The 112,794-nt window shown below is 51.6% G+C and carries 115 protein-coding genes and 1 pseudogene (2 of these 116 running past the window's edge); 48 read left to right on the forward strand and 68 right to left on the reverse strand.

Annotated elements, in window-relative coordinates; all coding sequences use genetic code 11:
- Positions 1–14 carry the final stretch of a riboflavin synthase subunit alpha gene (locus E4Z61_RS04390; protein WP_135321702.1) on the forward strand. It extends 634 nt beyond the left edge of the window, so only the last 14 of its 648 coding nucleotides appear in the window; its start codon lies off the left edge, out of view; its stop codon occupies positions 12–14.
- A 42-nt stretch (positions 15–56) separates the two neighbouring features.
- Here E4Z61_RS04390 and cfa read toward each other — a convergent pair whose 3' ends face one another.
- Together cfa and punC are read right to left on the reverse strand one after the other, a co-directional pair.
- Positions 57–1,205 carry a cyclopropane fatty acyl phospholipid synthase gene (gene cfa, locus E4Z61_RS04395; RefSeq protein WP_135321703.1) on the reverse strand — a complete coding sequence of 383 codons (1,149 nt, stop codon included), beginning with the start codon at positions 1,203–1,205 and terminating at the stop codon, positions 57–59.
- A gap of 285 nt (positions 1,206–1,490) precedes the next feature.
- Positions 1,491–2,696, reverse strand: coding sequence for a purine nucleoside transporter PunC (gene punC, locus E4Z61_RS04400; RefSeq protein ID WP_135324874.1), 1,206 nt, complete (start codon positions 2,694–2,696; stop codon positions 1,491–1,493).
- A gap of 111 nt (positions 2,697–2,807) precedes the next feature.
- Here punC and punR point away from each other — a divergent pair, with 111 nt between their 5' ends.
- Positions 2,808–3,719, forward strand: a complete 912-nt coding sequence (gene punR, locus E4Z61_RS04405) for a DNA-binding transcriptional activator PunR (protein WP_135321704.1) — start codon at positions 2,808–2,810, stop codon at positions 3,717–3,719.
- Positions 3,720–3,736: 17 nt separating this feature from the next.
- Here the strand turns inward: punR and purR are convergent, their stop codons facing one another.
- Complete coding sequence (purR, locus tag E4Z61_RS04410; protein ID WP_135321705.1) at positions 3,737–4,762, reverse strand: HTH-type transcriptional repressor PurR; 1,026 nt, start codon at positions 4,760–4,762, stop codon at positions 3,737–3,739.
- Between the two features lie 297 nt (positions 4,763–5,059).
- On the opposite strand from purR, the gene cydH reads away from it, so the two are divergent.
- Both cydH and E4Z61_RS04420 read left to right on the forward strand, forming a co-directional pair.
- Positions 5,060–5,149, forward strand: coding sequence for a cytochrome bd-I accessory subunit CydH (cydH, locus tag E4Z61_RS04415; RefSeq protein ID WP_003029209.1), 90 nt, complete (start codon positions 5,060–5,062; stop codon positions 5,147–5,149).
- 176 nt (positions 5,150–5,325) lie between these two features.
- Entirely contained in the window at positions 5,326–6,495 is a 1,170-nt protein-coding gene (locus tag E4Z61_RS04420) for an MFS transporter (protein ID WP_135321706.1), read from the forward strand.
- Positions 6,496–6,535: 40 nt separating this feature from the next.
- On the opposite strand, the gene sodB is transcribed toward E4Z61_RS04420, so the two are convergent.
- Complete coding sequence (gene sodB, locus E4Z61_RS04425) at positions 6,536–7,117, reverse strand: superoxide dismutase [Fe] (protein ID WP_135321707.1); 582 nt, start codon at positions 7,115–7,117, stop codon at positions 6,536–6,538.
- A gap of 127 nt (positions 7,118–7,244) precedes the next feature.
- A complete protein-coding gene (locus tag E4Z61_RS04430; protein WP_135321708.1) occupies positions 7,245–8,075 on the reverse strand; it encodes a C40 family peptidase in 831 nt (276 codons plus the stop codon).
- A 332-nt stretch (positions 8,076–8,407) separates the two neighbouring features.
- Between E4Z61_RS04430 and grxD the strand changes: the two genes are divergently transcribed.
- On the forward strand, positions 8,408–8,755 hold the full coding sequence (gene grxD / locus E4Z61_RS04435; RefSeq protein WP_003832760.1) for a monothiol glutaredoxin 4: 348 nt from the start codon (positions 8,408–8,410) through the stop codon (positions 8,753–8,755).
- 72 nt (positions 8,756–8,827) lie between these two features.
- On the opposite strand, the gene rnt is transcribed toward grxD, so the two are convergent.
- The 4 genes from rnt to E4Z61_RS04455 all read right to left on the reverse strand — a co-directional run bounded on the left by rnt (position 8,828) and on the right by E4Z61_RS04455 (position 11,831).
- Complete coding sequence (gene rnt, locus E4Z61_RS04440; protein WP_096757157.1) at positions 8,828–9,475, reverse strand: ribonuclease T; 648 nt, start codon at positions 9,473–9,475, stop codon at positions 8,828–8,830.
- Between the two features lie 94 nt (positions 9,476–9,569).
- Positions 9,570–9,977, reverse strand: a complete 408-nt coding sequence (gene gloA / locus E4Z61_RS04445; protein WP_135321709.1) for a lactoylglutathione lyase — start codon at positions 9,975–9,977, stop codon at positions 9,570–9,572.
- 97 nt (positions 9,978–10,074) lie between these two features.
- A complete protein-coding gene (gene nemA / locus E4Z61_RS04450) occupies positions 10,075–11,172 on the reverse strand; it encodes an alkene reductase (protein ID WP_135321710.1) in 1,098 nt (365 codons plus the stop codon).
- A gap of 59 nt (positions 11,173–11,231) precedes the next feature.
- The gene (locus E4Z61_RS04455) at positions 11,232–11,831 is read right to left on the reverse strand and encodes a TetR/AcrR family transcriptional regulator (protein ID WP_135321711.1); all 600 of its coding nucleotides are present in this window, start codon (positions 11,829–11,831) and stop codon (positions 11,232–11,234) included.
- Between the two features lie 101 nt (positions 11,832–11,932).
- On the opposite strand from E4Z61_RS04455, the gene E4Z61_RS04460 reads away from it, so the two are divergent.
- The 3 genes from E4Z61_RS04460 (at position 11,933) to sodC (ending at position 13,720) form a co-directional block, all read left to right on the forward strand.
- Positions 11,933–12,172, forward strand: coding sequence for a DUF1289 domain-containing protein (locus tag E4Z61_RS04460; RefSeq protein WP_135321712.1), 240 nt, complete (start codon positions 11,933–11,935; stop codon positions 12,170–12,172).
- Positions 12,173–12,221: 49 nt separating this feature from the next.
- Positions 12,222–13,118, forward strand: coding sequence for an aldo/keto reductase (locus E4Z61_RS04465; protein WP_135321713.1), 897 nt, complete (start codon positions 12,222–12,224; stop codon positions 13,116–13,118).
- A gap of 80 nt (positions 13,119–13,198) precedes the next feature.
- A complete protein-coding gene (sodC, locus tag E4Z61_RS04470; protein WP_135321714.1) occupies positions 13,199–13,720 on the forward strand; it encodes a superoxide dismutase [Cu-Zn] SodC in 522 nt (173 codons plus the stop codon).
- Here the strand turns inward: sodC and E4Z61_RS04475 are convergent.
- From E4Z61_RS04475 to E4Z61_RS04485, 3 genes and pseudogenes are all read right to left on the reverse strand, one after another.
- Positions 13,696–15,736: pseudogene (locus E4Z61_RS04475) on the reverse strand (FUSC family protein). The gene sodC and the pseudogene E4Z61_RS04475 sit on opposite strands and share 25 nt — an antisense overlap.
- The gene (locus E4Z61_RS04480; protein WP_205746879.1) at positions 15,733–16,596 is read right to left on the reverse strand and encodes an efflux RND transporter periplasmic adaptor subunit; all 864 of its coding nucleotides are present in this window, start codon (positions 16,594–16,596) and stop codon (positions 15,733–15,735) included. The pseudogene E4Z61_RS04475 and the gene E4Z61_RS04480 overlap by 4 nt, the downstream one beginning before the upstream one ends.
- A gap of 2 nt (positions 16,597–16,598) precedes the next feature.
- Positions 16,599–16,835: a DUF1656 domain-containing protein gene (locus E4Z61_RS04485; RefSeq protein ID WP_135321717.1), complete on the reverse strand. Its 237-nt coding sequence runs from the start codon at positions 16,833–16,835 to the stop codon at positions 16,599–16,601.
- Positions 16,836–17,028: 193 nt separating this feature from the next.
- Between E4Z61_RS04485 and slyA the strand changes: the two genes are divergently transcribed.
- Complete coding sequence (gene slyA / locus E4Z61_RS04490; RefSeq protein WP_135321718.1) at positions 17,029–17,469, forward strand: transcriptional regulator SlyA; 441 nt, start codon at positions 17,029–17,031, stop codon at positions 17,467–17,469.
- Between the two features lie 46 nt (positions 17,470–17,515).
- Here the strand turns inward: slyA and slyB are convergent, their stop codons facing one another.
- Complete coding sequence (gene slyB / locus E4Z61_RS04495) at positions 17,516–17,983, reverse strand: outer membrane lipoprotein SlyB (protein WP_135321719.1); 468 nt, start codon at positions 17,981–17,983, stop codon at positions 17,516–17,518.
- A gap of 273 nt (positions 17,984–18,256) precedes the next feature.
- Here slyB and anmK point away from each other — a divergent pair, with 273 nt between their 5' ends.
- The 5 genes from anmK to pdxY all read left to right on the forward strand — a co-directional run bounded on the left by anmK (position 18,257) and on the right by pdxY (position 22,829).
- On the forward strand, positions 18,257–19,378 hold the full coding sequence (anmK, locus tag E4Z61_RS04500) for an anhydro-N-acetylmuramic acid kinase (RefSeq protein WP_135321720.1): 1,122 nt from the start codon (positions 18,257–18,259) through the stop codon (positions 19,376–19,378).
- 87 nt (positions 19,379–19,465) lie between these two features.
- Positions 19,466–19,795, forward strand: coding sequence for a C-type lysozyme inhibitor (gene mliC / locus E4Z61_RS04505; protein ID WP_135321721.1), 330 nt, complete (start codon positions 19,466–19,468; stop codon positions 19,793–19,795).
- A gap of 60 nt (positions 19,796–19,855) precedes the next feature.
- Complete coding sequence (gene pdxH, locus E4Z61_RS04510; RefSeq protein ID WP_096757144.1) at positions 19,856–20,512, forward strand: pyridoxamine 5'-phosphate oxidase; 657 nt, start codon at positions 19,856–19,858, stop codon at positions 20,510–20,512.
- 126 nt (positions 20,513–20,638) lie between these two features.
- A complete protein-coding gene (tyrS, locus tag E4Z61_RS04515; protein ID WP_020996426.1) occupies positions 20,639–21,913 on the forward strand; it encodes a tyrosine--tRNA ligase in 1,275 nt (424 codons plus the stop codon).
- Between the two features lie 55 nt (positions 21,914–21,968).
- Positions 21,969–22,829 carry a pyridoxal kinase PdxY gene (pdxY, locus tag E4Z61_RS04520; protein WP_135321722.1) on the forward strand — a complete coding sequence of 287 codons (861 nt, stop codon included), beginning with the start codon at positions 21,969–21,971 and terminating at the stop codon, positions 22,827–22,829.
- An 84-nt stretch (positions 22,830–22,913) separates the two neighbouring features.
- Here pdxY and gstA read toward each other — a convergent pair whose 3' ends face one another.
- The 12 genes from gstA to blr form a co-directional block, all read right to left on the reverse strand.
- The gene (gene gstA / locus E4Z61_RS04525) at positions 22,914–23,519 is read right to left on the reverse strand and encodes a glutathione transferase GstA (protein WP_135321723.1); all 606 of its coding nucleotides are present in this window, start codon (positions 23,517–23,519) and stop codon (positions 22,914–22,916) included.
- Between the two features lie 104 nt (positions 23,520–23,623).
- Positions 23,624–25,129, reverse strand: coding sequence for a dipeptide/tripeptide permease DtpA (gene dtpA / locus E4Z61_RS04530; protein WP_135321724.1), 1,506 nt, complete (start codon positions 25,127–25,129; stop codon positions 23,624–23,626).
- Between the two features lie 613 nt (positions 25,130–25,742).
- Positions 25,743–26,378: an endonuclease III gene (gene nth / locus E4Z61_RS04535; protein ID WP_135321725.1), complete on the reverse strand. Its 636-nt coding sequence runs from the start codon at positions 26,376–26,378 to the stop codon at positions 25,743–25,745.
- Positions 26,375–27,070 (reverse strand): electron transport complex subunit E, encoded by a 696-nt coding sequence (locus tag E4Z61_RS04540; protein ID WP_135321726.1) that lies wholly within the window; start codon positions 27,068–27,070, stop codon positions 26,375–26,377. The genes nth and E4Z61_RS04540 overlap by 4 nt, the downstream gene beginning before the upstream one ends.
- Before the next feature lie 3 nt (positions 27,071–27,073).
- Positions 27,074–27,694 carry an electron transport complex subunit RsxG gene (gene rsxG, locus E4Z61_RS04545; RefSeq protein ID WP_135321727.1) on the reverse strand — a complete coding sequence of 207 codons (621 nt, stop codon included), beginning with the start codon at positions 27,692–27,694 and terminating at the stop codon, positions 27,074–27,076.
- 9 nt (positions 27,695–27,703) lie between these two features.
- Positions 27,704–28,756 (reverse strand): electron transport complex subunit RsxD, encoded by a 1,053-nt coding sequence (rsxD, locus tag E4Z61_RS04550; RefSeq protein WP_135321728.1) that lies wholly within the window; start codon positions 28,754–28,756, stop codon positions 27,704–27,706.
- Positions 28,757–30,787, reverse strand: a complete 2,031-nt coding sequence (gene rsxC / locus E4Z61_RS04555) for an electron transport complex subunit RsxC (RefSeq protein ID WP_135321729.1) — start codon at positions 30,785–30,787, stop codon at positions 28,757–28,759.
- Positions 30,780–31,358, reverse strand: coding sequence for an electron transport complex subunit RsxB (gene rsxB / locus E4Z61_RS04560; protein ID WP_135321730.1), 579 nt, complete (start codon positions 31,356–31,358; stop codon positions 30,780–30,782). The genes rsxC and rsxB overlap by 8 nt, the downstream gene beginning before the upstream one ends.
- Positions 31,358–31,939, reverse strand: a complete 582-nt coding sequence (rsxA, locus tag E4Z61_RS04565) for an electron transport complex subunit RsxA (protein ID WP_005121199.1) — start codon at positions 31,937–31,939, stop codon at positions 31,358–31,360. Before rsxA ends, rsxB begins: the two co-directional genes overlap by 1 nt.
- Before the next feature lie 76 nt (positions 31,940–32,015).
- The gene (locus tag E4Z61_RS04570) at positions 32,016–32,453 is read right to left on the reverse strand and encodes a DUF2569 domain-containing protein (RefSeq protein WP_135321731.1); all 438 of its coding nucleotides are present in this window, start codon (positions 32,451–32,453) and stop codon (positions 32,016–32,018) included.
- A 91-nt stretch (positions 32,454–32,544) separates the two neighbouring features.
- Positions 32,545–32,760: a transcription modulator YdgT gene (gene ydgT / locus E4Z61_RS04575; RefSeq protein ID WP_135321732.1), complete on the reverse strand. Its 216-nt coding sequence runs from the start codon at positions 32,758–32,760 to the stop codon at positions 32,545–32,547.
- A gap of 286 nt (positions 32,761–33,046) precedes the next feature.
- Entirely contained in the window at positions 33,047–33,172 is a 126-nt protein-coding gene (gene blr / locus E4Z61_RS04580) for a division septum protein Blr (RefSeq protein WP_135324875.1), read from the reverse strand.
- A 241-nt stretch (positions 33,173–33,413) separates the two neighbouring features.
- On the opposite strand from blr, the gene E4Z61_RS04585 reads away from it, so the two are divergent.
- Positions 33,414–34,454 (forward strand): oxidoreductase, encoded by a 1,041-nt coding sequence (locus E4Z61_RS04585; RefSeq protein ID WP_135321733.1) that lies wholly within the window; start codon positions 33,414–33,416, stop codon positions 34,452–34,454.
- A 76-nt stretch (positions 34,455–34,530) separates the two neighbouring features.
- On the opposite strand, the gene add is transcribed toward E4Z61_RS04585, so the two are convergent.
- The 3 genes from add to malX form a co-directional block, all read right to left on the reverse strand.
- The gene (gene add / locus E4Z61_RS04590) at positions 34,531–35,532 is read right to left on the reverse strand and encodes an adenosine deaminase (RefSeq protein ID WP_135321734.1); all 1,002 of its coding nucleotides are present in this window, start codon (positions 35,530–35,532) and stop codon (positions 34,531–34,533) included.
- 100 nt (positions 35,533–35,632) lie between these two features.
- The gene (locus tag E4Z61_RS04595) at positions 35,633–36,805 is read right to left on the reverse strand and encodes a MalY/PatB family protein (protein WP_135321735.1); all 1,173 of its coding nucleotides are present in this window, start codon (positions 36,803–36,805) and stop codon (positions 35,633–35,635) included.
- Between the two features lie 10 nt (positions 36,806–36,815).
- Positions 36,816–38,408 carry a maltose/glucose-specific PTS transporter subunit IIBC gene (malX, locus tag E4Z61_RS04600; RefSeq protein WP_135321736.1) on the reverse strand — a complete coding sequence of 531 codons (1,593 nt, stop codon included), beginning with the start codon at positions 38,406–38,408 and terminating at the stop codon, positions 36,816–36,818.
- Positions 38,409–38,577: 169 nt separating this feature from the next.
- Here malX and E4Z61_RS04605 point away from each other — a divergent pair, with 169 nt between their 5' ends.
- Positions 38,578–39,606 (forward strand): Mal regulon transcriptional regulator MalI, encoded by a 1,029-nt coding sequence (locus tag E4Z61_RS04605; RefSeq protein ID WP_135321737.1) that lies wholly within the window; start codon positions 38,578–38,580, stop codon positions 39,604–39,606.
- Between the two features lie 68 nt (positions 39,607–39,674).
- Here the strand turns inward: E4Z61_RS04605 and E4Z61_RS04610 are convergent, their stop codons facing one another.
- A complete protein-coding gene (locus E4Z61_RS04610; protein ID WP_135321738.1) occupies positions 39,675–41,183 on the reverse strand; it encodes a YdgA family protein in 1,509 nt (502 codons plus the stop codon).
- Positions 41,184–41,290: 107 nt separating this feature from the next.
- Complete coding sequence (gene manA, locus E4Z61_RS04615; protein WP_135321739.1) at positions 41,291–42,466, reverse strand: mannose-6-phosphate isomerase; 1,176 nt, start codon at positions 42,464–42,466, stop codon at positions 41,291–41,293.
- Between the two features lie 263 nt (positions 42,467–42,729).
- On the opposite strand from manA, the gene fumB reads away from it, so the two are divergent.
- Together fumB and fumC are read left to right on the forward strand one after the other, a co-directional pair.
- Positions 42,730–44,376 carry a class I fumarate hydratase gene (gene fumB, locus E4Z61_RS04620; RefSeq protein WP_135321740.1) on the forward strand — a complete coding sequence of 549 codons (1,647 nt, stop codon included), beginning with the start codon at positions 42,730–42,732 and terminating at the stop codon, positions 44,374–44,376.
- A 143-nt stretch (positions 44,377–44,519) separates the two neighbouring features.
- A complete protein-coding gene (gene fumC / locus E4Z61_RS04625) occupies positions 44,520–45,923 on the forward strand; it encodes a class II fumarate hydratase (protein ID WP_135321741.1) in 1,404 nt (467 codons plus the stop codon).
- On the opposite strand, the gene tus is transcribed toward fumC, so the two are convergent.
- Both tus and rstB read right to left on the reverse strand, forming a co-directional pair.
- On the reverse strand, positions 45,920–46,849 hold the full coding sequence (gene tus / locus E4Z61_RS04630; RefSeq protein ID WP_135321742.1) for a DNA replication terminus site-binding protein: 930 nt from the start codon (positions 46,847–46,849) through the stop codon (positions 45,920–45,922). The genes fumC and tus overlap by 4 nt on opposite strands.
- 73 nt (positions 46,850–46,922) lie before the next feature.
- Entirely contained in the window at positions 46,923–48,224 is a 1,302-nt protein-coding gene (gene rstB, locus E4Z61_RS04635) for a two-component system sensor histidine kinase RstB (protein WP_135321743.1), read from the reverse strand.
- 381 nt (positions 48,225–48,605) lie between these two features.
- Between rstB and E4Z61_RS04640 the strand changes: the two genes are divergently transcribed.
- From E4Z61_RS04640 to E4Z61_RS04650, 3 genes are all read left to right on the forward strand, one after another.
- Complete coding sequence (locus tag E4Z61_RS04640; RefSeq protein ID WP_205746880.1) at positions 48,606–49,058, forward strand: SgcJ/EcaC family oxidoreductase; 453 nt, start codon at positions 48,606–48,608, stop codon at positions 49,056–49,058.
- Between the two features lie 290 nt (positions 49,059–49,348).
- Positions 49,349–50,179: an aminoglycoside phosphotransferase family protein gene (locus tag E4Z61_RS04645; protein ID WP_135321745.1), complete on the forward strand. Its 831-nt coding sequence runs from the start codon at positions 49,349–49,351 to the stop codon at positions 50,177–50,179.
- Positions 50,180–50,301: 122 nt separating this feature from the next.
- Positions 50,302–51,330, forward strand: coding sequence for a HoxN/HupN/NixA family nickel/cobalt transporter (locus E4Z61_RS04650; protein WP_135321746.1), 1,029 nt, complete (start codon positions 50,302–50,304; stop codon positions 51,328–51,330).
- Between the two features lie 56 nt (positions 51,331–51,386).
- Here the strand turns inward: E4Z61_RS04650 and E4Z61_RS04655 are convergent, their stop codons facing one another.
- Together E4Z61_RS04655 and rstA are read right to left on the reverse strand one after the other, a co-directional pair.
- Positions 51,387–52,739, reverse strand: a complete 1,353-nt coding sequence (locus E4Z61_RS04655) for an L-cystine transporter (RefSeq protein ID WP_135321747.1) — start codon at positions 52,737–52,739, stop codon at positions 51,387–51,389.
- Positions 52,740–52,980: 241 nt separating this feature from the next.
- On the reverse strand, positions 52,981–53,724 hold the full coding sequence (gene rstA / locus E4Z61_RS04660) for a two-component system response regulator RstA (protein ID WP_135321748.1): 744 nt from the start codon (positions 53,722–53,724) through the stop codon (positions 52,981–52,983).
- 117 nt (positions 53,725–53,841) lie between these two features.
- On the opposite strand from rstA, the gene E4Z61_RS04665 reads away from it, so the two are divergent.
- The gene (locus E4Z61_RS04665) at positions 53,842–54,177 is read left to right on the forward strand and encodes a GlpM family protein (RefSeq protein WP_135321749.1); all 336 of its coding nucleotides are present in this window, start codon (positions 53,842–53,844) and stop codon (positions 54,175–54,177) included.
- On the opposite strand, the gene folM is transcribed toward E4Z61_RS04665, so the two are convergent.
- From folM to ydgH, 3 genes are all read right to left on the reverse strand, one after another.
- Complete coding sequence (folM, locus tag E4Z61_RS04670; protein ID WP_135321750.1) at positions 54,174–54,896, reverse strand: dihydromonapterin reductase; 723 nt, start codon at positions 54,894–54,896, stop codon at positions 54,174–54,176. The genes E4Z61_RS04665 and folM overlap by 4 nt on opposite strands.
- 37 nt (positions 54,897–54,933) lie before the next feature.
- Entirely contained in the window at positions 54,934–56,316 is a 1,383-nt protein-coding gene (locus tag E4Z61_RS04675) for an amino acid permease (RefSeq protein WP_135321751.1), read from the reverse strand.
- 186 nt (positions 56,317–56,502) lie between these two features.
- Entirely contained in the window at positions 56,503–57,447 is a 945-nt protein-coding gene (ydgH, locus tag E4Z61_RS04680; protein WP_135321752.1) for a DUF1471 family protein YdgH, read from the reverse strand.
- Positions 57,448–57,972: 525 nt separating this feature from the next.
- Here ydgH and pntA point away from each other — a divergent pair.
- Both pntA and pntB read left to right on the forward strand, forming a co-directional pair.
- Entirely contained in the window at positions 57,973–59,502 is a 1,530-nt protein-coding gene (pntA, locus tag E4Z61_RS04685; RefSeq protein ID WP_135321753.1) for a Re/Si-specific NAD(P)(+) transhydrogenase subunit alpha, read from the forward strand.
- 10 nt (positions 59,503–59,512) lie between these two features.
- Entirely contained in the window at positions 59,513–60,901 is a 1,389-nt protein-coding gene (gene pntB / locus E4Z61_RS04690; protein ID WP_135321754.1) for a Re/Si-specific NAD(P)(+) transhydrogenase subunit beta, read from the forward strand.
- Positions 60,902–60,947: 46 nt separating this feature from the next.
- On the opposite strand, the gene E4Z61_RS04695 is transcribed toward pntB, so the two are convergent.
- Positions 60,948–61,982: an AI-2E family transporter gene (locus E4Z61_RS04695; protein WP_135321755.1), complete on the reverse strand. Its 1,035-nt coding sequence runs from the start codon at positions 61,980–61,982 to the stop codon at positions 60,948–60,950.
- 170 nt (positions 61,983–62,152) lie between these two features.
- On the opposite strand from E4Z61_RS04695, the gene E4Z61_RS24330 reads away from it, so the two are divergent.
- From E4Z61_RS24330 to mdtI, 3 genes are all read left to right on the forward strand, one after another.
- Positions 62,153–62,290 carry a protein YdgV gene (locus tag E4Z61_RS24330; protein ID WP_135321756.1) on the forward strand — a complete coding sequence of 46 codons (138 nt, stop codon included), beginning with the start codon at positions 62,153–62,155 and terminating at the stop codon, positions 62,288–62,290.
- A 110-nt stretch (positions 62,291–62,400) separates the two neighbouring features.
- Complete coding sequence (gene mdtJ / locus E4Z61_RS04705; protein ID WP_135321757.1) at positions 62,401–62,763, forward strand: multidrug/spermidine efflux SMR transporter subunit MdtJ; 363 nt, start codon at positions 62,401–62,403, stop codon at positions 62,761–62,763.
- The gene (gene mdtI / locus E4Z61_RS04710) at positions 62,750–63,079 is read left to right on the forward strand and encodes a multidrug/spermidine efflux SMR transporter subunit MdtI (protein ID WP_135321758.1); all 330 of its coding nucleotides are present in this window, start codon (positions 62,750–62,752) and stop codon (positions 63,077–63,079) included. The genes mdtJ and mdtI overlap by 14 nt, the downstream gene beginning before the upstream one ends.
- A 34-nt stretch (positions 63,080–63,113) precedes the next feature.
- On the opposite strand, the gene E4Z61_RS04715 is transcribed toward mdtI, so the two are convergent.
- The 4 genes from E4Z61_RS04715 to E4Z61_RS04725 all read right to left on the reverse strand — a co-directional run bounded on the left by E4Z61_RS04715 (position 63,114) and on the right by E4Z61_RS04725 (position 66,226).
- Complete coding sequence (locus tag E4Z61_RS04715; protein ID WP_135321759.1) at positions 63,114–63,935, reverse strand: trypsin-like serine peptidase; 822 nt, start codon at positions 63,933–63,935, stop codon at positions 63,114–63,116.
- 100 nt (positions 63,936–64,035) lie between these two features.
- The gene (ydgU, locus tag E4Z61_RS24455; RefSeq protein WP_476695776.1) at positions 64,036–64,119 is read right to left on the reverse strand and encodes a small membrane protein YdgU; all 84 of its coding nucleotides are present in this window, start codon (positions 64,117–64,119) and stop codon (positions 64,036–64,038) included.
- Positions 64,120–64,205: 86 nt separating this feature from the next.
- Positions 64,206–64,601, reverse strand: coding sequence for an acid resistance repetitive basic protein Asr (asr, locus tag E4Z61_RS04720; protein ID WP_135321760.1), 396 nt, complete (start codon positions 64,599–64,601; stop codon positions 64,206–64,208).
- 137 nt (positions 64,602–64,738) lie between these two features.
- Entirely contained in the window at positions 64,739–66,226 is a 1,488-nt protein-coding gene (locus E4Z61_RS04725; RefSeq protein ID WP_135321761.1) for a carboxypeptidase M32, read from the reverse strand.
- A gap of 241 nt (positions 66,227–66,467) precedes the next feature.
- Here E4Z61_RS04725 and E4Z61_RS04730 point away from each other — a divergent pair, with 241 nt between their 5' ends.
- A complete protein-coding gene (locus E4Z61_RS04730) occupies positions 66,468–67,073 on the forward strand; it encodes a CPBP family intramembrane glutamic endopeptidase (RefSeq protein ID WP_420808707.1) in 606 nt (201 codons plus the stop codon).
- A 64-nt stretch (positions 67,074–67,137) separates the two neighbouring features.
- Here E4Z61_RS04730 and E4Z61_RS04735 read toward each other — a convergent pair whose 3' ends face one another.
- Positions 67,138–68,391, reverse strand: coding sequence for an MFS transporter (locus E4Z61_RS04735; RefSeq protein ID WP_135321763.1), 1,254 nt, complete (start codon positions 68,389–68,391; stop codon positions 67,138–67,140).
- Between the two features lie 96 nt (positions 68,392–68,487).
- Here E4Z61_RS04735 and E4Z61_RS04740 point away from each other — a divergent pair, with 96 nt between their 5' ends.
- The 3 genes from E4Z61_RS04740 to bioD all read left to right on the forward strand — a co-directional run bounded on the left by E4Z61_RS04740 (position 68,488) and on the right by bioD (position 71,557).
- Positions 68,488–69,387, forward strand: coding sequence for a LysR family transcriptional regulator (locus tag E4Z61_RS04740; protein ID WP_135321764.1), 900 nt, complete (start codon positions 68,488–68,490; stop codon positions 69,385–69,387).
- Between the two features lie 128 nt (positions 69,388–69,515).
- Positions 69,516–70,736 (forward strand): sugar metabolism global transcriptional regulator Mlc, encoded by a 1,221-nt coding sequence (gene mlc / locus E4Z61_RS04745; protein WP_135321765.1) that lies wholly within the window; start codon positions 69,516–69,518, stop codon positions 70,734–70,736.
- A 125-nt stretch (positions 70,737–70,861) separates the two neighbouring features.
- Entirely contained in the window at positions 70,862–71,557 is a 696-nt protein-coding gene (gene bioD, locus E4Z61_RS04750; RefSeq protein ID WP_135321766.1) for a dethiobiotin synthase, read from the forward strand.
- Here bioD and clcB read toward each other — a convergent pair.
- The 6 genes from clcB to E4Z61_RS04780 all read right to left on the reverse strand — a co-directional run bounded on the left by clcB (position 71,513) and on the right by E4Z61_RS04780 (position 77,836).
- Positions 71,513–72,802 (reverse strand): voltage-gated ClC-type chloride channel ClcB, encoded by a 1,290-nt coding sequence (clcB, locus tag E4Z61_RS04755; protein ID WP_135321767.1) that lies wholly within the window; start codon positions 72,800–72,802, stop codon positions 71,513–71,515. The two genes, bioD and clcB, sit on opposite strands and share 45 nt — an antisense overlap.
- Positions 72,802–73,416, reverse strand: coding sequence for a Tat proofreading chaperone DmsD (gene dmsD, locus E4Z61_RS04760; protein WP_135321768.1), 615 nt, complete (start codon positions 73,414–73,416; stop codon positions 72,802–72,804). Before dmsD ends, clcB begins: the two co-directional genes overlap by 1 nt.
- Positions 73,417–73,458: 42 nt before the next feature.
- The gene (locus E4Z61_RS04765) at positions 73,459–74,313 is read right to left on the reverse strand and encodes a dimethyl sulfoxide reductase anchor subunit family protein (protein WP_135321769.1); all 855 of its coding nucleotides are present in this window, start codon (positions 74,311–74,313) and stop codon (positions 73,459–73,461) included.
- Position 74,314: 1 nt separating this feature from the next.
- Entirely contained in the window at positions 74,315–74,932 is a 618-nt protein-coding gene (locus tag E4Z61_RS04770; RefSeq protein ID WP_135321770.1) for a DMSO/selenate family reductase complex B subunit, read from the reverse strand.
- Between the two features lie 10 nt (positions 74,933–74,942).
- Complete coding sequence (gene ynfE, locus E4Z61_RS04775) at positions 74,943–77,378, reverse strand: selenate/tellurate reductase subunit YnfE (protein WP_135321771.1); 2,436 nt, start codon at positions 77,376–77,378, stop codon at positions 74,943–74,945.
- Positions 77,379–77,527: 149 nt separating this feature from the next.
- Positions 77,528–77,836 (reverse strand): DUF1161 domain-containing protein, encoded by a 309-nt coding sequence (locus E4Z61_RS04780; RefSeq protein ID WP_135321772.1) that lies wholly within the window; start codon positions 77,834–77,836, stop codon positions 77,528–77,530.
- Between the two features lie 103 nt (positions 77,837–77,939).
- Between E4Z61_RS04780 and E4Z61_RS04785 the strand changes: the two genes are divergently transcribed.
- Positions 77,940–78,650: a YnfC family lipoprotein gene (locus E4Z61_RS04785; RefSeq protein ID WP_135321773.1), complete on the forward strand. Its 711-nt coding sequence runs from the start codon at positions 77,940–77,942 to the stop codon at positions 78,648–78,650.
- A gap of 5 nt (positions 78,651–78,655) precedes the next feature.
- Here E4Z61_RS04785 and speG read toward each other — a convergent pair whose 3' ends face one another.
- A complete protein-coding gene (gene speG, locus E4Z61_RS04790) occupies positions 78,656–79,216 on the reverse strand; it encodes a spermidine N1-acetyltransferase (RefSeq protein ID WP_135321774.1) in 561 nt (186 codons plus the stop codon).
- A 37-nt stretch (positions 79,217–79,253) separates the two neighbouring features.
- Positions 79,254–79,595 carry a DUF1283 family protein gene (locus tag E4Z61_RS04795; RefSeq protein ID WP_135321775.1) on the reverse strand — a complete coding sequence of 114 codons (342 nt, stop codon included), beginning with the start codon at positions 79,593–79,595 and terminating at the stop codon, positions 79,254–79,256.
- Positions 79,596–79,748: 153 nt separating this feature from the next.
- Here E4Z61_RS04795 and E4Z61_RS04800 point away from each other — a divergent pair, with 153 nt between their 5' ends.
- The 6 genes from E4Z61_RS04800 to E4Z61_RS04825 all read left to right on the forward strand — a co-directional run bounded on the left by E4Z61_RS04800 (position 79,749) and on the right by E4Z61_RS04825 (position 87,058).
- Entirely contained in the window at positions 79,749–80,075 is a 327-nt protein-coding gene (locus E4Z61_RS04800) for a YnfA family protein (protein WP_135321776.1), read from the forward strand.
- A gap of 107 nt (positions 80,076–80,182) precedes the next feature.
- Positions 80,183–81,397, forward strand: coding sequence for a starvation-sensing protein RspA (gene rspA, locus E4Z61_RS04805; RefSeq protein WP_135321777.1), 1,215 nt, complete (start codon positions 80,183–80,185; stop codon positions 81,395–81,397).
- Positions 81,398–81,410: 13 nt separating this feature from the next.
- Positions 81,411–82,430, forward strand: coding sequence for a Zn-dependent oxidoreductase (locus tag E4Z61_RS04810; RefSeq protein WP_135321778.1), 1,020 nt, complete (start codon positions 81,411–81,413; stop codon positions 82,428–82,430).
- Between the two features lie 53 nt (positions 82,431–82,483).
- Complete coding sequence (locus E4Z61_RS04815; protein WP_135321779.1) at positions 82,484–83,863, forward strand: MFS transporter; 1,380 nt, start codon at positions 82,484–82,486, stop codon at positions 83,861–83,863.
- Between the two features lie 232 nt (positions 83,864–84,095).
- A complete protein-coding gene (locus tag E4Z61_RS04820) occupies positions 84,096–85,430 on the forward strand; it encodes an MFS transporter (RefSeq protein WP_135321780.1) in 1,335 nt (444 codons plus the stop codon).
- 161 nt (positions 85,431–85,591) lie between these two features.
- The gene (locus E4Z61_RS04825; protein ID WP_135321781.1) at positions 85,592–87,058 is read left to right on the forward strand and encodes a mannitol dehydrogenase family protein; all 1,467 of its coding nucleotides are present in this window, start codon (positions 85,592–85,594) and stop codon (positions 87,056–87,058) included.
- Positions 87,059–87,134: 76 nt separating this feature from the next.
- Here the strand turns inward: E4Z61_RS04825 and ydfZ are convergent, their stop codons facing one another.
- From ydfZ to ydfG, 3 genes are all read right to left on the reverse strand, one after another.
- Positions 87,135–87,338: a putative selenium delivery protein YdfZ gene (ydfZ, locus tag E4Z61_RS04830; RefSeq protein WP_135321782.1), complete on the reverse strand. Its 204-nt coding sequence runs from the start codon at positions 87,336–87,338 to the stop codon at positions 87,135–87,137.
- Between the two features lie 192 nt (positions 87,339–87,530).
- The gene (locus E4Z61_RS04835) at positions 87,531–88,217 is read right to left on the reverse strand and encodes a GntR family transcriptional regulator (protein ID WP_135321783.1); all 687 of its coding nucleotides are present in this window, start codon (positions 88,215–88,217) and stop codon (positions 87,531–87,533) included.
- A gap of 86 nt (positions 88,218–88,303) precedes the next feature.
- Complete coding sequence (ydfG, locus tag E4Z61_RS04840) at positions 88,304–89,050, reverse strand: bifunctional NADP-dependent 3-hydroxy acid dehydrogenase/3-hydroxypropionate dehydrogenase YdfG (RefSeq protein WP_135321784.1); 747 nt, start codon at positions 89,048–89,050, stop codon at positions 88,304–88,306.
- A 137-nt stretch (positions 89,051–89,187) separates the two neighbouring features.
- Between ydfG and dcp the strand changes: the two genes are divergently transcribed.
- Both dcp and E4Z61_RS04850 read left to right on the forward strand, forming a co-directional pair.
- Complete coding sequence (gene dcp / locus E4Z61_RS04845; RefSeq protein ID WP_135321785.1) at positions 89,188–91,233, forward strand: peptidyl-dipeptidase Dcp; 2,046 nt, start codon at positions 89,188–89,190, stop codon at positions 91,231–91,233.
- Between the two features lie 150 nt (positions 91,234–91,383).
- Entirely contained in the window at positions 91,384–92,310 is a 927-nt protein-coding gene (locus E4Z61_RS04850; protein ID WP_135321786.1) for a diguanylate cyclase, read from the forward strand.
- Positions 92,311–92,587: 277 nt separating this feature from the next.
- Here E4Z61_RS04850 and mgtS read toward each other — a convergent pair whose 3' ends face one another.
- A complete protein-coding gene (gene mgtS / locus E4Z61_RS04860) occupies positions 92,588–92,683 on the reverse strand; it encodes a protein MgtS (protein WP_096757085.1) in 96 nt (31 codons plus the stop codon).
- Between the two features lie 240 nt (positions 92,684–92,923).
- Positions 92,924–94,111 carry an efflux MFS transporter YdeE gene (gene ydeE / locus E4Z61_RS04865; RefSeq protein ID WP_135321787.1) on the reverse strand — a complete coding sequence of 396 codons (1,188 nt, stop codon included), beginning with the start codon at positions 94,109–94,111 and terminating at the stop codon, positions 92,924–92,926.
- 197 nt (positions 94,112–94,308) lie between these two features.
- Here ydeE and eamA point away from each other — a divergent pair, with 197 nt between their 5' ends.
- On the forward strand, positions 94,309–95,208 hold the full coding sequence (eamA, locus tag E4Z61_RS04870) for an O-acetylserine/cysteine exporter (protein WP_135321788.1): 900 nt from the start codon (positions 94,309–94,311) through the stop codon (positions 95,206–95,208).
- A 30-nt stretch (positions 95,209–95,238) separates the two neighbouring features.
- On the opposite strand, the gene marB is transcribed toward eamA, so the two are convergent.
- Genes marB through marR form a run of 3 tightly spaced genes read right to left on the reverse strand, consistent with a single transcriptional unit; the run spans position 95,239 to position 96,324 of the window.
- Positions 95,239–95,457 carry a multiple antibiotic resistance protein MarB gene (marB, locus tag E4Z61_RS04875; RefSeq protein WP_135321789.1) on the reverse strand — a complete coding sequence of 73 codons (219 nt, stop codon included), beginning with the start codon at positions 95,455–95,457 and terminating at the stop codon, positions 95,239–95,241.
- A 30-nt stretch (positions 95,458–95,487) separates the two neighbouring features.
- On the reverse strand, positions 95,488–95,871 hold the full coding sequence (gene marA / locus E4Z61_RS04880; protein WP_138140554.1) for an MDR efflux pump AcrAB transcriptional activator MarA: 384 nt from the start codon (positions 95,869–95,871) through the stop codon (positions 95,488–95,490).
- Positions 95,872–95,889: 18 nt separating this feature from the next.
- Positions 95,890–96,324 carry a multiple antibiotic resistance transcriptional regulator MarR gene (gene marR, locus E4Z61_RS04885; RefSeq protein ID WP_135321790.1) on the reverse strand — a complete coding sequence of 145 codons (435 nt, stop codon included), beginning with the start codon at positions 96,322–96,324 and terminating at the stop codon, positions 95,890–95,892.
- 257 nt (positions 96,325–96,581) lie between these two features.
- Between marR and E4Z61_RS04890 the strand changes: the two genes are divergently transcribed.
- The gene (locus E4Z61_RS04890) at positions 96,582–97,247 is read left to right on the forward strand and encodes a MarC family NAAT transporter (protein WP_135321791.1); all 666 of its coding nucleotides are present in this window, start codon (positions 96,582–96,584) and stop codon (positions 97,245–97,247) included.
- Positions 97,248–97,283: 36 nt separating this feature from the next.
- Here E4Z61_RS04890 and E4Z61_RS04895 read toward each other — a convergent pair whose 3' ends face one another.
- Both E4Z61_RS04895 and ptrR read right to left on the reverse strand, forming a co-directional pair.
- Complete coding sequence (locus tag E4Z61_RS04895; protein WP_135321792.1) at positions 97,284–98,474, reverse strand: sugar transporter; 1,191 nt, start codon at positions 98,472–98,474, stop codon at positions 97,284–97,286.
- Between the two features lie 150 nt (positions 98,475–98,624).
- On the reverse strand, positions 98,625–99,500 hold the full coding sequence (ptrR, locus tag E4Z61_RS04900) for a putrescine utilization regulator PtrR (protein ID WP_135324876.1): 876 nt from the start codon (positions 99,498–99,500) through the stop codon (positions 98,625–98,627).
- A 102-nt stretch (positions 99,501–99,602) separates the two neighbouring features.
- Between ptrR and sad the strand changes: the two genes are divergently transcribed.
- From sad to E4Z61_RS04930, 6 genes are all read left to right on the forward strand, one after another.
- Positions 99,603–100,991, forward strand: a complete 1,389-nt coding sequence (gene sad, locus E4Z61_RS04905) for a succinate-semialdehyde dehydrogenase (protein ID WP_135321793.1) — start codon at positions 99,603–99,605, stop codon at positions 100,989–100,991.
- A 134-nt stretch (positions 100,992–101,125) separates the two neighbouring features.
- Positions 101,126–102,052, forward strand: coding sequence for a glutaminase B (gene glsB, locus E4Z61_RS04910; RefSeq protein ID WP_135321794.1), 927 nt, complete (start codon positions 101,126–101,128; stop codon positions 102,050–102,052).
- Positions 102,052–102,411, forward strand: coding sequence for a DUF4186 domain-containing protein (locus tag E4Z61_RS04915; RefSeq protein ID WP_135321795.1), 360 nt, complete (start codon positions 102,052–102,054; stop codon positions 102,409–102,411). Before glsB ends, E4Z61_RS04915 begins: the two co-directional genes overlap by 1 nt.
- Before the next feature lie 81 nt (positions 102,412–102,492).
- Positions 102,493–103,020: a GNAT family N-acetyltransferase gene (locus E4Z61_RS04920; RefSeq protein ID WP_135321796.1), complete on the forward strand. Its 528-nt coding sequence runs from the start codon at positions 102,493–102,495 to the stop codon at positions 103,018–103,020.
- 106 nt (positions 103,021–103,126) lie between these two features.
- Positions 103,127–104,578 (forward strand): tagaturonate reductase, encoded by a 1,452-nt coding sequence (locus E4Z61_RS04925; RefSeq protein WP_135321797.1) that lies wholly within the window; start codon positions 103,127–103,129, stop codon positions 104,576–104,578.
- A gap of 207 nt (positions 104,579–104,785) precedes the next feature.
- Entirely contained in the window at positions 104,786–105,700 is a 915-nt protein-coding gene (locus E4Z61_RS04930) for a bestrophin family protein (protein ID WP_167817523.1), read from the forward strand.
- 5 nt (positions 105,701–105,705) lie between these two features.
- On the opposite strand, the gene E4Z61_RS04935 is transcribed toward E4Z61_RS04930, so the two are convergent.
- From E4Z61_RS04935 to E4Z61_RS04965, 7 genes are all read right to left on the reverse strand, one after another.
- Positions 105,706–106,089: a GFA family protein gene (locus E4Z61_RS04935; protein ID WP_135321799.1), complete on the reverse strand. Its 384-nt coding sequence runs from the start codon at positions 106,087–106,089 to the stop codon at positions 105,706–105,708.
- Positions 106,090–106,229: 140 nt separating this feature from the next.
- Positions 106,230–106,988, reverse strand: coding sequence for a trans-aconitate 2-methyltransferase (gene tam, locus E4Z61_RS04940; protein WP_135321800.1), 759 nt, complete (start codon positions 106,986–106,988; stop codon positions 106,230–106,232).
- 403 nt (positions 106,989–107,391) lie between these two features.
- Positions 107,392–107,901: a hypothetical protein gene (locus E4Z61_RS04945; RefSeq protein WP_240703849.1), complete on the reverse strand. Its 510-nt coding sequence runs from the start codon at positions 107,899–107,901 to the stop codon at positions 107,392–107,394.
- Positions 107,849–108,613: a winged helix-turn-helix domain-containing protein gene (locus E4Z61_RS04950; protein WP_135321801.1), complete on the reverse strand. Its 765-nt coding sequence runs from the start codon at positions 108,611–108,613 to the stop codon at positions 107,849–107,851. The genes E4Z61_RS04945 and E4Z61_RS04950 overlap by 53 nt, the downstream gene beginning before the upstream one ends.
- A gap of 55 nt (positions 108,614–108,668) precedes the next feature.
- A complete protein-coding gene (locus tag E4Z61_RS04955) occupies positions 108,669–109,361 on the reverse strand; it encodes a fimbrial biogenesis chaperone (protein WP_240703850.1) in 693 nt (230 codons plus the stop codon).
- Positions 109,333–110,676, reverse strand: coding sequence for a fimbrial protein (locus E4Z61_RS04960; RefSeq protein WP_135321802.1), 1,344 nt, complete (start codon positions 110,674–110,676; stop codon positions 109,333–109,335). Before E4Z61_RS04960 ends, E4Z61_RS04955 begins: the two co-directional genes overlap by 29 nt.
- A 2-nt stretch (positions 110,677–110,678) precedes the next feature.
- Positions 110,679–112,794 carry the 3' portion of a fimbria/pilus outer membrane usher protein gene (locus E4Z61_RS04965; RefSeq protein ID WP_135321803.1) on the reverse strand. The gene runs 356 nt beyond the window's last position, so only the last 2,116 of its 2,472 coding nucleotides appear in the window; its start codon lies off the right edge, out of view; it ends in the stop codon at positions 110,679–110,681.

Genomic DNA, 112,794 nt, shown 5'->3' on the forward strand with positions numbered 1-112,794 from the left:
AGGCTGGGGCCTGAGTCATGATGAAAAGCCCCCGTCGCGAACGGGGGCCGAAAGAACTAGCGTGGAACGCGCAGGCCGTGTTCCACACCGCGAGAGAAAACCACCTGCCAAAGCTGAATATCACGTGCGCGAAACGCACCGGCACAGGCGTTGAGGTAATAACTGAACATGCGTTTAAAACGCTCAGTATAATTATCGGCAATCTCCGGCCAGCTCTCCATGAAACGCTCATGCCAGGCCATCAACGTGGTATCGTAATCCGCACCAAAATTGTGCCAGTCCTCCATCACAAAATGTGACTCGCTGGCGTTGGCAATCTGGCGTACCGATGGTAAACAACCGTTAGGGAAAATGTATTTGTTGATCCATGGGTCAACGTTATTGTCAGTTTTCTTTGAACCGATACTGTGCAGCAAAAACAGACCATCTGGCTTTAAATTGCGATCGACCACATCAAAGTAGGTGTTGTAGTTTTTTGGCCCCACATGCTCAAACATACCGACGGAGACAATGCGGTCAAAGCGGTCGTTCAGGTCGCGGTAGTCCTGGAGTAAAATAGTAACGTCCAACCCTTCACAGCGCGCCTGCGCCAGTTTCTGTTGTTCCGCTGAAATCGTCACGCCCACCACACTCACGCCGTATTGTGCCGCCATAAACTGGGACAGGCCTCCCCAGCCGCAACCAATATCGAGCACGCGCATTCCTGGCTTCAACTGCAATTTCTCGCTAATCATCCTGAGCTTCGCCTGCTGGGCAGCTTCCAGAGTGTCGGCATCTTTCCAGTAGGCGCAGGAATACTGCATATAGGGGTCGAGCATGCGGGTAAAGAGATCGTTGCCAAGATCGTAGTGCTCTTTGCCGACAACCCACGCGCGCTTTTTAGTCTGTAGATTAAACAGACGCGCCGTTGCGATACGGAGAGTATCTTTGAAATGGCGGGGGAGTTGGCTTTCCAGATCTGCGCGTAAGACTTTGGTAAAAAACATATCCAGACGATCGCATTCCCACCAACCATCCATATAGCTTTCACCTAAACCCAGCGAACCTTCTTGTAAAACACGTTTGAAAAAAACGGGGTTTTTAACGCGAATATCCGCCGGCGCAGAACCATTAATCGTAATACCCGCACGGCTCAACAACTCATTAGTGATTCGGTACCAGTCATCATCCGGTACGCTGACGTCTTCTATACACGATGAACTCATAGCTTCTCCATCACTGGTCGGTGATCAGAACCTTAAAACAGCGTAGACGCTTTTTTGGTCTTGTGAGAAATTTCACGGAATTAATCTGTGAATCTATTATCCGACGTAGAACAGAGGAAGGGAGGAACCCTTACCGAAAAGACCATCCATGGTTAAACGGGAACGTGCTTGTTCCCGTTAAGACATAAAAATTATCGTTTTTTTAACAACTGAGAATCAGTATAGGCCTCAATTTTGGGCGATTCAATAGAAAACTGTTAGCCAGCTAATTAATAATTTGTGTTATTAATGTGACTCGCCGTGTGCAACCGTAGACACCTCATCTGCCAGAGAGTCACTTTCTTTCTGCGATTGCATTTTGTAACCCAGCGCGGCCAGTAACACTGTTGATAGCATGACGCTGGTAGTGGTGAACAGCGGCGTGCTGATTAACCACGAAACGATCAAGCTCGCCAGGAAGCATAGACCGAGTTGCAGCGTGTTCTGCAGTGCGGCGGCACGTCCTGTTGCCTGAGGAAAGGGACGTAACGCCTGAGCGACGACAATGGGGTAGATCGCACCGTTCGCTATTGCCATCACGCAGAATGGGATCAGGATTTCGGCCAGTGCAACGTGGTGAATAAAGCCGGTCGCCCAGGTGGCGATAACGCTCACGGCATAAAGGATGAGCAGCCAAGGTAGCAACTGGCGGCCTTCCCATTTTTGCAATGCGGCACGACAGCCGTATCCGCCTATCAAAAAGGCAATAGTTTGTGGCACATAGCTCAGGCCAATGACGGCTGGGCTATAGCCCATCTCGCTCAGGATAAACGGCGAGCCGGTCAGCCAGGCGAAAAAGCTCGCGGAGCAGGCGGCATAAATCAGCACATTGCCACGGTATGTTCTGGAGCGCAGCAGGGTGGCAAAGGTGAGTTTATCCTGACTATCGTCACGCGCTTTTGTCGTCGGCTTCAGGCGCAGGGCCGGTAGCATCAGGATCAAGGTGATTGCAAACAGGGTGGCAAAGATAGCCTGCCAGGAAAAATGCATCAGGATCCAACTGCCTAACAATGGCGCAAGCGCAGGCGATAATCCGACCAGAGGCATAATCGTGGCAAAGATACGGTTAACTTTTTGTGAGGGATAATAATCGGCAACCAGCGCTTGCCAGATGACCGACGCCGCACAAACGCCAACGGCCTGGATAAAGCGCAATACCAGCAAGCCGGTCGCGTTTTCGACCCATAACATACCGAGACTGCCCAGCGCGAAGATGGATAAGCCCAGCAGTAAAATGGGCTTACGACCATAATGGTCGGAGAGAGGCCCCCACAGAAGTTGCGCGACGGCAAAACCAGCTAAGAACAAGCTAAGGCTGGCGCTGACGGCAGACGCAGGGGTTTGCAAATCGGACTGAATAGCCGCAAATGCTGGCAAATACATATCCGTTGCCAGAAAACCGAGCACGCTAAGACCTGCCAGCCAGACTAAAAACCCTTTTCCAGGTTGCATCATCATTTCTCTTTTTAGTAGTAAAACAGTGTCGCTGAGTGTAGTGAGTGTAATTCTTGCTGTGAAACGCTAATATTTGCATACTGATTTCAAATTTTTTGCAGGCAGAGTATGTGGTCGGAATATTCCCTTGAAGTGGTTGATGCGGTTGCGCGTAACGGCAGCTTTAGCTCTGCCGCCCAGGAGTTGCACCGTGTGCCTTCGGCGGTAAGCTATACCGTGCGACAGCTGGAGGAGTGGCTGGCTGTGCCACTTTTTGAACGCCGCCATCGGGATGTGGAATTAACGCCCGCCGGGGCGTGGTTTTTAAAAGAAGGGCGGTCTGTTATCAAAAAAATGCAGATCACCCGTCAGCAATGTCAGCAAATTGCTAACGGCTGGCGCGGGCAGTTGGCGATTGCGGTCGATAATATCGTCCGGCCGGAACGGACCCGGCAGATGATTGTGGATTTCTACCGTCATTTTGATGATGTGGAATTACTCGTTTTTCAGGAGGTGTTTAACGGCGTCTGGGATGCACTGTCAGATGGGCGCGTGGAACTGGCTATTGGCGCGACGCAGGCCATTCCGGTGGGGGGACGTTACACGTTTCGCGATATGGGGATGTTGAGCTGGAATTGCGTGGTAGCGAGCCATCATCCGTTGGCGTCGATGCCCGGGCCGCTCAGCGACGACACGTTGCGCAACTGGCCGTCGCTGGTGCGTGAAGATACTTCGCGCACGCTGCCAAAGCGCATCACCTGGCTGCTGGATAACCAAAAGCGGGTGGTAGTGCCCGACTGGGAGTCATCCGCTACCTGTTTATCGGCGGGGCTATGTGTGGGGATGGTGCCGACGCATTTTTCTAAACCGTGGATCGACAGCGGTAAATGGGTCGCGCTACAGCTTGAGAATCCCTTTCCTGATGCCGCTTGTTGCCTGACCTGGCAGCAGAATGATACCTCGCCTGCGCTGGGCTGGCTGCTGGACTATTTAGGGGACAGCGAAACGCTGAATAAAGAGTGGTTGCGGGAGCCAGAATAAGGCCCCCGCGCAACAGATTAACGACGGTAATCGCGGAACGGGCCGTCTGCAACGGAGCGACGTTCTACCAGGCGCGGATGCACCTCAATTGACTGCGACACTTCGCGCTTATTCACGATACGGTCTAACAGCATGTTAAAGGCTGTTTCACCGAGGGAATCCTTCGGCTGGTGAATAGTGGTTAATGCCGGAGTGAAGAACCGGGCATTACGCACGTTGTCATAACCAATCAGCGACACATCCTGCGGGACGCGTAAGCCCATCTCGTCCGCGGCGCAGAGCGCGCCCATCGCCATGATATCGCCACCACAGAAAACGGCGGTCGGGCGATGTGACTGGGAGAGGATCTGCTGCATGGCGCGATACCCGGATTCAGGCTCAAAATCACCCTGAACAATCCAGTTCTCAGGGACTTTAATCAGCGCTTCTTCCATCGCTTTCATAAAACCAGCCAGACGACCGGCTCCGGTGTTGCGCTCCATAGGACCTGGGATCACGCCAATCTCGCGATGACCGCGCTCAACCAGATAACGACCTGCCATATAGCCGCCTTCAAAGGCGTTATCAATGACCGTATCGGTAAAGTCGGCTTTGGCTTCGCCCCAGTCCATTACCACCATCGGAATATGGCGATACTCTTCGAGCATGGAAAGTAGCGACTCAGGATATTCTGAACACATCACCAGCAGGCCATCCACGCGCTTTTGCGCCATCATGGAGAGATAGGCCTGTTGTTTTTCGAGGCTGTTCCACGCGTTTCCCAGAATCAGGGTGTAGCCTTTCTGGAAACAGTTCTTCTCAACAGCTTCGATAATTTCCGCAAAATAGGCAGCTTCGCTGCTGGTCGCCAGCAAGCCGATTGATTTGGTGTGATTCACCTTCAGGCTGCGCGCTACTGCGCTTGGGGAGTAATGTAACTCTTTAATCGCTGCCCAAACGGCATTGCGCGTCTCTTCCGCGACAAAGCGTGTTTTGTTAATTACGTGTGATACGGTTGTAGTGGAAACGTTTGCTCGCTTCGCCACATCTTTAATTGTTGCCATTACATCTCACTCCAGACCATATCCTAAGCTCCTGAGAATACTCCAGGTAAACGTTTGCCTTACACACCCTTCGCGCAACATCAGGGTTGCGGTACGCCAAGGAAAACGACACGGAACGTCAGGAAGGGGTCAATGGCCGGTACGCTAATTAAGTAAGCGTGGAATTTTGTCTGATCTTAACGAAAAGGGGAAGAGTTAAAAGCAGTTATCAATATAAATCGTGAGAGATTTTTGCTTTCAAGTGTGTAAAAATGCGCAATATCACTTTTTGTGTGGGAATAAAAAGGAGAAAACTTGATGAGCACCGATCTGAAATTTTCGTTAGTCACTACCATTATTGTTCTGGGTTTGATCGTCGCGGGTGGCCTGACCGCAGCGCTGCATTGATTTCCCCGAGGGAGTTAGCTCTCCCTCATCTTTTCCGCTTACTCTTCCTTTTCTATTGTTTGCAAATAAGCAAAAGTCTTTTGCAATTTTGTTAACTTTATTAATTTTGCGATCAGTGTCATGCTTTTGACTCTTAATTTATGTCGTGCCACGGCTCGACGTTACGGAGTCGCGGTATGAAAATCAATTATCCTTTACTAGCGTTGGCAATTGGGGCGTTTGGCATTGGCACGACCGAATTTTCGCCAATGGGATTGTTGCCCGTCATTGCTAAAGGTGTCGATGTCTCGATTCCGGCGGCAGGCATGTTAATAAGTGCCTATGCGGTAGGGGTAATGGTCGGCGCACCGCTAATGACCTTGCTGCTTTCTCACCGTGCGCGCCGTAAGGCGCTTATTTTTCTGATGGCGATTTTTACGCTGGGCAACGTGCTGTCGGCAATATCGCCGGATTACACCACCCTGATGTTATCGCGTATTTTGACCAGTCTTAACCATGGTGCTTTTTTTGGCCTCGGCTCGGTAGTGGCTGCAAGCGTGGTGCCAAAGCACAAACAGGCTAGCGCCGTTGCTACCATGTTTATGGGGTTAACCATCGCCAATATTGGCGGCGTTCCAGCGGCCACCTGGCTGGGTGAAACCATCGGCTGGCGCATGTCGTTTATGGCCACTGCGGGTCTTGGCGTCATCGCAATGGTCAGCCTGTTCTTCTCATTACCGAAAGGTGGGGCAGGAAAGCGCCCGGACGTGCGCAAAGAGCTGGCGGTGCTGATGCGTCCACAGGTGCTGTCGGCTCTGCTGACGACCGTTCTGGGGGCCGGCGCGATGTTCACGCTTTATACTTACATTTCACCGGTGCTGCACAGCATTACTCATGCCACGCCGGCCTTTGTTACCGGAATGCTGGTGCTGATTGGCGTCGGGTTTTCAATCGGTAACTATCTGGGCGGCAAACTGGCAGACCGCTCAGTCAACGGCACACTGAAGGGCTTCTTACTGCTACTGATGGTGATTATGCTGGCGATCCCGTTACTGGCGCGTAGTGAACTGGGCGCAGCAATCAGCATGGTGGTATGGGGGGCGGCAACGTTTGCGGTGGTCCCGCCGTTGCAGATGCGTGTGATGCGCGTTGCCAGCGAAGCGCCGGGTTTATCATCATCGGTCAACATTGGCGCGTTTAATCTGGGGAATGCTTTGGGCGCTGCGGCCGGTGGGGCGGTGATATCCGGCGGATTAGGCTACAGTTTCGTCCCGGTGATGGGAGCGATTGTGGCGGGCTTGGCTCTGTTACTGGTCTTTGTTTCAGCAAGAAAACAGCCTGAAGAGGCTATCACTACCGCGAATTAATGCAAAAACGCAGAAGGGGTCTCCTTCTGCGCTATCTTTTTTATGCTGCGAAGTTTTTCGCAACAAACGCCCAGTTCACCAGCGCCCAGAAATGTTCCAGGTAGCCAGGACGCGCATTGCGATAATCGATGTAGTAGGCGTGTTCCCACACATCAACGGTCATCAGCGGCGTCGCATCGGTGGTCAGCGGCGTACCGGCATTTGAGGTGGAAACGATCGCCAGCTTGCCATCGGTACCTTTGACCAGCCAGGTCCAGCCAGCACCGAAGTTTTTGATAGCAGCATCGGTGAATTGCGCTTTGAAGTCAGCGAAGCTGCCAAAGGATGCGGCAATGGCTTCGGCCAGTTCGCCGGTCGGTTCGCCGCCCGCGTTTGGTGCCAGGCAGTTCCAGTAGAAGGTGTGGTTCCAGACCTGGGCTGCGTTATTAAACACACCGCCTTCAGAGCTACGAACGATCTCTTCCAGTGATTTGCCTTCAAACGCCGTGCCTTTGATCAGGTTATTCAGATTAGTAACGTAAGTCTGGTGATGTTTGCCATAGTGGTATTCCAGCGTTTCAGCAGAAATGTGCGGGACCAGAGCATCTTTGGCATACGGTAATGCAGGTAATTCGAACGACATTGCTTCTCTCCTTATTATTTATATTGAGTACACACAATAGCCTCATTGTGAGTAAGGATAGGGTAGCAAATTGAAAGGTTATGCAAAAGAAGAACTTACCCTACAGCACACGCGGTAGGGTAAGTTTTTAGCGAATTGTTTTTGGCGTCATCACTCGACGAGCACCCACATAGTGGCGCTGCCAGTAATCTTCGCTCAGGGAGGTGATTTGGATTTCCTGGCCGCTGCGTGGAGACTGGATAAATTTACCGTTACCGACGTAGACGCCAACGTGATCGGCAGTGCCGCGGCCCTGGGTGCGAAAGAACACCAGATCGCCGTTTTTCAGCTCGTCGCGGTCAATCGGTGCAGCGTCGCGCAGGTGATACATTTCATTGGCGGTACGCGGAATACGGAACTTCACCAGATCCTTATACGCGTAATAGACCAGACCGCTACAATCAAAGCCGGTTCTTGGTGATGAGCCACCCCAGCGGTAGGGTTTACCGATCTGGTTCATCAGGGTAGACATGGCGGTTTTGGTCGCTTTTTGCACTTTAACTTTATGAGTATCGGCAAGGGCTACCGGGGCTGTCGATTTCACTTTTACACAGCGCGGTTTGTGACCTTTGCGCGGGGTGCATTTTTCAGTCCAGGTCACAGCAGCGGTCTGTGCAGTCGCTGTTTTACCGCGACGGTTGACCGTTTTAGTTGATTTTGCTGGAGTCGCTGTGCGTTTTTTGGAAGAAGAAGCGGTTTTAGTGCTGGTTTTACTGGTGGTCTTTTTAGCCGTTTTCTTGGTGGTTTGTGTCACTTTTTTACTGGCTGTCGCGCTTTTCTTTTTATCTACCGTTTTGATGGTATGGGAAACAGTAGGGGTCGTCCTGGTCTGCTTGGAAGCATGGGCCACTGACGTAAAAGGGAGTGTGGTAAAAAGCAAAGCACAGAGCGTGATCGAGATTCGGTTTATCCGCGCCACTGAGCAGTCCTCTGTTAAGGCAGGTCTATCATGCCTGCGTGTGATTTTCAAAGCTTGATGATTCTAATCTATAGAAACGGGAAACTTAATAGCTTTTTTCGTTTAATACTTTGTTTCGCTACTGACCGCAAAAAAAAACAGCAAATAAAGGTAAAACTGGTGAACAGATAATCAAATCTGCATGCTTTAAGGGGGTAAGTGAGATTATGAATGCAACTTTTAACGACTGGCGATAAAATAATAACCGTAATGAAAATGTTATTTTCCGTTACCTGCCTGACCCGCTACAATGTCAGACTACTGCCGTAAAAGAAGTTTAAGGAAGCAAGATAATGAGCACCACTATCGAAAAAATCCAGCGCCAGATCGCTGAAAACCCGATTCTCCTGTATATGAAAGGTTCTCCAAAACTGCCAAGCTGCGGTTTCTCCGCTCAGGCCGTGCAGGCGTTGTCTGCCTGTGGTGAACGCTTCGCTTATGTTGATATTCTGCAAAACCCGGATATTCGCGCCGAGTTGCCGAAATACGCAAACTGGCCAACCTTCCCGCAGTTGTGGGTTGATGGTGAGCTGGTTGGCGGCTGCGACATTTTAATCGAAATGTACCAGCGCGGTGAACTGCAGCAGCTTATCAAAGAAACAGCGGCGAAGTACAAAACCGAAGAGCCGGACGCTGAATAATCAGCAGAGACAAAAAAGCGACCGGCCGGTCGCTTTTTTTATGCCTGTGAACCATCGCTGAGTAGCGACGCGTTACGCTTCTTCAGGCATTGGCAGAGGCCAGCCGCCAAGGCGCTTCCAGCGGTTAACGATTTCGCAAAACAGCACCGCCGTACGTTCGGTGTCGTACAGAGCAGAGTGCGCCTGATTTCCGTCAAATTCCATACCTGCAGCCAGGCACGCTTTAGACAGTACGGTTTGTCCCAGCGACAGACCGCTCAGGGCTGCGGTATCGAAGGTAACAAACGGGTGAAACGGATTACGCTTCAGCGAGGCGCGTTCTGCGGCTGCCATCATGAAGCTGTGGTCGAAGGTGGCATTGTGCGCAACCATGATCGCCCGATTGCAGCCGCTGTCTTTGATGCCTTTGCGCACCATTTTGAAGATGGCGTGCAGGGCGTCGTATTCGCTGACTGCGCCGCGTAGCGGATTACTCGGGTCGATACCGTTAAACGCGAGTGCTTCCGGTTGCAGATTTGCCCCTTCAAACGGTTCAACGTGGAAATGCAACGTCATGTCCGGCATCAGCCAGCCTTGTTCATCCATTTTCAGCGTGATGGCTGCAATCTCAAGCAGCGCATCGGTTTTGGCGTTAAATCCTGCTGTTTCTACGTCAATGACGACAGGATAAAAACCACGAAAACGGTCACACAGACCGGAAAGTTGAGCGTTATCGGACATCTGGGTCTCTTAATACGGGAAAATTGCAGCGCGTATTATGACAAAATGATGAGTATAAAACTACGGGCACAGACGATCTGCGCCCGAGGGGAGATTAGTCACCCAGGCCGCGACCTGCGTCTTTCTCTTCGATCAGTTCGATTTTGTAACCGTCCGGATCTTCTACAAATGCGATAACTGTCGTTCCGCCTTTGACCGGACCCGCTTCGCGTGTCACGTTGCCGCCGTTCTGGCGAATGCGCTCGCAGGCTTCTGCAGCGTTGTCTACACTCAGGGCAATGTGCCCGTACGCAGAACCCAGGTCGTATTTATCGACGCCCCAGTTGTAGGTCAGCTCAATGACGGCTTCGTCGGTTTCAGGACCGTAACCGACAAACGCCAGAGAATACTTGTATTCAGGGTTTTCACTGGTACGCAGCAGCTTCATGCCCAGCACGTTGGTGTAAAACTCGATAGAACGCTGCAGGTCACCTACGCGCAGCATGGTATGAAGTAAACGCATCTTTTTCCCCTTCAAAAATGGCTAACAGATTCAAAATGTTGTTTTAGTATAGCGGCGTTGTTGCGCCGCTATCAATGGTAGAACGGGGTTTGTGACGTTACAGGGTAGGATAATCGGTGTAACCTTCCGCTCCGCCGCCGTAGAAACTCTCCGCGCGCTGCGGGTTCAGTTCCGCTTTGTGCTGCAGACGGGCGACCAGATCTGGGTTAGCAATATAGGCGCGGCCAAAGGCGACGGCGTCGATCAACCCTTTCTCAATCAGCGCTTCTGCTTTTTCTGGCGTGTAGGCCCCGGCACCAATAATCGGACCGTGGAAACGTGCGCGAACTTTCTCGCGGAATGCATCACTGTACGGCTCACCACCGGCCCAGTCAGGCTCGGACATGTGCAGATAAGCGATACCGCGTTTGCCAAGCTGTTCAATCAAGTACAGCGCATCGGCTTCTTCATTCGGACCGTTATCGACGTTCTGGAATGAACCGATAGGGGACACGCGAATACCAATCCGATCTGCGCCCCATTCTTTGATCCCGGCGTCGACGACTTCCAACACCAGACGCGCGCGATTTTCGACGCTGCCGCCATACTGATCGGTACGCTGGTTAGAGGTTGGCGACAGGAACTGATGCAGCAAATAGCCATGCGCTGAGTGCAGCTCGACCATGTCAAATCCAGCCTCGCGTGCGTTGGCGATCGCCTGTCGGAAATCATTGACGATTCCCGGAATTTCTTCGGTTTCCAGGGCGCGCGGCATAGAGGTATCGGCACGTGTGGCCAGGCCATTTTCATCGCGCAGCGAGGTCCGGGTACCGGCGCTGAGGGCGGAAGGAGCAACCGGCGGTTGTCCGTTTGGCTGCAGGCTGACGTGAGAGATACGACCGGTATGCCACAGCTGTACGGCAATATGACCTTGCTCTGTATGGACGGCAGCGGTGATTTTTTTCCAGGCTTCAATTTGCGCTGCGCTGTGGATGCCTGGGGCTCCGGCGTAACCTTTAGCCTGGGCGGAAATTTGCGTGGCCTCGCTGATGATAAGGCCCGCACTGGCGCGTTGACGATAATACTCGGCCATCAGCGGAGTCGGGATGTCGCCAGGTTCGATACTGCGCAGACGCGTCAGCGGGGCCATAAAGACGCGATTTGCCGCTGTGATAGCACCCACTTTGAGCGGGGAAAACAATTTTTCAGATGACATAGTAACTCCAGATATGAATAGACCGGTCGTCTAGCAATTGGGTAAATAAAAACGCCTGTTTAAACGCCAGGCGTTGCAATGATGGTTTTAACGTGCGCCAGCGCATATTCCAGCGGGGTGGCACTGCGAGACATCTTGGCCTGCAGGTTGGCCCCCAGCCACAGCGCATACAGCACCTGCGCCTGCTGCAACGGTTCGCCGGTAAACGACAGACAGCGCGTGTCGCGACCTTTTTCCAGCGCCTGCGCCAAAAGGGTAATAATGTGCCGCGCGCCGGTATCCATCGCCGTACGCATATCTTCTGAGAGATCGCACACTTCGGCAGACAGTTTTACGGTTAAGCAGCCGCTAATCATGCCGTGCTGACTAAACTGATTCAGGGTTTCCTGATAGTAGGCGATAATTCTGTCGCGGTAGTTTCCGGCACCTGACTCAAAATGCGTGGCCAGCCGCAGATGGTAGGCCGCGTAATGGCGCTCAAGCATAGAAACACCGAACGCTTCTTTAGAGCGAAAATAGTGGTAAAACGATCCTTTGGGCACCTCGGCGGTTTTCAGCAGTTCGCTTAAACCCATACCAGTGAAGCCGCGCTGCATGCAAAGCTGCTCGCCGGTCGCCAAAAGATGTTCACGTGTGTCGTGTTCAGTTGCTTTGTTCATGGCATGGAGTGTAATAGACCAGTCGGTCTAATGCAATAGCGCTTGCCAGAAATTCAGTTAACGTCTTCAATAGATATATCAATCTTACTGAAGGAGGGGATGTGGCCGAACAGCTGGAGTTTTTCCCCGTCCAGAGCCCGTGTCGCGGGATCTGCCAGTCCGACGAGCGCGGATTTTGCCGGGGATGTTTTCGTAGCCGGGATGAGCGTTTTAACTGGCAGAAAATGAGCGATGCCGAAAAGCAGGATGTGCTGCGCCTGTGTCGCCAGCGTCTGATGCGTAAATTACGTGCAAACAAACCCAGCCTCCCTGAAGAACCGCAACAACCTTCACTCTTTTAAAAGCGTAATTGCGTATACTCGGTGCACATTCATTTATAAGGAAGCTGCTATGGTTCAGCGTATTACTATTGCGCCGCAAGGCCCGGAATTTTCTCGCTTTGTCATGGGGTACTGGCGTCTGATGGACTGGAATATGTCCGCGCGACAGTTAGTCAGCTTTATTGAGGAACATCTGGATCTGGGCGTCACTACTGTCGATCACGCCGATATTTACGGCGGGTACCAGTGCGAAGCGGCATTTGGCGAGGCGATGAAGCTGGCTCCGCATCTGCGCGAAAAAATGCAGATTGTGACCAAATGCGGTATCGCCACCACTGCGCGCGCGGAAAATACCCTGGGTCACTACATCACCGACAGCGATCATATTATTGCTAGCGCGGAGCAGTCGCTGAAACTGCTGGCGACCGACCATATTGATCTGCTGCTGATCCACCGTCCCGATCCGCTGATGGATGCCGATGAGGTGGCAGAGGCGTTTAAAAAACTGCATCATAGCGGCAAAGTACGCCACTTTGGCGTATCTAACTTTACGCCCGCGCAGTTTTCACTGCTGCAATCGCGTCTGCCGTTTACCCTTGCAACCAATCAGGTCGAGATTTCACCAGTACATCAGCCACTTCTGCTGGATGGTACCCTGGATCAACTACAGCAACTGCGCATCCGGCCGATGGCTTGGTCCTGTCTTGGTGGTGGGCGGTTGTTCAATGATGATGCTTTCCAGCCGCTTCGCAATGAACTTGCCGTGATTGCGCAAGAGCTAAATGCGCAATCTATTGAGCAGGTGGTGTACGCGTGGATCCTCCGTCTGCCATCTCGGCCGTTGCCGATTATTGGATCAGGAAAAATTGAACGTGTTCGCGCCGCCATTGAGGCCGAATCACTGAACATGTCCCGTCAGCAATGGTTCCGTATCCGTAAAGCCGCGCTGGGTTACGACGTACCGTAATCGCGTTTTCGGCGTTCTGTCGCTCAAAATTGCGTCACTGGTTTACACTTACCAGTCAGACACATAGTGACGGAGGTCGTATGAAGCGTTTGAGTATAGCCATAATCACCTTACTGGCCTGCGCGGTCGCGCAGGCTGCCAGTGAGAAAGTGGAGATGAACCTGGTGACGTCGCAAGGCGTTGGTCAGGCGATTGGGTCAGTCACCATTGCTGAAACCGCAAAAGGGCTGGAGTTTACGCCAGATCTGAAGGCACTGCCGCCGGGTGAACATGGTTTTCATGTGCATGCAAATGGTAGCTGTCAGCCTGCTATCAAAGAGGGTAAAGCCTCGGCTGCGGAATCTGCGGGCGGACATTTTGACCCGCATAAAACCGGCAAACATGAAGGCCCGGAAGGTGCCGGACATTTGGGTGATTTGCCTTTTTTGGTTGTTAATGCTGAAGGATATGCCAAGACAGCAGTCATCGCTCCGCGTCTGAAATCACTGGATGAGATTAAAGGTAAGGCGCTGATGATCCACATGGGCGGCGATAATATGTCCGATCAACCGAAACCGCTCGGCGGTGGCGGAGCGCGTTACGCTTGCGGAGTAATTAAATAATCAATGGGTTAACGTTCCCGGTGGGGGGGCTTGCTCAAGCTGAGACAACGAGCAATGTAAACGCCAGATAAGTGCTGCCAGTTCTTGTGCAGCAGGCTGATGGTGATGGGCAAGCGTATCGCAGATGTGTTGTAATTCGCTAAGCGTGGCATTCAACGGACGTTGTTGTACGCCACGCTCGCTCATCACGTCGCGTAGCAGTGAGATGCATACGTCCCTGACGCGGGCCAGTGGATCGGAACGCGCTTCCCAGGCACGCAGTTGCCACACCACATGCGAGCAGTTCAGCAGCACCACTCCCCAACGTAATAACCATCGCCTTGCCAGCGCGTCCTGGCTATTACTGAGTTGGCTAACATGATGATAGGTTAACGACTCGAATTCATGTTCACTGTGCGACGGATGCCGACTGAGCTGGTCAACAAAATCCCGACGCAGGGCGCGAATATGACGTCGACTCTTTCTCGCATCTGAGCCTGGCCGCAAGATAGCAAAGGCCAGCCAAGATAGCGCCACGCCGGTAATTTTCGCCAGATTATCATTTAGAAAATCGGCAAAGTCATACACTGGCGGATTGGTCACGGCAATGAATGATCCCATAAAGACGATCAACTGCCCCCAAAGTCCGGCAAGGGCAGGCATTTGCAGCTTTAACAGCTGCATGGTGGCGAGCAGTGGGAAGAGAAACAGAATGAATTGCCACAGGTCGGTGATTTGCACCATCAGGCCGAATTTCACCACAAAACTGAATAATGACAGCAGTACCAGCGTGCGCATCAGCAGTGAGAGTGATTTGAACGGGGCGGCAACGGCGGAGTACAGCACGCAGCTAATGGCGGCCAGCGTCAGCGCCCCCGCGCCAGACTCCCACTGTGCGCCAATGCTCCACGCGCCGACCAACATCAACGTGCTGAAGGTTCGTAACCCGCTCCAGATGGCTTCCACATTGTCGGTATGGCGAGCCAGACCCGGGGTGCGATTCACGTTGATGCGCTCAGCGGTCACGCCGTTTTCAAGCAAATGCAGATAATGACTGCTTTGCAGGTAGATACGGCAGAAATAGCGTAGCCGTTGCCAGAAGGCGACGTGTCGGTAGTCGTGCTGATTCTGCGGACGCAGGGGGGCAATAATGCGTGCCACGGTATAGCTGTCGGTATCGGATTTCACCAGCGCACTGAGCAGTTGCTCAATAATTTCCCGGGTCTGTGCGGGGGGATTCGGCCAGTTCAGCAACATTCTGCGCAGGCTGGAAATCACGCTGGTGAGGCGCAGTTGCTGATGCAACAGCGAATTGAGCAGGGCATTCTGGCGACGAAAGCGATAGTGACTCCAGAATGCCTGAATACGCAGCAAATTCATGGTCAGAATTTGGCCGATCACCCCTTCATGGGCTGAGCGGATCGCATCGGTGGTTTCGGGTTGCCAGAGTAGGCTGGCATGTTCCAGCAAACGCGCGTGCATGTTTTTCAGCGCGGTCAGCAGCGTTGTGCCATCGGACGTGCTGGGCAGGATCATCATCATCATGGCACCGCAGAGTATTCCGACAATAACTTCGCACACCCGCGCCTGGGCAATATCCCACAGTTGCGTAATCTCAATCGTATTCACCATTGGAAATGCAATGATAGCTGCGGTGTAACCTGCCAGTTGAAACGCGTAAGCCACGTTATTGGTAAAGTGCGCACAGGCCCAGGTGCATAAACCAATCCATGCTGACATGCTGAGCAGAAATAGCCATGGTTCGTTGAGGGTATGACCGGCAATGATCAACGCCGCCGTAGCCCCCAGCAAACTACCTGCCACACGTCCCAAACTTTTGCTGATGACGCCGCCAACGGTGGGAAAACTGACCACCGCAGCGGAGGTCATCGCCCAGTAGGGTTCATCCAGATTCAGGTAATAGGCGAATGTTAACGCCAGACACATCGCGATGGTATTACGCAGCGCGTAACGCCACTGTGCGGCAGTGGCTTTAAACCATGGCAAATTGCCGGGCGTCAGTTGAAGCCGTTTCATTTTTGCGGACCGATGGATACGCTGCAGGTCGTGCCCGAAACCAGGGTGACATCGTGTGGTAGAGCGTCAAACTCGATACGCACGGGCACCCGTTGCGCCAGTCTTACCCACGGTACGTTTGGTTTGATATCAGGTATAAGGCCGGAGTCGCTCTCTACGCTTTGATCGTAAATCGCACGGCCAATGCTGGATACGTGACCCTGTAACTTTACGTTGCCACTGTACAGCGTAATCAGCGCCGGTGCTCCCTCACGAATATGGCGAAGCTTGGTCTCTTCAAAATATCCCATCACATAAAATGAGCGGCTGTCGACCAGGGCAAACAGGGGCTTACCGGTAGTCGCGTAATCTCCACGGCGCGTAGAAAGATTTGTCACCCAACCGGCGACCGGCGCTTTCACTTCCGTTTGAGTCAGTTGCCACTGAGCCTGTCGCAAAGTGGCCTCAGCGGCCCCAACGCTCGCCTGCATCGCTTTTACGTTGAGGTTGGCCGTGTCCAGATCCTCGGCAGAGATATAATTTTGCGACAGATGACGGCGGCGATTGGCTTCGTTGTTAGCCTTTGCCAGATCGGACTGCGCTTTCGCTAACTGCGCCTGAGCATTCAGTTCAGCAATATGAAACGGCGTCTTATCGATAACAAATAGCACGTCGCCAGCGTTAACAAACTGATTATCTTTAATATGGAGGCTGGTGATACTTCCGGATACCTGCGGCGTGATGCTGACCTGCTCCGCACGGACTTTGCCGTCACGTGTCCAGGGGGACTGCATATAATAATTCCACATCCACCAACCCGCGAGAACGGCGGTAACAGCGACTATAATAGTGGAGAAGTATTTAATGGTTTTGAGCGACATAATCACCACGCAATCAGCATAACAAAGCCCAGACACACGCAAAGCGCAAAGAGCGACAAATCCATTAACAAGGGATGCCAGATTTCACCGGAGTACATCCAGTCTCGTAGCAGGCGATGGGCAACCAGCCAGAGGATAAATCCGGGGATAATCGCTTTGAAAAGTGGAGGAAAGTAGACAGATGCACCGATCATTAAATCTTGTAGGGGCAGTCCTGTTGCATTAAACATAAACTTCACGGGCAAAATCCTTGGCGGAAGAGAGCATTGCTATAGGTTTAGCAAAGAAAGGGACAATACGTCTCTTTAACGCAAAATGTCTGAAAAAATGTCATCCGGTAAGCAAATTTGGCAATACATTTGTTTTGGGAATACAAATGCTGCACACTATTCTAAAATCAGCACAATAACTTAGCAAGCTAATTATAAGGAGATGAAATTGGAATCGCCATTAGGTTCTGATCTGGCACGGTTGGTGCGCATTTGGCGTGCTCTGATTGACCATCGCCTAAAACCTCTGGAGTTGACGCAGACGCATTGGGTTACGCTGCACAACATTCATCAGTTGCCGCCGGATCAATCGCAGATTCAGCTGGCTAAAGCGATTGGTATTGAGCAGCCTTCACTGGTGCGTACGCTTGACCAACTGGAAGAAAAGGGACTCATTTCACGACAGACTTGCGCCAGCGATCGTCGGGCAAAGAGAATTAAACTGACGGAGAAAGCCGAACCGCTGATTGCTGATATGGAAGCGGTAATCAATAAAACGCGCAGCGAGATTCTGGAAGGGATTTCAGCTGAGGAAATTAATCTGCTGATTAAGCTGGTTGCCCGACTGGAACACAATATCATTGAGCTACAGTCTCAGGGCTGATGCGAAAATCTACGTGTGGCCAGGTCATGACCACACGTAAATTTGACTAGCGTGGAGAAACGGTAACTTCTCTGCCGTTGCTTGCCATCACTACACGCTGGCCAGAAGCGAATTGGGTTGCGCCTTGTTTCTGCACCACCATGATGGTATTGCCGTCATCCTTACGGATTTCCAGTTCCACACCCTGGGTTTTATTCATCGCACCCTGGACGCTTTGACCTGCAACACCGCCCGCTACCGCACCTGCCGCCGTGGCTAATGAACGACCAGTACCGCCGCCTACGGTGTTACCGAGGAATCCACCGAGTACTGCACCACCGATAGCGCCGATCACGTTAGCGTCATCACCACCCTGAATTTGCACCGGACGAACATGAACGATAGTACCGTAGGTCACGTTCTGAACCTGTTTCGCTTCGGATGCGGTATACACGTCACCTGAAAGACTATCGTTGTTAACGCAACCCGCTAAAGATAATCCCATTAATGAAACAATCAGTGCACGTTTAATCATTTATAACTCTCCTTTACACCACGAAACGCTAATAGAGCACCCTTCATGGTTAAATTATATGGCATTTGTGAGCCTAAGGTCACATGTTCTACTGGAACAATATGAAAATCTTAACCGAAATCGGATCAACCGAGTATAAACGAATCATTCATATAATTGATGTAATTAAGCGACCATTGTCATGATTTGCCATTAAAAATCATCAACGAAGCATGGAATTAATCAGCACTTTATGGTTGAGTGTCAAGGCTAACTTGTTTAAAAGGATGACGTATGAAATCGGGCCGTTTTATCGGTGTTATGTCTGGAACCAGCCTTGATGGTGTTGATGTTGTGCTGGCGGCAATAGATGAAACGATGGTCGCGCAGCAGGCGAGTCTGACCTGGCCCATCCCCATCCATTTGAAGCAGGCCATTCTCGATATCTGTCAGGGGCAGCAGCTCACGCTGTCGCAGTATGGTCAACTGGACACGCAGTTGGGGCGTCTGTTTGCCGAGGCGGTAAATGCGCTGCTGGCGCAGCAAAAATTAAAGCCGCAGGATATCGTCGCGATAGGCTGTCATGGTCAAACCGTCTGGCATGAGCCGACTGGCAGCGCGCCGCATACGCTGCAAATTGGTGACAATAACCAGATTGTGGCGCGTACCGGTATCACCGTAGTCGGAGATTTTCGCCGCCGTGATATGGCGTTGGGCGGGCAGGGTGCGCCGCTGGTTCCCGCTTTCCATCAGGCGCTGTTGGCGCATCCAACGGAGCGTCGGATGGTGTTGAATATTGGCGGTATTGCTAATTTGTCTCTGTTGATTCCCCAGCGCCCTGTGCGGGGATATGACACCGGGCCGGGTAATATGCTGATGGATGCCTGGATCTGGCGGCAATGTGGACAACCCTACGACAAAGACGCGCAGTGGGCCTGTGAAGGAACAGTCATTCTGCCTTTGCTGCAAAGTATGCTGAGTGATCCCTATTTTGCTGCACCGGCACCCAAAAGCACTGGTCGCGAATACTTTAATTACGGCTGGATCGAACGTCATCTGGCGCAGTTCCCGGGGATAGCGCCACGCGATGTGCAGGCGACGCTTGCTGAACTAACGGCAGTGACCATATCCGAGCAGGTTTTGTTAAGCGGTGGCTGCGAACGGTTGATGGTGTGTGGCGGTGGGAGCCGTAATCCGCTGCTGATGATGCGCCTGGCGGCACTGTTGCCGGGCACTGAAGTGACCTCTACCGATGAGGCTGGCATTAGCGGTGATGATATGGAAGCGTTAGCCTTTGCCTGGCTGGCGTGGCGAACGCTGGCGGGATTGCCGGGCAATTTACCCTCAGTAACCGGTGCGGCAGAGTCCAGTGTTTTAGGCGCAATTTTCCCTGCGAATCCGCGAACTCAGAGTTAACTGAAATTATCCTGGCGACAATGCCGGTAAACTAGGGATGTTAGGGAGGGTGTTATTGCCCTCCGGGACCAGGAATGTCTTCAGGATATGGCTATGAAAAAACTGTTATTGGTATGTTTGCCGGTACTGCTTACCGGTTGTAGTGTCTACAACCAATTTGTCGAGCGTATGCAAACGGATACCCTCGAATACCGTTGTGACGAAAAACCGCTGACCGTGAAATTGAATAATACCCAACAAACGGCGAGCTTTGTTTATGATAACCAGTTAGTAAATCTTAAACAGGGTGTATCGGCATCGGGCGCACGGTACACCGATGGCATCTACGTCTTCTGGTCTAAAGGAGACAGCGCGACGGTCTACAAACGTGACAGAGTTGTGTTAAATAACTGTCAGTTACAGAACCCGAAGCGTTGAGATTTTCACCTGGGCGGCGCACAATAGCGTCACCCACTGACAATCCGTAGCCCAAACATCATGTCTGATAACGACGAATTGCAGCAAATTGCGCATCTGCGCCGTGAATACACGAAAGGCGGTCTTCGCCGCCGCGATCTTCCCGCCGAGCCGCTTGCGCTTTTTGAGCGCTGGCTTGGACAAGCCTGTGACGCTAAACTCGCCGATCCTACCGCTATGGTTGTCGCCACCGTTGATGAGAACGGTCAGCCGTACCAGCGCATCGTGTTGCTCAAACATTATGATGACAAGGGGTTGGTGTTTTATACCAACATGGGCAGCCGTAAGGCCCACCAGATTGAACACAATCCTCGTATTAGCCTGCTGTTCCCCTGGCATACACTGGAACGACAGGTGATGGTTATCGGCAAGGCCGAACGTCTTTCCACGCTCGAAGTGGTGAAGTATTTCCACAGTCGCCCTCGTGACAGCCAAATTGGCGCCTGGGTATCAAAACAGTCCAGTCGTATCTCTGCGCGCGGTATTCTTGAAAGCAAATTTCTTGAGCTAAAGCAGAAGTTTCAGCAAGGGGAAGTCCCGTTGCCGAGTTTCTGGGGCGGTTTTCGCGTGAGTATCGAGCAAATGGAGTTCTGGCAGGGCGGCGAAAACCGCTTACACGATCGTTTTTTATACCAGCGTGAAGACAACGCGTGGAAAATCGATCGCCTGGCACCCTAAAGATGCAAAATTCTTGTTTTAAGCGCTGGTGCTGATGAATCCGGCGCTTTATTCTATGTCTCTTTCGCATCAGGCGAAAAGTCGTGTACCGGCAAAGGTGCAGTCGTTTTATACATGGAGATTTTGATGGCAAGCAGTAACTTGATTAAACAATTGCAAGAGCGGGGGCTGGTGGCCCAGGTGACGGACGAAGAAGCGTTAGCAGAGCGACTGGCGCAAGGCCCGATCGCGCTCTATTGCGGCTTCGATCCTACCGCTGACAGCTTGCATTTGGGGCATCTGGTTCCATTGTTATGCCTGAAACGCTTCCAGCAGGCGGGCCACAAGCCTGTCGCACTGGTAGGTGGTGCAACCGGTCTGATTGGTGACCCGAGCTTTAAAGCCGCCGAGCGTAAACTGAATACCGAAGACACGGTGCAGGAGTGGGTGGATAAAATCCGCAAACAGGTTGCGCCGTTCCTCGATTTCGACTGTGGCGACAACTCTGCAATTGCTGCGAACAACTACGACTGGTTTGGCGGTATGAACGTACTGACTTTCCTGCGTGATATCGGCAAGCATTTCTCTGTGAACCAGATGATCAACAAAGAAGCGGTGAAGCAACGTCTGAACCGTGACGATCAGGGGATCTCATTTACCGAGTTTTCTTACAACCTGCTGCAAGGGTACGATTTCGCCTGCCTGAACAAACTGCACGGCGTGGCGTTGCAAATTGGGGGTTCTGACCAGTGGGGTAACATTACCTCCGGTATCGATTTGACCCGTCGTTTGCACCAGAATCAGGTGTTCGGCTTGACGGTTCCGCTGATCACCAAAGCAGACGGGACCAAATTCGGTAAAACGGAAGGGGGTGCAGTCTGGTTGGATCCGAAGAAAACCAGTCCGTACAAGTTCTATCAGTTCTGGATTAACACCGCAGATGCTGACGTCTATCGCTTCCTTAAATTCTTCACTTTCATGGACATTGAAGAGATCAATGCGCTGGAAGAAGAAGACAAGAACAGCGGTAAAGCACCTCGTGCCCAGTATGTTCTGGCGGAGCAGGTTACGCGTCTGGTTCACGGTGAAGAAGGTCTGGTGGCGGCAAAACGCATTACTGAAAGCCTGTTCAACGGTAACTTAAGCGATCTCAGCGAAGCAGATTTTGAACAGCTGGCGCAGGATGGCGTACCAATGATCGAAATGGACAAAGGTGCCGATCTGATGCAGGCGCTGGTTGATTCCGAGCTGCAGCCATCTCGCGGCCAGGCGCGTAAGACCATCGCGTCGAATGCGGTGACCATCAACGGCGAGAAACAGTCTGACCCGGAATATTTCTTCCAGGACAGTGATATTTTGTTCGGTCGCTATACCTTATTGCGCCGTGGCAAAAAGAACTATTGTCTGATTTGTTGGAAATAATGCGTTAAGTAATGGGAGTGAGAAATCACTCCCTTATTTTTGTTCAGGTAAAAAAATGAAAAATATCCTCGCCATCCAGTCCCACGTTGTTTTTGGTCATGCGGGCAATAGTGCAGCAGAATTTCCGATGCGCCGTCTTGGCGCTAACGTCTGGCCTCTTAATACCGTTCAGTTTTCCAACCACACGCAATATGGCAAATGGACAGGCTGCGTGATGCCGCCCAGCCACCTGACAGACATCGTCCAGGGAATTGCCGATATCGATAAACTTAAGACCTGTGATGCGGTACTGAGTGGATACCTCGGTTCTGCAGAGCAGGGCGAACATATTTTGGGGATTGTCCGCCAGGTGAAGGCTGCCAATCCTCAGGCGAAGTATTTCTGCGATCCTGTAATGGGGCATCCGGAAAAAGGCTGTATCGTGGCGCCGGGTGTCGCCGAGTTCCACGTACGCCATGCGTTACCGGCCAGCGATGTTATCGCACCGAATTTGGTCGAGCTTGAGATCTTATGTGAACATGCGGTGAACAACGTCAATGAGGCGGTGTTAGCGGCGCGTGAACTGATTGCTCAGGGGCCAGAAGTCGTCCTGGTGAAGCACCTTGCCCGTGCGGGTATGAGCCCCGACCGATTCGAGATGCTGCTGGTCACCGCTGAGCAGGCATGGCATATCAGCCGTCCGTTGGTGGATTTTGGCGCGCGTCAGCCAGTCGGTGTCGGTGACGTGACCAGCGGGTTGCTGCTGGTGAAACTGTTACAGGGCGCGACGGTGCAGCAGGCACTTGAGCATGTGACGGCAGCAGTGTACGAGATTATGATCGCCACCAAAGAGATGCATGAGTATGAGCTGCAGGTGGTTGCCGCGCAGGATCGTATCGCTAAACCTGATCACTATTTCAGCGCCACGCTGCTCTGAGTGAATTGCCCGATGGCGCTTTCGCTTATCGGGCCTACATTTTGCTGTAGTTCCGATAAGCGTAGCGCCACCCGACAACAATAATTAATTCAACCCTTCCGCTTTAAGCGCAGCGGCCACCGCCGGACGCTCAGCCATGCGTGCCATATAGGCTTCGATATGGCTTAATCCTTCCATATTCAATTTCACGGCATACGCCCAACGTAGCACAGTGAACAGATAGGCATCTGCAATGGAAAAGCGCTGACCGCAGATCCATGGGTTGTCTTTCAGTGACTCGTTCACATACTGCATTTTTTTCTCCAGCAGCGCGCGTACGGTCGGTTTGTACTCATCCGGAGTATCAGGACGGAACAATGGCGTAAAGCCTTTATGCAGTTCTGTCGCAATAAAGTTAAGCCACTCCAGCGTCTTATAGCGCGAGAGGCTGCTGGTGGGGGCGAGGAGTTGGCGGTCTGGCACCGTGTCGGCCAGATATTGCATGATGGCCACGCCTTCGGTCAGTAGCGTACCGTCGTCCAGCAATAGAGCAGGAACTTGTCCTTTTGGGTTTACCGCGAAAAAATCATCGCCGTTTTCCAGACGTTTCTTCATCAGATCAACACCATCCAGGGTGAAATCTTTACCGCTCTCACGTAGCGTGATGTGGGAAGCGAGAGAACAAGCGCCCGGTTTGTAGAACAGTTTCATCGGTAACTCCTTTTGGCTGAGGTATATCGTATGGTAGTGCTACCTCGGGCAAAAAAAAAGCCGCTAACATCAGTTAGCGGCCTGAAAATAAGTTTCCCTGAGAATTACGCTGTCGCGGCCTTAGAGGCTTTCTCGTTTACGTCGTCATCCTGAGTCATGCGGTTCAGTTTCGGCGCGGTCAGCAGCATCAGAACAGCGATGACTGCAGTTGCAACACCAATCTGCAGGAACACACGGCCGTAGACTTCCAGCGACATCAGCGGGTCGGTCACGTTTTCTGGTACTGCCATCATGTTAGCAACATAACCACCGATGATGTTTGCACCAGCAGTAGTCAGGAACCAGCTACCCATGATGAAGCCCATCAGGCGTTGTGGCACCAACTGTGCAACCATTGCCAGACCCAGGCCGGAGATCATCAGTTCACCGATACTCTGCAGACCGTAGCAGATAATCAGCCAGTTAACGGAAACGATACCCGCGTCGGTAGCGAATTTTGCACCCAGCGGCAGGATCAGGAATGCACCAGAACACAGAACCATACCAATTGCGAACTTGGTTGGCATTGGTAGGGTGTCACCCATCTTGTTGTAGATGGCGGCAAGGATTGGGCTACCGATGATGATCCAGAACGGGTTCAGCGCTTGGTACTGCTCAGGTTCGAACGCGATACCCAGAATAGAGTGTTCAACGTTACGAATCGCAAAGAAGTTCAGTGACGTCGGCATCTGGCTGTACAGCACGAAGAAGATAATCGCTTCCAGCATCAGAATGAAGGCGACGATCATTTTGCGACGCGCGGCACCCTTCATGGCGAAGGCTTCTTTACCGAAGATAAACACGATGCCCAGCGCGATAACGCCCAGAACCATACGTGCAATACCTTGGTTGTGCAGCAGCCATGTCGCGATAGCAATCAATACCACCACGCCAACGATGGTCAGCAGCAGGTTACGGAAATTGATCGGCTCAAAATCAGGTTTAGAACCGTACTGTTTAACCCAACGCTGGCAGAATGCGAAGTTAACAACGGTGATCAGCATACCTACGACGCTCAGGGCGAACGCAGTGCTCCAACCGTAACGTGCAGCCAGCCACGGAGTTGCTAGCATAGAGAAGAATGAACCGATGTTGACGGACATGTAGTACATGGTAAATGCACCATCAAGACGCGGGTCATCTTTTGCATAGCAGGTGGAGAGCAGGGATGATGGGTTTGCTTTAAACAGGCCATTACCGACCGCGATGGCCGCCATACCCATATAAACGATACCCGCGTCGTGACCGGACCATGCAACCAAAGCATAACCGATGGCCAGAACAACGGCACCCAGCATAATGACACGCTTCGTTCCGAGAACTTTATCACCTAACCAGCCGCCGATGGCAACCAGACCATAAACCAGGGCGCTAAAGGAGGAGAAAAGAGTGATGGAATCCGCTTCTGACATACCCAGCTGTTTTACCAGGTAGACGGCCATAATCCCTTGCAGGCCGTAGTAGCCAAAACGTTCCCACAGCTCAATTGAGAAAATGAGATAGAACGCTTTTGGTTGTTTGAAGGCGTTTAAACTTACGCTTTCAGTTGGTTTATTGTTTGCAGTAGACACTATTACCTCTTTTTTTACATCCCATATCTACGGGGGTGTTCTGGTACGTGATGAGCCAAGTTCATCCGTCCGATTGTTATAGTGGGAGGGGAAACGGCAAGTAATGTTCACTATCTTGCCCCTCCAGACAAGAGGTTTGTAATACTCTGTTACATATATCCGAACTGGTGAAATCGTCGGGGCTGAGAAATGTTATCTAGCGTTAAATTTTTTCAATCGAAAAATAGCAGTTTTTTTCACTGTTAAGTGGGGGCGAAATCCGCAGATTGGCGATATGTTCTGCTATTTGACGTTGAATCCAGTGATATAGCCCGTTATCTGAAAAGTAGCCAGTGTAATGTTTTGTATCGAATCGTGTGGCTCAGGTCATCTGATTGTCATTTTAACTATAAAGATAAAAATATTTAACATGAAGTTATCAATGTGATCCTGTTCACGTATGGATAGAAATTTCTACTACTAAAAAAACGATTAACCTGCTCAGGTGTTAATTGGCAAGAATATTACATTAGATATGTGCTTAAGCGTGGCATCATTGTCGGGGATTAAACGATTGGGGAGTGCATAACTAATCGTTATGGTAAGAAAGGGTAACGGGCGTTACCCCTTCTGATCAGATGTCGACTTTCTCTTTAAATTCACAGAGATCTTCAATGATACAGGAGCCGCAGCGCGGCTTCCTGGCAATGCAGGTGTAGCGGCCATGAAGAATTAACCAGTGATGGCAGTCGACTTTAAATTCACCGGGAACGACTTTCAGCAACTTCTCCTCGACCTGTTCGACGTTTTTTCCTGGTGCGAATTGTGTACGATTACAGACCCGAAAAATATGGGTGTCCACGGCGATGGTTGGCCAGCCAAAGGCGGTATTCAGTACCACGTTGGCCGTTTTACGTCCGACTCCTGGCAGCGCTTCCAGTGCCGCTCTGTCTTCTGGAACCTCACCATTGTGTTGTTCGAGCAGAATGCGGCAGGTCTTAATCACGTTTTCAGCTTTGCTGTTGAACAGACCAATCGTTTTGATATACGACTTAACGCCATCAACGCCGAGCTCCAACATTGCTGCAGGGGTGTTGGCGACGGGGTAGAGCTTCGCCGTCGCTTTATTAACGCTGACATCAGTCGCCTGTGCCGAAAGCAGCACGGAAATCAGTAGCTCAAACGGCGACGTAAAATTGAGTTCGGTGGTGGGGTGCGGATTGTTATCGCGCAGGCGCGTTAGTATTTCCAGCCGTTTTGCTTTGTTCATGACACATTCCCTGTCTCACCCGCCGGCGTGTCTGCCACAGCAGCCTCCGCGCGACGTTTCTTCATCTTCTCGTCAATAAGATACTTCACGGCCAGCATTAGCCCCAGCCCGATAAACGCGCCGGGAGGCAGCATGGCTAACAGGAACGGCGTGTCAGTGTGGAAGATCTCAACGCGCAGTGCTTTGGCCCAGCTACCCAGCAGGCCGTCTGCACCATCAAACAACGTGCCGTTACCAATAATCTCGCGTAGTGAACCCAGCACAAACATCGCACCGGTTGCCCCCATACCAATGGAGAAACCGTCCAGCGCGGAAAGCGCAGGGCCTTTTTTCGCAGCAAAGGCCTCAGCACGACCGACAACAATACAGTTGGTAACAATCAGTGGGATGAAGATCCCCAGAGACTGATACAAGCCAAAGGCGTAGGCATTGATAAGCATCTGTACGGCACTGACCACAGAAGCGATGATCATGACGTAGATTGGAATACGAATCTCAGACGGCGTCCAGCGGCGCAGTGCAGAGATGGTCAGGTTGGTTAGCGTTAAAACTAACGTCGTGGCAAGCCCCAGCCCGAGGGCATTGGTGGCGGTAGAGGTGACGGCCAGCAGCGGACACATGCCGAGTAACTGTACCAGCGCGGAGTTGTTTTTCCACAGCCCCTGAACAATAACGTCTTTAATTTCGCTCATGGTTTATTCTCCACAGGCGGGGAGTTGAGGAAGTTGCGCAGGCAGCGTCTGTGCATACAGGCCCGCGCGTTTCACCGCATTGACTACTGCGCGGGGCGTGATGGTTGCACCGGTGAACTGGTCGAAGTTGCCGCCATCTTTTTTCACTGCCCAGTGTGGATCGTTTTCAGCAGAGATCGTTTTACCGCTAAAGTGGGTGATCCAGTCGGACAGACGTAGCTCAATTTTATCACCAAGGCCTGGCGTTTCATGATGCTCTGTGACCCGTGTACCCAGCACGGTACCGTTAAAATCGACACCGACCAGCAGTTGGATCGCTCCTGAGTAGCCATCTGGCGCCGTGGCTTCCAGAACTGCCGCGACCGGACGCGCGTCCTGAAGGGCGATATAAACTCGGTGCGTCCCCTTACCTAATGCCGGGGCAGTAACCAGATAACAGCTGTCTCGCAGGCTGTTATTGTAGTGGCCGTTCGGCAGAACCTGATCAAACAGCGCTTTTTGCTGTAGCGTTGCCTGCTCATCAATCGTGGACTTAGTGAGCTGATTGATTGCCGCCGTTAACCCCGTAGAGCCCGCAGCAAACAGTGCCAGAGTGATACCGTGTTTACGAATCGTTTTCAGCATATGTTGTCCTTAGCGATGTCCGTACACGCGAGGGCGGGTGTAATAATCAATCAGAGGAACCGTGATATTTGCCAGCAATACAGCAAAGGCCACGCCATCCGGATACCCACCAAAACTGCGGATAAGCCACACTAACAGACCAGCAAGCGCGCCAAAAATTAGGCGACCACGGTTAGTTGTCGATGCTGTAACGGGATCGGTAAGAATGAAGAACGCGCCGAGCATGGTTGCGCCAGAGAGCAAATGCAACTGTGGAGAAGCCAGCGTTTCCGGCGAGAAAAACCAGCCTAATGCCGCACAGACGGCGAGCGACAGCAGGAAACTCACCGGAATATGCCAGCGAATAACGTTTTTCCACAACAGGATCACTCCACCCACCAACCAGGCCAGATTTACCCACTGCCAACCTGCGCCTGCGAGCATCCCGCTGTAAATGGGGTACTGCATAACCTGTTCAACCGTGCGTCCTGCATGTAACGATGTCTTGAACGTATCGAGCGGAGTCGCCTGGCTGATTCCGTCAATACCCATCCGCAACGTGTTCATATCACCACCGCTTGCCGTATGCCCTGAAAAGATGACGTTCAGGGCATCAACAAAGCCGGGTACCGTGGCCGCAATTTCATGCGGGGGCAGCCAGCTCGTCATTTGCACCGGGAAGGAGATAAGCAGGACTACATAGCCAATCATCGCCGGGTTAAACGGGTTCTGTCCGAGACCGCCGTACAGTTGTTTAGCAATGATAACGGCAAATACGGTGCCCAATACCACCATCCACCACGGTGCCAGAGGCGGAATACTGACGGCAAGCAGTAACCCGGTGAGAAGTGCGGAGTTGTCTTTTAAAATAGCCACAACCGGCTGCTTACGCAGTTTAAGCACACCTGCTTCAGCGGCAATTGCGCTGATGGAGGCGAGGATAATCTGCACCAATGTTCCCCAGCCAAAGAACCAGAGCTGAGCGGCAATCCCCGGTAACGCAGCAATTAACACCAGCAGCATAATACGCGATGTCTGGCGCTGGTTATGGGTATAGGGAGAGCTTGCGATTCTGAATACCATTTATTCCTCGTTAACAACCTGCTGCTGGGCGGCTTTTTTAGCCTGAGCGCGTGCAATAGCGGCCGCAACGGCGGCTTTGCGTGGGTCAACCGGCTCGGCGGTCTCGGTGACGGCCTGCTGCTGCTCAAGTTTGCGTGCTTTGGCGCGGGCAATAGCGGCTTCTACCGCGGCTTTGCGCGGGTCGACCGGTTCGGCGGTATCGGCGACGGCCTGCTGCTGCTCAAGCTTACGTGCTTTGGCGCGGGCAATCGCGGCTTCTACCGCGGCTTTGCGTGGGTCAACCGGCTCGGCGGTCTCGGTGACGGCCTGCTGCTGCTCAAGCTTGCGTGCTTTGGCGCGGGCAATAGCGGCTTCGACGGCGGCTTTGCGCGGGTCAGCCTCTGTGCCGCTCGTTTCAGTCTGCGAATTTTCTGCTTGTTTCGCTCGCGCCTGTGCTTTACGCGCCTCCCGGGCGGCAATGACAGCGCTATTATCCGGTTTCTCACCCGCCTTAATGACAACCGGCTGCAAAGCCTGCGCCTGTTTTTCTTTCACGCGGGCCAGCGCGGCAGCTATGGCATCGTTGTCTTTCGCCGCAGGCTGGACCGCAGCGCTTTTATGGCGCTCAAGACGAGCGGCTTTTTCGCGCTCGAGTCGCGCCTGTCTGGCTTCAAATCGCGCTTTTGCTTCTGCGGCGCGTTTTTCTTCCTGGCTTATGGCGTAGATCTCGGCTTTTTCCTGACGGAAATACTGCACTAGCGGAATATTGCTGGGGCATACCCAGGCGCAGGCGCCGCATTCAATGCAGTCAGCGATATTATGGCTGGTTGCTTTGTCGTGCTGTTGACCTTTACTGAACCAGTAAAGCTGCTGAGGCAGAAGATCTGCTGGACAGGCATCGGCGCAGGCGCTACAGCGAATACAGCCTTTTTCTTCCTGCGGTTCGCCCATTTCACTGGCAGACGGCGCCAGAAGGCAGTTGGTGATCTTCACGACCGGAACATCAAGCCAGGGAAGGGTGAAGCCCATCAGCGGGCCGCCCATGATCACCATTTGCTCAGAGGATGGGCAAAAACCCGCGTCATCAAGCAGGTGGCGAACAGGCGTGCCTAATCGAGCCCAGACATTGCCCGGACGGCTGACGGCTTCGCCGGTCAGCGTCACGACGCGTTCGGTGATCGGCTCCCCGTCAATCACGGCGCGTTTGACAGCATAGGCCGTACCGACGTTTTGCATCAGGACGCCAATATCCGAGGAACGCCCGCCATGCGGGACCTGTTTCCCGGTCAGAATCTGGGTCAGTTGCTTCGCCCCTCCGGAAGGGTATTTGGTCGGGATAACGCGCAGGCTGATGTCGTGTGAGTCCGCCAGCACCGCGCGCAGCATTGAAATGGCCTGCGGTTTGTTATCTTCAATTCCCAGCAGTATTTCGCGCGGTTGCAGAATGTGAGCCAGGATGCGAATGCCTTCCACCACCTGGGCGGCACAATCCTGCATCAGGCGGTCGTCAGCGGTAATATAGGGCTCGCATTCAGCGGCGTTGATAATCAGCGTTTCAATTTTATCTCCGCCGCCCTGTAGTTTGACGCCGGTAGGAAAACCTGCGCCACCCAGCCCGGCAACGCCGTACCGATGAATACGGGCAATTAGCTCTTCCCTGCTGCGGGAACGAAAGTCAGACCAGCCGTCACGCTCAATCCAGCGATCTTCGCCATCTGCATCAATAATGACGCTGATCTCAGCTAAGGCTGAAGGATGCGCAGTGGAGTGTGGAGCAATGGCCACAACGGTGCCGGAGGTGGGGGCATGTACCGGCAGCATTTTACCGCGCCCACGCGTCAGCGCCTGACCACGCAGGACGTGGTCGCCGACGTTTACGCACAGTTCGCCCTCAGCACCAATATGCTGCTTCAGCGGAATTACCAGGCGCGGCGGCAAGGGAACCTGTCGCAGCGGCGTACCGTTTGACTGGGTCTTCATCTCGGGTGGGTGAATACCGCCTTCGAAGTCCCAAATTTTGTTTTTTCTGAATGCAGAGAATAGCTTAAACATGTTGTTCCACGGGAATGATGCGCACGGGGATGGTGTTCAAATCCCACTTCCAGCTATCAGGCGTTTCGGCAACCGGGCGTAATTCAATACACTGGGTCGGGCAGGGATCAACGCACAGGTTACACCCGGTGCAGAGATCGCTCATGACTGTGTGCATAGCACGCGTCGCACCGACGATGGCGTCAACCGGGCAGGCCTGAATACACTTTGTGCAGCCAATACAATTGTTTTCATCAATGACCGCTAGCATACGCACTGGCGTGACGTCTTGTTCATCGCCATCAATGGGCTGCGGATCGACGTTCAGCAGCGTCGCAATTTTTAACATCACCGCTTCACCGCCAGGGGCGCAGCGGTTGATTTTTTCCCCCTGACAGCCTATCGCTTCTGCATACGGGTGACAGCCAGGGTAACCGCACTGGCCACACTGGCTTTGTGGGAGAATTTCATCGATTTTTTCTACAACCGGATCGTCCTCAACGGCAAAACGCCGGGAGGCATAACCTAAAATAGCGCCGAACGCCAGACCCAGCAGACTCACTGCGGCAACGGCAATCCAGATAGCATTCATTACAGCTTCACCAAACCACTAAAGCCCATAAAGGCCAATGACATTAAACCGGCGGTAATCAGCGCAATCGCATTACCGCGAAAAGGAGCCGGAACATCTGCCACGGCAAGACGCTCGCGAATGGCGGCGAACAATACCATCACCAGTGAGAAGCCAACGGCGGCGGAAAAACCGTACAGCGCCGACTGTAAAAAGTTATGGCCGAGATTGATATTTAGCAACGCGACGCCCAATACTGCACAGTTAGTGGTGATCAACGGTAAGAAGATCCCCAGCAGGCGATACAGTGCAGGACTCGTTTTACGCACCACCATCTCGGTAAATTGTACGACCACGGCGATGACTAAAATAAAGGCCAGCGTGCGCAGATAGATGAGATCGAGCGGGATGAGGATCCAGGTGTCAATCAGCCATGCGCAAATCGATGCCAGCGTCATTACAAAGGTCGTGGCGAGGCCCATCCCCATCGCGGTTTCCAGTTTTTTGGAAACGCCCATAAAGGGGCAAAGGCCCAGAAACTTGACCAGTACAAAGTTATTGACCAGTACAGTTCCGACAAACAGCAGCAGGTAATCAGTCATTTTTCGGCCTGAAATAAAAAAGCCGCCTATTATCTGTCAATCTACAGCAGGCGACAACAGGTTAACTGTAGGGTTATTACGGGTTCACAAACGTCGTTTTCACGCGTTGCGAACGCTTGAAATAGGGCACCAGTAGCGCGGCAGCTAATAACGGGAACAAGAGCTGGCGTACGGCAAAGGCATCCGGTACAGGTGAGAACGCAAACGCTTTAATCGCCAGTAACACAGAGATCAGCAGCCATAGAATATAGTGCTTAGGCACACAGGTCCTGCGTTTGAAAAACGCGATTGTCAGCCACAGCGTGTAGTACCACATGGCGATAGCGGTAATAAAGGAAACGCCCCATAAAAGCAAATTAGCGGTGCTTTGTTCGCCGAGCGTTTTGAACGTCTGCGGTGTGGCTAGCGCAGTCACATACAGCAGCATCGCCAGTGAAGCGCTCAACAACGCCACTAACAGCCAGGCCAGTGGCCCAAGTAGCCAGCCTCCGATACGTTGTGCCGGTGTCGTCATTTCTTCTCCAGGGTTACGCGCGCGAACAATCATGCCATTCATTTTGGGGCGATTATTATAAAGCTTTTAACGATGAGCGCTACTTTCTTATTTATTGCACATAATGCCAAACAGATTTAGGCACCTCACCGATATCGAACAGGCGTCCACCGGAGATAAGCTCCGCACGGCGGTGATCCGCAGCACGATACATATTGATAATGTCGCGATCGTCGGTGAGCGTGTAGTTAAGGTGATCGAACAGTTTTTCCAGACTTTCGAGTGAGCTGATTTTACGGAATTTTAATAAGTAATCCTGAACAGTCATATACGGAGATCCATGTTAAGAAAATAACACCAACGGAGTAGTGAATATTAAAAAATAAACAAGGTTGCACAGGTAAAAGCGTATTGGTGTGCAAAGATAAAAATAAGAGTATTCGTACTGATAGACACGCAGGCACGATGAGTATCTGTTAAAAGGGTAACGCGCTCCGCAATCGCAGGCAATAAGTGCCTGAGTGGGGTACTGCATAATTCGCTTTTTTTGACAGAAATGACGCTTTTACAGCCTAACCCAGCATGACTGCTGGGTTAAAAAAGAAGGCCGTTGGTTATTTCTTCTGCACCGCAGCCGTCGGTTCCGGTGGCTGGTAGTTGTCAATATGAGTGGCAATACCTAAAAGGATGACGGAGACCGCGAGAACAATCCAACCTGTTAACTCAATAAGACGATTCATTACTGACGACATTTGCTTTGATTTATCCTTAAACACAGGGGGCAAATGTTACTTATCAATAAGTAAGACGGCAAGAGCATCGGGAACGATTTCGAAGACTTTTTCGCAGCAAGTTAACGCTAAGTGGCATATGTTTGACTTAAGTTAAGTAACGACCTTTATCGCGTAAAGGTTATTAAACTGTTGTGACGTTGCAATGTATGGTGTGAAATAGGTCAGTCCTGAATAGAGAGGCAATAACATGAGTGACAACATCCGCGTTGGGTTGATTGGCTATGGCTATGCCAGCAAAACTTTCCATGCCCCTCTGATAGTGGGCACCCCTGGGCTGGAACTGGCTGCGGTATCCAGCAGTGATGAAGCAAAAGTGAAGGCGGACTGGCCTTCTGTTGCGGTGGTGAGTGAGCCTAAGCATCTGTTTAACGATCCCAGTATCGATTTGATTGTGATCCCCACGCCGAATGACACGCATTTCCCACTCGCGAAAGCGGCGCTGGAAGCGGGTAAACACGTGGTTGTTGATAAGCCTTTCACCGTGACACTGTCACAAGCTCGTGAGCTGGATGCACTGGCGCGTAGCCTGGGGCGCTTGCTCTCTGTTTTCCATAACCGGCGCTGGGACAGTGATTTCCTGACGCTAAAAGCCCTTCTGGCAGACGGTGTGTTGGGTGAAGTTGCCTACTTTGAATCCCACTTCGATCGTTTTCGTCCGCAGGTTCGTGACCGCTGGCGTGAACAGGGCGGACCGGGAAGCGGCGTCTGGTACGATTTGGCACCGCATCTGTTGGATCAGGCCATAAACCTGTTTGGTTTGCCCGTCAGCCTGACGGTCGACCTGGCGCAGCTGCGTCCTGGCGCGCAATCGACAGATTATTTCCACGCTATTTTGGCCTACCCGCAGCGTCGAGTGGTTCTGCACGGTACAATGCTTGCTGCCGCTGAGTCTGCGCGCTATATCGTGCATGGATCGCGCGGGAGCTATGTGAAGTACGGTCTTGATCCGCAGGAGGAACGTCTAAAAAATGGCGAACGTTTGCCGCAGGAAGACTGGGGTTACGACATGCGCGATGGCGTGCTGACGCGGGTCGAAGGCGAAGAACGCGTGGAAGAAACCTGGTTGACTGTGCCGGGCAACTATCCGGCTTATTATGCGGGCATCCGCGATGCGCTGAACGGCAATGGCGAAAACCCGGTTCCGGCACGGCAGGCCATTCAAATTATGGAACTTATCGAGTTAGGTCTTGAATCAGCAAAACACCGCTCTACGCTGAGCCTTGCCTGATAATGTAAATGCCGGATGGTGATGCAAGAGCATCTTATCCGGCCTACATCTGAAAACGGTAAGCCGGATAACATGATTACGCTGCAGCCACTTTCTCACGTAGTGCACGTTTCTCTTCTGTACTCAAAAACGCCATTTCCAGACCATTGATTTGCGCCTGGCGGATCTGCTCGCGACTCAACCCCGCCGCTGGAGCGGCAATGGTATATTCGTGAATAATGTCCACGCCCTGAACCGCCGGATCGTCGGTATTCAGACTAGCCAGAACGCCATGTTCGAGGAACGTTTTAAGCGGATGTGTTGCCAGCGAAGCGACGGTGCTGGTCTGGATGTTGGACGTCAGGCAGGATTCGATACCAATACGCTGCTCGGCAAGAAAATCCATTAACGCGCGATCTTCGACGGCTTTGACGCCATGACCAATACGTTCAGCCCCCAGTTCTCTGATGGCCTGCCAGATACTTTCAGGGCCTGCTGCTTCACCTGCGTGTACGGTAATGTGCCAACCCGCGTCACGTGCCCGGTTAAAATGTGACAGGAACAGGCTGCCCGGAAAGCCCAGCTCGTCGCCCGCCAGATCCAACGCGGTAATGTGATCGCGATGAGCTAACAGCGCGTCCAGCTCCTGCAGGCAAGCGGCTTCGCCAAAGGTTCGGCTCATGATACCGATTAAGCGGGCTTCGACGCCAAAAGCCTTGCAGCCTTCACGCACGCCAGCAATCACCGCTTCAACCACGCCCGCGACGGGGAGTTGATGAGCCATCGCCATATAGCCCGGTGAAAAGCGCAGTTCAACATAGTGCAGGCCGTTACGGGCAGCATCTTCAATATTCTCAAAGGCCACGCGTCGGCAGGCTTCCAGCGAAGCCAGTACTTTCACGCCCCAGTCGAGCTTTGATAAAAAGCTGACTAAATCCGGCTCTGTCGAGGTGACCTGTACATGGGGTATCAGCGTGTCCAGCGTTTGAGCAGGGAGGGTTAAATTGAACTGACGACCAAGATCGAGAATCGTTTGTGCGCGGATGTTACCATCAAGGTGGCGATGGACGTCTGTTAAGGGAAGGGAAATATCAATCATGATCGCACTCTTTTTGGTAGGTAAAGTGCGCAGTATTATAAGAATAAATCAGGATAAAAATCTATGTTGCGCAATGAATAATTTCATTGCGCAACATACGTTATCGCACTGAACGGATTGCGTTAATCAATCTCTGTACGCCTTTTTCCAGTTTTGCACGCGGGCACCCGGCATTCAGACGGACAAAACCGAGGCCTTCTTCACCATAGGTGTACCCCGGCATGATGGCGACTTTTTGCTGGTGGATGAGTGCATCCTGCAACGCGTGGTCATCAATATTGAGTGCGCGTAAATCAATCCATGCCAGATAAGTAGCCTGCGGGACCTGCCAGTTTAGCTCAGGGAACGCCGTATTGAGCTCATGCGCGATATAATGCAGGTTATCGGTCAAATAGTCGCGTAACTCATCCAGCCACTGTGCGCCCTGCTGATAAGCAGCAATATGTGCGCTAAGTGCCAGTACCGCAGGTGAGGAAAGCCCATCGCGGCCTTTTAACGCACTGAGATAGTCGTTACGACTATGGGCATCTTCAATGATCCCGTAAGCCCCGGTTAATGCCGGAATATTAAAACTTTTGGAACCGGATGTGAGCAGCGCCCAGCTGTCGCGTGCGACGTTACTCCACGGAATGTGCGGCTGTTCTCCCCATACCATATCCATATGAATTTCGTCGGAAATAACCTTCACGCCGTGGCGTTGGCACAGCTCGGCCATTGTTTCCAGCTCACCGCGAGTCCAGACTTTGCCGGTTGGATTCTGTGGGCTGCAGAGCAGAAAAATTTTGCTCTCAGGACGTGAAAGGATCGCTTCCAGCTTCGCCATGTCGCAGTACCACCCGTCCGCACGTTTCTCCAGTTCAACAGGAAGTACTGTTCGTTGGTTGCCCTCGATGGCTTTGTAAAACGCATCATAAGCCGGGGTATGGATAACGACGGCATCACCCGTTGATGACCACTGGCGGATCAACTCCGACACCATATAGATGACTGAGGGGCCGTAAACCACCGATTGCGGATCAATTTGGGTGTTATGGCGGGTCAGGAACCAGTGGCTAATCGCCGCCAAAAACTCATCATTTTTCCAGCGACTGTAGCCTAATACACCGTGTGACAGGCGCTGCGTCAGCGCCTCCAGAATACAAGGTGCAGTGGCAAAATCCATATCTGAGATGGTGAACGGCAGCAGGTCGGCCGAACCAAACCGGTCGGCGACGTAGTCCCACTGGGTGCACCACGTACCGTGTCTGTCCACTTCCGTTGAAAAATCAAACATATCGTTGTCCTTATGCCTGCACGGTATTCATCAGAACCGCCATTTCATCTTTCACCGACTGGACCTGAGGACCAATCACCACCTGCAGATTATGCTGGTTGAGTTGAACGACGCCAATCGCACGATTGTCCTTCAGCGCCTGCACGTTCACAAGCGACATATCCTTCACTGACAGACGCAGACGGGTGATGCAGTTATCCAGACTGACGATGTTCTCTGCACCGCCCAGCGCCGCCAGAATGGCAGGTACGTTATAGCCTGATTTGCCCGGCGTTCCGGCCATGACTTTTTCGATGTTGCTGGCAATTTCGACATCACGACCCGGCGTTTTCAGGTTAAAGCGCGTGATGGCGAAGCGGAAGATGACGTAGTACACCGCGAACCAGATAGCCGCGACGACCGGCACCAGATACCACTTGGTAGACAACCCGTGCAGGATGCCAAACACCACGAAGTCAATCAGGTTGCCATCAGTGTTGCCGATAGTGACGCCAAGCACCGCCATTACGGTGAAGCCAAGCCCGGTCAACAGCGCGTGGATAACATACAGCACCGGCGCCACGAACAGGAACAAGAACTCCAGGGGTTCGGTGGTACCGCCGATCACGCAGGCAATCAGACCAGAGATTAATAACCCTTTAATTTTATGACGATTTTCAGGGCGGGCGCAGTGATACATGGCTAACGCCGCGCCCGGTAAACCGCCGAGGAATGCTGGCATTTTGCCCTGGGACAGGAAACGCGTGGCGCTTTCAGAGAAGCCTTGCGTTGTCGGACAGCTCAGTTGAGCCTGGAAAATAGTCAGCGCGCCGCTCACGCTATGGCCGCAGACTTCCTGCGTGCCGCCAGCTTCAGTAAAACGAATTAATGCCACCAGAATATGGTGCAAACCAAATGGCAGCAGCAGACGCTCGCCGGTACCAAACAGCATCGGGCCAAATTCACCGGCGCTGTTGATGATGCTGCCAAGCCCGGTAATGCCCATGGCAAAGAACGGCCAAATCAGCGGAATGACCAGCCCGACCAGTCCCATCACTACCGACGAGATGATCGGAACAAAGCGGGTACCACCGAAGAACGCCAGCGCATCCGGGAGGCGAATGTTGTGGAAGCGCTCATGTAGCATCCAGACAATGATCCCGGCAATGACCGCACCCAGGATCCCGGTGTCGATCGACTGGATCCCCAGAATATTTTGCACGTTGTTGGCTTTGAGGATCGCCGCATCCGTGGTGGGTAAAATACCTTTGGCCGTTAACCAAAAGTTGACAGCAAGGTTCATGACCGCGTAGCCAACAAACCCGGCAAAGGCCGCAACACCCTTGTTCTCGCGCGCCAGACCAAGGGGTATTGCGATACAAAACATCACCGGCAGAAAGCTAAATGCGAAAGAACCGACTTTACTCATCCAGGTAAAAAGCGCCTGCAGCATCGGATTCCCCAGCGCCGGGATCAACGTAATGACATCATGGCTGCTTAACGAGCTGCCGATCCCCAGCATGATCCCGCAAAACGAGAGCAGGGCCACGGGCAGCATGAAAGTTTTGCCCAATTGCTGGAAAAATTCCCATAACGTTACTTTTGGTGTGGTTCTCGCCGTCATCTAACGACTCCTTGTAAAAATCGACCAACTAATGATGGCGAGAAGATAAAACGTTTTACCTAATTTTAGTGCGTTACAAATCACATTATCGAACGATAATAGTGCGTATAAATATAAACTATTGATAAAACGTTTTATCTGTCACGTTATCAGGGAGCTTTCTGGTTTTATGGCTATAGCCAAAAAAATAACCATCCATGATGTTGCGTTGGCTGCTGGCGTATCGGTCAGTACAGTCTCATTGGTTCTCAGCGGTAAAGGGCGTATCTCTTCCGCCACCGGAGAACGGGTCAATGCTGCCATCGAACAACTGGGATTTGTACGTAACCGCCAGGCGTCGGTGCTGCGTGGCGGGCAGAGTGGGGTCATTGGCTTAATTGTTCGCGACCTCTCAACGCCATTTTATGCTGAACTGACGGCAGGGTTGACGGAAGCCTTAGAAGCTCAGGGGCGGATGGTGTTTTTACTGCATGGCGGTAAGGATGGGGAGCAGTTGGCCCAGCGTTTCTCGATGTTACTCAACCAGGGTGTAGACGGCGTGGTGATCGCCGGAGCGGCGGGCAGCAGCGACGCGTTACGGCAACTGGCCGGTGAAAAAGGGATCCCGGTTGTGTTTGCTTCACGCGCCAGCTATCTGGATGATGCCGACACCGTCAGGCCTGACAATATGCAGGCAGCACAGTTACTGGTCGAGCATCTCGTCGGGCATGGTCATCAGCGAATCGCCTGGCTGGGTGGGCAGAGTTCCTCTCTGACCCGTGCCGAACGCGTGGGTGGATATTGCGCCACGCTGCTCAAATTTGGACTGCCTTTTCATAGCGATTGGGTACTGGAGTGTGCCTCCAGCCAGAAGCAAGCCGCAGAAGCGGTTACGGCACTGTTACGCCATAACCCGACCATCAGCGCGGTAGTGTGCTACAACGAAACCATCGCCGTTGGGGCATGGTTTGGCCTGATGAAAGCAGGGCGTCAGAGCGGTGAAATTGGCGTTGACCGCTATTTTGAACAGCAGATATCACTGGCCGCCTTTGCCGATGTGGCTGAGAGCGCGCTGGATGATTTACCGATAATTTGGGCCAGCACTCCCGCGCGTGAACTAGGGTATACGCTTGCTGAACGTGTACTGCAGCGAATCAGCAATGATGAGGGGCACTCGCGCAATCTGACGCTATCCGCCCGGCTGGTGACTCAGAAGTAATATGCCAGATGTAAAAAAGCCCGATAAATCGCGTTATCGGGCCGTGACTGGCATTATGCAGTAGAGAATTACTGCTGCGGGATGGCCGGGGCATCCGGTTCGGAAAGCGTTGGCATACCAAACATGCCGACAAATTCATCCAGCGGCATTTTTTGGCCGTTGAGCGTCACCTGACCATTAGCATACTGCAGGCTGGAGCCGATGGTGTTGTCCTGTACCGTCGTGATGCGGAACATTTGCCCCATTGCAGCGAGGCCATTGACCTGCTGCTTCGCCATAGCAGCCGCTTCTTCCTGCTGATAGCCTTCCAGTTTGGCAATCTGGGTCATGAACTCAATCGCCATATCCATCGGGATTGCCAGTTTGGCATCCAGCGATTTCACTGCGCGATCCACTTCCTGGACCAGCGTTTTTGGCTCTTCCTGGTTAGCGTTCGGATCTTTCAGGAACAGAGACAGGTTAAAGGTTGTCTCGCCTTTGGCATTCTTCCAGCTCAGCGGTGCTACGGTGATAACCGGCTCACCCTTCATCAGAATTGGCAGGGCGCTGAAGAACGCTTCGGTCACTTTCTGCTGATAGAGCTCAGGGTTTTGCACCACGTCAATCTGCGACATCAGCGCTTTGGTTTGGGCGCTATACTGCTGGCTGAACTGATGTAATGCTTCACCATCAATCTGGCCTACTTTCAGCGTCAGCTTACCGCTACCCAAATCCTGACCCTGCAATTTTAGGCTGTTGAGCGTGTAATCAAGCTGGCTGTTGACGGTTTTCCCATCGTTAACCAGATCGGATTTACCATCGATTCCCATGCCTTCCAGAACGGCTAACTCTTTGCCTTCGACAGAAATAGACAGCTTATCGAGTGACAGTTTCTGATCGCCAATACGTTCACCAAAGCTGGCTATCGAGCTTGAGCCGTCCGTTTTCAGGTTATTAAAGGTAACTTGTACCTTCTGGTCGTACTCGTTAACGGCATTCACCACGCCGCTTTGCGCTTCACCGGTCAGGGAAACCACGTTACCGTCTTTATCGGCGCTGAGCTGGAATTCACCGCCGCTAAAGGCCACTTTCTCATCGCCTTTTTCGTAATTCAGCGGCTTGAGAGAAACATCAGAACGGGTATCTCCGCTATAACCAACGCGGGAATTGATGGTGAAAGGGGATTCTCCCTTGGCAATGTCAAACAGCGGCTTTGTGACGTCATTGTTCACCAGCGTGGTTTTCACGGCGGCCATCGCTGGAATAAGGTTCAATGATTTAAGCTGGGCCAGCGGGAAGGGACCGTGATCGACGGATTCATCCAGAACGATGCTTTGCCCCGATTTCAGCCACGCATTTTCCTGACCAGCGATAGGTTTCACCACCAGTTGCAGTTGGCTGCTGAACACGCCGCGCTGGTAGTTCTGATAACTCAGCTCAATGCCCGACTCAGGCGAAAGGCGTTTGAGCTGTTCGTTTGTTTGCGTCACCACCTCAGCGAGATGGGTTTCCAGTTTCTTCCCCGTGAACCAGGCGCCGCCCGTCCATACGATTCCCAGTGCAACAACCACACCCGCAGCTACCAGCGTTTTTTTCATTTCGATATCCATAAAATAAAACCAGGCGTTTGAAGACGCCTGGAGGAGTGACATGTCTTTAACCTACTACTAGCTTAGCAAGAGTTGTTAAAAATATCAGTATCTTGCTACAGCTTGTTATAAACCCGCGCTAAACGGCCAGTACCACTGACGTTCACTGGCGATTCATTGGCGCTGATAAATGCCGATTCACCCGCTTTCAGTACCAGACGTTGTTCACCCTTGCTCAGCACGGCTTCGCCCTCTACGCAGAACAAAATAGCGGCGCTATGCTGGCTGATGGCGGCTTCACTGGCAGACAGTTCATGCAGGGAGAATGCGAAGTCGTCAACCGGGATTGGGAAATCCAGTTCCCCACCTGTTTTAATAGGGGTCGTCAGCAGTTGATTTGCCGGTTTAGCAACAAACTGTACGTTGGCGACCAGTTCAGGGATATCGATATATTTTGGCGTCAACCCGGCGCGCAGTACGTTATCGGAGTTGGCCATCACCTCGAGTGCCACACCTTGCAGGTAGGCGTGCGGGGTTTCGGCAAACAGGAACATCGCCTCACCTGGATTGAGCTTGACCACATTGAGCAGCAGCGGAGAGAACAAACCGCTATCGTCCGGGTAGACATCCGCTATCAGGCGGATGGTTTGCCACGGCTCGCCCTGCTGACTGTTAAGGGCGGACTTCAGCACTGCCAGCGCGCGGGATTTTTCCTCGCCCTGCATATTCAGCAAGCTGGCGAAGAGGTGGCTCAAACGCTCAGCGTTGGGTTCCTGCAGGAAGTGAGCAATGGCAGGATGTGCGCCAGAAACCGGCTGTAGCAACGCCACAATCTCGGAGAACTCGCGGAACGCATTCATGGCCAGGAAAGGCGTCAGGGCAAACACCAGTTCGGGCTTGTGGTTAGGATCCTTGTAATTACGCTCGGCGGCATCCATCGGGATCCCAGCCGCGTTTTCTTTGGCAAATCCAACCTCAGAATTGTGTTTGTTCGGGTGGACCTGAATCGAAAGGGGCTGCGCGGCGCAGAGCACTTTAAACAGGAAAGGCAGTTCACCAAAGCGTTTTGCCACGGCATCGCCTAACAGTGCGGACTTATCGCGCTCGATAACGTCGCGCAGAGAAACCGTCTGGCCGTCGGCGTTCTGAACCTGAGAACTGCTTTTCGGATGTGCGCCCATCCACAGCTCCGCCATCGGTTGTTGGGTCGGATTTTCAATGCCATAAAGTTCCGTTAACGCAGTTTTACTTCCCCAGGCGTAGTTCTGCACTGAGTTGATGAGTTTTTGCATTATCAAGCCCTGTTTCAATGTGGAATTATCTCTGGCTATTAAACCAAGAAACCCACGGGGAAGTAACCTGCACATGTAAAAAGTCGTACTTGTCTCAGTTTTTGTTAAAAAATTGTGTAGGATATGGTGACTCGCTTTTAATACCCTGAGCAATTCTGGTTGCGCAAAGCTCGTTGCTGCCGCAACCCGACCCGCGACAGGGAAGCAGGGCAATGGAACATCTGCCCAGAGAATAACCAGACAGAGCAGTAAGTGAGAGCACAATGTCAAACAAACCCTTTCATTATCAGCATCCTTTCCCCCTCAAAAAGGATGATACCGAATACTATCTGCTGACCAGCGATCATGTTTCCGTTGCCGAATTTGAAGGGCAGGAAATCATTAAAGTTGATCCACAAGCGTTAACCCTCCTTGCACGTCAGGCCTTCCATGATGCTTCGTTTATGTTGCGTCCAGCGCATCAGCAGCAGGTTGCGGATATTCTTCGTGACCCGGATGCCAGCGAAAACGACAAATATGTGGCCCTGCAATTCCTGCGTAACTCCGACATCGCGGCGAAAGGTGTTTTACCGACCTGTCAGGACACCGGTACGGCCATTATCGTCGGTAAAAAAGGGCAACGAGTCTGGACCGGTGGCGGCGATGAAGCGGCCCTGGCGCGTGGGGTGTATAACACCTATATCGAAGACAACCTGCGCTATTCGCAAAACGCCGCGCTGGATATGTATAACGAGGTGAATACCGGAACTAACCTGCCGGCACAGATAGACCTGTATACCGTGGACGGCGACGAGTACAAATTCCTCTGTATCGCCAAAGGCGGTGGATCGGCGAACAAAACCTATCTGTATCAGGAAACCAAAGCGCTGCTCACGCCGGGCAAATTGAAAAATTATCTGGTCGAGAAAATGCGTACGCTGGGAACCGCGGCCTGTCCGCCGTATCACATTGCTTTTGTGATTGGTGGAACCTCGGCAGAAGCCACGCTGAAAACCGTTAAACTGGCGTCGGCAAAATATTACGATGAATTGCCGACCGAAGGTAACGAGCATGGTCAGGCGTTCCGCGATGTCGAGCTGGAAAAAGAGCTGTTAATTGAAGCACAAAACCTTGGTCTGGGCGCGCAGTTTGGTGGGAAATACTTCGCCCACGATATCCGCGTGATCCGTCTGCCGCGCCACGGCGCATCGTGCCCGGTAGGCATGGGCGTATCCTGTTCTGCGGACCGTAATATCAAAGCCAAGATCAACCGTGATGGAATCTGGATCGAGAGGCTGGAAAATAATCCGGGCAAGTACATCCCGGAAGAATTACGTCAGGCCGGTGAAGGTGAAGCGGTGCGCGTTGATCTCAACCGCCCGATGAAAGAGATTCTGGCTCAGCTGTCGCAGTACCCTGTTTCCACGCGTCTGTCACTGAATGGCACGATCATCGTCGGACGTGATATTGCGCATGCAAAACTGAAAGAGCGTCTGGATAACGGCGAAAGTTTGCCGCAGTATGTCAAAGATCACCCTATCTATTACGCTGGCCCGGCAAAAACTCCGGAAGGTTATGCCTCGGGTTCGCTTGGTCCAACCACCGCCGGACGAATGGATTCGTACGTTGATCAACTGCAGTCTGCGGGCGGGAGTATGATCATGCTGGCAAAAGGCAACCGTAGTCAGCAGGTAACCGACGCCTGTCATAAACATGGCGGTTTCTATCTTGGCAGTATTGGTGGCCCTGCGGCAGTACTGGCTCAGGGCAGTATCAAGAGCCTGGAATGCGTGGAATACCCGGAACTTGGGATGGAAGCCATCTGGAAAATTGAAGTGGAAGATTTCCCGGCATTTATCCTGGTGGATGACAAAGGTAACGATTTCTTCCAGCAGATTCAGACGTCGCAGTGCGCACGCTGCGTTAAGTAACGTCAGCCGCCCTTCGGGGCGGTTTTTTTTTACCGCACGAACCACCAAACGAGGGTTTTATCCTCGTCAATACTCATAAGACCAATGGCAAGTGGGCAATGTCGAAACATAACCTAATCAACTGTTAATAAAAGGAGCAGGTAATGGTAACGGTACGCCGCGAAAATGATTCTATGGGGGCGATTGATGTTCCGGCTGACAAACTCTGGGGCGCACAAACCCAACGATCGCTGGAGCATTTTCGTATCTCGACGGAGAAAATGCCGGTCTCGCTGATCCATGCACTGGCGCTGACAAAACGTGCCGCCGCGAAGGTTAACCAAGACCTGGGACTGCTGGTGGCAGAAAAAGCGAACGCCATCATGCAGGCGGCAGATGAAGTTCTTGCAGATAAACACGCTGATGAGTTTCCGTTGGCTATCTGGCAGACGGGTTCTGGCACGCAAAGCAATATGAACATGAACGAGGTCCTGGCAAACCGGGCTAGCGAGTTACTGGGCGGCGTCCGGGGTATGGATCGAAAAATACATCCGAACGATGATGTCAACAAAAGCCAAAGTTCAAACGATGTTTTCCCCACGGCGATGCACGTTGCCGCGCTGCTGGCGCTACGCAAGTCACTTGTTCCACAACTGACGGTTTTGATAAAAACCCTGAGTGATAAATCCCACGCGTTTGCGGATATCGTCAAAATTGGTCGCACGCATCTGCAGGATGCTACACCGTTGACGTTGGGCCAGGAGATCTCAGGCTGGGTTGCGATGCTGGAACATAACCTGAAGCACATTGAAAACAGCTTGCCGCACGTTGCCGAACTGGCTTTGGGAGGCACTGCCGTCGGTACCGGGCTGAATACACATCCCGAATATGCTCGCCGGGTAGCGGATGAACTAAGGGTGATCACCTGTGCGCCTTTTGTCACCGCCCCCAACAAATTTGAAGCGCTAGCCACCTGCGATGCGCTGGTACACGCCCACGGTGCGCTGAAAGGACTGGCAGCCTCGTTAATGAAAATCGCCAACGATGTGCGCTGGCTGGCGTCTGGTCCACGCTGTGGTATTGGCGAGATAGCGATTCCTGAAAACGAGCCCGGCAGTTCCATCATGCCCGGTAAGGTCAACCCCACGCAATGTGAAGCCTTGACCATGCTGTGCTGTCAGGTGATGGGCAATGATGTCGCCATCAACATTGGCGGGGCGTCAGGGAATTTTGAGCTCAACGTCTACCGACCGATGGTTATCCATAACTTTCTGCAATCGGTCCGCCTGCTGGCCGATGGTATGGAAAGCTTCAATGAGCACTGTGCGACCGGGATTGAGCCGAATCGCGATCGCATCGATCAGTTGCTCAACGAGTCACTGATGCTGGTGACCGCGCTGAATACCCATATCGGGTACGATAAAGCCGCTGAGATCGCCAAAAAGGCCCATAAAGAAGGGTTGACCTTAAAAGCCTCCGCGCTGGCGCTGGGCTATCTTAGTGAAGCTGAATTCGACAGTTGGGTGCGCCCGGAACTGATGGTTGGCAGCATGCGACCAGGAGGTTAATCCGCAACATACAGGTGCAGCCGGGGGATAATCAGTCTTAACGGCTGCGCCTGAGGTTTAAAGCGATGTTGCACGTTGTCGGCATCGTAATTTAATAACTCGCCGATGTCCGGCACGCTCATACCGTTATCGTTATTAATCAGCGCAATCAACGGCGTCGGGCAGGCATATTGCACCTGTTTTTGCTGCCCTTTGTACCAGACACGGGCGATAGGTTGTACTTTCACCGGTCTTTTGATTTTCAGTTTAGCTTGTTGCGGCAGGGCGGCGATGTCCTGATATTCGCGCTCAAGTTTCGCCTGCCACTCTTCACGCGTCCACGGATGCACGCTGCGCGGTGAGGCCAGGCTTTTTTCCAACTGCTCCAGCACCTCATCGCGCTTGAAATTTTTAATAATGTGCTTATTGGCCCAACCGAATCGCAGGGTGGCGGGTTCTTTAACGACCGTTAGTGTGCGGTAGGCGTTGAGAGTGATAAGCCCCGGTAAATGACGATGCACCCATTCGAAACGCGCGGCTGGCGGTAGCCCTGAATCCACTGTCACAATGTGCTCAAAAGTTGTTTTCAGCTGGTTGATACGTTGGATTTGCGCTTCAAGCGTAGCCTGCAAAGCACTATCGACCTGATAGCACAGCACGCCGGGCAGGCGAACGGCGGCTTTGCTGCTGCGGTTCTCGGACTGCTGTTGAATAAACAGGTGGCGGTAGTGGCGCAGCGCCAGACTTTCAGCTTCTTTGCCTAAATGTTGTTTAACGTCGATGGTGTCCAACGGGGCGTGTTCCGACTCTTTTGCGACTTCTGGCAGGGAGAACACGCGGGCAATCAGCAGCGTATGCTGCTGCAGATTTTTCGTAAATTGCGCCAGTTCCTGTTCCATCAGGCGAAAAGTACTGTTCAGACGTTCAACAAGATCGTAACGAGCCATAGGGTTACCATTTTAGTTACAACATACTTTTTTATAGCACAACCAGCACCACCTGACCACCGAGCCGTAGGGGTCAAGCAGCAGAAAATTCGGGAATGTTATGCCAGACAGGCCAGCTAAAGGTGAAGCGCGCGCCGCCCAGTTCGCTTTCGTCACAAACCACCGTGCCGCCCATGGCCAGTGCAATCGAGTGGACGATGGCCAGCCCAAGTCCGCAGCCGCCGGTGGCCCGGTCGCGGCTGGGATCGAGGCGAACAAAGGGTTCGAAAACCTGCGCACGGGCGTCAGGTGCTATGCCGGGGCCATCGTCTTCGACGATCAGCATTGCCTGAGGGCCCTGCATCAGCAGGCTGGCGTGTACGGTAGACTGGCAATAGCGCAGGGCGTTGTTAAGTAAATTATCCAGTACACGCTCCATCAGGCGCATATCCAACGCACCGTAATCACCGGTGGCAAGATGGCGCAGGCACACCGAGCGTTCCGGATTAATACTTTGCACATCTTCCAGGTGGGTGGTAAGCCACGCGGGTAGGTTCGGCACCGTGAGGTTTAACTCATTTTGCGGTCGGTCGAGTCGCGCGTAGGTGAGCAATTCTTCAATAAGCGCTTCCAGTTGACCAATATCGCGATTCAGCGCCTGGGACTCCTGCTCGGTGAGGTTATCGCTCATCTCCAGCCGGTAGCGTAAACGCACCAGCGGTGTGCGCAATTCATGGGCGATACCATCAATAAGCTGTTTTTTGCTGGCGATCAGCGCATTGATATTATCCGCCATCTGGTTAAACGCCACGCCGAGCCGCTCGAAGCTGGAACCGCTGTCAAAATGCAGACGTTCGCTCAGGTGTCCTTCACCAAAACGTTGTGCTGCTGCTTCCAGTCTTAGCATCTCCTGCCAGTGCGGACGCATCCAGATAAGCACCGGGAAGGCCAACGAAATGGCAATAAACGCCATCAGCGCGACGTCCAGTAAGCGCATTTGATGCAGAAAATAGAGATAGGGAACCGGGCCAACGGCAAGGACGTAATGGCTGCGCGGAATACGCTGAATAAAGGTGTACTGATCGTCGAGCGCAACGATATCCCCCTCGCGCAGGCGTTGCTGGGTGGGGGCATCAAGTCGGTATTTATTCAGCGGCTCCACGCGAAGATCAAACGAGAGGTTTAAATCCATCTCTTTCAGCGTCTTACCCCAATCACGTGGTGGGATCTCGCGAAGTTCGCTACGCATCAAATATAAAGAGCTTTTCATTAAGTCATCGAGCGACTGCCTGCCTGCGCGTTCTGCGGTAAATTTGTATACAAGGCCGACCAGCAGGGTCATTACCAGAAAGCAGACGAACAGCAACAAGTAAAACTGCACAAACAGCTTCTTCATAAAAATCACCGGATGGTCAAGGGGTTAGCTAATGCGCTTTTGCAGTTAAGGGAGGATGTCACCCACTGAAGTCGGGGCAGAGGCATTCCTTTCGGATTCCATCAGGCGCACTTAACTCGGTAGAGTACACGGTATATCTTCTTTCTGCATGCTCATGACCCCTTTGGTCGGTTTGCTTGCATGAATAGGGCGTACAGAAAGCGCGACTGCTGAACTATAATATGGTGGGAAGTTGAACAGGCTATGCAAGTGGCGATAACTCTAAAATCTCTCATTACTTCATCGTATTAAATACCTTTTCCCCCATGGACTCTTAATTTTTCACACACAGTGTATGTTGATGATTCCCATTGCCATACGACCACTAATGGTATGATTAAAATGAACAAATTATTTGGTCTTATTGCTTCACTTACCCTTCTGTCTGCTCCTGTTTTTGCCGCGTCGGCACCAGACTGCGTGAAGGTCGATAACGCTCAAATTGAAGCGCTATTTGATAAGTGGAACGCATCGTTGCAAACGGGCAACGCGAAGACGGTTTCGGATAACTATCTTAGCGATGCGGTGTTACTGCCCACGGTATCCAATAAAGCTCGTTTAACAGATGCTGAACGCGTTGATTATTTTGAGCATTTTCTGGCGAAGAAACCCACCGGGAAAATTGATACTCGAACCATTCGTCTTGGTTGCAACAAGGCGATAGATACCGGTACCTACACATTTACCTTCGCGGATAAATCCACCGTTTCAGCTCGATATACTTTCACTTACGCATGGGATGGTAAAGAGTGGAAAATTTCTACTCACCATTCTTCGGCGATGCCTGAGGGGTAAAACAGTGCAGGGGGCGAGAATTCACCGCTCCCTGTTTTTATCAACGATGTGATTTTATTTTATTCTGCATTTTACGAGCTAGTTATCAAAAAATCAGGATAAACGATCTGTTTTCTAACCCCACGTTTGACAATTTCTCGAGGGTTGTATTTTCTAAACCAGCATAAAACTCTGTACAGAGGGAGTATGGCTCTGACCCGTCATCGCTATAATGCTGCACAAATTTCGCTAAACGTTCCCACCGGCGATGCACTCAGGCTGAAGATGGTGGGCAATACTTTGGAAAGCACATGCTCAGTACCTGGCTCAGCCGATGGGGACTCATCCCTGATGGTGTTCCGATTGTTACCCACACGTCACAACTGTTACCCGTGACGACAATTAACGGTGGTAAGAAAGCGCTCCTTAAACTCACGAACGATGATAGTGAGCGAACCGGATGTCAGCTGATGGTCTGGTGGGACGGGAAGGGGGCGGCGAGGGTGTTGGCCCATGAGGATGGGGCGTTACTTTTAGAACGGGCCACCGGGGTGCAATCACTGACTGACATGTCACGGGCGGACCTGGATGTGCAGGCCTGCCGCATCATTTGCCGTACTGCCCGTCAGCTCCATGTTTCGCCAAATGCTTCTGCACCTGCGCTAACGTCGCTTGAGCACTGGTTTTGCGATCTTGCACCGGCAGCGCATATTCATGGCGGCATCCTGTTACGTTGCGCCCGCGCAGCCAAGATGTTGCTCTCCAGCCCGCAAGATGTTGTGGTTCTACATGGTGATTTACATCATGGCAATGTGCTTGATTTTGGTGAGTCGGGATGGCTTGCCATCGATCCTAAAGGGCTCATCGGGGAACGTGGGTTTGATTACGCGAATATCTTTACCAATCCCGATCTTGCTGACCCTGATATTGCCATCGCCATTGATCTACAGAAATTTACCCAGCGCGTCGACATCGTCTCAGAGGCTGCTGGGCTTGAACGCGAACGTCTTTTGCTGTGGATAGCGGCCTGGTGTGGGCTCTCGTCAGCATGGTTTTTGCAAGAAGGAGACAATGCGGCGATAACTCTGCGCGTGGCAGAACTCGCGCTTGCCGAACTGGACTCAGGATCTCTGCAACTTTGATCTACAACACTGGGTTGGTAATTCTAAAACGTTATCATTAGGCAGATAAATATTTGATTCACCAATCAGTAAACGGCAGGTTACGTTGTGTCTTTTATTAAAAAGTTAATGGTTCGAAAACAATGAGTCCGTTGTTTTCAGTATTTAAAAAGCGCCCGGATATTATGCTGCTGGTGGCATTTTTGGTCGGTGCTAATATTGTGGCCTGGTTGTGGGCTTTCACAGCCTTTAGTCAGCATACATCGCTTCTGGCGTTGTGCCTTGTCGCCTGGTGTTACGGTTTTCGCCACGCCGTGGATGCCGATCATATCGCTGCCATCGACAGCGCAACCCGTAAACTGATGCAGCAGAAAAAACGCGCATTGACCACAGGGGCGTGGTTTTCGCTGGGGCATTCCACGATTGTGGTGCTGGCAAGTATTGGCATTGCCCTTACCACCAGCGTGTTTAAACATCATATGGCATGGTTTCAGAATGTCGGGGGCGTGATTGGTACGTCAATTTCTGCCGCGTTCTTGCTTATTCTGGCGACCATCAATCTGATCATCTTCTTTCAGGTATGGAAGGCATTCCGCCAACTGAAGCGCACGGGCACCTACGACGAAACCACGGAAGCAGTCACGGTTTCAGGTCCTTTGAGCTGGTTATTCCGCTCGGCCTTCAGGCTGGTGGGAAAAGACTGGCATATGTATTTTGTCGGTTTTTTGTTTGGACTGGGTTTTGATACCGCCACGGAAATTTCGCTGTTAGGTATTTCTGCTTCAGGAGCATCCAGTGGAATGTCCATCTGGTCCATTCTGGTGTTCCCGACGTTGTTTACCTGCGGTATGGCGCTGATTGATTGCCTCGACAGTATCCTGATGGTCGAGGCCTACGGCTGGGCCTTTAATAAGCCGCAGCGTAAGCTGTATTACAATATGACAATCACTGGAACCTCGGTGATTGTTGCGGTATTTATTGGTGGATTGGAAGCGTTGGGATTACTGTCAGATGCGTTTTCACTTCAGGGGGGAATGTGGGATACGGTGAGCAATTTGAGTGATCACATGGGCAATGTCGGTTTTATGATTATTGCTGTATTTCTCTCCTGCTGGATCCTCTCCGCGTTGAATTACCGCTGGAAAAAGTATGACGGATTGACTTCCAACTAATATTAAAAAGCCTTCCTCAAAGCAGGAAGGCTTTTATCTGACATCGCTTTCAGTGGTTATTCAGCTTCTCTTACTCGCGGTGATTGTTGTTGCCCGGCGGTTTCTTTATGCAAAATTCGGTTAGCCAGCACGCCCGACATCATCGACCCATTCACGTTTAATGCGGTCCTCGCCATATCGACAATCGGCTCAATGGCAATAAAAATCCCCACCAGAGCGACCGGGAAGTTCAGTGTCGAAAGCACGATCAGTGCGGCAAATGTCCCGCCGCCACCGACGCCCGCCACCCCAATCGACCCCAGCGCAATCGCTGGTAGCATCGCCAGCAAAAAGTGTACTGACAGTGGATCAATGCCCATTGTCGGCGCAATCATTGCCACCATAATGGCAGGGTAAATCCCAGCACAGCCATTCTGACCCATACTGGAACCAAATGAGGCCGCGATATTGGCAATGGTATTTTGTACGCCAAATTTTTCCTGCGCGGTAATAGCCAGCGGAATAGATGCCGCACTGCTGCGTGAAACAAACGCAAAGGTTAAAACCGGCCACACGGTTTTAAAATAGCGAACGGGATTGTTTCCGCTCAACAGCAGAATCAGCGCATGCACGATAAACATCATCAGCACGGCAATGTAGCAGGCGGCAATAAAGCCTAACAGGCTGGCAAATTGTTCAAACCGATACGCGGAAAATACGCCAGCCATTAATGCCATCACGCCATAAGGGGTGAGTGCGATAACGATCCTCACCATTTTCATCACCCAAATCTGGATGGCGTTAATGCCCGCGCTTAATTTTTCACCTTCCTGCGGCGCATCTTGTTTCACTTTTAATAATGCCACTCCGGCAAGCAGAGTGAAGATCACAATACCAATAACAGAAACGCTTCTGGCCCCGGTAAGGTCGAGGAAGATATTTGTGGGGATCAACGAGGTGACCAGTTTTGGCAGTGAAACAGCCGCTGTTTTACTCACATCATCAGCCGTCAGCGTTGATTGCATATGGCCAAAGGCGCTGGCGTCGAGACCTAAAATATGGGCAGTCAGCAGGCCAACAAATCCTGCAATCATCACCAGACAGAGCATACATCCCACGATGGTGAGCGACATTTTCCCAATACCGGCGCTGTTTTCGAGCTTATTAATCGCTGAGAGAATAGAGATAAAGATCAGCGGAACCGCTACCAGCTTGAGTAAATTCACATAGCCGTTACCGATGATGTTATACCAGTCGATAACCGTTTTGCTGTTGTCGGCAGCAATAAAATGAAGGGATAAGCCAATAACGGCACCGATAAAAATAGCAATAAAGACGCTTTTGGAAAGGGAGTGACTTTTTTGATCGATTCTGAATACTGCCCATGAACAAACCAAAAATAACGCGATATACGCGGTAGTAACGAACATATTGTAGCCTCTTGCCTCATTCAGCACCTGAAATGCCGGAAAGAGATTTAATTTTGAAATAAACCTATGAGCCATAAGGGCTCAGGACCGGGACGGATTATAGGGAGAGGGGGTGTTGGCAGCCACACAAAAAGTGTGGATCAGACCTGAGTAAGGTCTTTATGCTTATCCTGTAGACGATTTTCGTGACAGTGTAACGTTTATTGCTTGTTTGGCTGGTCAAGTAACCAGCCTGGCGGAGTTATTTGCGCGGTTCGTCATCCCAGGCGTGAGGGGCAAACAGATAGCCTTTATTACGGATGGTCTTGATGCGATACGGTTCCGTGGCGTTATCCAGCAATTTTTTACGCAGGCGGGAAATCGCCACATCAACGCTGCGGTCCAGTCCGTCATAGCTCACGCCGCGCAGATTTTTCAGTAACGCATCGCGATCCATAATGTGTCCCGCATGAGTTGCCAGTTCCCACAGCAGTTCAAAATCAGCGGTAGACAGAGAGACAGGTTCACCTGCAAGCAGTACGGAACGATTGGTCGGGTCGATAGTCAGCGTACCAAAGCGCAGTGTGGTATGTGGTGTCAGGGTTGCCGCCTGAATACCTTTAGACTGAGTCGAGTATTCATTCTGGCGTAAATGCAGGCGCAGGCGGGCCAGCAGAACCGCTGGAGGCGTGGTTTTGAGAATGTAATCACAGGCGCCCATTTCGAGCGCCAGAATATGATTCATATCGCTGTCGAGAGACGTCAGCAGAACAATCGGACCCTGCCAGCGTCCGCGCAAATCGCGGCAGATGGTCATACCGTCTTTGCCCGGCAGCATAATGTCTAACAACACCAGATCGGGTTGAACGTGCAGGATCTTCTCTTCAGCCAAATCGCCACGCGGTTCAAGGATAACCTCGATATCGTGCCGGGCAAGGTAGGCGGCAATCAGCGAGCCGACTTCAGGATCATCTTCAACAAATACGATGGTGTTCATATCATTCATTTTGAATATAAAGCGCCAACATACACCGACCCCGTTTTTCCTTCCATTAATCTTTTCTAAACAACAACGCTTCCGTTATGCTAGGGGCTGATGTTATCGATGTGTTAAGGCAGGATGATGGGGCTCGTTATAAAAGCGGCGCTGGGTGCGCTGGTGGTGGTATTGATTGGTGTGCTGGCTAAAACAAAGAATTACTATATTGCCGGGTTAATTCCGTTGTTCCCGACATTTGCGCTGATCGCTCACTATATCGTGGCCAGCGAGCGTGGGATCGACGCATTACGCACCACGATAGTCTTTAGTATGTGGTCGATTATTCCCTATTTTGTCTACCTCGTTTCACTGTGGTACTTCACCGGGTTTATGCGCTTGCCCGTCGCGCTCGGCGGATCAGTGGTGTGCTGGGGCCTGAGCGCGTGGCTGCTGATTATCTGTTGGGTAAAACTGCACTAACGCAGGTGGCGGCCACCGTCCACGGCAAAACTGCGTCCGGTGACAAAACAGCTGGTCAACAGATAATCTATTAAATCAATGACCTCTTTCTCGCCAGGGGCGGTTTTCATCAGCGATTTATTCAGTGCCTGTTGGCGATATTCGGCGTCATCACTTTCGTTAAACAGGATCAGCGACGGGGCGATAGCGTTGACTTTGACTTCCGGCGCTAGTTTACGCGCGAATGAACGGGTCATGTTGTCCAGTGCCGCTTTACTGGCCGCGTAAGCAATATGTTTGTCGCTGCCGCGCTCGACGACGTAGTCGGTAAAATGGATGATGTCGCTGGCGGCGTGGCCGTGACCGCGAAGCAGGTCTTCCAGCGCGTGGTTGAGCAGGTAGGGCGTGTTGACATGGATCTGCATCATGCTCGACAGCACGTCAGACAGCGACGTGCCGGGCTTTTCAGCGACCCAGGCGCTGGCATTATGCACGATAGCGCGTAATCCATCCGTGTGGTTTTTTACTTCGTCGGCAAAAGCCAGCACGCCGACATCGGTCGAAAAATCGGCCTGGATGCACACTGCCCCCGCGTCTTGCAGGCCATCGATCGACGGGTAATGCGTCCGATAGCTGACAATCACCGGCTGTTTTTGGTTCAGAAAATGCCATGCGATCGCGAGGCCGATGCGACGGCCTGCGCCGGTGATCAGTATTGGCAAAGGGGGCTTATTACCCATCGTAATCTCCTTGAATTGCTAACGATGGGAATGACATTTACCCCATCAACATCCAGGTCGCCGGAACCGACGCTACAAGTAGCAGGCCGATCAAAGCCATCTCCTGGCGGTTTAATACGTTTTGGTGCGTGTGTGTTTTACGGGCATAAAGAAAAACCAGCAACCCAGGCGCATACAGCACAACGGACAGCAACAAGTGCATCGGGCCTGAAGCATACAATAACCATAAGCCATAAATACACGCACCGATACCAACTGCCTGATGAATCGGGCGGGTAGCGATTTTCAGCAGGAATGCGCCGACCAGGAAATAGGGCACCAGAATCATCTCTGAAGCAATGGTCAGGAGTGTATTGTAGTCGGAGCCTGTGAGCCAGATCAGCACCAGGCAAACCTGAACGCTAATATTGGTCAGCCACAGGGACGCCGACGGTGCCCCCTGTGCATTCTGTCGTGCGAAAATACGTGGAAACGCTTTGTACGTCGATGCCATAAACGGCACTTCGGCTGCCATTATCGTCCAGCTTAAATAGGCGCCACAAACGGAGACAATCAGGCCTGCCGCAATAATAATTTCACCCCATGGCCCCATCATTTTGACCATCAATCCGGCCATTGACGGGTTACGGATCTCTGCCAGTTCCGGGCGGGCAACCACGCCAAGAGAAAGCAGGGTAACCAGCAGGTAAAAGCCCAGGGCGGCAAGAACCGCCAGCAGCGTGGCGCGACCGACATCGCGTTTATTGCGTGCGCGCGCTGAAACCACGACCGCGCCTTCCACCCCGATGAACACCCACAGCGTGATGAGCATGGTGTTTTTAACCTGCTCCCAGACCGGAACGCCCAGCGCAATGCCGGTAAAATCCAGGGTAAAGGTATCGAGCTTGAACAGCATAAAGGCCAGCACGACAAACAGGCCCAGCGGCAATAATTTCGCCAGCGTCGCCACCAGATTAATGCTGGCCGCTGTCTGTACACCGCGCAAAACCAGAAAGTGGACTACCCACAGCAGCACTGAGGCCCCGACGATAGACTGCCAGGTATTTCCATCGCCAAATAACCGCAATTCAGGTGTATCGGTAAAGAAGCTGAGCGCAGAAAAAACGATAACCAGATAAGAAACGTTAGCGATAACGGCGCATAGCCAGTAACCCCACGCTGAGCAGAAGCCAATTAGTTCGCCAAATCCTTCACGCGCGTAGGTAAAAATACCGCCGTCCAGTTCAGGGCGAATACGCGTCAGGATGAGCATGGCAAAGGCGAGCAGGAGAATTCCCGCACCGGTAATCGCCCACCCAATCAGTAATGCGGCCGGGCTGGCTACCGCCGCCATATTTTGTGGCAGGCTGAAAACACCAGCACCGAGCATTGAGCTTAAAACCAGCGCGGTCAGTGCGCTCAGACCCAATTTCTTTTCCATTTGTATCCAGTGACAAAAACGAGAGTGAGAGAATAATTATTTTGGCAAACCGCATAAAAATGGTGAAAGCCACTAAGGCGCGGGATTTTACGGAGAGAAGAGAGCGCATGCAACGATTGCGGAAAGATTTGTGACTTAAAAAGCGAAAGGCGGCAAAAAGCCGCCTTATTTTACTACAAATGTCGCTTACTTATACAGATCGGCACTGATGGTCATGTTGTTACCGCGTTCCTGCCACTGGCGGGTGATGTGGTAGTACTTCGCGCCTTTTTTCGCGGCACGTTTAGCAACCTGATAAGAGACTTCAGTCATGTTGCCGTAGTTACCGGTGAACTTGATGCTGTCGAACGGCACCATCATGGCCGCTGTCGCTTTGTTCAGTTCTTCTACTTTCGTACCGTCAGGCAGCGTGACAGTGTAACGCCCACCTTTGGTTGACTGGGTTTCGAAGAAACGACCAACTTCAGCACTCGGAGACGCGGTAGTGGCGACGCCCGGGATCTCAACTTTCTTAGCGGCTTCGCCACCGGCTGCTAATGCTGCGCGTCCGGCATCGGAATCTGCCGGGATCGCGTCAGGGCTTTGTACAACGCGTTTTTTCGCATCTTCTTTATAGATAAACGCGGTAATACGCTGGTTGCCACCCTGGTTGGCATCAACCTGGCGAACGATGTAGAAAGAGTAAGCCCCTTTCTCTCTCGCCGCTTTGGTGATGGCATCATTGACTTCAGGCTGGCTGCGGTAGAAACCCTGTACCGTAACGGTATCGAATGGTTCTATCAGAACGGCCTGATCTTTAGGTAATTCTACAACGCCGTTGATGACGCGATTCTTGTTGGCTTCCGCCTTTTCAGCGTCGGCTTTATAGACGTCGGCGACGACACGCCAGTTACCGCCGCTGCCAAAATCTGAGGTATCAACAACATAAAAGGAGGCTGCGCCGTCTTTATCTGCACGGCGGGATACGGCGGCAACCGCATCACCGATAGCATTAAAACGACCGGTCACCACAATGCGGTCGTAGGGTTTCAGGGCAGCAGCTTGCTCCGGCGTCAATTCTGTCGCTGCATTTACAGAAAAAGCAGTCGCAGAAAGAAGTGCGGACGCCAGGAGAGTGTTCTTAAGCTTCATAAAAATAATCCTTCGCCTTGCGCAAACCAGGTACTGGTATTGTTATTGACTAGAAACGTGGCTGATTATTGCATTTAAATTGTGTCAGTGTCTGCGTCATTTTTCACTCATCGTGCCAGCCGTCGTAGCAACATCGATAACATTTAGTGATATGTCTAAAAATTCGGCATTTCAGCGCAAAAACTGATAAACCGATTGAATTTCATAAGTTAATTTAATGTTAATCAATTGTTTTGTGGTGGCGCTTAATCACGTTTTGCCGCTTCGCTTGAGCGAATTATCGGCCTTTGCGGGCTATTTCAAGGGCATTATCCCTGTTTGCGGGTAAATTCATCCCAGTTTTGCGAATTTCATAATAAATACTGTTTTTTGGCGCTAGATCACAGGCGCTAATTTCAGTAGGTTATACAGAGTTTGTTACTGTTTAATTTTGTTGGGGTAATACTGACCTCTTACGTGAGCGTGCGCAGGCCGCTTACGAACATTGATAAACCATCATCAAAAATACAGATGGAAGGGAACATTATGCGAATTGGCATACCAAGAGAACGGTTAACCAATGAAACCCGTGTTGCAGCCACGCCGAAGACGGTTGAGCAGTTGCTGAAGCTGGGTTTTAGCGTCGCGGTTGAAAGCGGCGCGGGTCAACTGGCGAGTTTTGACGACAAGGCGTTTGTGCAAGCGGGCGCGGAAATTGTTGGCGGAGAAGCTGTCTGGCAGTCAGAGATTATCCTGAAGGTCAATGCGCCGGAAGAATTTGAAATTCCGTTGCTGAATCCTGGGACCACGCTGGTCAGTTTTCTCTGGCCGGCGCAAAACCCCGAGTTATTGAAAAAACTCGCCGAGCGCAATGTCACCGTGATGGCAATGGACTCCGTGCCGCGTATTTCGCGTGCGCAGTCGCTGGATGCCCTCAGTTCGATGGCCAACATCGCCGGGTATCGCGCCATTGTTGAAGCCGCGCATGAATTTGGCCGCTTCTTTACCGGGCAAATCACCGCAGCGGGTAAGGTTCCTCCTGCTAAAGTGATGGTGATCGGTGCCGGCGTTGCTGGCCTGGCAGCCATTGGCGCGGCAAATAGTCTGGGGGCGATTGTTCGTGCCTTTGATACGCGCCCGGAAGTGAAAGAACAAGTGCAGAGTATGGGTGCTGAGTTCCTCGAACTGGATTTCAAAGAGGAAGCAGGCAGTGGCGATGGCTACGCCAAGGTGATGTCCGAAGCGTTCATCAAAGCCGAGATGGAACTGTTTGCCGCGCAGGCAAAAGACGTCGATATTATTGTGACTACTGCGTTGATTCCAGGCAAACCCGCGCCGAAGCTGATCACCCGCGAGATGGTCGAATCCATGAAATCGGGCAGCGTGATTGTCGATTTAGCGGCGCAAAATGGCGGTAACTGTGAGTACACCGTTGCCAACCAGGTCACCACGACTGAGAATGGCGTTAAGGTTATTGGCTATACCGATCTTCCGGGGCGTTTACCGACGCAGTCCTCTCAGTTGTACGGAACTAACCTCGTTAACCTGCTCAAACTGCTGTGTAAAGAGAAAGACGGCAATATCACCGTGGATTTCGACGATGTCGTGGTGCGTGGTGTGACGGTGGTTCGCGACGGTGAAATCACTTGGCCTGCGCCGCCGATCCAGGTTTCTGCACAACCGCAGGCAGCGCCAAAAGCCGCACCAGCCCCCGTAGAAGAGAAAAAGCCGGTCTCACCGTGGCGTAAATACGCCCTGATGGCGCTGGTAGTGATTCTGTTTGGCTGGCTGGCTGATGTCGCGCCAAAAGAGTTCCTTGGTCACTTTACGGTGTTCGCGCTTTCCTGCGTGGTGGGTTACTACGTGGTATGGAACGTGTCGCATGCGCTGCATACGCCGCTGATGTCCGTGACCAATGCCATCTCCGGGATCATCGTTGTGGGGGCATTATTGCAGATTGGCCAGGGTGGCTGGGTGAGTTTCCTGAGCTTTATCGCGGTACTTATTGCCAGCATTAATATTTTCGGTGGCTTCACCGTGACTCAGCGCATGCTGAAAATGTTCCGGAAAAACTAAGGGGTAGCACATGTCTGGAGGATTAGTTACAGCTGCATACATTGTTGCCGCGATCCTGTTTATTTTCAGTCTGGCGGGGCTTTCAAAACATGAAACGTCTCAGCAGGGTAATAACTTCGGTATCGCCGGGATGGCGATTGCGCTGATTGCAACGATCTTTGGTCCGGAAACCGGCAACGTGGCGTGGATTCTGGTGGCCATGATCATCGGCGGCGCGATTGGTATTCGTCTGGCGAAGAAAGTTGAGATGACCGAGATGCCGGAGCTGGTGGCGATTCTGCACAGCTTCGTCGGCCTGGCTGCGGTGCTGGTTGGTTTTAACAGTTACCTGTATCACGAAGCGGGACTGGAACCGATTCTGGTGAATATTCACCTGACTGAGGTGTTCCTGGGTATCTTCATCGGCGCGGTGACCTTCACGGGTTCTATCGTGGCGTTTGGTAAACTGCGCGGCAAGATCTCCTCTAAACCGCTGATGCTGCCGAACCGTCACAAACTGAACCTTGCGGCGCTGGTGGTTTCGTTCCTGCTACTGGTTCTTTTCGTGCGTACTGAAAGCGTGGGTCTGCAGGTTCTGGCGCTGCTGGTGATGACCATCATCGCGCTGGCGTTTGGCTGGCATCTGGTGGCGTCCATTGGTGGGGCAGATATGCCGGTTGTGGTATCGATGCTGAACTCCTACTCAGGATGGGCGGCAGCGGCAGCGGGCTTTATGCTGAGCAACGACCTGCTGATTGTCACCGGTGCGCTGGTCGGTTCCTCGGGTGCGATCCTGTCTTACATCATGTGTAAGGCGATGAACCGCTCTTTCATCAGCGTCATTGCCGGTGGTTTTGGTACCGACGGTTCCTCTACTGGAGACGATCAGGAAGCGGGCGAGCATCGCGAGATTACGGCGGAAGACACCGCAGAAATGCTGAAAGAATCGCACTCAGTGATCATCACCCCGGGCTACGGTATGGCGGTGGCGCAGGCACAGTATCCGGTGGCTGAAATCACCGAGAAACTGCGCGCACGCGGCATCAAGGTACGTTTCGGTATTCACCCGGTTGCCGGACGTCTGCCGGGGCATATGAACGTGCTGCTGGCGGAAGCGAAGGTACCTTACGATATCGTGCTGGAAATGGATGAAATCAACGATGATTTCTCCGATACCGACACCGTGCTGGTTATTGGCGCGAACGATACCGTCAACCCGGCGGCCCTGGACGATCCGAAAAGTCCAATCGCCGGAATGCCGGTACTGGAAGTGTGGAAGGCGCACAATGTCATTGTGTTTAAGCGTTCGATGAATACCGGTTACGCGGGGGTGCAGAACCCACTGTTCTTTAAAGATAACACCCACATGTTGTTTGGCGATGCTAAAGCCAGCGTGGATGCGATTCTGAAAGCGTTGTAATCGTCAGCTAAAAACAAAACGGCCTCTGCGGAGGCCGTTTTGCATTTCACGCCTTGTTGAGATCGCTCAGCAGAATGGCAATGCTTTGGCCGCCTTCGGTTTGCTCAAGCGCAATTTTAACGATGATGGTGAGCGGCACGGAAAGCAGCATGCCTACCGGTCCCAGTAGCCAGCCCCAGAAGATCAACGACAGAAACACCACCAGCGTAGACAATCCTAATCCGCGCCCCATGATGCGCGGTTCGAGAATATTACCGAATACCAGGTTAATCGCCAGATAGCCCGCCAGCACCACAAGGGCGTCGTAAAATCCGCTAAACACCAGTACCTGAGCAATAGGGGGGATCGCCGCCAGCACGGAGCCGATGTTAGGGATATAGTTCAGAGCGAAGGCCAGCAGGCCCCAGACAAAAGCGAACCGGACATCGAGTGCCGCCAGCATGCCCCAGGCAACTAGACCAGTGACGATGCTGATGGCCGTTTTGAGCACAAGGTAGTGTGACACGCTGTCGATTGCACGTTGAATTGCCGCCATTCCCTCGACGGGTCGGCTCATCATCTGTTTCAGTTTATTGGGTAACTGCGGGACCTCCAGCAGCATAAACACCACCGTTAACAGCAGTAAAAAAATCGATGACATGGCATTGGACAATTGCGTCAGTAAATTTGTCACCAGCGTCATCGCTGCATTAGGGTCGATATATTTAACAAGTTCGTCGACAGAAACACCAATACCCGCGCGCTGCAGCCAGGGTTCGATGTTTTTCAGTGGGATAACCAGCGAGGAACGGTATTGCGGCAGCGTTCTGGCTAATTCATTTAAGGATGTACCTAAATACGCTAAAAGCAGCACCATTAGCATCACAATAATAACAACCAGCAATGACACTGCTAATACTCGTGGAATGCGAAGTTTGACCATGCGGCGGACCACGGGGTTAAGCACCACGGCAATAAACAACGCCAGAATAAAGGGTACGACAATGTCGGCAGCGAAGCGTATGCCGGTTAAAATTATCACCAGCATACCCAACATAATGACTAACTTTAGACCGCTAAGCGTGATGATCGGTTTCGCCATGTTTATTCCTGAATAATTATCCTGAATCTGGATAATAGTGTGATTTGCGTCGAACGGTTATAACAAAAATCAAACGCAGCGAGTAAAGAAGTGAAAATATTTTGAGTTCGTATTGGACCTATGGTACAAATCGTGTGTAGTTTAACTACCGAGGACAATTATCATCCGCGATGACGAGAAGCAACACTGCGGATAATTGTAATATTATGGACAATACGTTCAGGATGTTTTTGCGTTTACCTACACTTCTTCGTACCTCTTCCACTTTCCTGCTTGCGGGTGAGCAACACTGGCGCAACGCGCTTTAGTCCCTTCTTCTGCCTGAGCTGGCGTTATGCGCTGAGCTATCTGATTTTATTTTTTGGTTTGCTGCATGCAGTAGGCCCAAAGAACTATATTCTCAAGCAGGAGAAGCATCATGTTTTACTGGATTTTATTAGGTCTGGCCATTGCGGCTGAAATTACAGGCACGCTGTCGATGAAATGGGCAAGTGTAGGCAATGGCAATACGGGCTTTATTTTAATGCTGGTAATGATCGCCTTATCGTATATTTTTCTTAGTTTTGCCGTTAAAAAAATTGCCCTCGGCGTGGCCTACGCGTTATGGGAAGGCATCGGTATTTTATTTATTACGCTGTTTAGCGTGCTGTTATTTGACGAAACCTTGTCCGCGATGAAGGTGGCTGGATTGGTCTCGCTGGTGTTCGGTATTGTGCTGATTAAATCTGGCACACGAAAGCCTGCAAAATCGAGTAGGAAGGTGACCCATGCAGCAGTTTGAGTGGGTTCACGGCGCCTGGTTGGGTTTGGCCATTGTGTTGGAAATTGTCGCTAACGTCTTTTTGAAATTTTCCGATGGTTTTCGCCGTAAAGCCTATGGTGTGCTGTCATTGGCCGCTGTGCTGGCTGCCTTCAGTGCGCTGTCCCAGGCGGTAAAAGGCATTGACCTTTCCGTTGCTTATGCCTTGTGGGGGGGATTCGGGATTGCCGCCACGTTGGCCGCAGGCTGGGTGCTTTTTGGTCAGCGCCTGAATAATAAAGGCTGGATAGGCGTCGCATTGCTGCTGGCCGGCATGATCATGATTAAACTCGCCTGATAAAATGCTGCCTGCGTCCGCAGGCAGCATGTTGTTATCCCTTTGCTAAGGTTTCCAGTTTATCGCGAAAACCGGTGACTGAAATAGCGCGGTTATCCGCCCGCCAGCGATCTTTAGCTGCCGGTGCAGAGCTTTGAACACCGATCAATTGCCAGCCCGAATCTGTCTTCAGCATCAATGGGGAGCCGCTGTCGCCAGGGAGTGTGTCGCACTGATGGGACATGACGGTGTTTTGCGCCCAACCGGTCACCACACAATCCTGATGTGTGTACAGATCGTCAAGATGGTCTTCCGGGTAACCTGACTGGGTTACTTTGCGATCTGCGGCTTTCAGCGCTGCGGTTAACGCGGCTTTATCGCCTTGATATAAGGGAAGCGGTGTAATTCCTGACGGTGGATAACGCAATACCACCAGACCAAAATCCCACGGTGCCGCTGAGGGGGGCACGATCCAGCCATCGCCATCCGCTTTTAAACGCTTGCCCAGTGAAGAATCAACCCGTCCCTCAATGCCGTGGATTTCATAGCGCCAGACGCCTTTTTTTGACACAAAGCGCAGTGCAACAGCTTTATCCGGCTTGCCATTAGGGGGCGTTAGTAGACAGTGTCCGGCGGTCAGGGCCAGGCGCGGAGAAATGAGCGTAGCCGTACACAGGTTACCGCTGGCGGTTTCCAGTTGTCCGATTGCGTCCCAGGGTGACTGTGTCGGGTCAGTAATCTGTACGCGATCGTCATGCCCAAAAAATAGCGTTTTTATATCGTCAGCATCTGTGCTGGTCGTTGTGGGCTGATCCGCATGCGCAACGACAGGAGAAAGACAAATAGAACCCAGTAATACCGCAATGGTTTTATGCATATCACACTCTGGTGGGGAATTATGATTATTAAAAGCAAACCCTCAATGAATACTATAGACGGGACGGTGGGAAAGTGGGAGTAAAATCAGGTAACTACACTCAGGAAAGATAAAAGTGCGCGGCAATAAGGCCGCAAATTATCAGTGTAATAAGAATGAACTCAAAGCGGTAATGTGACACCATTTTACCCTCCGAAAGGCGGCGCTAAATCAGGAAGACTTAGCGCCGTATGCGATGGCGTGGGGGACGCCATTGTTATTACTGATGTCTTATGCGGCCGGTTGAGCAGCAGGTTTAGCGGCTTCGTGTTTTACTGCTTTTTTGCTGTGTTTTTTCGCAGCCTGAGCTTTCTGCTCTGGTGCTTTTTGTTCTGCAGCAGGTTTAGTTGCCGCTTTTTTGGTATGTTTTTTCGCAGCCTGAGCTTTCTGCTCTGGTGCTTTTTGTTCTACAGCAGGTTTGGTTGCAGATTTTTTAGCGTGTTTTTTAGCGGCCTGAGCTTTCTGCTCAGCGGCTTTATGCTGTTTTTTATGATGCGTTGTTTTTGCCGGGGCTGCTTTTGTGGTCGCAGTAGCAGCCGGAGCGGTGGTAGCAGTTGTTTCAGCAGCAAAAGCAGCAGAAGACAGACCCATAGCAGCGGCAACAACCAGAGCTAATACTTTTTTCATTCTCATACCCTCGATTTGGTTTTTCATTCAACCCCACTGCGGGGCCGTTGAAATAACTATATCGCTGTAATATCAGGGCTTCCGTGAGTCATTGGTTTCGGCGTGTAACCGTTTGTACAATGACTCACGGCAGGAGATTACAGATAGCGGGCTTCGAGATGTGCGCGGAAATAGCGGCTACTGAGCGGTTCACCGGTCGCCTGAGTAATCAGCTGTTCGGTGGTGAAACGGCTACCGTGCTGCCAGATGTTCTGGCGTAACCAGTCAAACAGTGGGCTGAAGTCGCCCTGAGCGATGGACGCCTCTAACCCCGGTAACGCACGGTTCGCTGCACTAAACAACTGTGCTGCATACATGGCACCAAGGGTATAAGAAGGGAAGTAGCCAAAACCGCCGTCGGTCCAGTGGATATCCTGCATACAGCCGTTGCGATAGTTGCCGATGGTTGACAGCCCCAGCCAGGCCTGCATTTTTTCATTCCACAACGCCGGAATATCATCGACTTCAATGTCGCCGTTAATCAGCGCACGCTCAATTTCGTAGCGCAGGATCACATGGGCGGGGTAGCTTACCTCATCGGCATCAACGCGGATAAAGCCCGGCTTCACCTGCTGGTTCCAGGCGATAAAGTTACTTTCTTCAAAGGCGGCCTGATCGCCAAAATGCCGCTTCACCGCCGGAATTAACCGCGTCAGGAAGGCGGTGCTTCGACCCAACTGCATTTCAAAGAACAGGCTTTGAGATTCATGGATGGCGGTTGAGCGCGCCAGTGCGATAGGTTGCCCTGACCAGTTGCGCGGCAGATTTTGCTCATAGCGCGCATGGCCGGTCTCATGGATCACACCGAACAGTGCGCTGAGCAATTCGTTTTCATCATACCGTGTGGTGATGCGGACATCTTCCGGCACGCCGCCGCAGAACGGGTGGGCGCTAATGTCCAGTCGTCCGCCAGCAAAATCGAATCCCAGTTGCGCCATTGTCTCGAGACCTAATTCGCGCTGTACCTCAGTTGGGAAGGGGCCAATCGGCGCAATAAGCGACTGTTGGGATTGTTTGGCGACGACTTTGTTTAACAGGTCCGGAAGCCAGCTTTTGAGATCGGCGAATAGCACGTCCAGGCGGGCGCTGGTCATGTCTGGTTCAAACACATCCAGCAGCGCATCGTACGGTGAACAACCTTTGGCCTCGGCACGTAGCCTCGCCTCTTCGCGGCTGTACTTCACCACGTCTTTCAGGTTTTCAGCAAAGCCTTCCCAGTCATTGGCTGGGCGCTGGCTGCGCCAGGCGTGTTCGCAGCGACTGCCCGCCAGGGATTTGGCTTCGACCAGGGATTCCGGCAACAATGATGCTTGATGATGCAGGCGCGTCATTTCTCGCAGATTGGCCTGCTCAACATCGTTCAACTGTTCCTGTTTCGCGCCGGCAATCCATGTGGCGACCTTAGGGTCGGTTAACAACTGATGTTCCAGGACGTTCAGTTCCGCCAGCGCTTCGCCACGGGCTTGACTGCCGCCGGGAGGCATCATAGTAAACATGTCCCAACTGGCTATTGCCGAGAGGTGGGAGAAGCGAGAGAGCCGCTGGAAGGTGCGGGTGAGTTGCTGGTAATTTGTACTGTTACTCATTATTTTCGTTCTCGTTCTGTTGGACCAGACTGGAGAGTCTAACGTGATTTAACGCATTTACCCATTCATCGTCTGGTCGGGTGAAATTTTGGTAGCTTGTAAACGATAATGATACTTTTTATCATAAAGAAAATTTGATGTGGTAAATCATGAAGTGATCTTTTACCAAGGAGAAGGTGTGCAACAGGAAGTCGGTAGCGAGTATATCGCCAGAAGCAGGGCAGTATCCGGTTGTGTTTCGATGTTTTTACTGATGTTTGGCCTCACGTTTGTCCCTCTTTTCTTTGCCAAAAGCGTGGTATTACAGGCACAGGGGTTGCTGTTTCCGCTGCTGTTCGCTGCGGAGTTTGTTGTGCTGGTGCCATTGTATTATTTCTTCTTTAGCAAAAGAGCAGGTTTAGGAAAAGGTAGGTTTAACGCAACGTGGTTTGGCATTTTATTTGCCACACTTTTGCTGGTGCAATTTGTTGGCCCCTGGCTGCTGGGAATAAGACAGAATGAAGAATGGGTGACAACCCAGGTATCATTACGCAGTTATGCGCTATGGCTGTCGAGTTTGTCACTGATATTTATTGCCCCGGTTTATGAAGAAATGATTTTCCGTGGTTGCCTGTTTAATGCTTTCCAGTACTGGTTCAAGGATAAAACCTGGCTGACGTCGACGGTGGTGTCCGCCATTTTTGCGCTGATGCATACGCAATATGTGGATTTTAGAACCTTGCTGCTGCTGTTTATTGTGTCGCTGGTTCTGATCTATGCCCGAATTAAAAGCAACGGTATATTGATGCCGATTATGCTGCACATCCTGATGAACGGCACGGTAGTAGCCCTACAAATCGCGGCTTAGGCATTAGCGACGTCGTAACGCTGATGGGTGCCCGGGGATGTTTTGTTATCTCCGGGCATCACTATCAGTCGTGCAAACGGTGGTGTAAACGGCCCCCCACCAGCAGCGCGAGGATCAGCATCAACGCAATAAACCCACCGACGCCGTTCCAGCCGTAGTTATGCCAGAATATGCCACCCAGCGTACCTGCGATACTCGATCCCAGGTAATAACAGAATAGATACAAAGACGAGGCCTGGCCTTTGGCGCGTTTAGCGCGCGGACCAATCCAACTGCTGGCCACCGAATGTGCGGCGAAGAAACCGGCAGAAAACAGCAGCATCCCAGCAAAAATCAACCACAGTGACGTGAACAGCGTCATCAGCAACCCTACCAGCATCACACCCGTCGAGAACAACATCACCGGGCCCCGGCCATAGCGGGTGGTCATCGACCCTGCCTTCGGTGAACTCCAGGTACCGGTGAGGTAAGCCACGGACAGCAGGCCAACCACTGCCTGGCTGAGTTCCCAGGGTGACAGCATCAGGCGGTAGCCGATGTAATTAAACAGCGTTACAAATGAACCCATCAATAAGAAACCGACCATAAATAGCAGCGGTAATCCTGGGTCACGCCAGTGTAAACGGAAGTTAATAAACAATGATTTAGGCCGCAGCGACGTTGGTCTGAAGTGGCGGGATTCCGGTAAGATTTTCCAGAACATTAGTGCGGAGGCGAGGGCAAAACAGCCGATAGCTGCCAGCGCAATACGCCAGTTAAAAAAGTCGGTAAATACACCGCTGATCAAACGGCCGCTCATGCCGCCAATCGAGTTACCACTGATATACAGACCCATCGAAAAGGCAACAAAGCTGGGATGGATCTCCTCGCTGAGATAGGTCATGCCCACTGCGGCCACGCCGCTTAATGACAGACCAATCAACGCACGCATAATGAGAATACCGTGCCAACTGGTCATCATTGTCGAAAGCAGCGTGCAGCAGGAGGCCAGCAGCAGCGCGGTGACCATTACCGGCTTGCGGCCAATGGCGTCGGAAAGTGGCCCGGTAAACAGTAGACCTATCGCCAGCATTGCGGTTGAGATAGACAGTGAAATACTGCTGTTGGCGGGGGATACGCCAAATTCATGTGATAGCACAGGTAGGATCGGCTGTACGCAATATAGCAGGGCAAATGTCGCTAACCCGGCGGAAAACAGCGCCAGCGTGACGCGCATAAACGAGGATGTGCCGCGTTTTATAAACGCATCCGGCGGGGAGATACTCTGTTCATCAACATCGCTTGTCGGTGCAGTATCGACAGTAGTTGTACGGCTCACTTGAAATCCATCTGTTATTAACAACCAGCCTTAAGAGTATGAAAATCACAATATTCTGTCTAATATATTAATAATCTCAAATAATATTTTAAAAATATGAATATTGAACTGCGTCACCTGCGCTACTTTGTGGCGGTTGCGGAAGAACTGCATTTTGGCCGCGCGGCAGCCCGGCTGAATATTTCCCAACCCCCTTTGAGCCAACAGATCCAAATCCTCGAGCAGCAGGTAGGCGCCCGGCTGCTGGCGCGCACCAATCGCAGCGTAGCGCTGACTGCTGCAGGCAGACAGTTTCTGGCCGACAGTCGGCAGATCCTCGGGCTGGTGAACGAAGCCGCCGCAAGGGCCGAACGTCTGCATTTGGGAGAAGCGGGGGAGCTGCGTATCGGCTTTACCTCTTCTGCACCGTTTATCAAGGCGGTTTCAGATACGCTGTCCTTTTTCCGCCAGTGTTACCCCGACGTACATATGCAAACCCGTGAAATGAATACCCGCGAGCAAATTGCCCCGCTGAGCGAAGGGACGCTGGATATGGGACTCCTGCGCAATACACAACTCCCGGACACGCTGCACCGGGAGGTCATCCTGCACGAGCCGCTGATGGCGATGATCCCACGTGTACATCCGTTGGCGAAAAAGCCAGTTGTCACGCTGGCGGAACTTGCCCGCGAGCCGTTTGTTTTTTTTGATCCGCATGTGGGTACCGGATTGTATGACGATATTCTTGGCTTGATGCGTCGCTACGACCTGAAGCCTACCATCACTCAGGAGGTCGGCGAGGCGATGACCATTATCGGTCTGGTGGCTGCGGGACTGGGGGTGTCAATTCTGCCCGCCTCCTTTAAGCGGGTGCAGTTGTATGAAATGTGCTGGGTACCTATCGCAGAAGAAGATGCCGTTTCTGAAATGTGGCTGGTGTGGCCTAAACATCGCGAGCAAAGCCATGCCGCGCAACGCTTTCGCCAGCAGCTCTTGGCGGCGGTACAGCATGCTTAAATTAGTTTAAAAACGGGCAAAAATGTGCAGTAAATCACACGGCTAAGTAAAAAGTTGACGGAAACCATTGAAGTGCTTCACCATAGTCTACAGATTATTTCGGAGCGCGAAAATAAAGGGAGTAAGTGGTGGTTGCTGATAGTCAGCCTGGGCATATCGATCAAATTAAGCAGACCAATGCGGGTGCAGTTTATCGCCTGATTGATCAGCTCGGACCGGTATCGCGTATTGATCTCTCTCGCCTGGCACAATTGGCGCCTGCCAGTATTACCAAAATTGTCCGCGAAATGCTCGAAGCACATTTGGTGCAAGAGCTGGAAATAAAAGAAGCCGGGAGTCGTGGTCGTCCGGCCGTTGGCCTGGTTGTCGAAACGGAAGCCTGGCACTATTTATCTATTCGTATCAGCCGCGGCGAGATTTTTCTCGCGTTACGCGATCTCAGCAGCAAACTGGTGGTTGAAGACTGCCTCGAAATGCCGCTGGTCTCCGAAATTCCGCTGCTCGATCGCGTTATCGCGCAGGTCGATCAGTTTTTCATCCGCCATCAGCAAAAGCTCGAACGATTAACCTCCATCGCCATCACCTTACCCGGGATTATTGATACCGAGAATGGCATCGTGCATCGCATGCCATTTTACGATGACGTGAAGGAGATGCCACTGGGCGATGCGCTGGAGAAACATACCGGTGTCCCGGTGTACATTCAGCATGATATTAGTGCCTGGACTATGGCCGAAGCGCTTTTTGGTGCTTCGCGCGGTGCTCGCGATGTGATTCAGGTGGTGATTGACCACAACGTGGGCGCTGGCGTGATTACCGACGGTCATTTGCTGCATGCGGGTAGCAGCAGTCTGGTCGAGATTGGTCATACGCAAGTGGACCCTTATGGCAAGCGTTGCTACTGCGGCAATCATGGATGTCTGGAAACGATTGCCAGCGTGGACAGCGTTCTCGAACTCGCGCAGGTGCGCCTGAAGCAGTCGATGAGTTCCTCGTTGCATGGACAACCGTTGACGGTGGATTCGATATGCCTGGCTGCCATGCAGGGTGACTTACTGGCGAAAGATATTATCAACGGCGTTGGGACACATGTGGGGCGCATCCTCGCCATCATGGTGAATTTGTTCAATCCGCAAAAGATTTTGATTGGATCTCCACTCAGCAAGGCCGCAGATATTCTGTTTCCGACCATTGCTGACAGCATTCGTCAACAAGCGCTACCTGCCTACAGTCGACACATTGTTGTTGAGAGTACGCAGTTTACCAACCAGGGAACGATGGCAGGGGCTGCACTCGTGAAGGACGCGATGTATAACGGTTCTTTGTTGATTCGTCTATTACAGGGTTAACAATTTTTAACTGTTGTACAAAAAATTGCGCTATCTCAAGCTGATTCAGGTTCTCTTACCTTAGACTTTCTCCACTGTATTATTTTCCTGACTTATATTTTCAAAGCATAACGGTGGAGTTAGTGATGCTGAAGCGTTTCTTTATTACAGGTACAGACACTTCTGTTGGGAAGACAGTGGTTTCCCGCGCATTACTACAAGCGTTAGCGTCAGGGGGTAAACGTGTTGCGGGTTACAAACCCGTGGCCAAAGGCAGCAAAGAGACGCCGGAAGGCTTACGCAACAAAGATGCGCTGGTGCTGCAAAGCGTTTCTTCCCTGGAACTGCCTTACGAGGCCGTCAACCCGATCGCACTCAGCGAGGACGAAAGCAGCGTCGCACATAGCGGCCCGGTCAACTACACCCTGTTATCCAACGGACTCGCCAGCCTGAGCGAAAAAGTTGATCACGTGGTGGTAGAAGGTACCGGCGGCTGGCGCAGCCTGATGAACGATCTGCGTCCGTTATCGGAGTGGGTGGTTCAGGAACAGTTACCCGTGCTGATGGTGGTGGGTATCCAGGAAGGTTGTATTAATCATGCCATCCTTACTGCGCAGGCGATTGCCAGCGACGGACTACCGCTGATTGGTTGGGTGGCTAACCGCATCAACCCTGGGCTGGCACATTATGCTGAAATCATCGACGTACTCGGCAAAAAATTACCGGCCCCGCTGATTGGCGAACTGCCTTATCTGCCACGCGCAGAACAACGTGAGTTGTCTCAATATATTCGCCTGTCAATGCTCGGCAGCGTGCTGTCGGTAGATAGAGTCCTGGCGTAACGTCCGTGACAGCACGGAAGCCACCACACAGGCGATTAGTAATCCGGGGAGCAGGCGATACTCCCCGGTCATTTCACAAACCATCAGCGTAGACATAATTGGCGCATGCGTTGTTGCCGCCAGCAGCGTCGCCATCCCGGTTAATCCCAGCAGAATAGTAATCTCATCCGTACCGGGAAGCCAGAATCCCCATATGCGACCAAACAGCATACCAATCGACAGACCGACAAACAGGGTTGGCGTGAATACACCGCCCGGCGCGCCGGAGCCGCTGCTGGCAAGTACCGCCAGTAATTTGCAGATAAATATCCCACTGATAACCGACAGCAGAGGTGGTGAGAGTAAAAACGATTGCACCACGCTGTAACCATTTCCCCAAACGGTTGGTGTGAGTAATGACAGTATGCCGACGATCAGTCCTCCCAGCGTCAATTGCCACGGGGGGGAGAGTTTCAGGCGTAAAAAACCGTTGTGGCTGGTAGTCATCAGCCACATAAAAAGGGGACCGCAGACGCCAGCCACCACGCCGGTGCTGACGATCATCAGGTATTCCGGCGCATGCAGGTCTCGCGTCAGATGCACGGTATAGAGCAGCGCGTTGCTGTCACTGAGTAAATGGGTAGTCAGCAGGGCGACAACGGCGGAAACGACAACCGGTCCCAACGATGCCAGAATTAATGTGCCAAACAGGACTTCGGCAATAAACAGGCTGCCCGCCAGTGGCGCATGGTACGCACTTGCCATACCCGCAGCAGCTCCGCAGGCAATCCATAACTTCCATTCTGTGCGTGGGGTAAAGCGCTGGGCAAAACAGGATGCAGCCAGCGCCGCCAGTAAGATCATGGCACCTTCACGCCCGATGGCGCTCCCGCTGGCGACTACCAACAATGACGCCAGCGACTTCACCAGGCTGGCGCTAACATCAAACTGCCCGTCAGTTTGCAGCGCTTCCATATAATCCGTGGGAGCCTGCGGGCGCTGCCGGTTAAACTTCTGCCAGCCCCACAGTAGTAATCCTGCCGCAAGCCCGCCCAGAGCAGGGGTTAGCATGCGTCGTAGCGGAGGCAGGCTGGAAGCCGCATTGACCAGACTGCCGGTGTCGTTACTCAGGAAAAACCACTCCAGGATCAGCATGGCGTGGCGAAACCCGGCCACCGCCAGCGCCGCCAGGATGCCGATCAGCGCGGCGAACAGCAGGCGGCGAAGCATAGCGCGCAGGTCGGGATACGCGTGCAAATGATGCATTAACGAAATAATGGTTTAACGGCGACGGGGATCAGTAACTGCGACTGCCAGTGCGCCAGCGTCATACGGGCCAGTTCCCCCAGAGCCTGGTAAAATGGATGATCGGCTTTCTCGATAAATACCTCGAGGAAACGGCCCGACCAGGGTAACAGATGCCAGGCCAACAGCTGCTTGCACGCGTCGTGACGCCCGTTTTCGGCAAGCCAGGCGGCTAATAACAGCAGAGATCCAAAGTGATCTTCGGGTTCATTTTGCTGCACGTCGAACTGGATACCGTTGTCGCGCATCCACTGACGCAATGCCAGCGTTGACTCACCAAACAAGACGTTTTCACGGTCCAGCCAGACCGAACCCCATGGCGGAGACGGCAGTGCGTAAGGGCCGATAAATAAACGCTGCCAGGCTTCTGAAAGCGATTCATCGGCTTCAGCCTGAAACTGGCTAATCAATCCGGACAGGGCATCTTCAGACAGTGGCCACTGTGCCTGCCAGCCATCGACCGTGAGTGCGCCGACTAGCGGAGCCGCTTCTACGCTGTCTGGTGCATAGTAAAACAGTGCGCCCAGCACGCGCGCGGCGGTGGAAAAGTTGTCACGTTGAGAAAAAGAGGTCATGCAAACAATCCTGAAAAGTGCGGGTTTCCCCGCACTCGTAAGTTAACCTGCAACAGCCATACCGACTGTCATATGCAGACCGTAAAATAATCCGCGGCCAATGATTTCACCGGCAAGCACGAAAATTAAGCCGATCGCCAGACCAACAACACGTGGTTCTTTGCGGCGGATCAGCGGGCAAATCCAGCAACCCAGACCGGCGGTCAGCAACAGGATGCGCCAAACCTGCAAACGGCCATAATCGGGTACCAGCGCAGTAGCCTGTTGCACCGAACTGTGGATTTCACCGAGCGACACGCCCTGCAGGGCAATAACCCCAGCGCAAACCAATAGGGCCAGAACGCTAATGCTGGCGTTGGTCGCGGCGTTAAATGAGACGCGAACGGTACGCAGCAGTAGGGCGGCAAACAGCGTGCCACTCAGTAACACCGTCATAAAAAAGTTTATAGTGGTGTAACCATTATGCCAGGTTGGCACGGTATCTATCTGGTAAACTTGGGTCATTGCCCAGACGAATACGACCCCGAGGATCATGCTCACCAGCAGCCAGATTTTACCCAGGGCAGCGGGCATTTTACCGAGAAAAGCCACCAGCCACCAGACGCCACCGACGGCGAAAAACAGCGACCCACTGGCAATTTCGTTACTCAGCGCCGATGCGCCTACTCTGTTAAGAGAGTTAAGCGCCCGTAGAGGTGATCCCAAATGCATCACCGAGGCGAGAAAACCCGCACCCATCACCACCCACAGAAAAAACATACTGCGAACGATACGTTGCCTTGCCGCAGCGTCTTTGGCGGAAAACCAAGCCAGCCCGCTCACGATCAGCGCACCGACGACGCATTGTCCCAGTACCGTAAACAGCACCAGCGGCCATTCATGCCATCCATTGCCCATTTTACACCTCCCTCGGGTTTGCCAGATAACCGGTGGTATCCCCGGTTGGACGGGTGTTGGCGTTAGGTTTAATCACAATATTCGGTTTGGTGAAGTGCGCGCCCGGTAGTGGGGCCACCGCCGCCAACGTGCCGTGCTTTTTACGCAGCTCATCAATCGGGCCAAAATCCAGTGCGCGTAACGGGCAGGACTCAACGCAGATGGGCTTTTTACCATCGGCAACGCGGTCATGGCAGCCGTCACATTTGGTCATATGCCCTTTGGACGAGTTGTACTGTGGTGCGCCATAAGGGCAGGCCATATGGCAATAGCGACAGCCGATGCACACGTCCTCATCAACGACGACAAAGCCATCTTCACGTTTATGCATGGCACCGCTCGGACATACCTTGGTGCAGGCCGGATCTTCGCAGTGGTTGCAAGAGATCGAGAGATAATAGGCGAAAACGTTTTGCTGCCAGACGCCATTATCTTCCAGCCAGTCGCCACCAGCGTATTCATAAATGCGACGAAAGCTAACGTCCGGGGTTAAATCTTTATAGTCTTTACAGGCCAGTTCGCAGGTTTTGCAACCGGTACAACGTGCGGAGTCGATAAAAAATCCGTATTGAGCATTCATGAGTTAATCCTTAAACCTTCTCAATCTCGACCAGGTTAGTGTGCTGCGGGTTACCTTTGGCTAACGGCGACGGACGCTGGGTGGTCAGCGTGTTTACACATGCACCATGGTCAATTTTGTCGCCAGACATATCGGCATCGTGCCAGGCTCCTTGGCCCATTGCGCTGACGCCAGGGAGAATACGAGGGGTCACTTTTGCGGGAATACGCACTTCGCCGCGATCGTTAAAAACCCGTACCATATCGCCATTGGCAATACCGCGTTTTTGCGCATCCAGCGGATTGATCCAGACCTCCTGGCGACAGGACATCTGGAGAACGTCAATGTTGCCGTAGCTTGAGTGGGTTCGGGATTTGTAGTGGAATCCAAAAAGCTGCAACGGGAAGCTACTGCGTTTGGGGTCGTCCCAACCTTCAAATGTCGAGGCATAGACAGGCAGTGGGCTAATGACATCGTCTTTTTGCAGCTCCCAGGTACTGGCAATTTTAGCCAGTCGACTGGAATAGATTTCAATCTTGCCTGACGGCGTTTTCAGTGGATTGGCATCGGGGTCTTCACGGAATTTTTTGTAGGCGACGTAGTGCCCGTTAGGATCTTTGCGTTTATAAATCCCCATTTTTTTTAGTTCGTCATAAGAAGGGAGCATAGGGTCTTTGGCCAGCATTTTGGCATACAGATACTGTAGCCATTGCTCCTGCGTACGTCCTTCGGTAAAGCGTTGATAGATGTCATTACCAAGACGTTTTGCAACTTCGCTCATTATCCAGTAGATGGGTTTGCGTTCGAATTTTGCAGAGGTTGCGGGTTGAATAAAGATCAGGTATCCCATGTTCCCGGCGTAATCGTTTGGGATAATGTCTTCTTGTTCAACAGTCATCAGATCGGGCAGCAGAATATCGGCATATTTGGCTGAGGAAGTCATGAAATTCTCAATGACCACAATCATTTCGCATTTCGACTCATCCTGCAGGATCTCGTGCGTTTTATTGATATCGGAATGCTGGTTGGTAATGGTATTGCCCGCATAGTTCCAGATAAATTTAATCGGTACGTCGAGTTTATCCTTACCACGCACACCGTCCCGGATGGCGGTCATCTCGGTCCCGCGCGCGATAGCGTCGGTCCAGCTAAAACAGGATATTTGCGTCTTGATTGGGTTATCGGGCAACGGCATGCGCTCAATCGTAATGGTATAGGTGGATTCACGTGCGCCGCTGTTACCACCGTTGATGCCCACATTACCGGTCAGGATGGGTAACATGGCAATGGCCCGGGAAGTCAATTCACCGTTTGCCTGGCGCTGTGGTCCCCACCCCTGGCAGATGTACGCCGGTTTGGTACTGCCGATCTCTCTGCCTAATTTTATAATGCGCTCGGCCGGGATCCCGGTGATGTGGGATGCCCATTCTGGTGTCTTCGCAATACCATCATCGCCGTCACCCAAAATATAGGCTTTGTAATGTCCGTTTGCGGGGGCGTCGATGGGAAGGGTGTTTTCGTCATAACCTATGCAGTACTTGTCGAGGAACGGTTGGTCGACAAGTTTCTCGTTAATCAGCACCCAGGCAATTCCTGCCACAAGTGCGGCGTCTGTGCCCGGACGAATTGGGATCCATTCATCTTCACGACCCGCTGCGGTATCTGTATAACGAGGGTCGATAACGATCATTCGGGCATTTGAACGTTCCCGGGCTTGTTCCAGGAAGTAGGTAATACCGCCGCCGCTCATGCGTGTTTCGGCTGGGTTATTGCCGAACATGACGACCAGTTTGGTGTTTTCGATGTCTGAAGTGCTATTGCCGTCATTTGAGCCGTAGGTATAAGGCATTGCGGCTGCAATTTGGGCCGTACTGTACGTCCCATAATGGCTGAGGAATCCGCCATAGCAGTTCATCAAGCGCGCCACCAGCGAGGCGTAAGGGGAAGAGCGTGTAATGTTGCCGCCAACAATGCCGGAGGTATAGTTGATGTAGACCGCTTCGTTTCCATATTTTTGGACGGTATCTTTTAGGCTGGTACTGATGGTGTCCAGTGCTTCCTGCCAGCTTATGCGCTCGAATTTACCCTCGCCGCGTTTCCCCACACGCTTCATAGGATAATTAAGGCGATCGGGATGATTAATACGTCGACGAATAGAACGACCGCGAAGGCAGGCGCGAACCTGGTGCTGACCATAGATGTCGTCGCCAGTGTTGTCGGTTTCTACCCACACAACCTCGTCATCCTTAACGTGGAGCTGTAGCGCGCAGCGACTGCCGCAGTTGACTGAGCACGCGCCCCAAACCACTTTATCTTCTCTCGGTTGTATTGCCTGTTGTACCGCCGCCGCCGCACGCGCGCCAAAAGGCAATGAAAAGCCTCCTGCGGCAAGTGCCAGCGTACCGATTGCCGAAGACTTAACTAACGTCCTACGGCTAATACCTCCATATTGTTCAACTTTAGACATAACCCACTCCATTATAGTTATCGCTATATATTATTTTTCGCAACGAAATTAATAGCATGCTAATGATGGAGTGAGTTTACCTATTTAGGGGTGAGGTATTATTAATGCATATCAAACTTGGCATAACCCTCCGCGAACGGAGGGCAAGTTTATTGTGGTTCGGCGGAGTGACCGTCCTGAGAAGGCGTGCTATTGGCGGGGGCGTTACCGCTGCTAGTGCGAGCATAAAGGATTTTATGCGTATCGTTGGCACAATGTCCCACGACCAGAGAATCCGGCTGATCGGCCTGATCGTTAGGTACGATACTTAAGGTGAAGCTGGATTCCGCCACCCCATTATTAATAATACGCTGTTCAATATCGCTCCTGACTCTTTCACACGACGCAGGTGCCGCCAGAACTTGCTGGGAGGCAATTATTAGCAAACTTGCAGCAATTCCTGTAGAGAATTTCATCATCAACTCCTTTCATGATAGACATCCATTAAGATTAGCATTTCTGGTGTAAATAACTGTATTTGCTAATATGATTGAGAATTATCCCTCTATGCCGGTGAAAAATGTGAAGAAACAGACCCTGTTAGGATTCCTGTGCGTCGTGTTAGTTGGGTGTGATAACGGCAAAAAGCTGGTTTCCTTCACACCGGAAATGGCCAGTTTCTCCAATGAATTCGATTTTGATCCCCTGCGTGGCCCGGTGAAGGATTTCAGTCAAACGCTGCTGAATGACAAAGGTGAAGTGACTAAGCGCGTAAGCGGCACACTCTCTCAGGAAGGGTGTTTTGATACGCTGGAGTTGCACGATATTGAGAGCAATAGCGGAATGGCGTTAGTGCTGGATGCCAATTACTACCTGGATGCCGAGACGCTGGAAAAAAAGATCCGTTTACAGGGAAAATGTCAGCTGGCTGAATTACCTGCTGCCGGGGTAGTGTGGGACACCGATGATAATGGCTTCGTTGTTTCGGCGACGGGTAAAGAAATGACGGTGCAGTACCGGTACGACACAGAGGGTTATCCGCTGGGAAAAACCACCGTCAGTAAAGACAATACGTTGCGTGTTAAGGCGAAACCATCGGTCGATCCGCTGAAAAAATTAGATTATACGGCAGAGAGCATGTTGAACGATCGTTCGTTGGGGAATGTTAAGCAAACATGTGAATACGATGATTATGCGAATCCGCTCAACTGCCAGCTTGTTATCGTTGATGAAAGCACGAAGCCGGCAGTTGAACATCATTACACGATTAAAAACACCATTGATTACTACTAACCGTCTTACTGTGCGGTAGGCTGCAACAGGTTAGTAACGGGTGCTTTATGTTCCGCCAGATACTGGTGCTGGAAAATACACATGCGGATAGTGTTACGGTACTGTCCGTTAATAAAGAACTCATGAATCAGTTCGCCTTCCACCATAAAACCGAGTTTGCGGTAGATGTGAATGGCTTTTTCATTTTCTTTATCGACGATCAGGTACAGCTTATATAAATTGAGCACGGTGAAGCCGTAATCCATCGCCAGCTTTGCCGCTCGCGTGGCGAGACCTTTACCCTGGAAATCCGGCGAAATAATGATCTGAAATTCGGCCCGGCGGTGCACATGGTTGATTTCTACCAGTTCCACCAGACCGGCTTTTTCGCCGTTGCACTCCACCACAAAGCGGCGTTCGCTTTGGTCATGAATATGCTTGTCATACAGGTCTGACAGTTCAACGAACGCTTCATACGGCTCTTCGAACCAGTAACGCATCACGCTAGCGTTGTTATCGAGTTGATGAACAAATCGTAAATCTTCACGCTCCAGCGGGCGCAGCTTAACACTGAGGGCGCTTGTCATATCGTATCCTTTCAATTTCCTTTATTGAGCACAAAAATTATGGCGCGACAGTACGACCGGTTCGGCGGTCAAGACAGCGCAAGGTGTTAGGTTCCCAATAGGCATTAATGTTGGCGCTCTGTTCGCACTTATCGCGGCTGTCAAAGGCCACGTCAGCTTTGTCCCACTCTTTCTCGGTACGCGTATTAACCTTATGGCGCAAATTACGTGTATCGTTCCACTGTTCCTTTTCCATTGCGGCCTGTTGACGGCTTTGGGCGCTGTCCCCGGACTCAATGACCAGTTTACTGGTTTCAGCAAATGCGGAAGAGGTGTATACAACCGCCGCCAGCGTAAGCATGGCCGTCAGGCACAGGCGTTTGCTCAGTGTGTTGTTCATGGCGAATTCCTTTTATGAGAAAGGCAAAAAACGATAAAACAGGGTTAAATTCTACACCATTCCTGTTCCGGGTCATACCCGCCCGGCAGATATGGATAAACTGACCGCATTCTGTCGTATCATGTTTCAACCGAACGTCACTGAATATTATCCATGCTTAAAACTACCTTACTTTTTTTTATCACAGCGCTATGTGAAATCATCGGCTGTTTTTTACCCTGGCTCTGGTTAAAGAGAGGCGCAACGGCTTGGCTGCTTCTCCCGGCAGGCGTGTCACTGGCCTTATTTGTCTGGCTGCTGACGCTGCATCCGGCCGCGAGCGGGCGCGTATATGCGGCGTATGGCGGTGTTTATGTGGTGACCGCACTCATGTGGCTGCGCCTTGTCGATGGTGTAAAACTGAGCCTGTACGACTGGTCCGGGGCGTTGGTAGCGCTGTGTGGAATGCTGATTATCGTGGCCGGATGGGGGCGCTCATAGCGCCTTTTTTGTGATCGATTAGCGTTTTTTTGATCATTATACTTGTATGGTAGTAGCTCAGTTGGGTAAGTTTCCTGCATCAGACAAAGAGATGTAAGGAATAAAGTATGAAGATTGTAGGGGCTGAAGTTTTTGTCACCTGTCCGGGGCGTAATTTCGTTACGTTGAAAATCACCACTGAGGACGGAATTACGGGCTTAGGGGACGCCACGCTGAATGGACGCGAGTTATCTGTTGCGTCCTATCTGAGAGATCATGTGTGTCCTCAGCTTATTGGCCGTGACGCACACCGCATTGAGGACATCTGGCAGTTCTTCTATAAAGGTGCGTACTGGCGTCGTGGCCCGGTTACCATGTCGGCGATTTCCGCTGTCGATATGGCGCTGTGGGATATCAAAGCGAAAGCCGCGAATATGCCGCTTTACCAGCTGCTGGGTGGTGCATCCCGCGAAGGCGTGATGGTTTACTGCCACACTACCGGTCGTACCATTGATGATGTGCTGGAAGATTACGCGCGCCATCAGGAGATGGGTTTTAAAGCGATTCGCGTCCAGTGTGGCGTACCTGGTATGAAAACCACCTATGGGATGTCGAAAGGCAAAGGGCTGGCTTATGAGCCCGCGACCAAGGGACAGTGGCCGGAAGAGCAGCTGTGGTCGACGGAAAAATACCTCGATTTCACCCCGCAGTTGTTTGACGCTGTCCGTAATAAATTCGGTTTTAACGAACACCTTCTTCATGACATGCACCACCGCCTGACGCCGATTGAAGCTGCGCGTTTTGGTAAGAGCATCGAAGAGTATCGCCTGTTCTGGATGGAAGATCCGACCCCAGCTGAAAACCAGGAGTGCTTCCGACTGATTCGCCAGCACACGGTGACGCCGATTGCGGTAGGGGAAGTCTTTAACAGCATCTGGGATTGTAAACAGCTGATTGAAGAACAGCTGATCGACTATATCCGCACCACCATTACCCATGCGGGCGGCATCACCGGCATGCGTCGCATTGCCGATTTTGCGTCGTTGTACCAGGTGCGTACCGGCTCTCATGGACCTTCCGATCTGTCGCCAGTCTGTATGGCTGCTGCGCTGCATTTTGACCTGTGGGTGCCGAATTTCGGTGTACAAGAATATATGGGCTATTCCGAGCAGATGCTGGAAGTATTCCCGCATAACTGGACGTTCGATAGCGGCTATATGCACCCTGGTGACAAACCGGGGCTGGGTATTGAGTTCGACGAAAAACTCGCAGCGAAATACCCGTACGATCCGGCCTATCTGCCCGTCGCGCGTCTGGAAGATGGAACCTTGTGGAACTGGTAAGGAGTGGTTTGCTATGAAAAGTATTGTGATTGAAAAAGCGAATACGCTGGTTATTGAAGAGCGAGCAAATCCGACGCCAGCTGCTGGTGAAGTGAGGGTAAAGGTTAAGCTGGCGGGAATTTGTGGTTCTGATAGCCATATTTATCGTGGGCATAATCCATTCGCAAAATATCCACGGGTAATCGGCCACGAGTTTTTCGGCATTATTGATGCTGTCGGTGAGGGTGTTGATAGCTCACGTTTGGGTGAGCGGGTGTCTGTTGATCCGGTGATCAGCTGCGGACACTGTTATCCCTGTTCAATCGGTAAACCTAACGTATGCACATCGTTGGTGGTACTAGGGGTTCACCGTGATGGCGGTTTTAGCGAGTTTGCCGTTGTACCGGCAAAAAATGCCTGGCTGATCCCGGATTCAGTGAAAGATGAGCATGCCGTTATGGTTGAGCCTTTCACTATTGCAGCGAACGTGACCGGGCAAGTCAAACCAACAGAAAACGACATCGCGCTGATTTACGGTGCAGGACCGATGGGGCTGACGACCGTTCAGGCGCTTAAACGTGTCTATAACGTGAAAACGGTGGTTATTGCCGATAGGATCGAAGAACGTCTGGCGATGGCCAAACAGTGCGGCGCCGACTGGACCATTAACAATGGCCAGCAATCACTACAGGATTTTCTGACTGAGAAAGGGTTAAAACCCACAATCATCGTGGATGCAGCTTGTCATCCATCCATATTACAGGAGGCTATCACGCTGGCATCACCGGCCGCACGGATTGTTTTGATGGGATTCTCAAGCGATCCTTGCCAGATTGTGCAGCAGGGTATTACAGGGAAAGAACTTTCAATTTATTCGTCGCGGTTAAATGCGAATAAATTCCCGGTAGTCATTGATTGGCTGGTTAAAGGACTTATCGACCCGAATAAACTTATTACACACACTTTTGACTATCACCACGTTACAGACGCAATCGAATTGTTTGAGAAAGATCAGCAGCACTGCTGCAAAGTTTTACTCACATTCGCTGAATAATATTAATTACTGCGAGTAAGTGGTACGCATCTTACCTCTTAGAGATTGCCAATATGAATCAAGAAAAACACGAAAGGTCAACGAAAGATTTGATGAGAGCCGCCATTTCTGGATGGTTAGGTACAGCTCTCGAATTTATGGATTTTCAGTTATATTCTTTGGGTGCCGCACTGGTATTTCATGAGGTATTTTTCCCGGAACAATCAGCCGCGATGGCGCTCATTTTAGCGATGGGTACATACGGTGCCGGTTATATTGCTCGTATCGTTGGGGCATTTATATTCGGTAAAATGGGTGACAGCATCGGACGTAAAAAGGTGTTGTTTATTACCATCACCATGATGGGGATCTGTACAACGCTAATTGGCGTACTGCCGACCTATGCGCAAATTGGTATCTTTGCGCCAGTGTTGCTGGTGACGCTGCGTATCGTGCAGGGATTGGGGGCCGGCGCTGAAATTTCTGGCGCGGGAACCATGCTTGCAGAGTACGCACCTAAAGGAAAGCGTGGCATTATTTCCTCCCTTGTGGCTATGGGAACAAACTGCGGTACGCTCAGCGCAACGGCTATCTGGGCGGTGATGTTCTTCGCTCTTGATCGTGAGGAGTTGTTAGCCTGGGGTTGGCGTATTCCATTCCTGGCAAGCGTGGTGGTGATGATTTTTGCCATCTGGTTACGAATGAACCTCAAAGTAAGCCCTGTATTTGAGAAAGTGAATGATGGTGAAAATGCACCTGCATTAAATGACCCATCAGAGAATACGCTGGGGGCAATGTTCACCAGTAAGTCTTTCTGGCTGGCAACTGGATTGCGCTTTGGTCAGGCGGGTAATTCAGGTTTAATTCAGACATTCCTTGCAGGCTATCTGGTACAGACGTTATTATTTAATAAATCGATACCTACCGATGCGTTGATGATAAGTTCTGTTATTGGGTTTATTACCATACCGCTTCTTGGATGGTTATCTGATAAATTCGGTCGTCGCTTGCCGTATATTATCCTGAATATATCAGCAATTATTCTGGCATATCCAATGCTGTCTATTGTGGTTGATAATTCGTATAGTCCTGGCGTTATCATGACCGCGCTGATTGTGATCCACAACTTTGCGGTGCTGGGATTATTTGCTCTCGAAAACATCACCATGGCTGAAATGTTCGGCGCACGTAATCGATTTACGCGTATGGCGATTTCTAAAGAAGCTGGCGGGTTAGTTGCCGTTGGTTTTGGTCCTGTGTTAGCCGGTATTTTTTGCAACATGACCAATTCCTGGTGGCCTATTTTGGTAATGGTCATCATTTACTCTCTGATCGGATTAGTTTCAGCTCTCCTGATGCCTGAAGTAAAAGATCGCGATTTGAGCGTTCTGGAAGATGCCGCAGAAGTAAGTAAAATCAAGAAGGTGCGTGCCGGTGTCACTCAGGCAAGTTAATGGGTTAAGCGGTATGGTCGAGATGAAACATTTTGACTGTATATTGGCACGTAAATTTAAATAGTGTCACGTCAGTCATATAAAAATTAACTCTAATCGGTGTATGCCTATTCTTATGGACCTTGCTGACTTGCCCAATGTGCCTGGTCGATGGCATGTTGTGATACTGGTAAAATAATTTTTACGCACTAAAGATGTTGATTAACCCAATACCCTATAAAAGGTAAAACCTATGGTTAGTTCAGTCGATATTAAAAATGGCGCAGGTAATAAACCTATTATTCGTCGAGTTGCCTCTGCATCAGCAATTGGTACTGCTGCTGAATACTATGATTTTTTTGCGTACGGAACAGCAGCCGTACTTTTTTTTGGTCATCTATTTTTCCCGAGTGACGATCCATTAATTAGTACGCTTGCTGCTTTTGCAACCTATGCAGTCGGCTTTCTGGCAAGGCCATTAGGCGGAATTGTATTCGGTCATATTGGCGATAAGGTGGGACGTAAAAAAGCACTGGTCATTACTATCTTAATTGTTGGCTTAGGGACGTTTTGTATTGGGTTGCTACCGACCTATGAAAAAATTGGTATTTGGGCTCCAACCCTGCTTATATTCATTCGCGTACTGCAAGGGTTTGGGGTTGGGGGAGAGCAGGCTGGCGCAGTGTTGATGACTGCTGAATATTCTGAACCCAAACACCGTGGTTTCTTCTCTAGCTGGGTTCAAATCGGTGCACCCGTTGGCTTCCTTTTGCCATTAGCACTTTTTGCCTTTTTGAATGCCACGCTCTCGCCTGAGGCGATGATGGACTACGGATGGCGCATACCATTCTTGCTTAGCTTATTATTGGTTATTGTTGGTCTGTTTATCCGCTTAAAAATAGATGAATCTCCAGTGTTTGCTCAAATTAGAGAGACTAAAGCTGAAGAGTCCCGTCCATTAGTTGAGGTTGTTCGCGATTTTCCTGGGATTGTCGTCAAGGGAGTATGCGCAAAACTGATTGAAGCTTGCACATTTGCGATGTTTACAGTGATTGTTTTAGCCTACGGTAAGGCAAACAATCTTGATGCTAATATTTTGATGGAGACAATGATTGTTGCAGTAATAATAGAAATTATTGCAATACCCATGATGGGAGCGTTGTGTGACAGGATCGGGCGCAAGCCAGTGTATATTATTGGCGCACTTCTTCAGGTCATCATGATTATTCCATTCTTCCTTGCGATAAATCAGGATAGTTTCTGGCTTACTCAATTAGTGATGATTCTGGTTTTGAGTGTCGGTCATAGCATGTGTTATGCACCTCAGGCCTCTTATTTCCCAGAACTGTTTCCAACGCATATTCGCTGTAGCGGTATCGCTTTGATTTGGCAGATGGGATCGCTGATTGGTAGTGGAATACTTGGCTTAGTCGCGGTGAAGATTCTGCAGGTCACTGGTGGGCATTATTATGGGCTTGCAACTTACGTTATTGTCTTGGGGGTTATCTCCATAATAGGTTTACTGATGATGCCGGAAACTGCACCACAGCGGCTTAAACGTGAATATCAGCAGTGGCAAAAGCACTAATACGAGCTGGCGGCTTCAATGCCGCCCCCTCTTATCTAGTTTGGTATATATCTTCAAATGATGTCATACCAATACTAAAAAGCTTAATGCATATCAAAACATACAACCATACAGGCGTTACTCTGAGACGGTCCTGATTTCATTGATAAGTAGGTCATACCATGCAAAACAAACTCTTAGCAGCCAGGGCTGCAATTCCTGACTACGATCGTTCCAAATTGGTACCGCGTATTGTTCATCTGGGATTTGGTGCGTTTCACCGCGCGCATCAGGGTGTTTACGCTGATATCCTGGCCGCTGAGCACAGCAGTGACTGGGGTTATTATGAAGTTAACTTGATTGGTGGTGAGCAACAAATTGCCGATCTGAAACAGCAGGATAATCTGTATACCGTCGCGGAAATGTCGGCAGGTGCCTGGACAGCGAGAGTAGTTGGCGTAGTTAAAAACGCGCTGCATGCGCAGGTTGATGGTCTTGAGGCCGTTTTTTCCGCTTTGTGCGAACCGCAGGTGGCTATTGTCTCACTCACCATTACCGAGAAAGGATATTGCCACTCTCCAGCGACCGGGCAACTGATGCTGGAAAGTCCGATGATAGCCGCCGACCTGCAAAATCCGCATCAGCCTAAATCTGCGCCGGGCGTCATCGTTGAAGCGCTTGCACGCCGCAAAGCTGCTGGTCTGGCCGCATTTACCGTGATGTCCTGCGACAACATGCCTGAAAATGGTCATGTCATGCGTAATGTGGTTACCGCTTACGCGCGCGCAGTGGATGCTGAGCTGGCAGACTGGATCGAGAATCATGTGACTTTCCCATCGACCATGGTTGACCGTATTGTCCCTGCGGTAACGCCAGATACGCTGGATAAAATTGAACAGCTCACCGGTGTGCGCGATCCGGCTGGTGTGGCGTGTGAACCGTTCCGCCAGTGGGTTATTGAAGACAACTTTGTTGCCGGTCGCCCACAATGGGAAAAAGCAGGGGCCGAGCTGGTGGCCGATGTTATTCCGTTCGAAGAAATGAAACTGCGTATGCTCAACGGCAGTCACTCTTTCCTTGCGTACCTTGGTTATCTGGCCGGATATCAGCACATTAACGATTGTATGGGCGACGACAATTACCGTTGCGCTGCACGCGCGCTGATGTTGCAGGAGCAGGCCCCAACACTGAAAGTGAAAGGCGTTGATTTACAGCAGTATGCCGATCGGTTGATTGAGCGTTACAGCAATCCGGCGCTGCGTCACCGTACCTGGCAGATTGCGATGGACGGCAGTCAAAAACTCCCTCAGCGTATGCTCGATTCCGTGCGCTGGCATCTTGTTCACGACAGTCGTTTCGACTTGCTGGCGCTGGCTGTGGCTGGTTGGATGCGTTACGTCGGTGGTGTGGATGATCAGGGCGAGGCGATTGAGATCAGCGATCCGCTGTTGCAGGTTATCCAGAACGCGGTGCAGAGCAGTAAAGAGGGTGAAGATCGCGTTAAGGCACTGTTGGCTATCGATGCTATCTTTGGGCGCGAACTGCCGCAGGTTAAACTGTTCAGAACCAAAGTCACCGAAGCGTATCTTGCGTTGCTGGCTGACGGGGCGAAGGTGACAGTTGCGAAATATGCCGCAAAATTGAAGTAGTGGCGTAAAGTGTTTATGTCGCCATCCGGCTAATACTACAGCCAGATGGCGCGTTGTTTTCTGGCACTCACACCAATCAGTTCATACCCAGACGAATCAATTCGAGAGGGGCATATTTGCCTTCACAACCCTCGATTTCCACTGTTTTCCCGCGGCGAATTTGCTCAGCGGTCAGGCCTTCGGAATCAATAGCCTTGATACGGCCTGTGATCCCGGTATCACTGATCATGACACGGCTGCCGGTGGTGATTGCGTTACGGTTACGATCGTATGTTTTCATGGTGGTTTCTCCTCTCCAACTTACCGTCAAAGCCCGTGGGCTTTTGAGTCCCACGTAACGGGCGCAATATAAATACGCTTCTCGCTAAAGATTTTTTTTGTTTTGGATCAAAATCACAGCTTTTTTTGGGCGGATCTGAAGGGGAGAAAAAAGACGCATAAACTCACCCCAAAACGAGGTGAGGGAGAGGGATTAATCTTCGCTAAACCAGTCGCTATTTTCCTGACGAATCAGCTGAACGGACTCACCGATTTCCTGCAGGTGCAGCATCATCGCGCGCTCAACGGCATCGCTGTCATGCTTTTCCAACGCGGCAAAAATATCGTGATGCTGACGAAGAAGCATTTCCGGTGGGGAGATGTGGTCGAGACTCATATAGCGAACGCGGTCGATGGTCGCCTTAATATTCTCGACGGTGTCCCATGCGAGCTGGCAATCGGCAATTAACGCCAGCTTCTGGTGAAATTCATCGTCAAGCAGGAAAAAATCGTTGATCTGTTTACGCTCAATGGCGATGCGCTGCTGATGCAGATTCTGTTCAAGCTGGTAACACTGATTGTCAGTGATCATCGACGCGGCGCGCCGGGCGACGGCGCATTCAATGGCCTGGCGAACAAAACAACCATTTTGCACTTGCGACAGCGAGATCTTGTTCACATAGCTGCCGCGTTGCGGACGAATTTGAATCAGGCCGTTCTCCGCGAGTTTGATGAATGCTTCACGTACCGGCTGGCGTGACACATTAAAGCGGACGGAAACCTCTTTCTCCGAAAGCGGCGTGCCGGGCGCAATCAGGCACTGCACGATGTCGCGACGAAGAATGCGGTAGATCTGCTGATTTACCGGCTGTGTAGGGTTGAGCTGCGTTTCTACGGTCATTCATTCTTACTTTTTAGAGAGTTAACCCGAATACTTTATCACTTATTCGGTGGTATCTGTACCCGGCCCGAGGCCGGGTACAAAAATTAACCCCGGTGAACGCTCAAACCTGCAAAGGACTGTGCAACAGGCATCATTTCGAGGGTGTTGATGTTGACGTGCGCAGGCAGCGAAGCCACCCACCACACAGCTTCAGTAACATCTTCCGGCGTCAGTGCGGTAGTGTTTTCGTAAGCTTTGACGGCTTTCTCATCGTCGCCTTTGAAACGTACGTTAGAGAACTCCGTGCCGCCAACCAGGCCTGGTTCTATATCGGTCACGCGTACTGCTGTACCGTGCAGGTCGGTACGTAAGTTCAGGCTAAACTGGCGAACGAACGCTTTCGTTGCGCCGTACACGTTGCCCCCGGCATAAGGCCAACTACCGGCGGTTGAACCGATATTAATAATATGACCCCGATTGCGTTCAACCATGCCCGGCAGGACGGCACGGGTCATATAGATCAAACCTTTATTGTTGGTGTCGATCATGGTTTCCCAGTCGTCAACGTTAGCCTTATGCGCCGGTTCAAGACCCAGAGCCAGGCCGGCGTTGTTGACCAGTACGTCAATGTTGCGCCATTGAGCAGGTAAGGCGGCCAGCATTTCTTCAATAGCGGCGCGATTACGTACGTCAAGTTGTGCGGTATACAGGTTATCGCCCAGCTCATCTTTCAGTTCCTGCAGGCGCTCCTGACGGCGTCCGGTGGCAATAACCTTATGCCCATTCTCAATAAAACGACGCGTAATGCACTCACCAAAACCCGCAGTTGCTCCGGTTACTAAAACGATCATCTCACTGTTCCTCAACGCTTTTTATGTGCTATTACCATACCACGTCAATTCTGTTCAGGGCTAATGCTGCGTAACGTGATTGCGGTCGATTCCACGGAAGCCTAATCTAGTAAACAAATCGTTTTCAGGAGTGAAAGATGTCGTTAACGAATCCCTTTTTACGTCAAAGCACTTTGCCTTATCAGGCTCCGCAATTTGATCGCATAGACGTGCATCATTATCGTCCTGCATTTGATGAAGGTGTAAGGCAAAAGCGCGCGGAAATCGACGCTATTGTACAAAACCCACAGGCTGCGGATTTTGCCAATACGCTGCTGGCGCTTGAGCAGAGCGGGGCGCTGTTGACGCGCGTCACCAGCGTTTTCTTTGCCATGACAGCGGCGCACACCAACGATGAATTACAGCGTCTGGATGAAGAATTCTCCGCTGAGCTGGCGGCGTTGGCGAATGATATTTATCTCAACGGTGCGCTTTTTGCGCGCGTAGAGGCCGTCTGGCAACAGCGTGCCTCATTGGGGCTGGATGCAGAGTCATTACGTTTGTTGGAGGTCGTTCATCAGCGTTTTGTCCTGGCGGGGGCCCGGCTAAATGAAACAGATAAAGCACGTCTCAAAGCGCTTAACACCGAATCAGCTACCCTGACAAGCCAGTTCAACCAGCGCCTGTTGGCGGCGAGTAAATCGGGCGCCCTGGTGGTTGATGATGTTAGCCAACTGGACGGATTAAGCCCGGAAGAGATCGCCATGGCGGCAGCCGCTGCCAAAGAAAAGGGGCTTCAGGACCGCTGGGTTATCCCGCTGCTGAACACCACTCAACAGCCTGCGCTTGCCGCGTTACACGACAGGCAGATCCGCGAGGAGCTGTTTACCCGTGCATGGACACGGGCTGAAAATAATGATGCCAACGATACGCGCGCCATTGTCCAGCGGCAGGTGGAAATCCGGACTCAGCAGGCGAAGTTACTCGGTTTTGCTCACTATGCTGCGTGGAAAATTGCTGACCAAATGGCAAATACTCCCGAGGCTGCGCTCGCTTTTATGCGGGCTATCGTTCCGGCTGCGCGTAAAAGAGCCGGTGATGAATTGGCTGAAATCCAGAAAGCCATAGACAAAGAGAAGGGGGAATTTAGTGTACAGGCCTGGGACTGGGCCTATTACGCCGAACAGGTTCGCCGTGAAAAATATGCCCTTGATGAGGCGCAACTTAAACCCTACTTTGCTTTAGATACGGTACTGAATGAAGGTGTGTTCTGGACCGCAAACCAGCTCTTTGGCATTAAGTTTATCGAACGTTTCGACATCCCTGTTTATCACCCGGATGTGCGGGTATGGGAAATTTTTGACCACGACGGAACGGGGCTGGCGTTGTTCTACGGTGATTTCTTCGCCCGGGAATCAAAAAGCGGCGGCGCTTGGATGGGGAATTTTGTTGAGCAATCGGTGCTTAACGAAACCAGACCGGTTATTTACAACGTCTGTAACTATCAAAAACCCGCACAGGACCAGCCTGCCTTGCTGCTGTGGGATGACGTCATCACACTTTTTCATGAGTTTGGGCACACCTTACATGGTCTGTTTGCCAGCCAACGCTATGCGACGCTCTCAGGGACCAATACCCCGCGTGATTTCGTTGAGTTTCCCTCACAAATTAATGAACACTGGGCGAGCCATCCGCAGGTCTTTGCCCGCTATGCGCGTCATGTTGAAACTGGGGAACGTATGCCTCAGAAGCTGCAGGATAAGATGCAGAGAGCCAGCTTGTTTAACAAAGGTTACGATATGACCGAATTGCTCAGTGCCGCATTTCTGGATATGCACTGGCACAGCCTGCAAAGTATCGAGCCCGCTCTGTCAGTAGAGGAATTTGAACGGCAGGCGCTGACAGCGGAAGGTCTTAATATTCATGCTGTACCGCCGCGTTATCGCAGCAGTTATTTTGCGCATATTTTCGGCGGCGGCTATGCGGCAGGTTATTATGCTTATTTGTGGACGCAGATGCTGGCGGATGACGGCTATCAGTGGTTTGTCGAAAACGGCGGTTTAACACGAGAAAACGGACAACATTTTCGTGAGTCAGTCCTTTCGCGTGGTAATAGTTCAGACTTGCACGCGGTGTATCCAGCATGGCGGGGGCGTGAACCCGGAATTAATGCCATGCTGCGCAACCGGGGATTAGAACAGTAGCTGAGAGAATACGGTCAGGTTTCTGGCTGACCGTATTATCGATAGTTCAGAGTTGACATATTAATTACTATTAATAAACTTACATAAATTTTCTTTATTGTCGCTAAAATGTTCAACATCAACAATGCTCACACAGGGAAGGGGGTCGCGATGATGAGACAAACGGCAGAAATAGATTCAATCTTGATTGACCTAAATCACTCGATTGATGCTCATTATAAATGGTTAGTAAAAATGTTTCGTTGCGTGGTGTCATCTGATATCACTCAGGCAGATATTTCGGGAAATAATTCGCACTATGCCTGTCAATTCGGACAGTGGCTTAACCAACGCCTGGTACAGGATGACGAAGATTATAATTATGTGAGTAAGATAAATGCAGTACATGAAGAAATGCATTTATTAGGTAAGGAGTTGTTATTGGCAATAGTGGAAGATCGAAGCCAGTCATCGCATTTCGACCGTTTCCAGGATGCGCTACTGGCCTTTACGTCAGCAGTAATGGACTACAAAATATATTTATTAAACATTCGCAGCAATATCGATGCATTAACCGGTTTACCCGGCAGAAGAATGCTTGATGAATCTTTTGACCAGCAATTACTCGACACTGAACCGCTTAATTTATATTTATTATTGCTGGATATCGATCGTTTTAAACTCGTCAATGATACTTACGGTCACCTGGTGGGTGATTTGGTATTACGCAGCCTGGCCTCGAATTTATTGCTATGGACACGCTATGATGAAGTCGCGTATCGCTACGGCGGCGAAGAGTTCATTATTCTGATCAGAACAAAATCGGACGAGCAGGCAAGCCGCGCGGGGTTGCGCCTGTGTCATCTCATTGAGCAAAAAAAGATCCCTTATCCGGAGGGGGAGATCGGTATTACGGTAACGGCCGGCATCACCAGGGTACATCAGGGCGAAACGTTGGATACGGCTCTCGGACGTGCTGATCGAGCTATGTATGAAGGGAAACAGACCGGCAGGAATCGCTGTATGTTTATGGATGAGCACGAACAGATCATGCGGGTGGGGGCCAACAATCAGATAACGGCGCTGGTCAGGGCGTAAGTTTTGTTGATGTGATTCCGTTTCGTTTAACGTTCATTGGGGTTGTCGATGATATAGTTAGCTAACTATCCGTTGTCTGTGCAGGGAATCGCCTGATAGCGTATAAAGCAAAACACAAATCTATCCATGCAAGCATTTACCGCTGGTTTATCCGGCGGTTTTTTTTTACCTGTCGTTCAGGTAATAAGTATTCAATGGCACGGGAACATGCAAAAAAATGGCCCCTTGAGCAGTGATGCAACAAGGGGCCGGTTCGGTTCAGAACTATCGTCGTTCATCAATCATCCCATCTGTGGCTAAAATAGGCGGCCAGAAAACCAGAAAATAAAATAATTCCCAGAACGGCCATAAAAACATTCATATTACCCAGCATAGTCAATGCTCCTTTATTTTTGAGTTTCCTCTCTTACCTTAATGTCACCCCGTTAATGACTATAGTAACAACTTAACCTTAAACAAAGGTTGAACCAGGTGATTATTTCGTCTGAAACGTAAAGTTATACCGTTTTTGACAGGGAAAAAATAAGAATGGAACACATTACGGGGCAAGGAGAATTTGCTGGCGGCTATTTGAGAAAACGACAGAGCCGGTTGCGCTCTGTCGCCAGAATAATTAACAGACGGCGGGCTGGTTCCACGGTTTGGCTCGCATACCTTTTAGCATCAATACCCAGGCCAGGACGATGGCGATCATCAGCACCACAAACAGCGACCAGGAAGGCAAGGTCGTCAGAATAACGCCGCTGACTAACGGGTTAAAGGCTGCGCCAAGCCAACCCAGCGACTGGGCAGAGAAATAGCTCGCTTTCATCCCTGCCGGGGCAATGTTGTCGATAAGCATATATTCACCTGGCGCGTATACTATTTCGCCGATGGTAAAAAACGCCGCAGAAATGCCCCACATCAACAGGCTGTTGCCGGAAAAGATAAATCCTACCAAACCCAGCACAAAGAACAGCGTTCCGCCGGCCATCAACGGGCGGATGTTGGCGGTGGAAAGGCGACGTCCAATGGCATATTGCAGCGTAACCACCATCGCCGCGTTAACGGGCAGGACGACCGCCACCACTTTTTCTGCGAAATCACCGTCAGCGACGACCATGACGTACTGAGAAATGCACGACGCAAACGCGCCGCCAACAAACGAAGCCAGAAACGCTGACAAGGTAAACCAGCATAGGGCTTTATCACGCAGTAGTACCGAGGGCGACCATACCGACGCGTTCAGTCCTTCAGTTGGCGTTTCTGAACGCTTTACCCAGGTCTGGATAAAAACCAGCGGGAAGGCTGAACAAAGTGCTGCCAGCCAGAACGGTAGGTTGATGCTTTGCATCACCAGCAGCGTGCCGAGCGGTGGGCCCACGGTCCAGCCAATATTCAGTACTGTGTAATTAAGCGAGAAAATCCTGGTCTTGTTGGTGGCGGAGAGGTTATCGGCAAACCAGGCCTTCAGCACCGTGGCGAAGACGGAGTAGGCGCAGTTGATCAGGGCAAAAAGCAGCACCACCACGACCACATTATGCACCAGCGGAATCGCGATAAAGCCGGACGCAAAACCGATAATTGCCAGCAGCATATAGCGTTTTTTATCAAACTTATCGGCCAAAATTCCGAAACCCAGACTGAAGATGACGCCAATAGTCAGGGCGACCGTCATGGCGTAACCAATCAGATCGACGCTCAGTCCGTACTGACGGTTGAGATAGATGGTCATGAACGGGAGAGTTGCACCACGTCCAATTGTTAATAACAGTGATGATGCGAGTAACGCGAGAGTGGACCTTCTCAGAGTGGTATTCATTTTCCTGCCCGACAATGCTTGTTGTTATGTTTTTATTAAATTTCAAACAGAAATAGCATGACAAATGTGTGATGTATACTCAATAAGTTGTCCGAAAATGCCCTGTTAGCCCTACCTGAATTTATGATCTGTTACCGGACAACGATTTCCGTTACTTTAACTTGTTTACAAAAATTTAATAATTGTAGGGGCGGGGAATGTCACGTAAAGACGGATTGTTAGCATTACTGGTCGTCGTGGTGTGGGGACTGAATTTTGTCGTCATCAAAGTGGGCCTGCACAATATGCCGCCGCTGATGTTGGCGGGGTTACGTTTTTTGCTGGTGGCGTTTCCGGCTATTTTCTTTGTTTCCCGACCGAAAATCCCTCTATCACTCCTGCTCGGTTACGGTCTGACTATCAGCTTTGGCCAGTTCGCGTTTCTGTTTAGCGCCATTAAATTTGGCATGCCTGCCGGACTGGCATCACTGGTATTACAGGCTCAGGCATTTTTCACCATTGTGCTGGGCGCATTCGCTTTTGGTGAACGTTTACAGGGTAAGCAACTGGTTGGTATCGCGCTGGCAGTGTTTGGCGTGTTAGTGCTGATCGAAGCCAGTCTGAATGGGCAGCATGTGGCGATGCTCGGCTTTATGCTAACGCTGGCGGCGGCGCTGAGCTGGGCCTGCGGCAATATATTTAACAAGAAGATTATGCAGCATGAATCCCGCCCTGCAGTGATGTCGCTGGTGGTGTGGAGTGCATTAATCCCGATAGCGCCGTTCTTTCTGGCGTCGCTAATTCTTGATGGCTCAGATCAAATCGTGAACAGCCTTGTTAACATTGATATGACTACCATCCTGTCACTGGTGTATCTGGCATTTGTGGCGACGATTGTGGGTTACGGCATATGGGGAACGCTACTTGGACGCTATGAGACCTGGCGTGTGGCTCCGCTGTCGTTGTTAGTGCCGGTCGTTGGGCTGGCAAGTGCGGCAGTTTTGCTGGATGAAACACTAAGCGGATTGCAGCTTATCGGCGCGTTGTTGATTATGGCGGGGTTGTACATCAACGTATTCGGCTTTCGTTTGCGCAAGGTTGCGCAGATGAGGGGTTAAAAAAGCCCCGCAGTGGCGGGGCAAAATGAATTACAAACTGCGCATGTTGTAATATGGCACACCCAGCTCGTCAGACTTATCGCTGCCTGTCCCCATATGATTAAAATCAAACGGGGACTGCTCCTGCGCGGGCGGCATCATCATCGCATCGCGATTGTTGGGCGTTATAGGCTGTGCGGTTTGTTCCGCCATGCTCTGGCCCGAAACAACAAGCAGCAGGGCCAGCATTGCAGATGACAGAAGTTTCATGATTTCCTCGGTTACGTCTTTTACAGGCGATTAGCAGTTACATTGATTAAGCGGATGCAAATACCGCGATTCGCCGTGCATATTTGTCATACGGTACTTATGTGGCGGCACATCAAAATAGTTTTTGAAGGTCCTGGTCAGCGTTTGCTGAGACTCAAAGCCGTAACGCTCCGCCAGATACAGGATCGGCTCGTTACTTTCTTTTAATTTCTGCGCTATTTCAGTCATTTTACGGCTGCGGATGTATTGACCTAATGAATGGCCGGTTTCTTTTTTGAACATCCGTTGCAGGTGCCATTTGGAGTAACCTGAACGCTCTGACACTTTTTCCAGTGAGAGCGGCGATTCAAGGTTATTTTCGATCCAGTCCAAAATGCTATGAATAGTGATTGTGTCAGTATTGCGTCTGGACATCGTCATACCTCTTTCTGTTTACGGCAGGATTTTCTTAAGCAAATGCTCAAGTGTTGCCACTTCGTCCGCCGTTAAGTTTTTTGTTAGTTCCTGGTGCAGGTCTTGCCCGACTAATTGATGACACTGCTCGCAAATTGTCGCGCCATGCTCGGTGAGTTTCACCAGCACGCCACGCTTGTCATGTGGATTAGGAAGTCTTTCAACCCAGCCTTTACAGGCCAGTCTGTCGAGCATTCGCGTTAGCGCGCCAAGATCGACAGACAGCACTTTCTTCAATTCGACAGGGGTGATACATACCGCGCAACGGATGGAGCAGAGCACCTTAAATTGCGATGCAGTGATATCCAGCGGTGACAGATAGTCGTTTAGCAAACGATCTTTTTTCTGATTAACCATATAGATCAAGCGTCCCAGTGGGATGATTTCGTTGAACAGATCACTGGTGCTTTTCACAATGGTTGCCCTGGCAAGTAGTTAGTCACGGCTGATATTATTGCTCAGGCAAATATAAGTCAAATGAATGAGTCGGCGAATGCCACGTTTTGCTAAAACCCCTGGCTTCCGTTCACTGCACTTTCTTTTCAAGATTTTGATAACACTGGCTTATGCGTAAAGGCACAAAATGAATCCTTACATCGCGAAAATGGCTTAACACGATGGTTTCACCGTATACTTGCCGTTGACGATTAACGCACAGGAAAGATGACATTATGATGGATTTGTTTAAGGCCATAGGTCTGGGACTGGTAGTCCTGTTACCGTTGGCGAACCCGTTAACCACCGTGGCGTTGTTCCTCGGTCTTGCCGGCAATATGAACAGCGCAGAGCGTAACCGTCAGTCATTAATGGCATCTGTCTACGTGTTTGCCATCATGATGGTGGCGTACTATGCCGGGCAGGTGGTCATGAATACTTTCGGGATTTCGATTCCCGGATTACGTATTGCGGGTGGGTTAATCGTTGCGTTTATCGGCTTCCGGATGTTATTCCCGCAGCAGAAAGCGCATGACTCTCCGGAAGCGAGAAGTAAGACCGAAGAGCTGGAAGACGAACCGACGGCCAATATCGCCTTTGTACCGCTGGCGATGCCAAGCACTGCCGGTCCGGGTACCATTGCGATGATCATCAGTTCGGCCTCGGCAGTGCGTCAAGGCTCTGAGTTTCCAGACTGGGTGATCATGGTCGCGCCGCCGATTATTTTTGCGGTGATAGGGATTATTCTATGGGGCTGCCTGCGCAGCTCTGGTGGGATTATGCGCCTGGTCGGCAAAGGGGGCATTGAAGCCATTTCCCGTCTGATGGGCTTTTTACTGGTGTGTATGGGCGTGCAGTTTATTATTAACGGCGTGCTGGAAATTATTAAAACCTACGCGTAAGCAATTGGCCCGGCTTGTTATTCCGGGCCATTCCCATCACTGAGGCTGTTCTTCCAGCGCGACAGGCCATTTACGAAAGATAATCACTGACCATATCAACGCAGCCAACGCCGGTACCGCGCCGATGTAACCGATCGTGGACATCGACCAGTGTAAACTCACCTGATTTCCCAGCAATGCGCCCGCGCCGATACCAATATTGAAGATACCAGAGAACAGCGCCATGGCGACGTCGGTGGCATCCGGTGCCAGCGCCAGGACTTTCACCTGCATCCCCAGGCCTATCACCATGATGGCAATACCCCAAAAAATGCTCAGTATGGCAAGGTGCATTTCGCTGTCTGCGGCCGGTAAAAGCAATACCAGGCATACCGTCAGTAACGCAATGGACGCGCTTATCAACCCGGAAGCATGCTGATTACCCAGCTTGCCAAAGATGATGCTGCCGATAATGCCCGCCACGCCCAGAACCAGTAATAGCACGGTAGCAAAGCTGGCGCTCAGTCCGGCGACGGTTTGAACAAAGGGTTCGATATAGCTGTAAGCCGTGTAGTGCGCGGTGACTACAATTACCGTCAGCAAATAAATACTGGTCAGTGCCGGACGGCTAAACAGCAGCGGCAGGCTTTTTAATGAACCTGAATGCTCACTCGGCAGTTTTGGCAGCAGTTTAATCAGGCAGAGCAGGGTGACTAACGCGGCGACGCCGATAGCAAAGAAGGTCGTGCGCCAGCCAAAATACTGACCGACGATACGCCCAATAGGCAGACCTAACACCATCGCCAACGCGGTCCCGGTGGCAATCAAGCTCAATGCCTGTGCGCGTTTGCCGGCAGGTGCCAGTCGTATGGCTAACGATGCGGTAATCGACCAGAAAATCGCGTGCGCGAAGGCAATCCCAATGCGGCTAATAACCAGCACGGTAAAATTCCATGCCAGGAAAGAGAGCACATGACTGGCGATAAACAACGTGAAAAGGCAAATCAGAAGCTTACGTCGTTCTACCTGACTGGTCAGCAGCATAAAGGGCAGCGACATCAGGGCGACAACCCAGGCATAGATCGTCAGCATGATCCCGACCTGTGCCGTCTGCATATTAAAACTTTGCGCGATATCGGAGAGCAAACCGACGGGGACAAACTCAGTGGTATTGAAAATAAATGCGGCAACAGCAAGCGTAACGACCCGTAGCCACGCGACCTTGCGGGAAACAGTGTTTGTTGTCATATCAAATAAATCGGGTTAGCTGCGAAAAGGTGAGGTCACGATCTTAAAACGTTTACTGGTGAAAATACAATCATTTCGTGATTCAGGTCACGTTTTCCCGCCAGCTAACGGGAAGGGAGGGCCGGGCGAGTTTTAATCACCCGGACACAGTTAATCTTTATGCTGCGACAGTTGAGGGTTCAGAACTTCAATAAACGCTTCCAGTTGTCGCGTCATCGCCCCGCGTCGCCAGACCAGCCACGTATTTAGCCAGCGCCAGTTTTCGCTCAGTGGCCAGGCATTAACCTGATGGTGTCCCGGCATGCTTTCCAGCATCGACCGAGGGATCAGCGCTATTCCCGCCCCGGCAATCACGCAGGCGAGCATACCGTGATAAGACTCCATTTCGTGGATAGTGCCAGGCATTGCGCGATCGGCGTGAAACCAGCTTTCAAAATGGCGGCGATAAGAGCAGTTTGCACGGAAGGCATAAATACTGCAGCCGTTGACGTCGCTGGCCCGTTGTATCGGTGCGTGCCCGTTAGGGGTGACAATCATCATCTCCTCACGGTAGACCGGCATACCTTCAAGTCCCGGATGGGTGATCGGTCCGTCGACAAAGGCGGCGTTCAGCGTCCCCTCTAGTACACCGTCCAGCATGGTGCCTGAAGGACCGGTTGCCAGCGCAAACTGGATTTTTGGATAACGCTGATTATATTCGGCAAGCGTGGCGGGAATGCGCACGGCAGCGGTGCTTTCTAACGAACCAAGAGAGAACAGTCCTTGCGGCTCATCGCCCGCGACGACCATCCGCGCTTCCTCCACCAGGGCGAGGATCCGCTGGCTATAGCGCAGAAAATTGTGCCCGGACGGGGAAAGTCGCAGGCGTTGGTTTTCACGAATAAACAGGTCGACACCGAGATCAGCTTCAAGCTGACGAATACGCGTGGTGAGGTTGGACGGTACGCGATGCACCTTTGCGGCGGCCTGCGTAATGCTGCCGGTTTCCGCCACCGCATTAAACATTTCCAGTTGCGTCAGATCCATCATTTTTCTCTATTCGTGAATGGGATGGTTAATATTATTCATTTTTCAGAAAGAGTAAATACGCTCATGATATGACCATACCCTGCAAAAAGAGAGACAGCTATGACCATCACATCAGCAACACATGCGATTTCCGTCAATCCTGCTAACGGCGAAATGTTAACGGCGATGCCGTGGGCCAGTGTGGATGAGATTGCCCATGCGCTTGATCTTGCGGCAAGTGGATTTAACCAATGGAAACACACCACTGTAGAACATCGGGCAGAGATGCTGCGCAAGGTTGGCCACGCGCTGCGCCAGCGTGCGGAAGAGATGGCGCAGTGTATCTCGCGGGAAATGGGTAAACCGGTTAAACAAGCCCGTGCTGAAGTGGCGAAGTCCGCCGCTCTGTGCGACTGGTATGCTGAACATGGACCTTTGATGCTCAATCCTGAGCCAACGCTGGTGGAGAATAATCAGGCGGTGATTGCATATCGTCCTCTGGGCACCATTCTGGCGATCATGCCGTGGAACTTCCCGCTGTGGCAGGTACTGCGCGGTGCCATTCCGATTCTGTTGGCCGGAAATGGTTACCTGTTAAAGCATGCACCTAACGTAACCGGATGTGCTGCGATTATCGCGCAGGTTTTTGCTGATGCAGGCGTTAACGCAGGTGTTTATGGTTGGGTGAATGCCGATAACGCCGGGGTCAGCCAGATGATCAATGACCCGCGTATCGCGGCGGTAACGGTCACCGGGAGCGTACGAGCCGGAGCCGCAATTGGTGCCCAGGCTGGGGCGGCGTTGAAGAAATGCGTGCTTGAACTGGGTGGTTCCGATCCGTTTATTGTGCTTAATGACGCTGACCTCGATCTGGCGGTGAAGGCGGCCGTTGCCGGGCGTTATCAAAATACCGGGCAGGTTTGCGCGGCAGCGAAACGCTTTATTGTTGAAGAAGGGATTGCGGCTGAATTTACTCAGCGTTTTGTGAATGCCGCCAGCGCGCTCAAAATGGGCGATCCGCTGAATGAAGAAAATGATCTGGGCCCGATGGCGCGTTTTGATCTGCGTGATGAACTGCATCAGCAGGTTGAAGCCTCGTTAACGCAAGGGGCGACGTTGTTACTTGGCGGTGAAAAAATTGCCGGAAAGGGCAACTACTATGCCGTAACGGTTCTCGGCGATGTGACGCCTGAGATGACCGCTTTTCGTCAAGAGCTGTTCGGCCCGGTTGCGGCAATTACCGTCGCGAAGAACGCCGAGCATGCGTTGGCGCTGGCGAATGATAGCGAGTTTGGTTTGTCGGCAACGATTTTCACCGCCGATGAGGCGCTGGCGCAGAATATGGCTGCTCGCCTGGAATGTGGCGGGGTGTTTATCAATGGCTACAGTGCCAGCGATGCTCGCGTCGCCTTTGGCGGGGTGAAGAAAAGCGGCTTTGGTCGTGAGCTTTCACACTTTGGCCTGCATGAGTTTTGTAATGTGCAAACCGTCTGGAAAAATCGTATTTAATCTTCAGGGGTCCCAATAGGGGACTCCGGTCCAATTTATACCCCGATTGCCAGATTCCGCCTTCCGGTCTGACGCGGGGTATTCAGCTCTGTTATACTCGCAGGCCTTTCAGACCTGCGAGCAAGGAGCATGTTGTGGCCAGGGCCATGGACAATTTAATCTTAGAAACCATCGTGCAGCAGGTTCGCCCGCTGATTGGTCAGGGGAAAGTTGCTGACTACATCCCTGCATTAGCCTCCGTTGACGGTTCCAAACTGGGCATTGCCATTTGCACCGTTGATGGTCAGCACTATCAGGCGGGCGATGCGCAAGAGCGTTTTTCTATTCAGTCGATCTCGAAAGTACTCAGTCTGGTGGTGGCGATGCGTCATTATCAGGAAGATGAGATCTGGCAGCGAGTGGGCAAAGATCCGTCAGGACATCCGTTTAACTCTCTGGTGCAGCTGGAAATGGAGCAGGGAATACCGCGCAACCCGTTTATTAATGCTGGCGCGCTGGTGGTTTGCGATATGCTGCAGGGCCGTCTGAGCGCGCCACGTCAACGCATGCTTGAAGTCGTTCGGACGCTAAGCGGCGTTGCGGATATCGCCTATGACGCAACGGTTGCCCGCTCTGAGTTTGAGCATTCGGCACGTAATGCGGCCATTGCCTGGCTGATGAAATCCTTTGGCAATTTTCAACATGATGTTGCCACCGTTTTGCAAAATTATTTTCACTACTGTGCGCTGAAGATGAGCTGTGTGGAACTGGCGCGCACCTTTGTGTTTCTGGCGAATCAGGGGCATGCCTTTCATCTTAATGAGCCAGTGGTCACACCTTTGCAGGCTCGGCAGATCAATGCGCTGATGGCGACCAGTGGTATGTATCAGAACGCCGGTGAATTTGCGTGGCGAGTAGGGCTACCAGCGAAATCAGGGGTCGGTGGCGGTATTGTGGCGATTGTGCCGCATGAGATGGCGATTGCGGTCTGGAGCCCGGAACTGGATCCGGCGGGAAATTCGCTGGCGGGGATTGCGGTACTGGAACAGTTAACCCAACAACTGGGGCGCTCAGTATACTGATGAACTCGCTCGATCCTCTTTTTTCCCGACTGGCTAAATCGACCTTTCGTTCGCGGTTTCGCCTCGGAGACAAAGAAAGACAGTATTGCATGGATAAAGGTGCGCCGGTTATTGAACAGCATGCCGCGGATTTTGTTGCGAAACGTCTGGCCCCGGCGTTTCCAGCCCATGATGGAAAGCAGACGCCGATGCGCGGCCATCCGGTGTTTATCGCCCAACACGCCACGGCGACCTGCTGTCGCGGCTGTCTGGCGAAATGGCATGATATTCCTCAGGGGCAACCGTTAAGCGAAGAACAGAAAAGTTACGTTGTCACGGTGATTTATCACTGGTTAGTGATACAGATGAACCAGCCATAGATAACATAATCCTATGATAAGACGCCTTGTGTTGTGCAAAGGGGAAACGCACTATCAGGGGGTCAATCTAAGGAGAAAAACATGGCGACCGGTAAACCCTGCGTAGTGCTGAGTGCGGAACAGATTCTGTCGAGAATCAACGAGCTTTGCGATGTCCTTGAACGGTGCGTGAATGACGGCGCATCCGTGAGTTTTATTCATCCCTTCAATCGTGATAAGTCATTGCCGTTCTGGATGGGTGTTGCGCAAAGCGCTGCCCGTGGCGAGAAAATTGTGCTGGCTGCTGAAAATGCGCAGGGTACGCTCGTGGGGACCGTTCAGCTTATTGTCGATCAACCTGAAAACCAGCCGCATCGTGCTGACGTCGCCAAACTACTGGTGCATCCGTCTGCACGACGAACGGGCGTAGCCAGGGCACTGATGAACGCGCTGGAAACATGTGCGCGTCAGCAGCGTAAAACTTTGCTGGTGCTTGATACGGCCACCGGTAGCGGCGCGGAGTTGTTCTACCACAATTGTGGATGGCAAAAAGTAGGCGTGATCCCCGACTACGCTCTGATGCCTGATGGAACGCTGACGGGCACCACACTTTTCTACAAATCGCTGTAATTTGTTACCAGGGATTGATCAAAACAGGGTTTCAAGGTATTAAAGTTTGCTAACCTATTGGACCAATTCAATCAGGTTGTATGACTAATCAAAAAGGGAACCCATTGTGCAAACACTAAATCGTCGCGATTTCCCCGGTGCTCACTATCCTGAACGTATTATTCAGTTTGGTGAAGGAAACTTCCTGCGCGCCTTTGTTGACTGGCAAGTTGATCTGCTAAATGAACATACCGACTTGAATTCTGGTGTGGTCATTGTTCGTCCTATCGAAAGTACATTTCCACCATCACTGAACACGCAGGATGGTCTCTATACCACCATCATTCGTGGTCTGAATGAAAAGGGCGAAGCCGTTAGCGATGCGCGTTTAATTCGCTCGGTTAACCGCGAAATCAGCGTCTATAGCGAATACGATGCGTTCCTGAAGCTGGCACACAACCCTGACATGCGATTTGTTTTCTCCAATACGACGGAAGCAGGGATTAGCTATCATGCGGGCGACAAGTTCGACGATGCGCCTGCGGTGAGCTATCCCGCTAAGCTGACCCGCCTGTTGTTCGAGCGTTACAGTCATTTTGATGGCGCTCTGGATAAAGGCTGGATAATCATTCCTTGCGAACTGATTGATTACAACGGCGATGCGCTGCGTGAACTGGTCCTGCGTTATGCGCAGGAGTGGGCGCTGCCGGATGCGTTTGTACAATGGCTGGATAAGGCGAACGCATTTTGCTCCACGCTGGTGGACCGTATTGTGACCGGCTACCCGCGAGACGAAGTGGCCGCGATTGAAGCTGAACTGGGTTATCACGATGCCTTCCTCGATACCGCGGAGCACTTCTACCTGTTTGTGATCCAGGGGCCGAAGTCATTAGCGACAGAGTTGCGTTTGGACAAATATCCGCTGAACGTGCTGATTGTTGATGACATTAAGCCGTACAAAGAGCGTAAAGTTGCCATCCTCAACGGCGCACACACCGCGCTGGTGCCGGTAGCCTGGCAGGCTGGGCTGGATACGGTGGGTGAGGCGATGAATGACGCAGAGATTTGCGCTTTTGTTGAAAAAGCCATTTACGAAGAGATCATTCCGGTGCTGGATTTACCGCGCGATGAGCTGGCGTCTTTTGCCAGCGCGGTGACCGGTCGATTCTGCAACCCGTACATCAAGCATCAGCTATTATCGATTGCGCTGAATGGAATGACCAAATTCCGTACGCGCATTTTGCCGCAATTACTGGCGGGACAGCAGGTCAGCGGTCAATTGCCAGCGCGTCTGACTTTTGCGCTGGCGGCACTGATTGCTTTCTATCGCGGCGAGCGTAACGGTGAGTCTTACCCGGTTCAGGATGACGCTCACTGGATTGAGCGCTTCCAGCACTTGTGGAACCAGCATCGCGATCGCCAAATAAGTACTGAGGCGTTAGTGCGTTCGGTACTGACGGTCAAAGAGCATTGGGAGCAAGACCTGACACAGGTTTCTGGGCTGGTAGAACAGGTTTCTGCCGATCTGGACATGATTCTGGTCAAAGGCATGCGCGAAGCCGTTAAGCCGCTGTGTTAATACCCAAACCCGGTTCAGGCCGGGTTTTTTACACTACTTTATTAGTTACAACATACAGTGTTTTTTATAATCAGAATACAGTCTGTAACTATAGTGCCACTCATTTCTGACAGGCTTAAATAGAGGGCATTTAGTGCCGAGAGGTGCTTGCAACATTGATCGTGATCACGTTTAATGGCCCAGCTTTCACATTTTCCGAAGATAACCATGATCGTTCGACCTCAACAACACTGGCTGCGTCTGATATTCGTCTGGCATGGTTCAGTTTTATCCAAGATTTTTTCGCGTCTGCTGCTGAATTTCCTGCTTTCCATCGCCGTCATTATCATGCTGCCGTGGTACACGATGCTGGGTATCAAATTTACCCTGGCACCATTCAGCATTCTGGGCGTCGCGATTGCTATCTTTTTAGGGTTTCGCAACAACGCCTGTTATTCGCGCTACGTTGAAGCTCGACACTTGTGGGGACAATTGATGATTGCTTCCCGTTCGCTACTGCGTGAGGTAAAAACCACGTTGCCGGACGATGGCGAACTGGGGCAGTTCGTGCGCCTGCAAATTGCCTTTGCCCACTGTTTACGCATGACCTTGCGTCGTCATCCGCAGGCCGAGCCGCTGGCGAAGTATCTCAGCGCGTCAGACCTGCAAACCGTCTTTGCTAGCCAATCACCGGCCAACCGTATCCTGCTGCTGATGGGCGAGTGGTTATCCGTGCGCAGGCGCAATGGTCAGCTATCTGATATATTATTTCACAGTTTAAACAACAGGTTAAATGATATGTCTGCGGTTCTGGCGGGCTGCGAGCGCATAGCAAATACGCCAGTGCCATTTGCCTACACGCTGATACTGCATCGCACGGTCTATCTGTTTTGCATTATGCTGCCATTCGCATTAGTGGTAGATCTGCACTATATGACACCGTTTATTTCAGTGCTGATTTCATATACGTTTATTTCTCTCGACACATTGGCAGAAGAGCTTGAAGACCCGTTCGGCACAGAGAATAACGACTTACCGCTAGATGCGATTTGTAATGCGATCGAAATTGATTTGCTGCAAATGAATGATGAAACGAGTGTTCCCGACAAACACATGCCCGATAAGCATTATCAACTGACATAAAAGAATCAGTTTTCGCAATGTACTTTTTGCCACCAGGCCGGCTTCATATCTGAAAAAGAGTGAAACTCTGGTGCCAGGTCTTCATCATCCGGTTCGTCAAATCCGCCGGCTAAAAGTGCAATAATTGGGGCGTCATCGATGGCACCCACGGAACTTCCACACTGCGGGCAAAAAGCTCTGCGGGATGTTGCTGAAGAGCGCCATATCGCAGGCTGACCCGCAGTGCCCGTCCATTCTACGTTTCCGGCATTAAACTCAATCCATACCACGGTGGGCGCGCCCGTGTGCTTGCGGCAAATATCACAGGAACAGGTATGTGAATTGTTGGGATTCGTCGCGGTAAAACGAATTGAACCACATAAGCAACCACCAGAATAGATTTTGGTCATGACTACTCTCGTCAGTGAAACGTTTTCAGACACTAGCAGATGACCCGTGTTACCACTAGATTCTCATCTAAAAAAGGCGAGGGCGCGCATAGATGATAAGCGATAAATGTGCAAAGGGGCCGGTATTGCATTAAATGCGCTTAACACTCGCGTTTGGCAACGATAAACAAGCGTGGGAACGCCAACAGGATTTTACCGTTTTCCTGAAGTGGGTATTGCTCCTGCAGAAGTTCATGGTAGCGAGCCAGGTAATTACGTTGTTCACTTTCACTCAGATCCTGCAACCAGGGACGTAAACCTGTCGCACTGACCCAGTCGATAATCGACTGATGCGAATCCATAATGGGATAATAGGTCGTGCGCCAGATATCAACGTCACAGCCAGCTTCAGTCAAAATGTCATAATAGGCATGCACACCGGGAAGTGGTGCACGGCCCCGATCGGGATAACCTTGTTCATAGGCGACTTCACGCATCAACACGTGTGTCGGCTCCAGCCAGTTATCCGGCATTTGCACAGCAAGCACGCCGTTACGTTTCAACTGTGAGACAAGATGTGGGAACAATTCATAGTGGTCTGGTACCCACTGCAATGAAGCATTCGCATAAAGCAGATCCAGAGGTTGCTCCACCTCGAACGCACCGATATCGGCTTCAACAAAATGGCAGTTTGGTAATGCTACACGCGCCTCATTGAGCATATTAGGTGATGAGTCTACGCCTGTTATTTTGGCCAAAGGCCAGCGATGATGCAGTAATGCAGTACTGTTTCCCGGACCGCAACCCAGATCGGCGACTGTACGGACATTTTCCAACGCCACTCTGCCCAGTAATTCAGCTGCGGGCCTTGAACGTTCGCTGCCAAATTGCAGATAAAGTGTAGGACTCCAGTCAGCCATGTAGGTGCCTCCAGTAAAAGATGGGATCACATTACGTCTTCACATTAAGATTACGACATTATGGGCAGATTTTGTTAATTCCAAAGATATTTGCGCCGGGAGTGCAAAAGTACGGCTCGCTGTTGACCATAACATGAAGATAAGGAATGAAAATATGGAAGAGTCATAAAGAAAAAAGAATTGAGCACGTTTGATGACAAGATGATCCGTGTACGGGGTTCGTCGCCAGAGAAAGCGCTTTCAGAGGCCATCGGCAACCAGCCCAAGGATAAGGATAAGGATAACCATAAGATGTCGTATTTTTCCTGACATTACCTTGGTGCGCATAATGTATATTATGTTAAATTGATTTTTAAGGAACCACGTTACCTGGCTCATACCCCCTACCATTCATCTATAACCGTTAGTGGCGGCAAAACACTGATGGTGAGCGACTGGTAAAGAACTGCCAGGTGCTGTTGTTGAGCCGTAATATGCTGAAGTAAAAAGGCTCTTTAGCCTTGAGATAAAAATCTGGCAGCGTTCTTGCCAGTAACGGGTGAACCTTCAGCCCCCCTGAACTGGATGCTACATTTTCTGATAGCAGGAAATAATCATCATCTTTGCGGGTGAAGGAAAACCAGACATTCTGATTTACCGCCAGTGTCTCGCCGTTATTATCGATAATTTGCCCGCGTAAAATAGCAACCCCGCGAGAACCATTAAAAACGTACCTGACAGAAACATCGCCACGAATATCTGGATACTCCATCAATAATTCGCCAGAACAATCGAAATGTGAACGCTGCCAGTTCTGCAACATTAATGTAGCCGTGACCGTTACCGCCACCGCAACGATGAGGCAAAGACCCCATTTTATATTACGTACCCACATTTCTGGACTCCTTGAAATAATAGTGTGTAACGCAGTCATTATCCCGCCAGTGGCTATATTGCTGCCGACAGGTTAATGCAGAAATCCGTGGAAAATTCGGATACAGCGTTAGGTAAATCCAGGGGTAACTTTGACAATCCAGCGTACTGGTCCGTATAAATTGCTGATGCTTATCGAATTTCAGCACATCCTGATTAGCGTACCAGTGACATCCCTCCCCTACACTTAGCGGCACATAATGGCTGAGTCTGGCATCAAATTGCGTCTGCCAGGTTACGAATGAGGCTAAAATGCAACTGACAACACCCGCCATTATCCACCATAACGTAGGAGTACGCGGTGCTTTTGGCAACGCGTTTACCGACGAATTTGATGAGTCTATTGGCTGTTCTCCAGGAGACTCTTCTGCTTCCTGCTCCAGCACGTCTAGTTGTGGCTCAAGACGGATCCCTACTTTGGGCACGGTAACGATCAGCTCTTCATTCAGCCCAAGCTCTTTAAATGCGCGGCGCAGCAATGAAATGTTCTGATAGAAGGTATTATTGGTGACTTGAGCACCGTTAATAAACCAGACATGCTCAAAGAAATAATCGCGCTCAATAACCTGGCCCTGTTGCTGAATTAATAATAGTAAACAACGGGTTGCCGGATTACTTAACGTTTGACGTTTAGTCTCATCTAATTTCGCGTACAATACGTTTCGCTCTGGCCAGAATACAACAGTGCCGTTGAGCAAAAATATTTTTGCCATCATGATCCCTGAATGTGGGTTTTTGTCAATTTAGCTGAAATGAGTTCATCCTGCATTAATTTGCAACAGTTGAAAATCCCCAACGATTTCCTTCATCGTTAATCACTGTGAAGTTTATCTTATTATTCCTCATTTCAGGAGTGGTCATTTTAAAAATCACTCGCCGAGAATGCGGTGAAACCACTATTCCAGTTGTGGAATAGTCTCCAAAAGTTACCTTGGCCAGGGTTATGTTCCATGAACTGTCATTTACCGCGTAAATTACCCCGCCTTCGTAGCGAAAACTCAGAAGATTGATGGTTTCTTCAGTTAACACCCCTGTGTTTTTCGGTCTCCATAGGACTTTTAGCTGATTTCTAAGCGCTAAGCGTACTTTTTCTCCTGCCTGAGGGTCTTTCATCTCTGGGGGGATTTGATAAACGTTTAGCCAGAATAACGATTCTCGATCGTCGTCAAGCCCCTTACCTGTGGTCATGATCCGCAGTTCCCGCTGCTCACCCGGTCGAATTTTTAGCACTGGTGGCAGTACGACAAAAGGTGCTCTGGCTTGCGATGGCCCCTTATCAGGCGAACCGTCATCCACCCAGCTCTGTACGACTACCGGATAATCACCGTCGTTTACCAACATCACCGACCGCTGCGTTTCACCATGGTTGAAAATTACGCGGGTTGTGTTGATATTGACCGCTGCCTGTACGCTGAGCGCAAGCATCCAGATACTACTGAATACGCAGTAAAACTTGGACATGCGACTGGTAACTCCCCGCCGTTAACGTATCTGCACCAAAGCTCGCAAGGCGGGCTTCGAAGGTTTCGTTGTAGTGATTCACGCCATCCTGGCTACCATTTTGCTGCGTATTATTGCCAATTACCGGCATCCAGCCGCCTTCTGTACCACTGCCAGCGGTCGATACCGCCATAAAATTTACTGGATTACCTGCCCGGTAAACCTGAACGCCTACGCCACGGGCATGTCCGGCAGCACCATATTGCGTATCCAGCAGCCAGGTCACCGTTTTGCCGGTGATCAAATTAAATCCCCAGGCACTATTAACACTGCTTTCCGGCGCAAGTAGCCCCATCGCCACATTATTCTTTCCTGTCGCCACACCAGATACGACCGTTGACTCGCAGGCGAATCCTATCTGGAATGGTGCTGATGAATATTCCCCACGTCTGAGCTGGGCGACGGAAATTGGAGGCAGATGCACTACCGGCGTAAAGTCCGTCACCTGACACATCGCCGCCCGTTTGACGGTAATGCCGTTATTGTACAGGCTTATCACCGATGGCCAGTCATTGGCCCAGCCCGCCCAGTTTCCACCGCGATGTGGCTGCCCTACTTTTATCCCCCAGGACGTGGTTCCCGGCCCGCGAAACACCACGTAAGCATTGGGATTCACGTAACTGTTATAAGTCGCGGACTGGGCCTGATTGACGTAATAGCGTGTATCCAGTGTTTTGATAAGCTCTGCGCTTATTGTCGAGAAATTTTTGGCCTTAATCAGGAAGTTACCATTGGTGTCGAGATCCAGATTTTCCAGTGGACGCTGTTGCCAACTGTCGGTAAAGACGCTGCCCGTCGCGTCATGGGTCAGGCGCAATGCCACATTCTTCATGACGGTTAAACGCGCCCCCGATACATCCGTTGCTTCATACCAACCCGCGTAGGCGTCATCGCCATTGGTTGACCAGGCTTCATAGAGTTGCCCAACGGTATCCGGCGTGCAGCGGAAAAAAACTTGCTCTGGATCGTATCCACCGCCTTTGTGCGCATAGGTGGTGAACGGGATCCCGCCGCTGGATGTCAGGATCGTCCCCGCCGGTTGGAAGCTGCTATTGCTGGTCACATCCACCGATTTACTCAGACCCGGTAACAGACCATTCCAGGCGTCATTTCCGCCGCCGGATCGCCAGTCATTGGCGATGCCATCCGTACTGGCACTGAGTCGGTGCGTTCCCTGTGCGCCGCTGCTCCCCGATTTGTACGGATAAATAATGTATTCGCACGCGGCCTGCGCCCCGGAAGAAAGCAAAGCCAGTAGCAGAAGAAATCGCTTCATGATCATCCTTTCACCACGCAGACTACCGTTAATGCAATGAGCGGTTCTTTGCGCTGTTGTTCGTTAAGTATCCATGGCAGCGAGCAGTCACTGCCTTCTAACGTCAGTTGTCCCTGTTCACCCTCGACACGGGCATAAACCTGATTTCCCTGAGCGACCATACCGACAATGCGTCCCCGCTCATCGGTTACGGATGCCCCCACCGGCAGTGCCGCTTCGTTATCCACAGTAATGAGCAGCGGATAGCCCGAAATCGTCGCAAAGCGCAGTTTTACTGCGGCTCCCGCCATCGGTGCAATCCGACGCTGGTTCTCTTGTAGCTCTGCATTAGTGTTCATTTCACTTCCATCGAGGGTCACATTGTTATAGCGATAAGGTGTTAACGACGGTACCAGCGCATAACCGCCGCTGTTCACCGCTGCCCCTTGCCCACCGCCAACTCTCGCCCCCATTGCGCCTGGCGCTTCTATTAATGCAAAGGTGTCGCCTACCCACGGCCCGGCGACCACGCCATGACGATGTACGACCACCGCACCGCGTACACCGGCAGACCACTGCTGATAGTTTTGCGACTGGGAAACGCTGCCGTTTAGCGTACCGAAGGTGGTATTTTTTTGAAGCGACCCACTCCAGTCGCTCACACTGCTGGACTCGCTCTGTCCTTGCTGCCAGCCTGCAGAGACCGCGTAATTGAGACTTTCTTTGCTATCAAGTGCACCGGACAAGGCGACTTGCGCGCTGCGTCCGGCCTGCTGTGCCTGACTAGCGGAGAGCGCCAGCGTGTGCTCTCGTTCACCAAAGCTGAGTGGTATTGAGATCGTTAGCGTCGCCATGTTCTCTTTTTGGCCCTGTGAGTTGTTCCCGTTGCGCCACCAGGTATCCTGTCGACTAAAGGACACGCCCAGCGCCATACGGCCAAGGGTGGTATTGTACCCGGCCTGAAGCTGAGTGCTGTTTCCATGGCCGCCGTAGTAATCCATCATCGAGCCTGATAACCACAGGTTTCCGTAGCCGCCCAGCGTCTGGTTAACGGTAGCGGTAAACTGATTTTTCTGACGCAGCGTGTCCGAACGCCACTGCGCATCGCCTTCGCTGACGTTTCGCTCACCCAGCACATCACCGTAATCACGGTAGCCCTGCGTGGAATAGCGATAACCGGCTAGCGCGACGTGCGTTCCTGTCGGGCTGAACGTTTTGCTCCAGTTAGTTTGCAAACGCCAACCGCTTAGTGACTGGGAGGCGATCCGCGCCCGCGAACCAGTAAGATCTACGCCAAAAGCACCGAACGTTGTTGCCAGGACACCGCCCATCAGCAGCGCCTGGTAATCGTCACCGATACGCAAGGCACCGTTTGCCGTCAGCAAATTGGTTACCCCACGCTCCAGCGTGAAATCGGTAAACAGACTGTCGGCTGCACTGTAATCACGGGTTTTTCCCGCAACCAGGCCGTAGCGCCAGACGCCAGGACGCAGCGATAAAGGTACGCTGGCGTAAGGTACGGTGTAGCCACTTTGTTTGCCGTCTGCGCCGGTGATTTCAACCTGTAAATCCCCGTCCCAGGCTGTATTTGGTAGATCATCGAGTACAAAGGGTCCCTGCGGCACGCTGGTTTCATAAAGTGTACGACCATTTTGCTTGACCGCCACGCGCGAGGGTGTAGACGCCGTGCCGCGAATTTCGGGGGCATAGCCGCGTCGTGACTGTGGCCACATCCGCTGATCGGTTTCCAACTTGATACCCGTAAACGCCATGCTGCCGAGCAGGTTGCCTGGCGTGTAGCTTTCGCCTACGGTCAGTACGCTTTCTAGTTTCGCTATCGGATGCTGGAGCCAGGTTTGCAGCGCGTCCCAGCGTTGGGTTTCACGGTAGTCGTCACGCCGCCAGTTAGCGGAGGACTGCTGGCGAAACTGCCAACTGCCAATGTTGAAGCCGCTGTTAAGTCCCAGCCAGCCGTAATCACTTTGCAGTCCGTTATTTTTGTTGTGATAAACGTGAAGGTTGTAGTTGCTGAACAGTACACTCTCACCGCTCTGCCACTGTGAAGGTGGAACATAATCCAACGGTGTTCGCTTAAGCGCAGCCTGCGGCACGCTAAGATTCAGGCGTAGCAAACCCTGA

Origin of the sequence: Citrobacter tructae (assembly GCF_004684345.1) — a bacterium.
Lineage (GTDB): Bacteria > Pseudomonadota > Gammaproteobacteria > Enterobacterales > Enterobacteriaceae > Citrobacter > Citrobacter tructae.

What these genes read in the sequence shown, in the direction of transcription:
- fumB (WP_135321740.1), top strand. Translation starts at nt 42,730, where the DNA reads ATGTCAAACAAACCCTTTCATTATCAGCATCCTTTCCCCCTCAAAAAG.
- E4Z61_RS04800 (WP_135321776.1), top strand. Translation starts at nt 79,749, where the DNA reads ATGCTTAAAACTACCTTACTTTTTTTTATCACAGCGCTATGTGAAATC.
- blr (WP_135324875.1), bottom strand. Translation starts at nt 33,172, where the DNA reads ATGAATCGTCTTATTGAGTTAACAGGTTGGATTGTTCTCGCGGTCTCC.
- E4Z61_RS04930 (WP_167817523.1), top strand. Translation starts at nt 104,786, where the DNA reads ATGATCGTTCGACCTCAACAACACTGGCTGCGTCTGATATTCGTCTGG.
- tyrS (WP_020996426.1), top strand. Translation starts at nt 20,639, where the DNA reads ATGGCAAGCAGTAACTTGATTAAACAATTGCAAGAGCGGGGGCTGGTG.
- clcB (WP_135321767.1), bottom strand. Translation starts at nt 72,802, where the DNA reads ATGCATCATTTGCACGCGTATCCCGACCTGCGCGCTATGCTTCGCCGC.
- speG (WP_135321774.1), bottom strand. Translation starts at nt 79,216, where the DNA reads ATGACAAGCGCCCTCAGTGTTAAGCTGCGCCCGCTGGAGCGTGAAGAT.
- E4Z61_RS04955 (WP_240703850.1), bottom strand. Translation starts at nt 109,361, where the DNA reads ATGTCCAAGTTTTACTGCGTATTCAGTAGTATCTGGATGCTTGCGCTC.
- pdxH (WP_096757144.1), top strand. Translation starts at nt 19,856, where the DNA reads ATGTCTGATAACGACGAATTGCAGCAAATTGCGCATCTGCGCCGTGAA.
- E4Z61_RS04665 (WP_135321749.1), top strand. Translation starts at nt 53,842, where the DNA reads ATGGGGCTCGTTATAAAAGCGGCGCTGGGTGCGCTGGTGGTGGTATTG.
- E4Z61_RS04645 (WP_135321745.1), top strand. Translation starts at nt 49,349, where the DNA reads ATGCTCAGTACCTGGCTCAGCCGATGGGGACTCATCCCTGATGGTGTT.
- E4Z61_RS04725 (WP_135321761.1), bottom strand. Translation starts at nt 66,226, where the DNA reads ATGAGTAACAGTACAAATTACCAGCAACTCACCCGCACCTTCCAGCGG.
- grxD (WP_003832760.1), top strand. Translation starts at nt 8,408, where the DNA reads ATGAGCACCACTATCGAAAAAATCCAGCGCCAGATCGCTGAAAACCCG.
- E4Z61_RS04610 (WP_135321738.1), bottom strand. Translation starts at nt 41,183, where the DNA reads ATGAAAAAAACGCTGGTAGCTGCGGGTGTGGTTGTTGCACTGGGAATC.
- folM (WP_135321750.1), bottom strand. Translation starts at nt 54,896, where the DNA reads ATGGGTAATAAGCCCCCTTTGCCAATACTGATCACCGGCGCAGGCCGT.
- manA (WP_135321739.1), bottom strand. Translation starts at nt 42,466, where the DNA reads ATGCAAAAACTCATCAACTCAGTGCAGAACTACGCCTGGGGAAGTAAA.
- E4Z61_RS04540 (WP_135321726.1), bottom strand. Translation starts at nt 27,070, where the DNA reads ATGAGCGAAATTAAAGACGTTATTGTTCAGGGGCTGTGGAAAAACAAC.
- mgtS (WP_096757085.1), bottom strand. Translation starts at nt 92,683, where the DNA reads ATGCTGGGTAATATGAATGTTTTTATGGCCGTTCTGGGAATTATTTTA.
- rsxA (WP_005121199.1), bottom strand. Translation starts at nt 31,939, where the DNA reads ATGACTGATTACCTGCTGCTGTTTGTCGGAACTGTACTGGTCAATAAC.
- mliC (WP_135321721.1), top strand. Translation starts at nt 19,466, where the DNA reads ATGGCTATGAAAAAACTGTTATTGGTATGTTTGCCGGTACTGCTTACC.
- E4Z61_RS04895 (WP_135321792.1), bottom strand. Translation starts at nt 98,474, where the DNA reads ATGACAACAAACACTGTTTCCCGCAAGGTCGCGTGGCTACGGGTCGTT.
- pdxY (WP_135321722.1), top strand. Translation starts at nt 21,969, where the DNA reads ATGAAAAATATCCTCGCCATCCAGTCCCACGTTGTTTTTGGTCATGCG.
- slyB (WP_135321719.1), bottom strand. Translation starts at nt 17,983, where the DNA reads ATGATTAAACGTGCACTGATTGTTTCATTAATGGGATTATCTTTAGCG.
- asr (WP_135321760.1), bottom strand. Translation starts at nt 64,601, where the DNA reads ATGAAAAAAGTATTAGCTCTGGTTGTTGCCGCTGCTATGGGTCTGTCT.
- E4Z61_RS04465 (WP_135321713.1), top strand. Translation starts at nt 12,222, where the DNA reads ATGGTTCAGCGTATTACTATTGCGCCGCAAGGCCCGGAATTTTCTCGC.
- rsxB (WP_135321730.1), bottom strand. Translation starts at nt 31,358, where the DNA reads ATGAATGCTATCTGGATTGCCGTTGCCGCAGTGAGTCTGCTGGGTCTG.
- E4Z61_RS04655 (WP_135321747.1), bottom strand. Translation starts at nt 52,739, where the DNA reads ATGTTCGTTACTACCGCGTATATCGCGTTATTTTTGGTTTGTTCATGG.
- ydfG (WP_135321784.1), bottom strand. Translation starts at nt 89,050, where the DNA reads ATGATCGTTTTAGTAACCGGAGCAACTGCGGGTTTTGGTGAGTGCATT.
- cfa (WP_135321703.1), bottom strand. Translation starts at nt 1,205, where the DNA reads ATGAGTTCATCGTGTATAGAAGACGTCAGCGTACCGGATGATGACTGG.
- nemA (WP_135321710.1), bottom strand. Translation starts at nt 11,172, where the DNA reads ATGTCATCTGAAAAATTGTTTTCCCCGCTCAAAGTGGGTGCTATCACA.
- eamA (WP_135321788.1), top strand. Translation starts at nt 94,309, where the DNA reads ATGTCACGTAAAGACGGATTGTTAGCATTACTGGTCGTCGTGGTGTGG.
- E4Z61_RS04455 (WP_135321711.1), bottom strand. Translation starts at nt 11,831, where the DNA reads ATGAACAAAGCAACTGAACACGACACACGTGAACATCTTTTGGCGACC.
- E4Z61_RS04765 (WP_135321769.1), bottom strand. Translation starts at nt 74,313, where the DNA reads ATGGGCAATGGATGGCATGAATGGCCGCTGGTGCTGTTTACGGTACTG.
- rsxC (WP_135321729.1), bottom strand. Translation starts at nt 30,787, where the DNA reads ATGTTTAAGCTATTCTCTGCATTCAGAAAAAACAAAATTTGGGACTTC.
- E4Z61_RS04715 (WP_135321759.1), bottom strand. Translation starts at nt 63,935, where the DNA reads ATGCATAAAACCATTGCGGTATTACTGGGTTCTATTTGTCTTTCTCCT.
- add (WP_135321734.1), bottom strand. Translation starts at nt 35,532, where the DNA reads ATGATTGATATTTCCCTTCCCTTAACAGACGTCCATCGCCACCTTGAT.
- tam (WP_135321800.1), bottom strand. Translation starts at nt 106,988, where the DNA reads ATGGCTGACTGGAGTCCTACACTTTATCTGCAATTTGGCAGCGAACGT.
- E4Z61_RS04585 (WP_135321733.1), top strand. Translation starts at nt 33,414, where the DNA reads ATGAGTGACAACATCCGCGTTGGGTTGATTGGCTATGGCTATGCCAGC.
- E4Z61_RS04950 (WP_135321801.1), bottom strand. Translation starts at nt 108,613, where the DNA reads ATGGCAAAAATATTTTTGCTCAACGGCACTGTTGTATTCTGGCCAGAG.
- E4Z61_RS04890 (WP_135321791.1), top strand. Translation starts at nt 96,582, where the DNA reads ATGATGGATTTGTTTAAGGCCATAGGTCTGGGACTGGTAGTCCTGTTA.
- E4Z61_RS04570 (WP_135321731.1), bottom strand. Translation starts at nt 32,453, where the DNA reads ATGACGACACCGGCACAACGTATCGGAGGCTGGCTACTTGGGCCACTG.
- dmsD (WP_135321768.1), bottom strand. Translation starts at nt 73,416, where the DNA reads ATGACCTCTTTTTCTCAACGTGACAACTTTTCCACCGCCGCGCGCGTG.
- sad (WP_135321793.1), top strand. Translation starts at nt 99,603, where the DNA reads ATGACCATCACATCAGCAACACATGCGATTTCCGTCAATCCTGCTAAC.
- gstA (WP_135321723.1), bottom strand. Translation starts at nt 23,519, where the DNA reads ATGAAACTGTTCTACAAACCGGGCGCTTGTTCTCTCGCTTCCCACATC.
- sodC (WP_135321714.1), top strand. Translation starts at nt 13,199, where the DNA reads ATGAAGCGTTTGAGTATAGCCATAATCACCTTACTGGCCTGCGCGGTC.
- ydfZ (WP_135321782.1), bottom strand. Translation starts at nt 87,338, where the DNA reads ATGAAAACATACGATCGTAACCGTAACGCAATCACCACCGGCAGCCGT.
- E4Z61_RS04795 (WP_135321775.1), bottom strand. Translation starts at nt 79,595, where the DNA reads ATGAACAACACACTGAGCAAACGCCTGTGCCTGACGGCCATGCTTACG.
- E4Z61_RS04730 (WP_420808707.1), top strand. Translation starts at nt 66,468, where the DNA reads ATGTTTTTACTGATGTTTGGCCTCACGTTTGTCCCTCTTTTCTTTGCC.
- E4Z61_RS04595 (WP_135321735.1), bottom strand. Translation starts at nt 36,805, where the DNA reads ATGTTTGATTTTTCAACGGAAGTGGACAGACACGGTACGTGGTGCACC.
- ynfE (WP_135321771.1), bottom strand. Translation starts at nt 77,378, where the DNA reads ATGTCTAAAGTTGAACAATATGGAGGTATTAGCCGTAGGACGTTAGTT.
- E4Z61_RS04420 (WP_135321706.1), top strand. Translation starts at nt 5,326, where the DNA reads ATGAAAATCAATTATCCTTTACTAGCGTTGGCAATTGGGGCGTTTGGC.
- fumC (WP_135321741.1), top strand. Translation starts at nt 44,520, where the DNA reads ATGGTAACGGTACGCCGCGAAAATGATTCTATGGGGGCGATTGATGTT.
- ydeE (WP_135321787.1), bottom strand. Translation starts at nt 94,111, where the DNA reads ATGAATACCACTCTGAGAAGGTCCACTCTCGCGTTACTCGCATCATCA.
- rspA (WP_135321777.1), top strand. Translation starts at nt 80,183, where the DNA reads ATGAAGATTGTAGGGGCTGAAGTTTTTGTCACCTGTCCGGGGCGTAAT.
- E4Z61_RS04810 (WP_135321778.1), top strand. Translation starts at nt 81,411, where the DNA reads ATGAAAAGTATTGTGATTGAAAAAGCGAATACGCTGGTTATTGAAGAG.
- mdtJ (WP_135321757.1), top strand. Translation starts at nt 62,401, where the DNA reads ATGTTTTACTGGATTTTATTAGGTCTGGCCATTGCGGCTGAAATTACA.
- marB (WP_135321789.1), bottom strand. Translation starts at nt 95,457, where the DNA reads ATGAAACTTCTGTCATCTGCAATGCTGGCCCTGCTGCTTGTTGTTTCG.
- E4Z61_RS04780 (WP_135321772.1), bottom strand. Translation starts at nt 77,836, where the DNA reads ATGATGAAATTCTCTACAGGAATTGCTGCAAGTTTGCTAATAATTGCC.
- rsxD (WP_135321728.1), bottom strand. Translation starts at nt 28,756, where the DNA reads ATGGTATTCAGAATCGCAAGCTCTCCCTATACCCATAACCAGCGCCAG.
- sodB (WP_135321707.1), bottom strand. Translation starts at nt 7,117, where the DNA reads ATGTCGTTCGAATTACCTGCATTACCGTATGCCAAAGATGCTCTGGTC.
- E4Z61_RS04820 (WP_135321780.1), top strand. Translation starts at nt 84,096, where the DNA reads ATGGTTAGTTCAGTCGATATTAAAAATGGCGCAGGTAATAAACCTATT.
- purR (WP_135321705.1), bottom strand. Translation starts at nt 4,762, where the DNA reads ATGGCAACAATTAAAGATGTGGCGAAGCGAGCAAACGTTTCCACTACA.
- bioD (WP_135321766.1), top strand. Translation starts at nt 70,862, where the DNA reads ATGCTGAAGCGTTTCTTTATTACAGGTACAGACACTTCTGTTGGGAAG.
- gloA (WP_135321709.1), bottom strand. Translation starts at nt 9,977, where the DNA reads ATGCGTTTACTTCATACCATGCTGCGCGTAGGTGACCTGCAGCGTTCT.
- malX (WP_135321736.1), bottom strand. Translation starts at nt 38,408, where the DNA reads ATGACGGCGAGAACCACACCAAAAGTAACGTTATGGGAATTTTTCCAG.
- E4Z61_RS04935 (WP_135321799.1), bottom strand. Translation starts at nt 106,089, where the DNA reads ATGACCAAAATCTATTCTGGTGGTTGCTTATGTGGTTCAATTCGTTTT.
- E4Z61_RS04770 (WP_135321770.1), bottom strand. Translation starts at nt 74,932, where the DNA reads ATGAATGCTCAATACGGATTTTTTATCGACTCCGCACGTTGTACCGGT.
- slyA (WP_135321718.1), top strand. Translation starts at nt 17,029, where the DNA reads ATGAAATTGGAATCGCCATTAGGTTCTGATCTGGCACGGTTGGTGCGC.
- E4Z61_RS04695 (WP_135321755.1), bottom strand. Translation starts at nt 61,982, where the DNA reads ATGGCGAAACCGATCATCACGCTTAGCGGTCTAAAGTTAGTCATTATG.
- E4Z61_RS04920 (WP_135321796.1), top strand. Translation starts at nt 102,493, where the DNA reads ATGGCGACCGGTAAACCCTGCGTAGTGCTGAGTGCGGAACAGATTCTG.
- rnt (WP_096757157.1), bottom strand. Translation starts at nt 9,475, where the DNA reads ATGTCCGATAACGCTCAACTTTCCGGTCTGTGTGACCGTTTTCGTGGT.
- E4Z61_RS04740 (WP_135321764.1), top strand. Translation starts at nt 68,488, where the DNA reads ATGAATATTGAACTGCGTCACCTGCGCTACTTTGTGGCGGTTGCGGAA.
- cydH (WP_003029209.1), top strand. Translation starts at nt 5,060, where the DNA reads ATGAGCACCGATCTGAAATTTTCGTTAGTCACTACCATTATTGTTCTG.
- anmK (WP_135321720.1), top strand. Translation starts at nt 18,257, where the DNA reads ATGAAATCGGGCCGTTTTATCGGTGTTATGTCTGGAACCAGCCTTGAT.
- E4Z61_RS04675 (WP_135321751.1), bottom strand. Translation starts at nt 56,316, where the DNA reads ATGGAAAAGAAATTGGGTCTGAGCGCACTGACCGCGCTGGTTTTAAGC.
- E4Z61_RS24330 (WP_135321756.1), top strand. Translation starts at nt 62,153, where the DNA reads ATGACGAGAAGCAACACTGCGGATAATTGTAATATTATGGACAATACG.
- rstA (WP_135321748.1), bottom strand. Translation starts at nt 53,724, where the DNA reads ATGAATGATATGAACACCATCGTATTTGTTGAAGATGATCCTGAAGTC.
- tus (WP_135321742.1), bottom strand. Translation starts at nt 46,849, where the DNA reads ATGGCTCGTTACGATCTTGTTGAACGTCTGAACAGTACTTTTCGCCTG.
- ydgH (WP_135321752.1), bottom strand. Translation starts at nt 57,447, where the DNA reads ATGAAGCTTAAGAACACTCTCCTGGCGTCCGCACTTCTTTCTGCGACT.
- ydgU (WP_476695776.1), bottom strand. Translation starts at nt 64,119, where the DNA reads ATGGTGTCACATTACCGCTTTGAGTTCATTCTTATTACACTGATAATT.
- ydgT (WP_135321732.1), bottom strand. Translation starts at nt 32,760, where the DNA reads ATGACTGTTCAGGATTACTTATTAAAATTCCGTAAAATCAGCTCACTC.
- E4Z61_RS04960 (WP_135321802.1), bottom strand. Translation starts at nt 110,676, where the DNA reads ATGAAGCGATTTCTTCTGCTACTGGCTTTGCTTTCTTCCGGGGCGCAG.
- dcp (WP_135321785.1), top strand. Translation starts at nt 89,188, where the DNA reads ATGTCGTTAACGAATCCCTTTTTACGTCAAAGCACTTTGCCTTATCAG.
- nth (WP_135321725.1), bottom strand. Translation starts at nt 26,378, where the DNA reads ATGAACAAAGCAAAACGGCTGGAAATACTAACGCGCCTGCGCGATAAC.
- E4Z61_RS04480 (WP_205746879.1), bottom strand. Translation starts at nt 16,596, where the DNA reads ATGTCGCTCAAAACCATTAAATACTTCTCCACTATTATAGTCGCTGTT.
- mdtI (WP_135321758.1), top strand. Translation starts at nt 62,750, where the DNA reads ATGCAGCAGTTTGAGTGGGTTCACGGCGCCTGGTTGGGTTTGGCCATT.
- E4Z61_RS04945 (WP_240703849.1), bottom strand. Translation starts at nt 107,901, where the DNA reads ATGACTGCGTTACACACTATTATTTCAAGGAGTCCAGAAATGTGGGTA.
- rstB (WP_135321743.1), bottom strand. Translation starts at nt 48,224, where the DNA reads ATGAAGAAGCTGTTTGTGCAGTTTTACTTGTTGCTGTTCGTCTGCTTT.
- punR (WP_135321704.1), top strand. Translation starts at nt 2,808, where the DNA reads ATGTGGTCGGAATATTCCCTTGAAGTGGTTGATGCGGTTGCGCGTAAC.
- pntA (WP_135321753.1), top strand. Translation starts at nt 57,973, where the DNA reads ATGCGAATTGGCATACCAAGAGAACGGTTAACCAATGAAACCCGTGTT.
- E4Z61_RS04640 (WP_205746880.1), top strand. Translation starts at nt 48,606, where the DNA reads ATGAACAAATTATTTGGTCTTATTGCTTCACTTACCCTTCTGTCTGCT.
- ptrR (WP_135324876.1), bottom strand. Translation starts at nt 99,500, where the DNA reads ATGGATCTGACGCAACTGGAAATGTTTAATGCGGTGGCGGAAACCGGC.
- marA (WP_138140554.1), bottom strand. Translation starts at nt 95,871, where the DNA reads ATGTCCAGACGCAATACTGACACAATCACTATTCATAGCATTTTGGAC.
- E4Z61_RS04835 (WP_135321783.1), bottom strand. Translation starts at nt 88,217, where the DNA reads ATGACCGTAGAAACGCAGCTCAACCCTACACAGCCGGTAAATCAGCAG.
- punC (WP_135324874.1), bottom strand. Translation starts at nt 2,696, where the DNA reads ATGCAACCTGGAAAAGGGTTTTTAGTCTGGCTGGCAGGTCTTAGCGTG.
- E4Z61_RS04650 (WP_135321746.1), top strand. Translation starts at nt 50,302, where the DNA reads ATGAGTCCGTTGTTTTCAGTATTTAAAAAGCGCCCGGATATTATGCTG.
- E4Z61_RS04825 (WP_135321781.1), top strand. Translation starts at nt 85,592, where the DNA reads ATGCAAAACAAACTCTTAGCAGCCAGGGCTGCAATTCCTGACTACGAT.
- E4Z61_RS04815 (WP_135321779.1), top strand. Translation starts at nt 82,484, where the DNA reads ATGAATCAAGAAAAACACGAAAGGTCAACGAAAGATTTGATGAGAGCC.
- E4Z61_RS04915 (WP_135321795.1), top strand. Translation starts at nt 102,052, where the DNA reads ATGAACTCGCTCGATCCTCTTTTTTCCCGACTGGCTAAATCGACCTTT.
- E4Z61_RS04605 (WP_135321737.1), top strand. Translation starts at nt 38,578, where the DNA reads ATGGCTATAGCCAAAAAAATAACCATCCATGATGTTGCGTTGGCTGCT.
- E4Z61_RS04850 (WP_135321786.1), top strand. Translation starts at nt 91,384, where the DNA reads ATGATGAGACAAACGGCAGAAATAGATTCAATCTTGATTGACCTAAAT.
- pntB (WP_135321754.1), top strand. Translation starts at nt 59,513, where the DNA reads ATGTCTGGAGGATTAGTTACAGCTGCATACATTGTTGCCGCGATCCTG.
- rsxG (WP_135321727.1), bottom strand. Translation starts at nt 27,694, where the DNA reads ATGCTGAAAACGATTCGTAAACACGGTATCACTCTGGCACTGTTTGCT.